Annotated in this window: 105 protein-coding genes, 9 tRNA genes and 3 pseudogenes (1 of these 117 cut by a window edge); 59 read left to right on the top strand and 58 right to left on the bottom strand. The window is 58.3% G+C overall.

Annotated features, from left to right (window positions below; all coding sequences use genetic code 11):
* Positions 1–544: the 3' portion of a LysR substrate-binding domain-containing protein gene (locus ACSMDR_RS15380; RefSeq protein ID WP_436468801.1), read on the top strand. 362 nt of this gene lie to the left of the window's left edge; 544 of the gene's 906 nt are visible here — the last part of the coding sequence; the start codon falls outside the window, past its left edge; its stop codon occupies positions 542–544.
* Between the two features lie 108 nt (positions 545–652).
* Entirely contained in the window at positions 653–2086 is a 1434-nt protein-coding gene (locus tag ACSMDR_RS15375) for an MATE family efflux transporter (RefSeq protein WP_436468800.1), read from the top strand.
* A 127-nt stretch (positions 2087–2213) separates the two neighbouring features.
* Here the strand turns inward: ACSMDR_RS15375 and accA are convergent, their stop codons facing one another.
* From accA to rpsB, 17 genes are all read right to left on the bottom strand, one after another.
* On the bottom strand, positions 2214–3164 hold the full coding sequence (gene accA / locus ACSMDR_RS15370) for an acetyl-CoA carboxylase carboxyl transferase subunit alpha (RefSeq protein WP_005892086.1): 951 nt from the start codon (positions 3162–3164) through the stop codon (positions 2214–2216).
* A 15-nt stretch (positions 3165–3179) separates the two neighbouring features.
* The gene (gene dnaE, locus ACSMDR_RS15365; protein WP_436468799.1) at positions 3180–6659 is read right to left on the bottom strand and encodes a DNA polymerase III subunit alpha; all 3480 of its coding nucleotides are present in this window, start codon (positions 6657–6659) and stop codon (positions 3180–3182) included.
* A gap of 72 nt (positions 6660–6731) precedes the next feature.
* Positions 6732–7322, bottom strand: coding sequence for a ribonuclease HII (gene rnhB, locus ACSMDR_RS15360; protein WP_040318815.1), 591 nt, complete (start codon positions 7320–7322; stop codon positions 6732–6734).
* Positions 7323–7388: 66 nt separating this feature from the next.
* The gene (gene lpxB, locus ACSMDR_RS15355) at positions 7389–8528 is read right to left on the bottom strand and encodes a lipid-A-disaccharide synthase (protein ID WP_005892079.1); all 1140 of its coding nucleotides are present in this window, start codon (positions 8526–8528) and stop codon (positions 7389–7391) included.
* Positions 8521–9312 carry an acyl-ACP--UDP-N-acetylglucosamine O-acyltransferase gene (lpxA, locus tag ACSMDR_RS15350; protein WP_005892077.1) on the bottom strand — a complete coding sequence of 264 codons (792 nt, stop codon included), beginning with the start codon at positions 9310–9312 and terminating at the stop codon, positions 8521–8523. The genes lpxB and lpxA overlap by 8 nt, the downstream gene beginning before the upstream one ends.
* 2 nt (positions 9313–9314) lie before the next feature.
* On the bottom strand, positions 9315–9776 hold the full coding sequence (gene fabZ, locus ACSMDR_RS15345) for a 3-hydroxyacyl-ACP dehydratase FabZ (RefSeq protein ID WP_005892075.1): 462 nt from the start codon (positions 9774–9776) through the stop codon (positions 9315–9317).
* 18 nt (positions 9777–9794) lie between these two features.
* Positions 9795–10817 carry a UDP-3-O-(3-hydroxymyristoyl)glucosamine N-acyltransferase gene (gene lpxD, locus ACSMDR_RS15340; protein ID WP_040318822.1) on the bottom strand — a complete coding sequence of 341 codons (1023 nt, stop codon included), beginning with the start codon at positions 10815–10817 and terminating at the stop codon, positions 9795–9797.
* Between the two features lie 3 nt (positions 10818–10820).
* Entirely contained in the window at positions 10821–11333 is a 513-nt protein-coding gene (locus ACSMDR_RS15335; protein ID WP_005892069.1) for an OmpH/Skp family outer membrane protein, read from the bottom strand.
* Positions 11334–11497: 164 nt separating this feature from the next.
* A complete protein-coding gene (gene bamA / locus ACSMDR_RS15330; RefSeq protein WP_436468798.1) occupies positions 11498–13921 on the bottom strand; it encodes an outer membrane protein assembly factor BamA in 2424 nt (807 codons plus the stop codon).
* A gap of 34 nt (positions 13922–13955) precedes the next feature.
* Positions 13956–15308, bottom strand: a complete 1353-nt coding sequence (gene rseP / locus ACSMDR_RS15325) for a sigma E protease regulator RseP (protein ID WP_436468797.1) — start codon at positions 15306–15308, stop codon at positions 13956–13958.
* A gap of 153 nt (positions 15309–15461) precedes the next feature.
* Positions 15462–16658, bottom strand: a complete 1197-nt coding sequence (gene ispC, locus ACSMDR_RS15320) for a 1-deoxy-D-xylulose-5-phosphate reductoisomerase (protein ID WP_005892060.1) — start codon at positions 16656–16658, stop codon at positions 15462–15464.
* Entirely contained in the window at positions 16658–17515 is an 858-nt protein-coding gene (locus ACSMDR_RS15315; protein ID WP_040318814.1) for a phosphatidate cytidylyltransferase, read from the bottom strand. Before ACSMDR_RS15315 ends, ispC begins: the two co-directional genes overlap by 1 nt.
* 27 nt (positions 17516–17542) lie before the next feature.
* Positions 17543–18319 carry a polyprenyl diphosphate synthase gene (gene uppS / locus ACSMDR_RS15310; RefSeq protein WP_040318813.1) on the bottom strand — a complete coding sequence of 259 codons (777 nt, stop codon included), beginning with the start codon at positions 18317–18319 and terminating at the stop codon, positions 17543–17545.
* Between the two features lie 72 nt (positions 18320–18391).
* Complete coding sequence (gene frr, locus ACSMDR_RS15305) at positions 18392–18949, bottom strand: ribosome recycling factor (protein WP_005892053.1); 558 nt, start codon at positions 18947–18949, stop codon at positions 18392–18394.
* A 183-nt stretch (positions 18950–19132) separates the two neighbouring features.
* A complete protein-coding gene (gene pyrH, locus ACSMDR_RS15300; protein ID WP_005892048.1) occupies positions 19133–19867 on the bottom strand; it encodes a UMP kinase in 735 nt (244 codons plus the stop codon).
* 70 nt (positions 19868–19937) lie between these two features.
* Complete coding sequence (tsf, locus tag ACSMDR_RS15295) at positions 19938–20819, bottom strand: translation elongation factor Ts (protein ID WP_005892045.1); 882 nt, start codon at positions 20817–20819, stop codon at positions 19938–19940.
* A gap of 105 nt (positions 20820–20924) precedes the next feature.
* Positions 20925–21653 carry a 30S ribosomal protein S2 gene (gene rpsB / locus ACSMDR_RS15290; protein WP_005892043.1) on the bottom strand — a complete coding sequence of 243 codons (729 nt, stop codon included), beginning with the start codon at positions 21651–21653 and terminating at the stop codon, positions 20925–20927.
* A 361-nt stretch (positions 21654–22014) separates the two neighbouring features.
* Here rpsB and map point away from each other — a divergent pair, with 361 nt between their 5' ends.
* From map to ACSMDR_RS15270, 4 genes are all read left to right on the top strand, one after another.
* Positions 22015–22803: a type I methionyl aminopeptidase gene (gene map, locus ACSMDR_RS15285; RefSeq protein WP_005892041.1), complete on the top strand. Its 789-nt coding sequence runs from the start codon at positions 22015–22017 to the stop codon at positions 22801–22803.
* A 53-nt stretch (positions 22804–22856) separates the two neighbouring features.
* On the top strand, positions 22857–25496 hold the full coding sequence (gene glnD / locus ACSMDR_RS15280) for a bifunctional uridylyltransferase/uridylyl-removing protein GlnD (protein ID WP_436468796.1): 2640 nt from the start codon (positions 22857–22859) through the stop codon (positions 25494–25496).
* A 141-nt stretch (positions 25497–25637) separates the two neighbouring features.
* The gene (dapD, locus tag ACSMDR_RS15275; protein WP_005892035.1) at positions 25638–26465 is read left to right on the top strand and encodes a 2,3,4,5-tetrahydropyridine-2,6-dicarboxylate N-succinyltransferase; all 828 of its coding nucleotides are present in this window, start codon (positions 25638–25640) and stop codon (positions 26463–26465) included.
* Positions 26466–26802: 337 nt separating this feature from the next.
* Complete coding sequence (locus tag ACSMDR_RS15270; protein WP_005892033.1) at positions 26803–27186, top strand: DUF3461 family protein; 384 nt, start codon at positions 26803–26805, stop codon at positions 27184–27186.
* Between the two features lie 257 nt (positions 27187–27443).
* Here the strand turns inward: ACSMDR_RS15270 and ptsG are convergent, their stop codons facing one another.
* The 6 genes from ptsG to ACSMDR_RS15240 all read right to left on the bottom strand — a co-directional run bounded on the left by ptsG (position 27444) and on the right by ACSMDR_RS15240 (position 33902).
* The gene (ptsG, locus tag ACSMDR_RS15265) at positions 27444–28874 is read right to left on the bottom strand and encodes a PTS glucose transporter subunit IIBC (protein WP_005892031.1); all 1431 of its coding nucleotides are present in this window, start codon (positions 28872–28874) and stop codon (positions 27444–27446) included.
* 426 nt (positions 28875–29300) lie between these two features.
* A complete protein-coding gene (locus ACSMDR_RS15260) occupies positions 29301–30278 on the bottom strand; it encodes a MalM family protein (protein ID WP_436468795.1) in 978 nt (325 codons plus the stop codon).
* A 91-nt stretch (positions 30279–30369) separates the two neighbouring features.
* Positions 30370–31626, bottom strand: a complete 1257-nt coding sequence (locus ACSMDR_RS15255) for a maltoporin (protein WP_005892024.1) — start codon at positions 31624–31626, stop codon at positions 30370–30372.
* 540 nt (positions 31627–32166) lie between these two features.
* Complete coding sequence (locus ACSMDR_RS15250; protein WP_005892021.1) at positions 32167–32607, bottom strand: flavodoxin; 441 nt, start codon at positions 32605–32607, stop codon at positions 32167–32169.
* 105 nt (positions 32608–32712) lie between these two features.
* Positions 32713–33510, bottom strand: a complete 798-nt coding sequence (truC, locus tag ACSMDR_RS15245; protein WP_436468794.1) for a tRNA pseudouridine(65) synthase TruC — start codon at positions 33508–33510, stop codon at positions 32713–32715.
* A 56-nt stretch (positions 33511–33566) separates the two neighbouring features.
* Entirely contained in the window at positions 33567–33902 is a 336-nt protein-coding gene (locus ACSMDR_RS15240) for a YqcC family protein (RefSeq protein WP_040318812.1), read from the bottom strand.
* Between the two features lie 254 nt (positions 33903–34156).
* On the opposite strand from ACSMDR_RS15240, the gene ACSMDR_RS15235 reads away from it, so the two are divergent.
* From ACSMDR_RS15235 to ACSMDR_RS15215, 5 genes are all read left to right on the top strand, one after another.
* A complete protein-coding gene (locus ACSMDR_RS15235) occupies positions 34157–35185 on the top strand; it encodes a DUF3549 family protein (RefSeq protein WP_436469333.1) in 1029 nt (342 codons plus the stop codon).
* Positions 35186–35207: 22 nt separating this feature from the next.
* Positions 35208–35510 carry a DUF3301 domain-containing protein gene (locus ACSMDR_RS15230; RefSeq protein ID WP_436468793.1) on the top strand — a complete coding sequence of 101 codons (303 nt, stop codon included), beginning with the start codon at positions 35208–35210 and terminating at the stop codon, positions 35508–35510.
* A 135-nt stretch (positions 35511–35645) separates the two neighbouring features.
* The gene (locus tag ACSMDR_RS15225; RefSeq protein WP_005892004.1) at positions 35646–35876 is read left to right on the top strand and encodes a DUF2789 domain-containing protein; all 231 of its coding nucleotides are present in this window, start codon (positions 35646–35648) and stop codon (positions 35874–35876) included.
* A gap of 106 nt (positions 35877–35982) precedes the next feature.
* On the top strand, positions 35983–36303 hold the full coding sequence (locus tag ACSMDR_RS15220; RefSeq protein WP_436468792.1) for a hypothetical protein: 321 nt from the start codon (positions 35983–35985) through the stop codon (positions 36301–36303).
* Between the two features lie 19 nt (positions 36304–36322).
* Positions 36323–37096 carry a Zn-ribbon-containing protein gene (locus ACSMDR_RS15215; RefSeq protein ID WP_436468791.1) on the top strand — a complete coding sequence of 258 codons (774 nt, stop codon included), beginning with the start codon at positions 36323–36325 and terminating at the stop codon, positions 37094–37096.
* A 96-nt stretch (positions 37097–37192) separates the two neighbouring features.
* Here ACSMDR_RS15215 and syd read toward each other — a convergent pair whose 3' ends face one another.
* Positions 37193–37741: a SecY-interacting protein gene (syd, locus tag ACSMDR_RS15210; protein WP_436468790.1), complete on the bottom strand. Its 549-nt coding sequence runs from the start codon at positions 37739–37741 to the stop codon at positions 37193–37195.
* A 50-nt stretch (positions 37742–37791) separates the two neighbouring features.
* Here syd and queF point away from each other — a divergent pair, with 50 nt between their 5' ends.
* From queF to ACSMDR_RS15175, 7 genes are all read left to right on the top strand, one after another.
* A complete protein-coding gene (gene queF, locus ACSMDR_RS15205; RefSeq protein ID WP_436468789.1) occupies positions 37792–38634 on the top strand; it encodes an NADPH-dependent 7-cyano-7-deazaguanine reductase QueF in 843 nt (280 codons plus the stop codon).
* 63 nt (positions 38635–38697) lie between these two features.
* Positions 38698–40965, top strand: a complete 2268-nt coding sequence (locus tag ACSMDR_RS15200) for a hypothetical protein (protein WP_436468788.1) — start codon at positions 38698–38700, stop codon at positions 40963–40965.
* Positions 40966–41057: 92 nt separating this feature from the next.
* The gene (locus tag ACSMDR_RS15195; protein WP_436468787.1) at positions 41058–42683 is read left to right on the top strand and encodes a GGDEF domain-containing protein; all 1626 of its coding nucleotides are present in this window, start codon (positions 41058–41060) and stop codon (positions 42681–42683) included.
* Between the two features lie 239 nt (positions 42684–42922).
* Positions 42923–44278: a nucleotide 5'-monophosphate nucleosidase PpnN gene (gene ppnN, locus ACSMDR_RS15190; RefSeq protein WP_005893365.1), complete on the top strand. Its 1356-nt coding sequence runs from the start codon at positions 42923–42925 to the stop codon at positions 44276–44278.
* A 143-nt stretch (positions 44279–44421) separates the two neighbouring features.
* Positions 44422–45222, top strand: a complete 801-nt coding sequence (gene xni / locus ACSMDR_RS15185) for a flap endonuclease Xni (protein WP_436468786.1) — start codon at positions 44422–44424, stop codon at positions 45220–45222.
* A gap of 148 nt (positions 45223–45370) precedes the next feature.
* A complete protein-coding gene (locus ACSMDR_RS15180; RefSeq protein ID WP_005893359.1) occupies positions 45371–46378 on the top strand; it encodes an isocitrate dehydrogenase in 1008 nt (335 codons plus the stop codon).
* 120 nt (positions 46379–46498) lie between these two features.
* Positions 46499–46936, top strand: coding sequence for a hypothetical protein (locus ACSMDR_RS15175; protein ID WP_436468785.1), 438 nt, complete (start codon positions 46499–46501; stop codon positions 46934–46936).
* Positions 46937–47044: 108 nt separating this feature from the next.
* On the opposite strand, the gene rlmM is transcribed toward ACSMDR_RS15175, so the two are convergent.
* From rlmM to dinB, 6 genes are all read right to left on the bottom strand, one after another.
* Positions 47045–48139, bottom strand: a complete 1095-nt coding sequence (gene rlmM / locus ACSMDR_RS15170) for a 23S rRNA (cytidine(2498)-2'-O)-methyltransferase RlmM (RefSeq protein ID WP_005893355.1) — start codon at positions 48137–48139, stop codon at positions 47045–47047.
* Entirely contained in the window at positions 48132–48518 is a 387-nt protein-coding gene (locus ACSMDR_RS15165) for a DUF423 domain-containing protein (protein WP_436468784.1), read from the bottom strand. The genes rlmM and ACSMDR_RS15165 overlap by 8 nt, the downstream gene beginning before the upstream one ends.
* A complete protein-coding gene (locus ACSMDR_RS15160; RefSeq protein ID WP_436468783.1) occupies positions 48508–49188 on the bottom strand; it encodes an alpha/beta family hydrolase in 681 nt (226 codons plus the stop codon). The genes ACSMDR_RS15165 and ACSMDR_RS15160 overlap by 11 nt, the downstream gene beginning before the upstream one ends.
* Positions 49181–50101 carry a transcriptional regulator GcvA gene (locus ACSMDR_RS15155; protein ID WP_005893350.1) on the bottom strand — a complete coding sequence of 307 codons (921 nt, stop codon included), beginning with the start codon at positions 50099–50101 and terminating at the stop codon, positions 49181–49183. The genes ACSMDR_RS15160 and ACSMDR_RS15155 overlap by 8 nt, the downstream gene beginning before the upstream one ends.
* Before the next feature lie 317 nt (positions 50102–50418).
* The gene (locus tag ACSMDR_RS15150) at positions 50419–52560 is read right to left on the bottom strand and encodes a methyl-accepting chemotaxis protein (protein WP_436468782.1); all 2142 of its coding nucleotides are present in this window, start codon (positions 52558–52560) and stop codon (positions 50419–50421) included.
* A 62-nt stretch (positions 52561–52622) separates the two neighbouring features.
* Positions 52623–53681, bottom strand: coding sequence for a DNA polymerase IV (gene dinB / locus ACSMDR_RS15145; protein ID WP_436468781.1), 1059 nt, complete (start codon positions 53679–53681; stop codon positions 52623–52625).
* A 172-nt stretch (positions 53682–53853) separates the two neighbouring features.
* On the opposite strand from dinB, the gene ACSMDR_RS15140 reads away from it, so the two are divergent.
* On the top strand, positions 53854–54045 hold the full coding sequence (locus ACSMDR_RS15140) for a hypothetical protein (RefSeq protein WP_436468780.1): 192 nt from the start codon (positions 53854–53856) through the stop codon (positions 54043–54045).
* 74 nt (positions 54046–54119) lie between these two features.
* Here ACSMDR_RS15140 and nqrM read toward each other — a convergent pair whose 3' ends face one another.
* The 9 genes from nqrM to ACSMDR_RS15095 form a co-directional block, all read right to left on the bottom strand.
* Positions 54120–54344: a (Na+)-NQR maturation NqrM gene (nqrM, locus tag ACSMDR_RS15135; protein ID WP_005893340.1), complete on the bottom strand. Its 225-nt coding sequence runs from the start codon at positions 54342–54344 to the stop codon at positions 54120–54122.
* Between the two features lie 9 nt (positions 54345–54353).
* On the bottom strand, positions 54354–55397 hold the full coding sequence (locus tag ACSMDR_RS15130; protein WP_436468779.1) for an FAD:protein FMN transferase: 1044 nt from the start codon (positions 55395–55397) through the stop codon (positions 54354–54356).
* A 3-nt stretch (positions 55398–55400) separates the two neighbouring features.
* Complete coding sequence (gene nqrF, locus ACSMDR_RS15125) at positions 55401–56624, bottom strand: NADH:ubiquinone reductase (Na(+)-transporting) subunit F (RefSeq protein WP_005893336.1); 1224 nt, start codon at positions 56622–56624, stop codon at positions 55401–55403.
* 18 nt (positions 56625–56642) lie between these two features.
* The gene (nqrE, locus tag ACSMDR_RS15120) at positions 56643–57239 is read right to left on the bottom strand and encodes an NADH:ubiquinone reductase (Na(+)-transporting) subunit E (protein WP_005893334.1); all 597 of its coding nucleotides are present in this window, start codon (positions 57237–57239) and stop codon (positions 56643–56645) included.
* A 3-nt stretch (positions 57240–57242) separates the two neighbouring features.
* Entirely contained in the window at positions 57243–57875 is a 633-nt protein-coding gene (locus ACSMDR_RS15115; protein ID WP_042040793.1) for an NADH:ubiquinone reductase (Na(+)-transporting) subunit D, read from the bottom strand.
* Positions 57868–58656 (bottom strand): Na(+)-translocating NADH-quinone reductase subunit C, encoded by a 789-nt coding sequence (locus ACSMDR_RS15110; protein ID WP_436468778.1) that lies wholly within the window; start codon positions 58654–58656, stop codon positions 57868–57870. Before ACSMDR_RS15110 ends, ACSMDR_RS15115 begins: the two co-directional genes overlap by 8 nt.
* Positions 58646–59875 (bottom strand): NADH:ubiquinone reductase (Na(+)-transporting) subunit B, encoded by a 1230-nt coding sequence (locus ACSMDR_RS15105; RefSeq protein ID WP_436468777.1) that lies wholly within the window; start codon positions 59873–59875, stop codon positions 58646–58648. The genes ACSMDR_RS15110 and ACSMDR_RS15105 overlap by 11 nt, the downstream gene beginning before the upstream one ends.
* Before the next feature lie 3 nt (positions 59876–59878).
* Positions 59879–61222: a Na(+)-translocating NADH-quinone reductase subunit A gene (locus ACSMDR_RS15100; RefSeq protein WP_005893323.1), complete on the bottom strand. Its 1344-nt coding sequence runs from the start codon at positions 61220–61222 to the stop codon at positions 59879–59881.
* Positions 61223–61644: 422 nt separating this feature from the next.
* Positions 61645–61959 (bottom strand): BolA family protein, encoded by a 315-nt coding sequence (locus tag ACSMDR_RS15095; protein ID WP_436468776.1) that lies wholly within the window; start codon positions 61957–61959, stop codon positions 61645–61647.
* 225 nt (positions 61960–62184) lie between these two features.
* Here ACSMDR_RS15095 and ACSMDR_RS15090 point away from each other — a divergent pair, with 225 nt between their 5' ends.
* From ACSMDR_RS15090 to ACSMDR_RS15065, 6 genes are all read left to right on the top strand, one after another.
* Entirely contained in the window at positions 62185–63330 is a 1146-nt protein-coding gene (locus tag ACSMDR_RS15090) for a methyltransferase (protein WP_436468775.1), read from the top strand.
* A gap of 11 nt (positions 63331–63341) precedes the next feature.
* The gene (locus tag ACSMDR_RS15085; protein WP_005893316.1) at positions 63342–63917 is read left to right on the top strand and encodes a YajG family lipoprotein; all 576 of its coding nucleotides are present in this window, start codon (positions 63342–63344) and stop codon (positions 63915–63917) included.
* Between the two features lie 26 nt (positions 63918–63943).
* Positions 63944–64492: a peptidylprolyl isomerase gene (locus tag ACSMDR_RS15080; protein WP_005893314.1), complete on the top strand. Its 549-nt coding sequence runs from the start codon at positions 63944–63946 to the stop codon at positions 64490–64492.
* 117 nt (positions 64493–64609) lie between these two features.
* The gene (locus tag ACSMDR_RS15075) at positions 64610–64939 is read left to right on the top strand and encodes a hypothetical protein (RefSeq protein WP_436468774.1); all 330 of its coding nucleotides are present in this window, start codon (positions 64610–64612) and stop codon (positions 64937–64939) included.
* Positions 64940–65176: 237 nt separating this feature from the next.
* Positions 65177–66556, top strand: coding sequence for an AmpG family muropeptide MFS transporter (locus tag ACSMDR_RS15070; RefSeq protein ID WP_436468773.1), 1380 nt, complete (start codon positions 65177–65179; stop codon positions 66554–66556).
* A 156-nt stretch (positions 66557–66712) separates the two neighbouring features.
* Entirely contained in the window at positions 66713–67519 is an 807-nt protein-coding gene (locus ACSMDR_RS15065) for a nucleoside-specific channel-forming Tsx family protein (RefSeq protein ID WP_005893309.1), read from the top strand.
* A 103-nt stretch (positions 67520–67622) separates the two neighbouring features.
* On the opposite strand, the gene ACSMDR_RS15060 is transcribed toward ACSMDR_RS15065, so the two are convergent.
* On the bottom strand, positions 67623–68105 hold the full coding sequence (locus ACSMDR_RS15060; RefSeq protein WP_005893307.1) for a YajQ family cyclic di-GMP-binding protein: 483 nt from the start codon (positions 68103–68105) through the stop codon (positions 67623–67625).
* A gap of 196 nt (positions 68106–68301) precedes the next feature.
* Between ACSMDR_RS15060 and ACSMDR_RS15055 the strand changes: the two genes are divergently transcribed.
* The gene (locus tag ACSMDR_RS15055; protein WP_436468772.1) at positions 68302–69237 is read left to right on the top strand and encodes a ketopantoate reductase family protein; all 936 of its coding nucleotides are present in this window, start codon (positions 68302–68304) and stop codon (positions 69235–69237) included.
* A 28-nt stretch (positions 69238–69265) separates the two neighbouring features.
* A complete protein-coding gene (locus ACSMDR_RS15050) occupies positions 69266–69823 on the top strand; it encodes a DJ-1 family glyoxalase III (RefSeq protein WP_436468771.1) in 558 nt (185 codons plus the stop codon).
* A 207-nt stretch (positions 69824–70030) separates the two neighbouring features.
* On the opposite strand, the gene tyrS is transcribed toward ACSMDR_RS15050, so the two are convergent.
* Positions 70031–71230 carry a tyrosine--tRNA ligase gene (tyrS, locus tag ACSMDR_RS15045; RefSeq protein WP_436468770.1) on the bottom strand — a complete coding sequence of 400 codons (1200 nt, stop codon included), beginning with the start codon at positions 71228–71230 and terminating at the stop codon, positions 70031–70033.
* Between the two features lie 112 nt (positions 71231–71342).
* Between tyrS and ACSMDR_RS15040 the strand changes: the two genes are divergently transcribed.
* The 3 genes from ACSMDR_RS15040 to ACSMDR_RS15030 all read left to right on the top strand — a co-directional run bounded on the left by ACSMDR_RS15040 (position 71343) and on the right by ACSMDR_RS15030 (position 76050).
* Positions 71343–72644: a peptidoglycan DD-metalloendopeptidase family protein gene (locus ACSMDR_RS15040; protein WP_436468769.1), complete on the top strand. Its 1302-nt coding sequence runs from the start codon at positions 71343–71345 to the stop codon at positions 72642–72644.
* A gap of 111 nt (positions 72645–72755) precedes the next feature.
* A complete protein-coding gene (locus tag ACSMDR_RS15035; protein WP_436468768.1) occupies positions 72756–73865 on the top strand; it encodes an anhydro-N-acetylmuramic acid kinase in 1110 nt (369 codons plus the stop codon).
* A 919-nt stretch (positions 73866–74784) separates the two neighbouring features.
* Positions 74785–76050 (top strand): RidA family protein, encoded by a 1266-nt coding sequence (locus tag ACSMDR_RS15030; RefSeq protein WP_436468767.1) that lies wholly within the window; start codon positions 74785–74787, stop codon positions 76048–76050.
* Between the two features lie 129 nt (positions 76051–76179).
* On the opposite strand, the gene ACSMDR_RS15025 is transcribed toward ACSMDR_RS15030, so the two are convergent.
* The 3 genes and pseudogenes from ACSMDR_RS15025 to tkt form a co-directional block, all read right to left on the bottom strand.
* Positions 76180–77127, bottom strand: a complete 948-nt coding sequence (locus tag ACSMDR_RS15025) for an IS30-like element ISAeca1 family transposase (protein ID WP_012564931.1) — start codon at positions 77125–77127, stop codon at positions 76180–76182.
* 348 nt (positions 77128–77475) lie between these two features.
* Positions 77476–78745, bottom strand: a pseudogene (locus tag ACSMDR_RS15020) (IS4 family transposase).
* Positions 78746–78856: 111 nt separating this feature from the next.
* A pseudogene (gene tkt, locus ACSMDR_RS15015) lies at positions 78857–80668 on the bottom strand (transketolase); the annotation flags it as partial.
* 375 nt (positions 80669–81043) lie between these two features.
* On the opposite strand from tkt, the gene metK reads away from it, so the two are divergent.
* From metK to ruvX, 7 genes are all read left to right on the top strand, one after another.
* Positions 81044–82195, top strand: a complete 1152-nt coding sequence (metK, locus tag ACSMDR_RS15010) for a methionine adenosyltransferase (protein WP_005893287.1) — start codon at positions 81044–81046, stop codon at positions 82193–82195.
* 162 nt (positions 82196–82357) lie between these two features.
* Positions 82358–82870 (top strand): SprT family zinc-dependent metalloprotease, encoded by a 513-nt coding sequence (locus tag ACSMDR_RS15005; protein ID WP_005906345.1) that lies wholly within the window; start codon positions 82358–82360, stop codon positions 82868–82870.
* 67 nt (positions 82871–82937) lie between these two features.
* Positions 82938–83621, top strand: a complete 684-nt coding sequence (locus tag ACSMDR_RS15000; protein WP_005906347.1) for an endonuclease — start codon at positions 82938–82940, stop codon at positions 83619–83621.
* Positions 83622–83717: 96 nt separating this feature from the next.
* Positions 83718–84449, top strand: coding sequence for a 16S rRNA (uracil(1498)-N(3))-methyltransferase (rsmE, locus tag ACSMDR_RS14995; protein ID WP_005906349.1), 732 nt, complete (start codon positions 83718–83720; stop codon positions 84447–84449).
* Positions 84450–84578: 129 nt separating this feature from the next.
* Entirely contained in the window at positions 84579–85529 is a 951-nt protein-coding gene (gene gshB / locus ACSMDR_RS14990) for a glutathione synthase (RefSeq protein WP_436468766.1), read from the top strand.
* Between the two features lie 278 nt (positions 85530–85807).
* Positions 85808–86362: a YqgE/AlgH family protein gene (locus tag ACSMDR_RS14985; RefSeq protein WP_436468765.1), complete on the top strand. Its 555-nt coding sequence runs from the start codon at positions 85808–85810 to the stop codon at positions 86360–86362.
* Between the two features lie 33 nt (positions 86363–86395).
* Complete coding sequence (gene ruvX / locus ACSMDR_RS14980) at positions 86396–86821, top strand: Holliday junction resolvase RuvX (RefSeq protein ID WP_005907859.1); 426 nt, start codon at positions 86396–86398, stop codon at positions 86819–86821.
* 115 nt (positions 86822–86936) lie between these two features.
* Here ruvX and ampC read toward each other — a convergent pair whose 3' ends face one another.
* From ampC to ACSMDR_RS14965, 3 genes are all read right to left on the bottom strand, one after another.
* The gene (gene ampC, locus ACSMDR_RS14975) at positions 86937–88103 is read right to left on the bottom strand and encodes an FOX/MOX family class C beta-lactamase (RefSeq protein ID WP_436468764.1); all 1167 of its coding nucleotides are present in this window, start codon (positions 88101–88103) and stop codon (positions 86937–86939) included.
* Between the two features lie 254 nt (positions 88104–88357).
* Entirely contained in the window at positions 88358–89788 is a 1431-nt protein-coding gene (locus tag ACSMDR_RS14970; protein WP_005907861.1) for an alanine/glycine:cation symporter family protein, read from the bottom strand.
* 398 nt (positions 89789–90186) lie between these two features.
* Positions 90187–90462, bottom strand: coding sequence for a hypothetical protein (locus tag ACSMDR_RS14965; protein ID WP_436468763.1), 276 nt, complete (start codon positions 90460–90462; stop codon positions 90187–90189).
* 39 nt (positions 90463–90501) lie between these two features.
* Between ACSMDR_RS14965 and tal the strand changes: the two genes are divergently transcribed.
* Together tal and ACSMDR_RS14955 are read left to right on the top strand one after the other, a co-directional pair.
* Positions 90502–91455, top strand: a complete 954-nt coding sequence (gene tal, locus ACSMDR_RS14960; RefSeq protein WP_436468762.1) for a transaldolase — start codon at positions 90502–90504, stop codon at positions 91453–91455.
* A 165-nt stretch (positions 91456–91620) separates the two neighbouring features.
* Positions 91621–91803, top strand: coding sequence for a DUF3545 family protein (locus ACSMDR_RS14955; RefSeq protein ID WP_005907863.1), 183 nt, complete (start codon positions 91621–91623; stop codon positions 91801–91803).
* A 132-nt stretch (positions 91804–91935) separates the two neighbouring features.
* Here the strand turns inward: ACSMDR_RS14955 and ACSMDR_RS14950 are convergent, their stop codons facing one another.
* Both ACSMDR_RS14950 and ung read right to left on the bottom strand, forming a co-directional pair.
* On the bottom strand, positions 91936–92481 hold the full coding sequence (locus ACSMDR_RS14950) for a hemerythrin domain-containing protein (protein ID WP_436468761.1): 546 nt from the start codon (positions 92479–92481) through the stop codon (positions 91936–91938).
* 81 nt (positions 92482–92562) lie between these two features.
* Complete coding sequence (ung, locus tag ACSMDR_RS14945; protein ID WP_005907865.1) at positions 92563–93231, bottom strand: uracil-DNA glycosylase; 669 nt, start codon at positions 93229–93231, stop codon at positions 92563–92565.
* A gap of 472 nt (positions 93232–93703) precedes the next feature.
* On the opposite strand from ung, the gene grcA reads away from it, so the two are divergent.
* Positions 93704–94084: an autonomous glycyl radical cofactor GrcA gene (grcA, locus tag ACSMDR_RS14940; protein ID WP_436468760.1), complete on the top strand. Its 381-nt coding sequence runs from the start codon at positions 93704–93706 to the stop codon at positions 94082–94084.
* 148 nt (positions 94085–94232) lie between these two features.
* Here the strand turns inward: grcA and kdsA are convergent, their stop codons facing one another.
* The 6 genes from kdsA to hemA all read right to left on the bottom strand — a co-directional run bounded on the left by kdsA (position 94233) and on the right by hemA (position 99897).
* The gene (gene kdsA / locus ACSMDR_RS14935; RefSeq protein WP_005911759.1) at positions 94233–95087 is read right to left on the bottom strand and encodes a 3-deoxy-8-phosphooctulonate synthase; all 855 of its coding nucleotides are present in this window, start codon (positions 95085–95087) and stop codon (positions 94233–94235) included.
* A gap of 201 nt (positions 95088–95288) precedes the next feature.
* Positions 95289–96092 (bottom strand): SirB1 family protein, encoded by an 804-nt coding sequence (locus ACSMDR_RS14930; protein ID WP_436468759.1) that lies wholly within the window; start codon positions 96090–96092, stop codon positions 95289–95291.
* Between the two features lie 88 nt (positions 96093–96180).
* Positions 96181–96564: a SirB2 family protein gene (locus ACSMDR_RS14925; RefSeq protein WP_436468758.1), complete on the bottom strand. Its 384-nt coding sequence runs from the start codon at positions 96562–96564 to the stop codon at positions 96181–96183.
* Between the two features lie 38 nt (positions 96565–96602).
* Positions 96603–97451, bottom strand: a complete 849-nt coding sequence (gene prmC / locus ACSMDR_RS14920) for a peptide chain release factor N(5)-glutamine methyltransferase (RefSeq protein WP_436468757.1) — start codon at positions 97449–97451, stop codon at positions 96603–96605.
* A 49-nt stretch (positions 97452–97500) separates the two neighbouring features.
* Complete coding sequence (gene prfA, locus ACSMDR_RS14915; RefSeq protein ID WP_005907889.1) at positions 97501–98589, bottom strand: peptide chain release factor 1; 1089 nt, start codon at positions 98587–98589, stop codon at positions 97501–97503.
* Between the two features lie 51 nt (positions 98590–98640).
* On the bottom strand, positions 98641–99897 hold the full coding sequence (gene hemA / locus ACSMDR_RS14910; protein ID WP_005907890.1) for a glutamyl-tRNA reductase: 1257 nt from the start codon (positions 99895–99897) through the stop codon (positions 98641–98643).
* 129 nt (positions 99898–100026) lie between these two features.
* Between hemA and lolB the strand changes: the two genes are divergently transcribed.
* The 14 genes and pseudogenes from lolB to ACSMDR_RS14840 all read left to right on the top strand — a co-directional run bounded on the left by lolB (position 100027) and on the right by ACSMDR_RS14840 (position 106193).
* A complete protein-coding gene (gene lolB / locus ACSMDR_RS14905) occupies positions 100027–100605 on the top strand; it encodes a lipoprotein insertase outer membrane protein LolB (RefSeq protein WP_436468756.1) in 579 nt (192 codons plus the stop codon).
* Positions 100602–101472: pseudogene (gene ispE, locus ACSMDR_RS14900) on the top strand (4-(cytidine 5'-diphospho)-2-C-methyl-D-erythritol kinase). The gene lolB and the pseudogene ispE overlap by 4 nt, the downstream one beginning before the upstream one ends.
* Positions 101452–101526, top strand: a tRNA-Gln gene (locus ACSMDR_RS14895). Before ispE ends, ACSMDR_RS14895 begins: the two are co-directional and overlap by 21 nt.
* A 217-nt stretch (positions 101527–101743) precedes the next feature.
* Positions 101744–102691, top strand: a complete 948-nt coding sequence (locus ACSMDR_RS14890) for a ribose-phosphate pyrophosphokinase (RefSeq protein WP_005907893.1) — start codon at positions 101744–101746, stop codon at positions 102689–102691.
* Between the two features lie 232 nt (positions 102692–102923).
* Entirely contained in the window at positions 102924–103520 is a 597-nt protein-coding gene (gene pth, locus ACSMDR_RS14885; RefSeq protein ID WP_436468755.1) for an aminoacyl-tRNA hydrolase, read from the top strand.
* 143 nt (positions 103521–103663) lie between these two features.
* Positions 103664–104755, top strand: a complete 1092-nt coding sequence (gene ychF / locus ACSMDR_RS14880; RefSeq protein ID WP_005907895.1) for a redox-regulated ATPase YchF — start codon at positions 103664–103666, stop codon at positions 104753–104755.
* Between the two features lie 236 nt (positions 104756–104991).
* Positions 104992–105068, top strand: a tRNA-Met gene (locus ACSMDR_RS14875).
* A gap of 14 nt (positions 105069–105082) precedes the next feature.
* A tRNA-Gln gene (locus ACSMDR_RS14870) sits at positions 105083–105157 on the top strand.
* Positions 105158–105302: 145 nt separating this feature from the next.
* Positions 105303–105377 (top strand) — tRNA-Gln (locus tag ACSMDR_RS14865).
* A gap of 131 nt (positions 105378–105508) precedes the next feature.
* Positions 105509–105585, top strand: a tRNA-Met gene (locus ACSMDR_RS14860).
* Positions 105586–105599: 14 nt separating this feature from the next.
* Positions 105600–105674: transfer RNA gene (locus ACSMDR_RS14855), tRNA-Gln, on the top strand.
* A 143-nt stretch (positions 105675–105817) separates the two neighbouring features.
* Positions 105818–105892: transfer RNA gene (locus tag ACSMDR_RS14850), tRNA-Gln, on the top strand.
* Positions 105893–106024: 132 nt separating this feature from the next.
* Positions 106025–106101 (top strand) — tRNA-Met (locus ACSMDR_RS14845).
* An 8-nt stretch (positions 106102–106109) separates the two neighbouring features.
* Positions 106110–106193: transfer RNA gene (locus ACSMDR_RS14840), tRNA-Leu, on the top strand.
* Positions 106194–106400: 207 nt separating this feature from the next.
* Here ACSMDR_RS14840 and ACSMDR_RS14835 read toward each other — a convergent pair.
* Positions 106401–108233: an SLC13 family permease gene (locus ACSMDR_RS14835; protein WP_436468754.1), complete on the bottom strand. Its 1833-nt coding sequence runs from the start codon at positions 108231–108233 to the stop codon at positions 106401–106403.
* Positions 108234–108471: 238 nt separating this feature from the next.
* Between ACSMDR_RS14835 and pnuC the strand changes: the two genes are divergently transcribed.
* From pnuC to ACSMDR_RS14820, 3 genes are all read left to right on the top strand, one after another.
* The gene (pnuC, locus tag ACSMDR_RS14830; RefSeq protein WP_436468753.1) at positions 108472–109191 is read left to right on the top strand and encodes a nicotinamide riboside transporter PnuC; all 720 of its coding nucleotides are present in this window, start codon (positions 108472–108474) and stop codon (positions 109189–109191) included.
* Positions 109188–109913, top strand: a complete 726-nt coding sequence (locus tag ACSMDR_RS14825; protein ID WP_436468752.1) for a nucleoside phosphorylase — start codon at positions 109188–109190, stop codon at positions 109911–109913. Before pnuC ends, ACSMDR_RS14825 begins: the two co-directional genes overlap by 4 nt.
* Before the next feature lie 107 nt (positions 109914–110020).
* Complete coding sequence (locus ACSMDR_RS14820; RefSeq protein ID WP_436468751.1) at positions 110021–110692, top strand: Crp/Fnr family transcriptional regulator; 672 nt, start codon at positions 110021–110023, stop codon at positions 110690–110692.
* Positions 110693–110725: 33 nt separating this feature from the next.
* On the opposite strand, the gene ACSMDR_RS14815 is transcribed toward ACSMDR_RS14820, so the two are convergent.
* Entirely contained in the window at positions 110726–112096 is a 1371-nt protein-coding gene (locus ACSMDR_RS14815; RefSeq protein ID WP_436468750.1) for an MFS transporter, read from the bottom strand.
* A 210-nt stretch (positions 112097–112306) separates the two neighbouring features.
* On the opposite strand from ACSMDR_RS14815, the gene ACSMDR_RS14810 reads away from it, so the two are divergent.
* Positions 112307–112927, top strand: coding sequence for an HAD family hydrolase (locus ACSMDR_RS14810; protein ID WP_436468749.1), 621 nt, complete (start codon positions 112307–112309; stop codon positions 112925–112927).
* A gap of 460 nt (positions 112928–113387) precedes the next feature.
* The gene (locus ACSMDR_RS14805) at positions 113388–114356 is read left to right on the top strand and encodes a glycosyltransferase family 1 protein (RefSeq protein WP_436468748.1); all 969 of its coding nucleotides are present in this window, start codon (positions 113388–113390) and stop codon (positions 114354–114356) included.
* Between the two features lie 155 nt (positions 114357–114511).
* On the opposite strand, the gene ACSMDR_RS14800 is transcribed toward ACSMDR_RS14805, so the two are convergent.
* Positions 114512–115309: a DUF1338 domain-containing protein gene (locus ACSMDR_RS14800; protein ID WP_436468747.1), complete on the bottom strand. Its 798-nt coding sequence runs from the start codon at positions 115307–115309 to the stop codon at positions 114512–114514.
* Positions 115310–115343: the final 34 nt, after the last annotated feature.

The following is a 115343-nucleotide window of genomic DNA, read 5'->3' as shown; positions in this document are numbered from 1 at the left end:
TTACCCGCGCATGCAGGTGGAGGTGGTGGAGCAGGAGCTGATGCCGCGCCTCATCGAGGATGGCTATGACGCCGCCATCTTCTATGGCGATCTGCTGCCCAAAGAGATGATAGCCGTGCCGCTCGGGCCGCCCCAGCGCTATCTGGTGGTAGGCTCCCCCGCCTATCTGGCCGAGCATGGCACGCCGCAGCACCCTCGCGAGCTGTCCCGTCACGCCTGCATAGGTTATCGCTTGACCCCTTCCCACCACTACCGCTGGGCCTTTGCCGGGGAAGAGGGCAGCCAGCTGGAGATAGAAGTGACCGGGCCCCTGACCACCAGCACCCCCGCCCTCTATCTGGGGGCCGCCGAGGCGGGCTTGGGGTTGGCTTATTGCCTGGAGGAGGAGGTGAGCAAACAGCTGGCGCAAGGAAAATTGGTGAGCATGCTGGAGCAGTGGTGCCCCACCTTCGCAGGTTTCTCTCTCTTCTATCCCAGCCGCCATCAGCTGGGCCATGGTTTGCGCACCCTGATCGACCAGCTTAAAGGCCACTATCGAACGTGAGATTACTGAGCATGACTCATCAAACCATCAAATAAAGACGGGATTATCAATAAAAAAATATCAATCTAGACTGTCTGCTCGATAATCGGCCTCCCCGAGAGAACAGATATGTCTACCTATTTCACCCTGCGCCAGCGGGCCATGACCCGCCGTTTCTGGGGCTATGCCCTCCCCTCCATCATGGCCATGCTGGTATCCGGTGCCTACTACCTGGTCGATGGCATCTTCGTCGGTCACTACGTGGGCGCCGCCGGTCTTGCCGGTATCAACCTGGCCTACCCGGTCATCATGGTGCTCATTGGCCTTGCCGCCATGATAGCCATGGGGGCGGCCACCGCCATCTCCTTCCAGCAAGGTGCCAAGAACCTCAAGCTCGCACGCCAGGCGCTGGTCAATGCACTCTGGCTGCTGACCTTGCTCGGCACTCTGGCCCCCCTGCTGCTGCACCACTGGCACATCGATATCCTGCTGGCATTGGGGATAGAGCAAGGCACAGAAACCTGGAAACAGGCCAGTGACTACCTCACCTGGATTGGTGGCGGTACCCTGCTGCTGGCCAGCAACCTGGCGGTACCCTATCTGTTGCGCAACGATGGTCGCCCCCGCCTCGCCATGATCCTGGTCAGCAGCGGTGCCCTCCTCAACATCGCCCTCAACTATGTGATGGTCGGCCGACTGGGGTTGGGACTGGTGGGCACGGCCCAGGCGACCCTCATCGCCGAAGGGGTGGTCAGCCTGCTGGGGTTGGGATATTTCTTTACCGCCCATGCCAGGCTGCGTCTCTCCTGGCGTGATCTGGTGCCCAAATGCCCGGCCATGCCCGGCTTGCTGTTCAACGGTCTGCCAAGCCTCATCGCCCAGTTCAACCTGGGGTTGCTGCTGCTGCTGCACAACAGCCAGTTGATGGTCTATGGCTCGGTCAAGGATCTGGCGGGCTTCACCGTGGCCGGTTACACCGAGGCGGTGTTCATCGTGATATTGCAAGGCCTGGCGTTCGGCATCCAGCCCCTCATCAGCCAGGCGGCGGGGGCCGGGCGCAATCGGGACCTGAGCTTCCTGATGGCCATGGGGCTCAAAGTGACGCTGATCTACGGGGTGGCGGTCTGGCTGCTGGTCCAGCTGCTGCCGCAACCGGTGGCCATGCTCTATACCGGCAGCCAGGATGGCGAGCTGCTTGCCGCCGCCGTCAGCAGCCTGACCCTCAACCTCGGCGCCATTCCCCTGGAGGGGATCATCATGTTCGGCATAGTGTTGCTGCAGTCCATGGCCCGCACCAGACAGGCGCTGATCATCTCGGCCGCCAAGACGGCGCTGCTGCTGCCCCTCATCTTCTGGCTGCCGCTCCAGTGGGGCCGGGACGGCGTGCTGCTCGCCCAGCCCACGACTGTGCTGCTGTTGACCCCGCCGCTGTGCTGGCTGCTGTGGCGTGAATGGCGTCGCCTCAAGCTGGCGTGCGCTCCTCAGGCGCCTGCATCAGGCCAAGCCGCCCGTCAGCAAGGAGTGCCGCTTGCCCGGCGCGCCAGCGGGACTCCGTTGAGTTGAGCCAACAAGGGGTCGTGCAAGACATGGCGCCAGAAGACATCATGTGAACCCCCTTTATCTCGGACACAAAAGGAAGGCCCCCGCAATGCGAGGGCCTTCTGGTATCGGTTCGATATGACGCCTGGGCTTAGCAGTAGCCGTAACCCAGCAGACGCTGGTAGCGCTGGTCGAGCAGCTGATCGCTGTCGAGGGGACGCAAAGCATCCAGATCCTGCTTGATGCGGGCCTTGAGGCGCTCGGCCATCAACTCCACATTGCGGTGAGCACCACCGAGCGGCTCCTCGACGATATTGTCGATGAGCTTGAGCTCTTTCAGACGCTGGGCCGTGATGCCCATGGCATCGGCGGCCACCGGCGCCTTGTCGGCGCTCTTCCACAGGATGGAGGCGCAACCTTCCGGCGAGATGACCGAGTAGGTAGAGTACTGCAGCATGTTGACGCGATCACCTACGCCAATGGCCAGGGCGCCGCCCGAGCCGCCTTCACCGATCACGGTGCAGACCACCGGCACGGTCAGACCGGCCATCACTTTCAGGTTGCGGGCAATCGCTTCAGACTGGCCACGCTCCTCGGCACCCACACCTGGGTAAGCACCCGGGGTGTCGATGAAGGTGATGATCGGCATCTTGAAGCGCTCGGCCATCTCCATCAGACGCAGGGCCTTGCGATATCCTTCCGGACGCGGCATGCCGAAGTTGCGCTTGATCTTCTCCTTGGTCTCGCGACCCTTCTGCTGACCGATGATCATCACCGGCTCACCGTCGAGACGGGCGATGCCGCCGATGATGGCCTTGTCATCGGCATAGGCGCGATCGCCAGCCAGCTCGTCGAAGTCGGTGAAGATCTGCGCGATGTAATCCAGGGTGTAAGGACGCTGGGGATGGCGCGCCATCTGGGATACCTGCCAGGCCCCAAGATCACCGAAGATCTTCTTGGTCAGCTCTTCGTTTTTCTTCTCCAACCGGCGGATATCTTCTTTGAGATCCACGGCGTGATTGCCTTCGCTCACATGTTTGAGCTCATCGATCTGCGCCTGCAATTCGGCTATCGGCTGTTCAAAATCCAGAAAAAGACTCATAGGGCCTTAGAACCTCTAATCAAAAACCAATTCCACCCGCTCTCGTCCCAGCAGGACACGCAAGTCATCTATCAGTTGATCGGTGGGCGTCACCCGCCACTCGGTACCGAGCGTCAGTCGCACCCGTGAGCCGGGACGCCGATAGTGTACCTGAACCGGACAGACTCCGGCACGAGCGGGCTCCAAAATCTCGCTAAAACGCTGAAAAAAGCGTTCATCTATGCGCTGTTCGTCGAGAGAAATACGGATCGCCCTGGCGAATCGCTCCCTCGCATCATTGATATCCAGCAGTTCACGGGCCGACATTTTAAGGCCACCGGAGAAGTCATCAAAGCTGACCTGTCCAGAAACCACCAAAATACGGTCTTTTTGCATCAATTCTTCGTATTTTTCCAGTGCTTCACTAAATAGTGTCACATCCAGACGCCCGGATCTGTCGTCCAGGGTAAAGATCCCCATCTTGTTGCCGCGCTTGGTGACCATGCTGCGAGCCGCAATCACCAGACCCGCTGCCGTGGTCACCGTATCCCGGGAGGTGGGATGCAGATCGCACAGCCGACCCGAGGTATAACGGCGCAGTTCGCTGCTGTACTGGTTGATGGGGTGGCCGGTCAGATAAAGCCCGAGGGTCTCGCGCTCCCCTTCCAGCCATACCTTGTCCGGCCACTGCGGTACGTTGGCGAACGCCTTTTTGACGTCATCAATCTCCTGGGTCAAGACCCCGAACATGTCGACCTGACCAAATGCCTGGGCCTTGGCATGCTGCTCGGCGGCGCGCATCGCCTCCTCCAGGGTGGCCATCAGGGCGGCCCGGTGGGGGCCGAGCCGGTCCATGGCACCGGAGTAGATGAGCTTCTCCATCACCCGCTTGTTGATCTTCTTGATGTCGACCCGGTTGCAGAAATCGAACAGATCCCGGAAGGGGCCGTCGCTGTCCCGCGCCGCCAGGATAGCATCGATGGGGCCCTCGCCGACCCCCTTCACCGCCCCGATGCCATAGACGATATGGCCATCTTCATTGACGCTGAAGCGATAACGGCCGGTATTCACGTCCGGCGGTATCACCGTGAGCCCCATGCGCTGGCACTCGTCCACCAGGGTCACTATCTTGTCGGTGTTGTCCATGTCGGCCGTCATCACCGCCGCCATGAACTCGGCCGGGAAGTGGGTCTTGAGCCAGAGGGTCTGGTAGGAGACCAGGGCGTAGGCGGCGGAGTGGGACTTGTTGAAGCCGTAGCCCGCAAATTTTTCCACCAGATCGAAGATCTTTACCGCCAGCTCGCCGTCGATGCCGTTTTTAACGGCGCCTTCCTCGAACCCCGAGCGCTGCTTGGCCATCTCGGCCGGGTTTTTCTTGCCCATGGCCCGGCGCAGCATGTCTGCCCCACCCAGGGTGTAGCCCGCCAGCACCTGGGCTATCTGCATCACCTGTTCCTGATAGACGATGATGCCGTAGGTGGGTTCGAGTATGGGCTTGAGGCTCTCGTGCTGCCAGGTGGCATCCGGGTAGGAGATGGCCTCATCCCCGCGCTTGCGCTCGATGAAGTTGTCCACCATCCCGGACTGGAGCGGGCCCGGACGGAACAGTGCCACCAGGGCAATCATGTCTTCGAAACAGTCGGGTTGCAGCCGCTTGATCAGATCCTTCATGCCGCGGGATTCGAGCTGGAACACCGCCGTGGTCTCGAAGCGCTGCAACAGCGCAAACGACTTCTTGTCATCGATGGGGATGGCGGCGATATCGATCGGCGGCTTGCCCTCTTTGGCCAGGCGCGGGTTGATCATGCCGAGCGCCCAGTCGATGATGGTGAGGGTGCGCAGCCCCAGGAAGTCAAACTTCACCAGACCAGCATACTCCACATCGTTCTTGTCGAACTGGGTGACCGGGTGCTGTCCTTCACTGTCACAATAGAGCGGCGCGAAATCGGTGATCTTGGTGGGCGCTATCACCACACCACCGGCGTGTTTGCCTGCGTTGCGCACCACCCCTTCGAGGCGGCGCGCCATGTCGATGAGATCCTTGACCTCTTCATCCTGATCGTAGAGCTCGGGCAGCTTGGGTTCGGCCTCGAACGCCTTGGCGAGCGTCATGCCCGGATCCGGCGGTATCAGCTTGGAGATACGGTCCACGAAGCCATAAGGGTGGCCCAACACCCTTCCTACGTCCCGCACTACCGCCTTGGCGGCCATGCTGCCGAAGGTGATGATCTGCGACACCGCATCCCGGCCATACATGTCGGCGACGTGATCGATCACCTCGTCGCGCCTGTCCATGCAAAAGTCGACGTCGAAGTCGGGCATGGAGACCCGTTCCGGGTTCAGGAAACGTTCGAACAGCAGATCAAACTCCAGCGGATCGAGATCGGTGATCTTGAGCGCGTACGCCACCAGCGAACCCGCCCCCGACCCTCGGCCGGGACCGACCGGAATGCCGTTGTCCTTGGACCACTGGATAAACTCCATCACGATGAGGAAGTAACCAGGGAAGCCCATCTGGTTGATCACCTTGAGCTCTATCTCGAGGCGCTCATCATACTCGCCGCGCTTGGCGGCACGCACTTCCGCGTCCGGGAACAGGAAAGCGAGCCGCTCCTCCAGTCCCTCCTGGGCTTTCACCACCAGAAACTCTTCCGTGGTCATGTCGCCGGTCGGGAAGTTGGGCAGGAAATATTCCCCAAGGCGCACAGTCACGTTGCAGCGTTTGGCGATCTCCACCGTGTTCTCCAGCGCCTCGGGGATATCGGCGAACAGCTCGGCCATCTCGGCCTGGCTGCGCAGATATTGCTTGGGGCTGTAATTGCGCGGCCTGCGCTTGTCCGCCAGGGTGTAGCCATCATGGATGGCCACCCGGATTTCGTGGGCATCAAAGTCTTCGGCGTTGAGGAACACCACCTCGTTGGTGGCCACCACCGGCAACTCGAACTCGGCGGCGATGGCCACCGCCATGTGCAGGTAAGCCTCCTCGTCCGGCCGCTCGGTGCGCAGCAACTCGAGGTAATAGGCATCGGGGAAATGCTGGCGATAGAAATCGAGACACTGCTCGGTCTGCTGCCGATTGCCCTTGAGCAGAAACTTGCCCACGTCCCCCTCACGCCCACCGGAGAGCACTATCACCCCTTTGGCATGATCGCTCAGCCAGGCCTTGTCGATGACAGGCTTGTCCTGCACATGACCACGCTGGTAGGCACGGGAGATGAGCATGGTGATGTTCTGGTAACCCTCATTGTCCATGGCGAGCAGGGTGAGCCGAAACAGCTCCTCCCCCAGCTCCTCGCTCTGCGCCCAGAAATCGGTGCCGACTATGGGTTTGAGCCCCTTGCCGTGGGCCGCGCCATAGAAGCGCACCAAACCGCACATGTTGACCTGATCGGTCAGCGCCAGGGCGGGTTGACCATCGGCGGCGGCGGCGCTGACGAGAGGAGCAATCTTCTGCAGGCCATCGACCATGGAGAAATCGGAATGAACGCGCAGATGGATAAAGCTAGGCTCGGCCATGGTCACTCCCTGGTCGTTGGTTGAAGTCGATTGACACTATCGTCGGTTGAGTCATGGATAAAGGCCGCAAGGTCACTCCTGCCCAAGGGCCCGGCGCACCGGCTTGAAGCTCTGGCGATACTCGGGCAAGGGGCCGTGTTCAGCCAGAATGGCAAGGTGCTCAGGGGTCGGATAACCCTTGTGGCGGGCAAAGCCATAGACGGGGTGGCGGCTATCGAGCTCAGTCATCTCCTCATCACGGGTTACCTTGGCGAGGATGGAAGCGGCACTAATGGCAGCCACCAGGCTGTCGCCCTTGACCACGGCGCGCGCTTCCATCGGCAGAGCCGGGCAGCGATTGCCGTCGATGAATACCAGTTCAGGTACTATCTGCAGCCCGGCCACGGCACGCTGCATCGCCAGCATGGTGGCGTGCAATATGTTGTGCTCATCGATCTCGGAGGGGCTGGCACGACCGATGGCCCAGGCCAATGCCTTCTCTTTTATCTCGCCGTACAGGGCGAGACGCTTCTTCTCGGAGAGCTTCTTGGAATCGGCCAGCCCGGCGATGGGCCTGGCAGGATCTAGGATCACGGCGGCAGTGACCACGTCGCCCACCAGGGGACCGCGGCCAACTTCGTCCACACCGGCAACCAGCTTGTCTTCGGGAATATCGATCATCATCTTGCAGCCTTGAATTAAAACAGGCCCCGCAGGGCCAGTATCAGCACAGCATCGCCAGCAGGCGTACTATTTGCCAAGCAGTGCGAGTACAGCATCGGCAGCCTGCTTGTCAGCGTCGCAACGGATGCTCTGATGCAGCCGGGTGAAGGTGGCGATGAGCTCGCTGTTGTCGTGGGCAAGCAGTTTGCACACCTCGTCGACCAGATTCTCGGTGGTGCATTCGTGCTGGATAAGCTCGGGCACCAGCATCTGATCCGCCAGCAGATTGGGCAGGGAGACGTAATCCGTCTTGACCAGGCGCTGGGCCAACCAGTAACTAAAGGGCTTAAGCTTGTAACCGACCACCATGGGTTTTTTCACCAGCATGGCTTCCAGTGCCGCCGTGCCCGAGGCCAGCAACACCACATCGGCGGCCGTCATGGCCTCCCGACCCTGCCCTTCGAGCAGCACCATCTCCAGCTTGGGGGCTATCTCCTGCTTGATGCGGAGAAACTGCTCCCGTCGCGCCTCGTTGACCAGCGGCACGATGAAACCGAGATCAGGGTAATGTACCGTCAAATGCTTGCACGCTTCGAGGAAGAGAGGGGACATAAAGCCCACCTCGGCGTTGCGACTGCCCGGCAGCACCGCCAACCAGCGGCGGGAGGGATCCAGCCCGAGCTCGGCACGAGCGGCAGCCTGATCCGGCACCAGCGGGATCCCGTCGGCCATGGTATGACCCACGAAGCGGCAGGGCGCATCGAATCTGTCGTAGAAGGCTTTCTCGAACGGCAAGAAGGCGAGCACCAGATCGGTGGCGGCCTTTATCTTGTGAATGCGGCCCTGACGCCAGGCCCAGACCGAGGGGCTGACATAATGAACCGTCTTGATACCGGTACGGCGCAGTTTGAGCTCCACCCCGATATTGAAATCCGGTGCATCCACCCCGATAAAAATGTCGGGTGGATTGTCAATGAAATGGCGGAGCAGTTCGCGGCGGACCTTGAGGATGCGCGGCAGACGGCCCAGTACCTCGGTGATCCCCATGACGGACAGTTCTTCCATCTCGAACAGCGCCTTGACGCCGAGTGCCTGCATGCGCGGCCCGGCTATCCCTTCAAACTGCGCATCCGGATAACGGCATTGCAATTCACGCACCAGGCCGGCGGCCAGGATGTCGCCGGAGGTCTCTCCGGCAACGATACCGATGCGCATGGGATCAGGCACGGATGATGCCACGCTCATTGTCTTTGAGGAAATCGACATAGAGCTGGACAGCCGGTTCGGCTTGTGCCATCTCAATCAGCACGGGCAGCACCTCTTCGATGGTCTTGCCTGAACGGAAGATCTCCTTGTAGGCACGCTTGACCGCAGAGATGGCCTCCGGGCTGAAACCACGACGACGCAAGCCCTCGGAGTTGACCCCGAACGGCTTGGCATAGTTGCCGGCAGCCATGACGTAAGGCGGCACGTCCTTGTTCAGGGCGGCGCAGCCACCGACGAAGGCGTGGGCGCCGACCCGGCCAAACTGGTGAATGGCGGAGAGACCGCCGAAGATGACGAAATCGCCGATCACCACGTGACCCGCCAGGGTCGCATTGTTGGCAAAGATGCAGTTGTCACCGATGATGCAGTCATGGGCCACGTGCACGTTGACCATGAACAGGTTGCCACTGCCCACCTTGGTCAGACACTGATCCTGCACAGTGCCACGGTGGACGGTGCAGTTCTCGCGAAAGACGTTGTTGTCGCCGATCTCAAGGAAGGTGCGTTCACCGGCGTACTTCTTGTCCTGGCAATCCTCTCCGATGGAGGTGTGCTGGAAGATCTTGTTGCCGCGGCCAATCTTGGTCGGCCCCTTGATCAGAACATGAGAACTTATCCAGGTGTCATCACCAATTTCCACCTCGGCGCCAATGACGGAAAAGGGGCCTATCTCAACCCCTTTGCCTATCACGGCAGACTCATGGACGATAGCAGTATCGTGAATGACGGCTGTCGAATCGATCACTATTACACCTCGCGTTTGGCACACATCAGTTCGGCGGTACACACCACCTCACCATCAACGGTAGCCACACCGGTAAATTTGGCAATGCCACGACGCTCCTTCAGGAACACTACGTCCAGCACCAGCTGGTCGCCAGGGCCAACCGGACGCTTGAAGCGTGCATGGTCGATGGAGGCGAAGTAGTAAAGTTCATTCGGGGACGGCTTGCCGACCATGGTAAATGCCAGGATGCCGGTGGCCTGCGCCATGGCTTCCAGGATCAACACACCGGGGAACACCGGCTTGGCCGGGAAGTGGCCCTGGAAGATGGGTTCGTTGAACGAGACGTTCTTGATGGCACGCAAGGTTTTGCGCTCATCGCTGATCTCGTAATGCTCAACCTTATCCACCATCAGGAACGGATAACGGTGTGGCAGCAGATCCATGATTTCCTGGATCCCTAAGCTTTTCTTTTCAGTAGTCAAAACAGTACCCTATCGTGATTATTCTTCGTCACCCAGTTTCTTCTCAAGCTTGCTTAACCGCTTGTGCATCTCGTCGATACGCATCACCCGGGCGGCGGTCTTGCGCCACTCTTTATTGGTTTGCAGGGGGATGCCGGACGAGTAGACACCGGGCTCGGTAATGGGTCGCATCACCATGGCCATACCGGTAATGGTGGCCTGGTCGCAAATCTCCATATGCCCGTTAAAGACGGAAGCGCCGCCAATAATACAATACTTACCAACCTTGAGACTACCGGCCATCACAGTCGCACCCGCTACGGCGGTGCCGTAGCCAATCTCGACGTTGTGGGCGATCTGGCACTGATTGTCGATGATGACATTGTCGGCAATACGAGTGTCTTCCAAGGCGCCCCTGTCAATGGTAGTACAGGCGCCAATCTCGACTCTATTGCCGATGGTCACGCCACCGAGCTGAGGGATCTTGATCCACTCGCCACGCTCGTTGGCATAACCGAAACCGTCTGCCCCTATCACTGTACCGGCTTGCACCAGGCAGTCTGTTCCCAGCGTCACTTCATGATAGAGAGTGACATTGGCCCACAGGCGGGAGCGATCACCCAAGCGGGTGTTGTTGCCTACGAAGCAACCCGGACCTATGCGGACATCATTCCCCAGCACGACGCCGGATTCGATGACCGCATTGGCACCGATGGCTACCCTCTCACCCATCTGGACATCGGCGGCAATGACAGCGCTAGGATGAATATCCATGGCTGGCTGCGGCGTAGTATCCAGCAACTGGGCAACCCGGGCAAAGCCGACATAGGGATCCTTGAGTACCAGTGCATTGGTGGGACAAAACGGCAGGTCTTCCTCCGTGATCAACACGGCGGTGGCCTGACACTGTTCCAGATAAGTGCGGTACTTCTTGTTAGACAGGAAGGTTATTTCCCCCTTCCCGGCCTTTTCCAGTGTCGCTACCTTGCGAATTTCCAGGCTTCCGTCGCCATGAACCTGTGCCCCAAGCCGCTGGGCCAGCTGTGCGAGAGTGAATACCATCAATTAGTTGCTCTTACTGACCTGAGAGATAACCTGACCGGAGATGTCCAGCTTGCTGGCAGCATAGGGGGCGGCGTTGCGCTCCAGCACCAGATCGTAACCATTGCTCTTGGCGATGGAATCGATGGCAGCTTTCACCTTGGTCAGGATCTTGTTGCGCTCTTCTGCCTGACGACGGCCGTTATCCTGCTCGAACGCCTGACGCTTCTGGTTGAACTCCATCTGCAGCTTGGCCAGTTTCTCCTGGTTCTGCTTCTTCTGGTCAGCGCTCATGAAGGCTTCATCCTTCTTGAACTTCTCAACCAGTTTCTGGCCATCGGATTCCAGTTTCTGCAACTCACGCATGCGCGGCTCGAATTCGCCTTTCAGCTTCTTGGAAACAGCTTCACGCTGGGGCAATTTCTGGAAGATTTCGCTCATGTCGACCACGGCAATCTTGGTGTCAGCCAGGGCGGAACCCATGCCAGCGACCATCAGAGCAATACTCAGACCAGCGACTTTCAATGCTTTGTTCACACTTACTCCTTGTACCCCCGGATGAGGGTAACTGATTACCTTGAATTGCAAGCGACACCCGGTGCCAACTTGTTACTTAGCGGGGCCCGACAGGCCCCATTATTCCCCGCCCTCTCGAGGAGAGCGGCTACACCAGGTGGGACCAGCCCTGCTGGCCCCGTCCTTTAGAAGGTACGGCCTATGTTGAAGGAGAAGAACTCGGTTCTATCCCCTTCGTACTCTTTGAGCGGACGTGCTATGGCAAACACCAAGGGGCCCATGGGTGAGAGCCACTGAACCGACAGACCATAGGAGGCCCGGAAGTTGGTGGGGTCCGAGTAGTCCATCAAGTACTTGCAGCCCGTCACACAACGGTTCTGATACTGGTCATAGTCGAAGGTGGTATCCCATACCGAACCCGCATCAACGAATACGCTGGTACGCAGTTGAGGCTGATAGGTTTCAGAGGCAAAAGGCGTCGGCACAATCAGCTCGAGAGAGGCGATAGCCAGGGCATTTCCCCCCACTGAACTGTCGGTGCCTTGGGCAACATCATTACCCCCTACGTTGTAGTAGTAGAGCGCCTTGGGACCGACGGTATTGCTCTTGAAGCCACGCAGGGTATCGAAACCACCGGCGAAGTAGTTCTCGAAGAAGGGCAGCACGTGGTCATAGTCGCCGTTGCTGCCGTAGCCGTTGCCGTAGGAGACGCGGGCCTTGGTCATCAGCACCCAGCTGTGATCCACATCGAACGGGAAGTAGTGAGCATCTTCGGCGTTGAGCTTGAAGTACTGCAGATCCATCCCGGGCACGGTCACCTTGGCGTTAAAACGCTGACGGTTACCATCGCTCGGGAAGGTCCCCTTGTTCAGGGTGGAACGGGTCCAGCCAGCGGTGAAATCGACCGTGTTGAAGGTCAGTCGGTTGTCACCGTCGATGTTGGCGCTGTATACCTTCCAGAACTCCTCAACCTGCTGATAGGGGTTGGGCTGGGACAGCTTGTTATTCTCGAAGCCCAGACTGAAGTCGAGGCGGTTGTTCTCGTTGACCGGGAAACCGCTGGAGAGGCGGAAACCTATGGTGGTGTTCTCATAGTCAACGATGTTGGCATCTGCCGCGCTGAACTCGTTGTAATAGAGACGCCCCCCCAAGCTGACCCCATCGACGGTGAAGTAGGGGTCGTTATAGCTCAGGTCGATGCTCTTCGAGTAGTCGTTGGTACTGGCCGAGATGCCGATCTTCTTGCCGGTACCCATAAAGTTGTCCTGCTGCAGACCTGCCTGCAGGCTCAGACCCGAATCAGTACCATAGCCAACCCCGGCATTGATGGATCCCGCCGGCTGCTCCTTGACCTTGAAGTCCAGATCAACCTGGTCATCACTACCCGCAACCCGTTTGGTATCCACGTCGGCACTTTCGAAATAGCCGAGGCGGTTAAGGCGAGTCTTGGACTGCTCGACGTTGTCGGAGGAGAGCCAGGTACCTTCCATCTGACGCATCTCGCGGCGCAGTACTTCATCTTTGGTGGTGACGTTGCCGCTAAAGTTGATATTGCGTACATAGACTCGGGGACCCGGCTCTATGTTGACGATCAGCTCGACTTCCTTGGTTTCATCGTTGATCTGCGGGAAGGTGGTGACCTTGGGATAGGCATAGCCGTAACGACCGAGGAACTTGGAAAGCACCTCTTCGGTGTGGGTTACCTGGCTCGCAGAGTAGACGCTGCCTGCCGTGATGGGGATGAGCTCCTTCATCTCGGCGCCACGGTCTATCATGTCACCCTTGAGCTGGATGCCAGAAACCTTGTACTGATCCCCTTCCTTGAGGTTGAGGGTGACATAGACCCCCTTCTTGTCAGGGGTCATGGAGACCTGGGTAGACTCCTGGGCGAAACGAATGTAACCGCGATCCAGATAGTAGGAGCGCAGCACTTCGATATCGCCTGCCAGTTTCTGCTTCTGATAGCGCTGATCGCCGGTGAAATTCCACCAAGGCACATCGTCCTTGAGGGAGAGCTGGGCCAGCAGTTTCTCTTCCGGGAATACATTGTTGCCGACGATGTTGATCTGCTGGATCTTGGCGGCTTCACCTTCGACGAAGGTGAACTTGAGGTCGACCCGGTTGCGGGGCAGCGGGGTGACGATGGCCTTGACCTTGGCGGAGTACTTACCCACGCCATAGTAGAAGTCTTCCAGGCCCTTCTCGAGAGAGCTCAGCACGGTACGATCCAGGGGATCGCCCACCCGAATGCCGGAAGACTCCAGGCTCTGGGTCAGCTGCTCTTCCTTGATGTCCTTGTTGCCGGAGAACTCGATGCTGGAGATGGTCGGTCTTTCCTTGACCGCCACTTGCAGCACATTGCCGTCCCGATAAACTTTGACGTCCTCGAAGTTGCCCGAGGCATAGAGCTTCTTGATGGCGCTGGCCAGGGTAACGGGATCGACGGTGTCACCGACCCGGATCGGCAGGTTCAACAGGGCGGCGCCCAGTGTCACCCGCTGCAAACCGTCAACCTGAATGTCTTGCACCACAAAAGAGGCAGGGGCCGCCTGGGCCAGGAAGCTGGCACCCAGCAGGCAACTCAACACCAATGCTTTTTTAACAGCCATTTTGTTCTTATGTGTCCTTGTTGATGCTCTGGCCTCAGAGGCGAGCGAAATCATTAAACAGCGCAATACCCATCAGCAACATCAGAATGGCGGCGCCTATCCTGAACCCCACTTCCTGAATCTTCTCCGAAACCGGCTTGCCGGTCACTGCCTCGATGAGGAAATAGACCAGATGGCCCCCATCCAGCACCGGCAGCGGGAACAGATTGATGATCCCCAAGTTGACGCTGATCAGCGCCAGGAAACCGAGAAAATAGACCAGACCGTAATCGGCACTGTTACCTGCACCCTTGGCGATGGAGATGGGCCCGCTCAGGTTGTCCAGGGACACTATGCCACCAATCAGCTTGCCTATCATATCGAAGGTGAGCGTGATCAGGCTCCAGGTCTTGTGCATGCCCTGCCAGAGGGCATCAAGCGGGCCATACTGTAACAGAATTCGATATTCATCCGGTAATGGAACCACTTGAGGCGATAATCCCACGAAGCCCACCGCCTTCCCCTTTACCTCTTTGGCATGGGGAGTCAGGGTGATGCTCTGCTCACGGCCATCACGCTCAATGGTCAACTGCAATGGCTGGTCGGGGGAGGATTGTACCTTGCCCACAAAGGCCACCCAGTCGGTCAGGGGCTGGCCATCCAGCGCCAGGATCTTGTCCCCTTTGCGCATGCCGGCCGTGGCACTGGCACTGTCCGGTACCACTTCGGCCACCACGGGTAGCACCTTGGCGCCCAGCGGGATGATCCCCAGGCTGACGATCGGCGACTCTTTATCTGGATCGAATGTCCAGCTCTTCAGTTCGAGAGTCTTGTCGCTGGCATAGCTGCTCTTGGGTTCGGTCAACTTGAGCTGTACCGAGTCGTCACCAAGGTGGCTTATCAGGGCGTAGACGATGCTTTCCCAGTCACCGGTCGGCTCGCCGCCCACCTCGACTATCTGCATGCCAGGCAACAAGCCTGCCTCGGCGGCGATGGAATGGCTGCGCACCTCACCGACGATGGGTTTGACGCTCGGCACCCCAATCATGAACATCAGCCAGAAGGCGAACAGGGCGAAGACGAAATTCGCCATGGGGCCAGCGGCGACGATGGCCATGCGGGCCCAGACGCTCTTGTGATTGAAGGCCTGGGCCTCCTCGCCTGGTTTCAGCTCATCCACTCTGCCGTCCAGCATCTTGACGTAGCCGCCAAGGGGGATCAGTGCCAGCACATATTCGGTGCCATCTTTGCCCATACGGCGCCAGATAGCCTTGCCAAACCCGATGGAAAAACGCTCCACCTTGACGCCACAACGGCGGGCCACCCAGAAGTGGCCAAACTCATGCACCGCAACCAGCAGGCCCAGGGCGACGATGAAGGCACCTATATTCCAGAGTACGCCCCCCATCAGCCAAGACTCCTGGGGTTATATTCGACCGGGTCGCAACCGAAGGCGCCGACAGCGTTATTCCTGCACAAAATATCCATTAGTCCAATTCCTTGATGTCATCGATGACCCGCGAGGCTGCAAGGAGAAAAGCAGCAGGCCAGGGTATGGCATTCATCGGCTAAGTGCCTTAATCAAATCCTGAGCCCGGGCACGTGCAGCACAGTCCAGGGCAATGAGATCGTCCAGAGAGTCAGCAGAGTGCTGGCCAAAGGTCAGCAGGGCACTCTCATTGACTCTGGCAATATCCATGAAACCGATGCGCTCGGCAAGGAAAGCCGCCACGGCCTCCTCATTGGCGGCGTTGAGTGCCGTGGTGGCACTCTGCCCCTCCTGGCAAGCGGCCATGGCCAGAGCCAGGCAAGGGTAGCGCTCCACATCGGGACGAATGAAGCTGAACTCTCCGACACTGAAAAAATCCAGCGGTTCCACACCGGACGGGATCCGGGCCGGATAAGCCAGGGCATGGGCGATGGGCGTACACATGTCGGGGTTGCCGAGCTGGGCCAGCACAGAACCATCCTTGTACTGCACCATGGAGTGGATGACGGACTGGGGATGGACCACGACCTGGATTTGCTCGGGAGCGGCATTGAACAACCAGCGCGCCTCTATGTACTCCAACCCCTTGTTGAACATGGTGGCGGAATCGACCGAGATCTTGGCCCCCATTGACCAGTTGGGGTGGGCCACCGCTTGAGCCGGGGTCACCTTGGCCAGGTCGTTGATATCGGTATAGCGGAACGGGCCGCCCGAGCCGGTCAGCAATATTTTGCTGATACCGGCCCCGGCCAGATCGCAGAAGCCGGGTTGGCGCTGGATGGCCTCGGGCAGGCACTGGAAGATGGCATTGTGCTCGCTGTCGATGGGCAGCAGCTCGGCACCATGGTCGCGCACCGCCTCCATGAAGAAGGCCCCGGACATCACCAGCGCCTCCTTGTTGGCCAGCAGAATACGCTTGCCCGCTCGCACGGCGGCCATGGTCGGCGCCAAGCCTGCCGCGCCAACGATGGCGGCCATGACGCTGTGGGCATCGGGGTGGGCCGACATCTCGCACAGCGCCTTGGCACCGGACAAAACCTGGGTCTGGCTACCATGGGCCTTTAGCCGGCTCGCCAACTCACGGGCCGCACTCTCATCGACCATGACCGCGAAGCGGGGGGAGAATTCGAGGCAATCGCGCAGCATGGCATCCAGGCTGCGCCAGGCGGTCAGCGCCAGCACCTGCCAGCAACCCGGGTTATGACGCAGCACCTTGAGGGTGCTCTGGCCGATGGAGCCTGAAGCTCCCAGGATCACTAGCTGGCGCATCAGGCCCCCTGGCTCAGCAAGAGATAGCTGAGCAGGAAGACTGGCAGAGCCGCCGTCAGACTGTCGATCCTATCTAGGATGCCACCATGACCGGGCAGCAGATTGCCTGAATCCTTGATGCCCGCCTCACGCTTGAACATGCTCTCGGTGAGGTCGCCCAGCACCGAGGCCAGCACCGCCAGCAGGGAGCAGAACAGCACTGTGCCCATCTTGGCGGGAACAAACCCCATCCACCAGGTCACACCGACCGCAAGCAGGCCCGCGGTAAACAGGCCGCCGCACAGACCTTCGATGGTTTTCCCCGGACTGACGGACGGGGCCAGCTTGTGTTTGCCAAACGCCTTGCCGAAAAAATACGCGCCAGAATCTGCCGCCCAGACCAAGCCCATGACGAACAGCAGGATCCAGGCACCCATGGCGGAGTCGTGATAGAAGTTGTAGCCGCGAATGGCGACCATGGACCAGAAGAAGGGGATGAGCGTCACCAGGCCAAACAGCGACTTGAGCCAGACTGACTCCTTCCACAGTCTGGCGCTCTGGGGATAGCGCAGTACTAGCAGCAGACCAAGCAACCACCAGCTGGCCGCTGTCCAGAGCACGCCCATCAAGATGGGATTAAGCCCGGGGGCCCACAGCTGCTCCACCGGCAGCCACATCAGGCTGGCACCGAGCAAGAGACAGAACAGCAGGGGTATCCATTCCCGCCGCTCACGGCTAACAAAACCGCCCCACTCCCGGCTGGCCAGCAAAAAGACCAGGGCTGCCAACAGGGCAAAAAACTTCAAAGGCAAGAAGAACAGCGCCCCCAGCACCAGGGGGATCAGACACAATGCGGTAATAATTCGTTGTTTTAGCAAAAGAAACCTCTCTCTTGGGAGCGGGGTTTAGCCGGTCTGTTGCTCGGCGATCAATTCCCGGATCTGTTCACCCGTACACCCGAAGCGACGCTCGCGGGCCACGAAAGAGGCAACTGCCTCGCTGAACTCAGCCTCGTTAAAATCGGGCCATAACACAGGAGTAAAATGGAGCTCAGCATAGGCGAGCTGCCATAACAAAAAATTGCTGATGCGGTGATCTCCACCGGTGCGGATCAGCAGATCGACCGGGGGCAGATCGGCCATGCAGATGGCCTGTCCCAGTCGGGCTTCGGTGATATCCTCGGCCTGAAGTTCACCCGCTGCCACGGCTGCGGCCAGCTTACGTGCCGCCTGGGCAATGTCCCACTGACCACCGTAGTTGGCGGCAATATTGAGGGTCAACCCCTGGTTATCCTCGGTCAGCGCTTCTGCTTTGGCGATCTTGGCCCGCAGCCGCGCACTAAAACGCGAGGTATCGCCGATGACCCGCAAGCGGATGCCATTGCTGTGCAGCTTCTTGACCTCGCTGCCGAGCACGGTGAGGAATAGCTCCATCAGAGCACTGACCTCCCCTTCCGGGCGGCGCCAGTTCTCACTGGAGAAAGCAAACAGGGTGAGAGCATCCATCTTGGCCCGCGCGGCAAAGGTAACTGTCTCCCGCACGGCCTTGACGCCGGCCTTGTGCCCGTAGACCCGCATCTTGCCACGGTTCTCGGCCCAACGCCCGTTGCCATCCATGATGATGGCGACATGACGGGGCAGACACTGGTTGGCGCTATCGCCTAAGGCTGCCAAACGCGACATTCATTTCTCCCACAAAGACAAAAGCGCCGTGCAGGGGCACTACACGGCGCTCGTAATATACCTGTCAGAAGCTTAGATTTCCATTAGCTCCTTTTCCTTCACGGCCAGGGCGTCATCCGCCAGCTTGATGAAGGAATCGGTGAGTTTCTGGATCTCTTCCTGGGCACGGCGGTCGTCGTCCTCGGAGATCTCTTTGTCTTTGAGCAGCGCTTTCAGATCGGCGTTGGCATCACGACGGATGTTGCGAATGGCAACTCGGGCACCTTCAGCCTCGGCGCGGACGATCTTGGTCAGATCCTTGCGGCGCTCTTCGGTCAGGGCCGGCAGCGGCACACGCAGAGTCTGGCCATTGCTGGACGGGTTCAAACCCAGATCCGAAGTCAGGATCGCTTTCTCGATCGCCTGCATCATCGAGCGATCGAAGATGGAGATGGACAAGGTGCGAGCATCCTCAGCCACCACGTTAGCCAGCTGCTTGAGCGGAGTCGCTGCGCCATAGTACTCAACCTGGATGCCGTCGAGCAGGCTCGGGTGAGCACGGCCGGTACGGATCTTGGACATCTGGGATTTGAGCGATTCTACGCTCTTGGACATGCGGTCCTTGGCGTCGTTTTTAATCTCGTTGATCACAGTGGTTTTCCTTTTGGCGAACGAACCCGCGACGGGTCCGTTTCTAGCTTAATTTACTGACGTAATGGATAAGAGCGCTTCCGGCTCAGCTTTTACTTTATTTTCTGACACACGGGGCTAAAGAACCTGTCGGCTTAGCCTACTGATCATCAATAGCAAAGCGCCTGCCGGTGCGCTGCCATCTTACTTGCCGACGTGGTGGATCAGTGTACCTTCCGGTTCACCCATGATAACCCGGCGCAGGGCACCCGGCTTGTTCATGTTGAAGACCCGGATTGGCAGATCATGATCGCGCGCCAGGGTAAAGGCGGCAAGATCCATTACTTTGAGTTCTTTATCAAGCACTTCGTCGTAGCTCAGCTCATGATACAGCATGGCGTCCGGATTCTTGACCGGATCTTCGGTGTAGACACCATCGACCTTGGTGGCTTTGAGCACAACGTCGGCTTCGATCTCGATCCCGCGCAGGCAAGCCGCAGAATCAGTGGTAAAGAAGGGGTTGCCGGTACCGGCAGAGAAGATCACTACCTTGCCGGCGCGCAGCTGACTGATCGCCTCGGCCCAGCTATAGGAATCACAAACGCCCTGCAAGGAGATAGCAGACATCAGACGGGCATTCACATAAGCACGATGCAGGGCATCACGCATGGCCAAGCCATTCATTACGGTCGCCAGCATGCCCATGTGGTCACCCACCACGCGGTTCATACCCGCCTTGGCAAGACCGGCACCACGGAACAGGTTGCCGCCGCCGATAACCAGACCGACTTGAACACCCAGCTCAACCAGCTCTTTGATCTCTTGGGCCATCCGCTCAAGTACAGCCGGATCAATGCCAAAACCCTCGGATCCTTGCAGGGCTTCACCACTCAACTTTAGAAGAACACGTCGGTATGCAGGTTTGGGATTGGTACTCATGTCACTGATTCCTGGTCATATAAAGACCGCGACATAAGTCGCGGTCTGGAGTTAGCTAAAACCGGTTCGGTTATGCCTTCTGAGCAGCCGCGATCTGGGCAGCAACTTCGGCAGCGAAGTCAGTTTCCTGCTTCTCGATGCCTTCGCCCACTTCGAAGCGAGTGAAGGAAACAACGTCAGCACCTTCTTTCTTCAGCAGCTCGGCAACAGTCATGGACGGATCCTTGACGAAGGGTTGACCAGTCAGGGAAACCTCACCAGTGAACTTCTTCATGCGGCCTTCAACCATCTTCTCGGCGATCTCTTTCGGCTTGCCGGAGTTGATGGCGATGTCGATCTGAATTTCGCGCTCTTTGGCAACGACTTCAGCAGACACATCTTCAGGCTTGACGAATTGCGGGCTGTTGGCAGCAACGTGCATGGCCAAATCTTTGGCCAGCTCGGCGGAGCCACCGGTCAGCTTGGTGATAACACCAATGCGGGAACCGTGTACATAGGTACCCAAGTTGTCACCTTCAACCAGCATCACGCGACGCAGGTTCATGTTCTCACCGATCTTGGCGATCAGGTTGGTGATGGTCAGCTCGACGGATTCACCGTTACCGAAGTCGGCCGCTTTCAGGGCGTCAACATCAGCAATTTTCTGGGTCGCAGCGATATCAGCGATCTTCTGGCCCATGCCCATGAAGCTGGCATCTTTGGCGACGAAGTCGGTTTCGCTGTTCAGCTCGATCATGACGGCAACATTGCCTTCGGTGCGGGCAAAGATCACGCCTTCAGCAGCGATACGGCCTGCTTTCTTGGCGGCTTTGGCCTGACCAGATTTACGCATGTTCTCGATAGCCAGCTCGATGTCGCCATTGGCTTCTTCGAGTGCTTTTTTGCAATCCATCATGCCAGCGGCAGTGCGCTCGCGCAGTTCTTTTACCAGGGCGGCAGTAACGTTAGCCATGTCCAGTATCCTCGGTCTTGAATTGACAAGAAACAGGGGCCACAAGGGCCCCTGCTAACCAATTACATCAGCTTGGTTAATAAGGGCTTTAACAGTCCTTATCAATTACTCAGCTTCAACGAAGCCATCTTGTTCAGCTTGAACAACGATGTCTTGAGCGCGAGCTTCCAGTACGGTGTCAGCAGCAGCATTCAGGTACAGCTGAACGGCACGGATCGCATCGTCGTTACCCGGGATGACGTAATCAACGCCGTCCGGATTGGAGTTGGTATCAACGATGGAGACAACCGGGATACCCAGGTTGTTGGCTTCTTTGATAGCGATGTGCTCGTGGTCGGCATCGACAACGAACAGCACGTCAGGCAGGCCGCCCATGTTCTTGATACCGCCCAGGCTCTTCTCCAGCTTGTCCATTTCGCGAGTACGCATCAGCGCCTCTTTCTTGGTCAGCTTCTCGAAGGTACCGTCTTGGCTCTGAGCTTCCAGATCTTTCAGACGCTTGATGGACTGACGAACGGTTTTCCAGTTGGTCAGCATGCCACCCAACCAGCGATGGTTCACATAGAACTGATCGCAGCGGATAGCAGCATCTTTGACGGCTTCAGACGCAGCACGCTTGGTACCAACGAACAGTACCTTGCCTTTTTTGGCAGCAACGGAGCTCACGAAGTTCATGGCATCGTCAAACATCGGAACGGTTTTTTCCAAGTTGATGATGTGAACCTTGCTACGGGCACCGAAGATGTAGGATTTCATTTTCGGGTTCCAGTAACGAGTCTGGTGACCGAAGTGAACGCCAGCTTGCAGCATGTCGCGCATAGAAACTTTAGCCATTTTATACCTCTGTATTGGGGTTAGGCCTCCACACATCCCATGTAACCGACCCCAAAGGGGCACCCCGGTACAGGTATCGATGTGTGTGTGTTATTGATTAGGGTGATGAAACTGGGACAAGTAGTTCCAGTTCCGGCGCGCTTTATATCATAAGTTTGCCGCTGGCGCCACCGACGGCCACGCTAAAAATAGCTAACCAGAGTCGACTCTGCGCCATGGATTTGACCTTGTGATGACAATCACACTGGAAGTCGGCGGAGGTTGCGGATAAAATTTTGCCCTGATTGCAAACGCATCTATTTTTCATTACCTGCTTGTTGTCGGTCATACCGACGAAGAACCAGGCCGCAAGAGAGATCCCATGTCCATTAAAATCAAGACGCCGGAAGAGATTGAAAAGATGCGCGTTGCCGGCCAACTGGCCGCCGATGTGCTGGTGATGATAGCCCCCCACGTACAGGCAGGCGTCACCACTGACGAGCTCAACACTCTGTGCCATGACTTCATCGTCGATGTCCAGCAGGCTGTTCCAGCCCCCTTGAACTATCACGGCTTCCCGAAATCCATCTGTACTTCGGTAAACGATGTGATCTGTCACGGCATTCCCAACCACAAGAAATTGCGGGAAGGGGACATCATCAACCTGGATATTACCGTCATCAAAGATGGCTACCACGGCGACACCTCCGCCATGTTCATCGTCGGTCAGACGACCCCCCTGCGCCGCCAGCTGTGCAAGGTTGCCCAGGAGAGCCTGTACGCCGCCATCAAACGCGTCCGCCCCGGCATGTGCATCACCGAGATTGGTGCCGTGATCCAGCCCATCGTCGAGCAGGCCGGTTTCTCCGTAGTACGTGACTACTGTGGCCACGGCATCGGCAGCGAATTCCATGAAGAGCCGCAAATCCTGCACTATCGCAACAACGGCAAACTGGAGCTCAAAGCGGGCATGTGCTTCACCATAGAGCCCATGGTCAACAGCAAGAAGTATCACTGCCGTACCAACCCCAAGGATGGCTGGACAGTCACCACCAAGGATGGCGGCGACTCGGCCCAATGGGAGCACACCCTGCTGGTGACGGAAGATGGCTGCGAGGTACTCACCCTTCGCCCGGACGACACTATCGACCGCCATATCAAACAGGGTTAACATCAAACCCCGGCCCAGCGCCGGGGTTTTTGTTTTCAAGACGATGAGATGCCATGGACGCCAGCCTGCTTTCCCCCCATCTGCTACCCGATGATGACCTCAGCCGGGATAACTGCAAAGAGTACCTGAGCCGCTTCCTCGGCTGGTTGCACGAACGCTTCGATGCCGGTGACAACATCATTGAGCTGGTAGCCACCCGCTCCCTGTACATGGATCAGCTGCTGACCCGGTTGTGGCACAAATTCGGCTTCGATCAAGAGACTCATCTCACCCTGATTGCCGTCGGTGGCTACGGCCGGGGCGAGCTGCACCCCCACTCCGACATTGACCTCCTCATCCTCTATGACGGTGATGACCTGGACGAGGGGCTGGGGCTGCGCATCGGCGAGTTCATCGCCCTGTTGTGGGATCTCAAGCTGGAGGTGGGTCAGTCGGTGCGTAACGTGGCCGAGTGCACCCAACAGGGGCTGGCCGACATCACTGTCGCCACCAACCTCATCGAGGCCCGCTATATCACCGGCAATCTAGGCGGATTCGAGACGCTCCAACAAGCCACCCGCCCCGAGGTATTCTGGCCGAGCGAGGATTTCTTTCGTGCCAAGCGCGCCGAACAGGCCCAGCGTCACCAGCAGTTCCTCGGCACCGCCTACAAACTCGAACCCGATCTCAAGAGCAACCCGGGTGGCCTGCGCGATATTCAGACCCTGGCCTGGGTCGCCCGTCGCCATTTTGGCGCCACCACCCTCTATGAGATGACCAGTCACGGCTTTCTCAATCGCGCCGAGTATCGCGAGCTGCTCGACTGCCAGAATTTCCTGTGGAAGGTACGCTTTGCCCTGCACATGGCCATCAACAGAGGCGACAACCGCTTGCTGTTCGACCGCCAGCGCACAGTCGCCGAGATGCTGGGTTTCGAGGGGGAAGGCAATAGACCGGTCGAGCAGATGATGAAGCGCTTTTATCAGACGGTGCGGCGGGTCTCCGAGCTCAACGAGATGCTGCTGCAACTGTTTGATGAGGCGATCCTTGGCAACACCGCCATGGACGTGCGCCGGATCAGTGACGAGTTCCAGCTCCGTGGTCGACTCATCGATGCGGTCGACGCCGAGCTGTTCGCCCAGGACCCCGCCGCCATCTTGCGACTCTTCTACCAGATAGCCCAACACCCCGAGATAGCCGGCATTCACTCGGCGACCCTGCGTCAGCTGCGCGAGGCGCGCCGCAAACTCGACTGCTGGCTGCAAGAGATCCCCGAGTGTCGTCGCCTGTTCATGGCGCTGCTGCGCCATCCCAACGGCATCGGCCAGCCGCTCACTCTTATGCATAAATATGGGATCCTCGCGGCCTACCTGCCCCAGTGGAACCTTATCGTCGGTCAGATGCAGTTCGACATGTTCCACGCCTACACGGTGGATGAACACACCCATCGTCTGCTCAAGAACATTCATCACTTCCCCACGTCGGCCAGCCGCCAGACCCATCCGCTCTGCCATGAGATAGTGAACCGGCTACGCAAACCCGAGCTGCTCTGTATCGCGGCCTTGTTCCACGACATCGCCAAGGGGCGGCGCGGGGATCACTCCGAGCTCGGTGCCGTCGATGCCCTGGAGTTCTGCCAGCTGCACGGACTGGATCGCTACGAGAGCCGCCTGGTCGCCTGGCTGGTACGCCATCACCTGCTGATGTCGGTCACCGCCCAGCGCCGGGATATCCACGACCCCGAGGTAGTCACCGACTTTGCCCAGAAGGTGCGCGACGAACAGCACCTGGACTTGCTCTACTGCCTGACGGTGGCCGATATCTGCGCCACCAACGACAGCCTCTGGAATGACTGGAAGGGCACCCTGCTGCGGGAACTCTATTTCACTACCCAGAAGGCACTTCGCCAGGGATTGGAAAACCCGCCCGATATCCGGCTGCGTATCCGCGAGAACCAGCGCCAGGCACGGCAACTGCTCAGCCAGCGTCACCTGAACGATGCCTCCATCACTGCGCTGTGGAGCGACTTCAAGGCGGACTACTTCCTGCGCCACAGCCCGGAACAGATCGCCTGGCATAGCCGCCACATTCTCGAACAGGAGGGAGCTGGCGAGACGCCGCTGGTCACCATAGGCAAGCATCCGACCCGAGGCGGCAGCGAAGTCTTCATCTATTGCCGCGACACGCCGAATCTGTTTGCCACCGTGGCCTCGGCTCTGGATCAGAAGAACCTCAACATTCATGACGCACAGATCATGAGCTCGCGCAGCGGCTATGTCCTCGATACCTTCATCGTGCTGGAACCCAATGGCGAGCCCATCAGCCCCAATCGCACCGCCACCATCAGAAAGGCGCTGGAGAAGGCGCTGCAAGAGCCGGGCAAGCTGGTGCTGCGCAACAAGCCACTGTCGCGCCGTCATCGCCAGTTCAGCGTGCCGACCCGGGTTGTCTTTCTGCCTCACAAGGGGGAAAACCGCCACACCCTGCTGGAGTTGACGGCACTGGATACCCCCGGGCTGCTGGCCCGCATCGGTGCCGTTTTCCAACAGTGCGGCCTCAGCCTCCATGCCGCCAAGATCACCACCATCGGCGAGCGGGTAGAGGATTTCTTCAGCCTGACCAATCGCGCCGGCGAGCCGCTGACCCAGGCCGAACAACTCGCCCTGGAGGAGAAATTGGTGCATCAGCTCAACCCCCAGGAGCAAGAAAGCTGAACCAAGTGACCCCCACAGCCTGCCGGGACACCATGACAAGCCAGCTCCAACCGCGTTTTGGGTGAAGAAATCGGCCCTCCCCCTTAAAACCGGCGGGAAAAGTGTGATACAACAAACAGAATTTTATAAAGGAACCCCATCATGACCGAGTTGCAACAGATCATTGAGTCGGCCTTCGAGCGCCGCGACACAATCACCCCAGGCTCAGTGGACAGCGCCACCAAAGCCGCCATACTGCAAGCCATCGAGTTGCTGGACAGCGGCAAGGCGCGGGTCGCCGAGAAGATTGCCGGCGAGTGGGTCGTACATCAATGGCTGAAAAAAGCCGTGCTGCTCTACTTCCGCATCAATGACAACGGCATCATCAAGGGTGACGACGCTCAGTATTTCGACAAGGTTCCCCTCAAGTTCTCCGACTTTACTGCAGAGCAGTTCAAAGAAGCGGGGGTGCGCGTGGTGCCGCCGGCCACAGCCCGCAAAGGCTCCTTCATCGCCCCCAACACCGTGCTGATGCCCTCTTATGTCAACATTGGCGCCTTCGTCGATGAGGGCACCATGGTCGATACCTGGGCCACCGTCGGCTCTTGTGCCCAGATTGGCAAGAACGTGCATCTCTCCGGCGGCGTCGGTATCGGCGGCGTGCTGGAACCCCTGCAGGCCAACCCGACCATCATCGAAGACAACTGCTTTATCGGTGCCCGCTCCGAAGTGGTGGAAGGTGTCATCGTCGAAGAGGGCTCCGTCATCTCCATGGGGGTCTTCATCGGCCAATCCACCCGTATCTATGACCGTGAAACCGGCGAAATCCATTATGGCCGCGTGCCTGCAGGCTCAGTAGTCGTCTCCGGCTCCCTGCCCTCCAAATGTGGCAAGTACAGCCTCTATGCGGCTGTCATCGTCAAGAAGGTCGATGCCAAGACCCGTGCCAAGGTCGGCATCAACGCCCTGCTGCGCTCCATCGACGAGTAACGACTGGACGAGTCGTGACTCGTTGCATAAAAAGGGCGCCGTCGGCGCCCTTTTTATTGATGCGTCTTCTCCCATGGACGTCGCTCGCCACAATGTCGGCATCGACGCCCTGCTGCCGCGACCGACGAGTGATGGGTTATTGAGTTGAAAGCCCCTCCTATCGCTATCTTGCTCCGTCACAAGAGAGCAATATCAACGAGCAAGCGCCACTGTGTTCGCCATCAGGTAACGGGTTCGTGCGGACCTCTTTTTATTTTGGCGTCCCAGTCACAGGCCTGTCGTGCTTTCTCGGTTATCATGGTTGGGCAAGACGGGTTTAAGCCAAGGAAATAGTCGAATGTACGAAAATCTGAAGAGTTTGGGGATCCAGGATCCCACGGCAGTGGACAGTTACACCCTGCGTCAGGAAGCCAACCACGACATCCTCAAGATCTACTTCAAGAAGCTGAAGGGGGAGTTTTTCGCCAAGAGCGTCAAGTTCAAATACCCCAGGCAACGCAAAACCATCTTGGTCGACTCTGGTACCCATCAGTACAAGGACGTCACCGAGATCAATGCCAACCTCAAGTATGTGGTCGATGAGCTCGACAGCCTGACCCAAGGCGTCCATAGCCAGACCGACCCGGACATCAAGAAGAAGATACTGCGCGATCTGCGTCATCTGGAGAAAGTGGTGGCCAACAAGATCAGCGAGATAGAGAAGGATCTCGAAAAACTCTGACAACGGCCTGCTCCATACCAATAGCAAGGGCGCCTGATGGCGCCCTTGCTATTGGTATGGCTTGCAACCTCAGCCTGGCATCTGGCCTGGCCCAATGTCTGCCTGGTGCAAGGGGGCTAGTACATCATTGAGGCCACCCCAGCTGCGGGGTCACGCAAGCGGGCTCTGTGCCACACGCCATCACAACCCCCCGGCAGACAAAATAGAAGAGGGAGGCACAAGCCTCCCTCTTCACATCTGTCTGTCAAGCAAGCGGATTAGTTGCTCTTCATCCAGATATCCATGTCGGTTTTCAGGTTGTCAGACTTGGTACCGAAGATGGCTTGTACACCGGAACCAGCCACCACCACACCGGCAGCGCCCAGTTTCTTCAGGCCAGCCTGATCAACCTTGGCTACCTCTTTCACACCCACCCGCAGACGAGTGATGCAAGCGTCCAGCGAGGCGATGTTCTCTTTACCACCGAAAGCGGCAACCAGGGCAGCAGACATCTCGTCCTTGCTTTGGCTGACCGTCTCTTCAGCAGTCTCGTCTTCACGACCCGGGGTCTTCAGGTTCATGGCACGAATGACGAAGCTGAATACCACGTAGTAGATGGCGGCGTAGACCAGACCCAGGCCAACCAGCAGCCACATGTGAGCGGCACGCGGTGACTGTACAACGAAGTCGATGAAGCCGTTGGAGAAGGTGTGACCGTGTACAACACCCAGGGAGTTGGTCAGCACATAAGCCAGACCCGCCAGCACGGCGTGGATGGCGTACAGCACAGGAGCAACGAACAGGAAGGAGAACTCAATCGGCTCGGTGATACCGGTCAGGAAGGAGGTCAGGGCAGCAGAAGCCATGATACCAACTATCTTGGCACGGTTTTCCGGCTTGGCAGCATGGGCAATGGCAAAGGCAGCAGCAGGCAGACCGAACATCTTGAACAGGTAACCGCCAGCCAGCTGACCGAAGCCGTTACCGGCAGCACGAGTCGCATCGTTGGCAGTCAGGAAGCAAGTCATGATGCCGTGTACTGTTTCACCGGCACCGTTGACACAGGTACCCGCCTGATAGAAGAAAGGCACGTTCCAGATGTGGTGCAGACCGAACGGGATCAGGGAGCGTTCAACCACGCCGTAGATACCGAAAGCCAGTACCGGGTTCTGGTTGGCAGCCCAGTCAGAGAAGGCAGCGATGGCTCCGCCAATGGGTGGCCAAATCACAGACAGGATCACACCCAGACCGATGGAGACGAAACCGGTGATGATGGGCACGGCACGCTTGCCAGCGAAGAAGCCCAGATATTCTGGCAGCTGTATCTTGTAGAAGCGGTTGAACGCCCAGGCGGCCACGCCACCGGCGAGGATACCCCCCAGGACGCCGGTGTCGATCTTGTCGACCCCCATCACTGGCGCCATGACAGACAAGGTGGCGGTCATGATGCCGTAGCCGACGATGGCTGACAGGCCGGAAACACCATCATTGTTGGTAAAGCCAAGGGCGACACCCACAGCAAACAACAGCGCCATCTGGCCAAACACTGAGCCACCGGCTTGCTCCATCAACTGGGAGACGATTTCAGGCATCCAAGTAAAGTGGGCGGCACCCACCCCCAACAAGATACCCGCAACAGGCAAGACCGATACAGGCAACATCAGCGCCTTACCGACTTTCTGCAGGTTGGAGAATGCGTTTTGTAACATGTGTGTACTCCTGAATGATTGTTCCCTAACGGACCCATTCGAAGTTAAGCCTATCATGGGGATGAAAGCTAACCGGAAAAGGGGGATCGGGTGTTTTTTATTTTGACGAGAACAATATAACCCAGAGAAAAGGGAAATTCTTTACTCTGAAATTAGCAGATAGGAAATTTGGAGGGGAGATCACAAGATGATTTGAATAAATGTTAAATGTCGTTTTTCGGCTGTAAATCGGCAATGCTACTATATTTCAAATTGATGAAAAGCGCCGTTTCAAATTGCATCTTAATATCTCCATTCGTAATAAAAAGAAACGCAACGTAACCCAGTGTAACCACTTAACTCTCTTTTGTAGAAACAATATAACCATTAAAAAGGCCCCCGACAATGGAGGCCTGATAAATATAGTGGATGATAAAAACCACATTATTATTTCTGGGATTTTTTCACCGCATCAACAAACACGGACTTGGCTCTAGTAGAGCCTCCTCGCTCAGCTTCATTGACCAGTTGCATCGCCTTATCAATATCTCCGGCCTTGACCGCTTTCTCTATTTGCGACTGATAGAACGCCTCTGTCTCGCTCAGCATGGCAGGAGCAGGCTTGCTTGGCGCCGTCGCCACTAGGGCTGTACTGGTTGCCACTGCAGTAGTAGCCGCGACACCCGCGGCCTGCTGGCCCTGGCTCATGGCAACTTTATCGGCATATTCAGGTTTGAACACAGCCTCAATACCCTGCGCCTTGGCCATGTCGGTGACCACTATCTGAACCAGTCCCCAGGGGGAGTGCGGGATCACCGGATCCTTGATATTGGGTTCGACTGTGTTATTGGCCCGAGCAAAGGCCTTGGCTGGATGCAAGATGGTGGTGGAACCACTCAACTGATCGGCAGGTGCATAGACCACCATATAGGTCTCGCTGGCGGGATTACCCGGCATGCTGCGATCGACAAACACCTTGCCCTCGATGCGATCGGCATCCATCAGGTGAGCTGGCTGATAAGCGAACACAGAGGCACCCAGTACACGGGTCACCTTGAAGTTGGCATCCAACATGATCACCTTGGGTTGCAGCACGGTTTTGCCAACCTGTGAGGCCAAGCGGATATAGAGGTTGCCCGTGTCTTTGGGCAGACGGTAAGCGGCAAAATAGCTCATGCCTTCATCGAAACGGTAGCTGGGCTGCTTGCCATCCAGGCTAAGCAGGGTCTCCCCTTCCGGCAGATTCGCGTATTGGAACTCATTGAAACCAGCGCAGCAATTGCTGGCCTGCGACAGGGCTTGCTTGGCCTGTTCGGCATTGTCCAGAACGGCCGCATGCTCTTGCAAGGGCACGCCCATATTACCCGCACAACCGGTCAACCAGACGGTCACTGCGGCGGCAATCGACATCTTTACCAGCGTCATTCTTATTATCCCTCTTATCCGGTGGCCGTTACCCGGCGAAACGAAACTGCCCCCAAGTGGGGGCAGTCACTAACTTAACTGAAAGTCGGGCTTACCACCAAGCTTCCGCTTGGACACCGAAGTTCCAGGTGTTGTCATCATTGTTGCTGCCATTGAAAGTCTGGCCGTTATCGCCACCGGACTTCAGGTAGGAAGCGAATACGCGGATTTCCGGACGGGCCCAGAAGCTGGAACCGGCAGACCAGGCCTGTGCAATGGTGTACTTCTGACCGCTGCTGTCCTTGCTGTCCTGATCACGGACGTCCTGGGTATCACGATAGTAGCCCAGCTCCAGAATGGTCTTCTGGATGTCATCCCACTTGTACATGGGACGGATCACGGCGGAGAAGGTATCGGCATCAGAACCAGTCACACCGTTGATGGTCACGTCGTTGGACTGACCATAAACCAGCTGGTGACCAAACTCGACCTTGTCACCGACCGGCAGCACGCCCCAGTTGATGATACGGAAGCCATCGCCGCTGGCACCATCCTGGCTGGTCCAGTTACCGGCACCGTAGTAAGCCGGCAGAGTGGCATAGCTATCGCTCATGTACTGCAGCACAGTCTTGTTGAAGCCGCCCAGCATGTTCTGAGTCAGTTCGGCGGTCAGCATGACGCCATCTTTGATGTCGTCGTTGACTTTGTCCTGATCGTCGGTGGGGTTGGCGATGGCATAGTCAGCACCCACTTCCAGAGAGGCATCGCTCCACAGCGGGATACCGGCGTAACGCACGTCCAGTATGTTGTTGTTCAGCTCACCGGCATCGCTACGAGTCCACGCCAGGGAGAGTTTGCCCGGGCCGGCCTGAATGTTCTCGATACCGGCACCGGCACCGGAGACATCCCAGTAGTAGAAGTCGGAAATATGGATGTCATGACGCTGGTAGTAACGCTTACCGGCCCACAGGGTGGCCTCCGGGGCAAAGCCCAGTACGCCCTTGGCCTGGACGTTGAACTGACGAAGGGCAAAAGTGGCGTCATCTTCACACTGCTTGGTGTCGAAGTTGCAGCTGGTACCAGTGCCTTCCCAGTCGTTGGACTGGTTGCTGACCATGGCGACCATGGAGTCGACATAGAAGGACTTGCCGTCCTTGTTATAAACCTCCTGACCCAGCTGCACTTCACCGTAGGTTTCGTTCTCGTTACCCAGACGACCTACTTTGAACTTTTCAAAAGTCTGCATGTCGCCATCTTCGGAGATGCCGACACCGGAACGGAAGTAGCCGTGGAAATCAACGGCGAAGGCGGCTTGAGAAGCCAGGGCTGCGGTAACGGCTGCAGCGATCGGGAGCCACTTTGCTTTCATTTTCATTTTCCTTATTTCCCGCTGAGGAGTGTGTGATCCTTGGGTTTAACTTCCTATCACCATAAAAACGTTTGGGTGATAACCGGGGTCGATTATAGGTAGGCGATATGGGCACAAACATGAGCTAATTCACAAAACAGGGACAAACAGCACAGCCTTACCCCTGCAAGCTAATAACACCTCAATTAGCGTACAAGACAACCACAACTCACCAATATAATTAGAAAACAACTACAACCACACAAGCTGAAAACGGTGTCATCAATTAATTCGCATCGAACACCAAGTGATAAACCAGCAAAACAATGACAAAAACATGACTGAAATCGCTTTCAATGAGGAACTTTTAAATTTAAGACTTGTCGATAAGTCGAACTTTTATCTTCCCTATATCCAGAGTTGATACTCTAATCCGTCAAGGCGAGGGTGCGAAATAATGCATCGGCAGGAAAGGATTTCAGAAAAAATAACGGGCCCAATATTGAGGGCCCGTTTTGTCGCTTATAAATAACGACATGAGTACATTAATGAGGCAATTAATCAGAGTTGTCCCTGCCACTCTCTTAGCCAGGCCAGCGCGACCACTTCAGGTTCGTCGACCACAGTCGCATCAATTTCCAACCTGGGCTGCAAGGCCTGAGCCCCCAATTCCAGTAACAAGGTATCAAGCTGACGGCCTGCACCGCAGAAATGTTCATAGCTGCTGTCGCCCATGGCAACCAACGCGTAATGGAGTCCCTTCATATAGGGCGCCCGCTCCCTGAGGTCGGCGGCGAAGGCTTCCAGATTGGGAGGGACATCCCCCTGCCCGGTGGTTGCCGAAACGAGCAACAAGAAACGCGTCGGCGAGATGTCCTCGAGACGGGCCTCTTCATGCAGACTGCACTCATGGCCCTGGCCCGCCAATTCATCCATCAGGGTCTCAGCGACCAGGAAAGCGGCGCCGTAGACGCTACCCACCACTATATCTATCTGTGCCATTTCACCTCCTCGACTTGGGAATGGTTCCAGCATGCCACAGCAAAAACCCCGGGGACAGGTCAAGAGATCAATACACTGATTTCACTGGTGTTAAGCTGATAAACCTCAGTAGTCGCTCTCGCTTGCTGGCCAGCCAAGTTTGCCAAACAGCGTCAGCAACTCGTCACCAAGGGGAGCCTGAATACGCATGGGCACCTTGAGCACTGGATGCTCGAAACTGAGGGTACGAGCCACCAGCAACAGGCGCTGGCAGCCAAAATGTGCTCGGAAGAACCGGTTATGGCGACCATCTCCATGGGTGGTATCACCGACCATGGGGTGGAAAAGGTGCTCCATATGACGACGAAGCTGGTGCTTGCGCCCCGTGTGGGGGAAGAGTCGCACCAGGCTATAACGACTGGTGGCATGCTGCGTGGAAACCGTATGGGGCAACTCGACCTGGTGCAGACGCCTGAAGCTGGTCACCGCCTCCTGGGCGGGTTTGTCCCGTGCGGCAAGGGCATCGGCAATCTTGTCCAGCTGCTCTTTGAGCGGATAGTCGATCACTCCCTGCTCGGGGGCCCATCCACGTACCAGCGCCAGATACTCTTTGTGTACCCGCCGCTCGCTAAAGGCCTCAGTCAGGCTGCGCGCCACCTCCGGGTTCAGGGCAAAGAGCAGGACACCTGACGTGGGCCTGTCGAGACGATGCACCGGGTAGACATGACGTCCACCGATGAGATCCCGGGTCATCTGCATGGCGAAGCGGGTCTCGCCCTTGTCGAGCCAGCTGCGGTGCACCAGCAGCCCTGAGGGTTTATTGACCGCCACCAACCAGTCATCCTGATAGAGCAGAGTCGGCTTCAGTTCGTCCATCTGCGGCTCATCCGCTGGCAGCGAGTCCTGGGACGAAGGAGCGTGCATGGCGCCATCCTCTTGCCCAGCCGACCTCAGCTCATCCGCAAGGGAGCTGAGATGGCTCACTGTTCCACCACTTTGCCAGAGAGCAGCAGATCGAAACGGGCGATGAGCCGCAACAAGTCAGTCACCTCCGCCAGCTCTTCCTTATAGCTTTCACTCGCCATGGGATAGATGGAGACGCTGCTCGGCAATGGCGCCTGTTGCAGCACCAACTGTTCCATGCGCGGGATCAGCACGAACTGCAACCACTGGTCGAAATTCAGGGTATCGACACAAAATGGCAGTGTGCTGGCAAGTGCCTCTTCACCGGGATGATCAAGCTGCCAGCGATCCAAACGCTGCAACTCGGCGCTCAGCTCACCCAGCAGGCCAGCCACCAACAGATACTTGTTCATCATCAACTCCTCACGATTTCTGCAAACCGGGCTCGTTGCGCCGGCCACCACTTGTCGTCATAGATAACCCGGCGAATGCAAGGCGCAACGCGGTTAACCCGGGCTATCGAAAGGGGCGCCACTATACACAATCTCACCAGGCTTAGGCAGAGGGGCTGCGCCAGGTCCCCGGCTGCCAGTCCATCTCCGCCCTGCTGGCTATCTGGAGCTGGCTCCTTATAATCGGGGCCATGACTCATCAGCCACCCCATGCCATGACCACCATCAATACCCTGACCGACTTCCTGACCCAGGCAGAGACCCAATTCCAGTTGTTTGATCTGGGTCGCCAGGTTCGCCCCCTCGACAGCGCCGAGTTTGTCCGCATCGAGCAGCAGGCCATTCCCTACCCCTGGCCGTTGCAGCAGCACGCCTGGCTGGGGGTGCATTTCTTTCAAGCGACCGAGGAGAAACATTACCTCTGGTTCCTCAAGTTTGCCCTCGATGAGCGAGGCCTGCTCATCTCGGCCGGCCCCAAGCATTTCATGGATCTGGTAGCCGAGACGCTGGGCTACAAACTCACCGGCGATCTGGACGATGCCACCGCCAAGCGACTGGCAGACAATCCTTACACCTTCCGCCCGGCCGAAGCCAAAATGGCCAGCCTGCATGCCAAACTGGGACGCCAGCTCGAACAGGCACCCTCCAGTTATTATCAGGGTCTGTGCCACTATCTGGTTGCGCCTGGGCAGGATGGCTGGCAACAACTTGGCCTGCAGGGCTTTGCCGACTTCGCCGAGCGCTTGCAGCAAGAGAGCAATCTGGCACTGGTGTGCAAAGCCATGGCACGCCTGCCCAATGAGCCGCTTCATGCCCTGTGCCAGAGTCTGGAGAGTGCAGCCCTGCCACCGGCGCTGCAAGGGGCCCTGCTCGAGCGCCTTGGCAAGGAGCAGGAGTGCGCCTCTCCTGATCCCGAGACCCTGGCCTACCTGTGCCGCGCCTTCGCCGCCACCCCCGCTAACCAGGCACGTACCAACAAGTTGCTGACCCTGCTGGAGACCCAGCCCAGCCCCAGCCTGCTGCTCGCCATTGCCGGACGGCTCTGGCCAGATCTGCAACACGGTCCGCTGCTCGATCTCTTTTTGGAGCAGTTGGCGCAGCAACCGACCCCCTTCTTCAATCAGGTCTTCGCCGAGCTGGTCACCCTGCCACTGCTGCGTCCCCAGGTGCTCGCCACCCTGCGCAGCCCGGATCGCAGCCCGGCGCTGAGCCGCGCTATCGGTCGCCTGTTCAACGCAAACTGACCCGACATCAAGGAGCCTGTCCATGGAAGAAATGCTCTGGATCATACTGCTGGTCTGTCTGGCCAGCGCGTTTTGGCAGCAGCGGCGTCAGGCCGAGCTGGCCTGGCAATACCTGAGGCGCTACTGCAGGCAGCATGAGTTGCAGCTTCTGTCGGTGGCTCGCAGCCACAGGCGGCTTGCCCGCAGACCATTGCGTCTGCTCACCTGCTACGAGTTTGAATTCAGCAGCGATGGCGAGAGCCACTATCTTGGCACCCTCACCATGCAAGGGCTCAATGTGGCCGGGATTGATATCCCCCCGCACCGGCTGCCAGGCGGCGGATGAAATGCGTGACCTGCCAGGGGAAAGCGTCTGTTACCAGTGCCGGAGACTGGCACCAGACACTGTCCCTGGGTACGCAAGAGCCAATAAGAGAAGCGGGCTGTCTATAATCTAGGAGTTTATTCAAGGAGAAAGACAATGGACCCCATGGTACATGACATGCCTGCCCTCTTCGCCCAGCTGGGTCTGGCCAACGACGCGGCCAGTCTGAGCCGCTTCATTGACAACCACTCTTTGCGCGACGGCCTGGAACTGAGCGATGCCCCGTTCTGGAACGCCGCCCAGGCCAGTTTTTTGCGGGAGTCGTGGCGCGATGACGCCGTCTGGAGCGCAGCCATAGATCAACTCGATGTGCTGCTGCGCCAATGAGGCCCCTGTTCGCCAAGCTGCAGTCAGGGTAGTCTCTGGCTGCCCAACGCCGCCAAGATGGGACCTTGGCATGCCTGCCCCGTGAGAGAGAACCAGAGGAAGATCAATGTCATCCGCCGAGATCCACCAAATAGCCAGCGAGCTCAAAGCCCGTGGCATCACCCCCACCACCGCCATGGTCAAGGCACGCCTGAGCCAGGCCGTGCCCATGGCCGAGTTGCTAAAGAGCCTCAGTCAGTGGAAGCAGTCGCAACTCAAAGACACGAAAGACGAGCCGATGCAGTCACCCCATGACATGGATGGCACGCCCCAGTCCGACCAGGCCCCCCTGATCCATGAGCCCAGCGTGCAGAGCCTCGCGGCCCAGCTGGACAGGCTCGAGCAGAAACTGGATCGCCTGCTGACCCTCATGACCCACCCCCGCTAAACCAGGCCCAGCTCCACCCATGTATATTCTCGAACTGACTTTCGAATGCTACCGCGATACCTCCCTCGGCGAAGCCGAGCGCGCCATCGTCAACTACCTGGACATGCTGCGTTATCAGGGTCAGATCCTGGGCCGGGAGTTTCCCACCAGCATGCAACAAGGCCACTTCGTCAGCCGGGTGGTCTGTCCCGAGCAAGACAGCCTGCACCCGGATAACCAGAGTGAACAGGTCAGCCTGGCCGAACAAGGTTTGCACCAGGCCGGTCTGCTCGCCCCCAAGCTGCAACTGCTGGGAGCCGATCTGCTCTCGGATGGCACAGACCCTTGTGAGCGGCCGAGCTGGTTACTGCTCTACACCAGCTTCCTGCACAGCTGCTCACCGCTGCGCTGCGGTGATCACTTCGCCCCTGTGCCCCTCTACCGGCTACCCACCATCGCCAATGGCGATCAGAAACAGATCATCAAGTGGCAGGAAGATTGGGAGGCTTGTGACCAGTTGCAGATGAACGGATCCATTGCCGAGCATGCGGCCTTGCACGAAATTGGCGAACCTGGCAGCCGTCTGGCACGACGTGGCGCTGACTTGTGCAAGCGGCTCGAGACGATGACCGGCATCCCCGTCTATTACTATCTCTACCGCGTCGGCGGTCTGAGTGCCGCAGAAGAGCGCGCGCGCGCCTGCCCGGGCTGTGGGGGTGACTGGGCCTTGCCGGCCCCCCTGCACGAGATCTTCGACTTCCAGTGCAAGCCTTGCCGGCTGATCTCCAATATCTCCTGGGACTTCAAGGACTAATGCGTGGCGGCCCCGGGCATGGCAACCCTTATCCTCTCTGAAATGACAAGGGCGCCCTTATCGGGCGCCCTTGTCATTTCAGTCGGTTTGAAGACGCTAATCCGGCAAGGTTGCCAACCTGGCCAGAAAGTGCGGTAAAGAGGGGGCCAGCACCAGACGACGACCGCTGTCCAACCACTCCAGCCACACTTGCCCCGTCTCGTTATCCAGGGAGATAAGCGTCATCTCATTGCGGGTCGTGGCGATAAAGAGCGATGGTGAGCGCTTGAGTTTGCGCAGCATCAGCAGGTGACCTATCAGATTCTCGCGCAGCAGATCGAGATCCTGTTCATTCCAAGGCAGGATCAGCTCAAGCCTTAACCCTTTGAACAGACAAGGCAGTGGACGGCTGAACCAGTGACCAAACCACAGCTTGGCGCTCGGGTGCAGCTCCAGCTCCAAGGCGCCTTCCAGAGCGGTGAAATCGGCAGCATCAGGGCGAGCGTGGGGGCGCCAGGCGACCAAGCCGCCATTGGGTTCACTCAGCTCGCAAGGAGAGCGCCAATCCGCCTCCCACCGACACAAGGGCAGACCCCGTCTCGCCTCACCCTCACGTTGCCAGCGCGAAAAAAAATGCGTCAGGGCAGACAAGACTTGATCCGACATCGAAATTCCTCACAATTAGCGACAACATTCGCTATTGCACCATCAATCCCATGAGCAAACAAGACAGATACGCCAACGCCCTGCAGGGGCTGAGCCTGGGCCAGCAGTCCGCCTACATCAGCCAATACAGTCCCTCCTTGCTGCAACCCGTGCCCCGCAGTCTGAACCGGGACGATCTGGCCCTGCAGGACCCCCTGCCATTCCAAGGCGCCGACATCTGGACCCTGTACGAACTCTCCTGGCTCAACGACAAGGGAAAACCTGTGGTGGCACTGGGTGAGATCAGCGTGCCCGCCACCAGTTTGAATCTGATCGAGTCCAAGTCGTTCAAACTCTATCTCAACTCCTTTAACCAGACCCGCTGCACCAGCCTGGCGGCGGTACGTGAGCTGCTGGCCAAAGACCTGAGCGCCTGTGCTGGTGCCGAGGTAGCCGTGACCCTCTATCCCCTGGGGCAGGCACCACACCAGATAGTTGACTTGCCAGGAGAGTGCATCGATGAGCTAGATATCGAGGTCGACAACTATGAGTTCGATGCCGATCTGCTCGCCGGGGCCGCCGGCCAAGATGAGGTAGAGGAGACCCTGCACAGTCACCTGCTCAAGTCCAACTGCCTGGTCACCAGCCAACCGGACTGGGGCTCGGTGGTCATCCACTACCGGGGCCCACGCCTGGACCGGGAGAAGTTGCTGCGCTACCTCATCTCGTTTCGCCAGCACAACGAGTTCCACGAGCAGTGCATCGAGCGAATTTTCACCGACCTCAAACACCATTGTGCCCCGGAGAAACTCACCGTCTATGCCCGTTATACCCGCCGTGGCGGCCTGGATATCAACCCGTTCCGCAGTGACTGGGAAGAACCAAGTGAGAACCTTCGCCTGATCCGTCAGTAAACTCTGGACTCACGGGGGGGGGCTTGGATAACATGCCCTCACTCCCGTGCGGCCCTTAATCTAATGAATCAACTGTTTTTTCTGGCAATGATGATGTCCTCCCTGTCGGCTCCCAATGTGGATCTGACCAAGGATCAATTGTCTATCGATCTGCAACAGGCTCAGACCCTGGTGTTGAGCGATCCGGCCAGATGCGTAGAGATCACCTCAGCCTTCCTGGTCCGCACCGCCAATAACCCCAAGCAAATCATCAATAATCGCCAAGATTACGGCTACCGCGAACCCATTCTCAGCTTCGGTACCATCGCCCAGGCGACCGGCGCCCACCTGCTCAAGGGCGAGTGCCTGATCCAGCTCGCTCAACACAACATGGCGGATCAGGAGCTTCAACAGGCCCTCGCCCTGGCGAACAAGGAGAAGCAGCCCGAGCTGCAAGCCCAAACCCTCTATCTGATGCTGCGCAACAAGGAGCTGCTCGACAGTGGCCACGATTATGCCCCCCTGCGCGCCCAACTCGATCAGCTGCTCGGCGAAACCGCTCTCAAGAACAGTCCGCTCCAGGTCTATAGCCGGCTGCTGCTCATCACCGACCTTATCGAAGCACACCGGTTCGACGAGGCCAAGCAATGGCTCAATGAAGCGCGGCAATGGGCACGCACCATCGACGATAGCAAGGCTCAGGCCTGGGTCGATGCGGTCAGCGGCGATCTCTATCATGCCCTCAGACAACCCCAGCTCGCGCTTGGCGACTATATTTCGGCCCAGCAGCAGGCTCGCCCCCTGGCCGACCCTCTGTTTCTCGGTCTGCTCGCCAACCAGATAGTGGATCTCTATCAGGAAGAGCAGGAGCCCCAGAAGGCATTGCAGTACGCCAACGAGGCGGCCAACTACTTCCACGCCCTTGGCAATCCCGTGCTGCTCAGCCAGGCTCTCACCGTACTGGCGCGCCTGAACCGCACCCAGGGCGACATGAACATGGCCCTGGTCTATTTCTTCAATGCCCTGGACCTGCTCGACGAAGGCAACCAGCGCATTCAGGTCGCCCAGCTCAAGTACGAAATAGGCAAAACCTATCTGCAAAGTGGCAACCTGCCCCTGGCGCGCAGCTATCTGAGCGCGGCGCGCCAGGCACACCGGGCAGAGGATGACAAGAAGCCCCTCATCGACACCCTGCTGCTGCTCGGTGAACTGCATCTCAAGCAAAAAGAGGCGGCCATCGCCATCTTGCAATTGGAGAATGCCCTGGACCTTGCCAGCCAGATCCGTGACACCGGTCGCCAGTTCGAGATCTACCGCCTGCTCTCTCTCGCTTATGAGCAGAAGGGGTATCTGCAGCAGGCTCTGGAGAGTTACAAGCGCTTCCACCTGCTGAGCGAGCAGATCAATCAGCAGCAGGTCGCGTTGGAGCAGGAGGCCATTCGCGACAACTACACCCAGGTCGAGCGTGAGCAGCAGATCAAGTCGCTGGAGCTGAGCCTGGAACACAGTCGTCATCAGCAGGAGCGCTACCTCTGGTCGAGCGTCATCACAGGCCTGCTGCTGGCCTTCTTCATCTACCTCTTCTTCACCCTCTGGTTGCGACTCAAGAGTGCCCGCCAACAGGCGCGCTTCCTGGGCGAAGCCACCCTGATGGAGCCCCGTAGCGGTCTGGCCAACTGGCAGCGCCTGATGAATCGCTGGCCCAAAGAGATGGCCAAGCGCCAGCAGCAATCGGAACGCTGGTATCTGAATGAACTGACCGAGGGGGAGTTCGATGACAAGTTGCACTACCTGCTCTTCAAGGTGCCCTTCCTGGCCAACAATCTGGAACGGCACGGTTATCAGCTAGCACGGAAGATTGAGACCTCATTCGGTGACTACGTCGCCAAGTTGACGCCCCCCGATGGCCGTATCTATGACCTGCGCGAAGGGCACTTGCTCTATGTGGTCCCCCAGCGCCATGTGGCGAACTTGCATCAGCTGGCCCGTCAACTGCTCGAGCAGCTTGCCGCCTTCCCCTGCGAGCAGCCACTCGATCGGCGCATCAGCCTCGGCATCGTCAGTCATCCATTCCTGCCCAAGGCGGCCACCGCCCTCGATCATCTCGGTCTGTTCGATGTCTGCTACCTGGCCCTGGCGGGGGCAATCCAGTTAGGTGAGAGAGCCAATCAGAGCGCTTGGTTGGAATTGGCCGCGATCGACTGCCAGCAAGCCGCATTTTTTAACGGTGATGTGTGGCAATGCTGCCTGATGGCGATTGACAAGGGGTTGGTAAAAGTAAACTCTTCTCACGACAAACAGTGGATCAACTGGCTTGGCCTGTCACGGACGAAGGGTACAGATGATCAATGACAAGATAGCGAATCGCTGGAGATCCGAGTCGACCTCGCCCGCAGAGGGCTACCCCACCTCCATGGATAATAACAAACAGGGCAGCCTGAAGAATGAATGACATCACTGCCGTTGCGGGACAATTGGCCAGACTCAGAGAGTCCCTTCAGCACAAACAGTTTGAACTCGACGAGACAGTGCTCTGCTCCCAGGCCGAGCGCAGCCGCAGCATCCAGTTTATCGCCAAACTGATGCAGGCTTGCCGTGGCCATGATCGCGAACTCGACAGCAAGCTCGCCAAACTCAAACAGAAGCTCGATGGCCAACCTGCCCTGATCGCTCTGGATCAGGATCTCGCCGCCATCGAGAAGCTGCTGCAACAGCACAGCACGGCCCTTGAGGAGTCGATCAGCCTGACCGCAGGCGCCATCGAACTCGGCTCCAGACAGCTCAAATCCCTCAAGGGTTTTCCGGAAGAGACCCGAAAGTCCCTCAAGGCATTTCTGGCCGCTCCCAATGGTTATGGCCTCAGCGATCATCAGCGCCGGGTCACGCAATTGCTGGAGTTCTATCAGCAGGCCATCAAAATCCAGCTGTTACCCGCTAACCTCCCCCCCCTCGACAGTGCTGGCCATAGCCAGGCATCCGCGAGCAAGGAGACGACCGGGGCTGAGGAGGCATCTGCCTGTCTGGATGGCAAGGTCTATAGCCGTATCGCCGATGAACTGCAGCGCCTCATTACCGAGCTCGACTTTGCCGGTGCTGTGGGTGAGAGCCTGGCGGAAATCCGCCGTCAGCTGCTGATGGGGATGGATCACAATCTGCTGGCCGAATCCTGCCTGCAGGTGATCCAACTCATCATAGAGGGCACCCGTGAAGAGCGTAAAAGCTCCCGGGCCTTCCTGACAGCCCTCAATGAGAGCCTCTCCTCGGTCCATTTCAACTTCACCGAGTCGCTGGATGAGGGACGGGCCTTGCAGCAGGCGAGCCAGACCAGCCGTGTGGCCCTGGATAACGAAGTCCAGGCTATCGATGACACCCTGACTCGCCACCACTCCTCCGAAGCGCTCAAGGATGCCATCAGCGAACACATGGCCACCATCGGCCTGTTGCTGCGGGAGCGGGAGACCATGACCGCCCGCGAACTGCACCTCATCACGCGCCTCTCCACCATGGAGGCCAAGCTGCGACTGATGAAGGAGGAGACGGCAGAGTACAAGAAGCGGCTCACCATCCAAAAGCACAAGTTGTTCCTCGACAGCCTGACCCAGGTTCATAACAGGGCGGCGCTGGACGAACGGCTAGAGCTAGAATACAAGCGCTGGCTGCGCTACCGCACCCCCCTGTGCCTGGCCATCATCGACATAGATCACTTCAAGAACATCAACGACAACTACGGCCATATGGCCGGCGACAAGGCGTTGAAGGTCGTTGCCAAGGCGTTGCAGAAATCCCTGCGCGACACCGACTTCATCGCCCGTTTCGGCGGTGAGGAGTTCGTGGTGCTGCTGCCCAACGTCAATCCGGACAAGTTCGAGACGCCCCTCGAGAATCTGCGCAAGGCGATAAAGAGCATCCCGTTCAGGTTTCGCGATGCCAGGGTCGAGATCACCATCTCCATCGGCGCCACCCTGTTCAAGGAGGGTGACCAACCCTCGGATGCCTTCGAACGGGCCGACAAGGCGCTTTACGGATCCAAGCATGGCGGCAGAGACAGGGTCAATACCGACCTCGGCTAATCTGGCTCAGTGGCCACCTGACAGAGCCTGGCATGGCGCTGTTGGCTCTGGGCCCAGCATTGTCCCGCCAAGGCCTGGTTCGGCCTGCTTGAACGTTCAAAAAAGCAACACTCGCACGGCCCCCTATTCCCCTCCCCCTTGAGTTGGCTCTACTATCAGGCGAGAGGGATGCCCAAAGGCATCCCCTCGATCCCCAGGGAAAGAGACAACGATAACAATTGAGCGAGAAGGGGAAGATCATGATCACACACATCAATCCCGTGGGCAGCATGGACCTGCTGTCCCAGCTTGAGGTAGACAGACTCAAGCAGACGGCCTCCAGCGATATCTATCAACTGTATCGCAACTGCTCGCTGGCGGTTCTGAACTCCGGTAGCCACACCGACAGCTCCAAAGAGATACTGGAGCGCTTCAAGTCCTTCGATATTCACGTGATCCGGCGCGAGCGCGGGGTCAAGCTCGAGCTGTTCAATGCCCCCGAGCACGCCTTCGTCGATGGCGAAATCATCCGCGGCATTCAGGAGCACCTCTTCTCTGTGCTGCGCGATATTCTCTATGTCTCCAACCAGATCGATGCCAACCGCCTGGTCGACTTGGCCAGCCCGAGCCACATCTCCAATCTGGTGTTCTCCATGTTACGCAACGCCAAGGCGATCCTGCCTGGTGCCGACCCCAACCTGGTGGTGTGCTGGGGCGGCCACTCCATCAACGAAATCGAATACCAGTACACCCGCGAGGTGGGCAGCGAGCTTGGCCTGCGTGAACTCAACATCTGTACCGGCTGCGGCCCTGGTGCCATGGAGGGCCCGATGAAGGGGGCCGCCGTGGGTCACGCCAAGCAGCGCGTTCGGTCAGGCCGCTATATCGGCCTGACCGAACCCTCCATCATTGCCGCCGAACCCCCCAACCCGATTGTCAACGAACTGGTGATCCTGCCGGACATAGAGAAACGACTCGAGGCCTTCGTGCGCCTGGGTCATGGCATCATCATCTTCCCGGGCGGAGTCGGCACCGCAGAGGAGCTGCTCTACCTGCTCGGCATCATGATGCACCCGGCCAACGAGCGCCAACCCATCCCCATCATACTGACCGGGCCCAAGGAGAGTGCCGACTATTTCCGCGCCATCGACGACTTCATCAAGGCGACCCTGGGCGAGCCTGCGACCAGCCTCTATCGCATCATAGTGGGCGATGCCACCGAGGTAGCCCGCGCCATGAAAGAAGCCATGCCGCGGATCCGTGAATACCGCAAATCGGTGGGCGATGCTTACTCCTTCAACTGGTCCCTCAAGATAGAGCCCGAGTTCCAGCTACCGTTCGAACCCAACCACGCCAACATGGCGGCACTGGACTTACATCGCAACCAGGCACCGCAGCAGCTGGCTGCGCACCTGCGCCGCGCCTTCTCGGGCATAGTGGCGGGTAACGTCAAGGAAGCGGGACTGCGAGCCATCGAGCAACATGGTCCCTTCAAGCTGCACGGCGACAAGGAGCTGATGCAGCGGATGGATACCCTGCTGGAGAGCTTCGTCAAGCAACAGCGCATGAAGCTGCCGGGAAGCCAGTACGTGCCCTGCTACGAGATAGTGCGTTGATAGCTCGCGGCTCGAGGCAGACAGAGTAAAGGGAGGGGCGCAATGGCGCCCCTCCCTTGTTACAATGGTAACTCGAGCGCGTCAGCGCCATGTCACCACCGCCGGGCCCCGAGGATCTGGCCATTCGAGAAAGCGCAACCGCTATGCCGCCTAAATCCCATCTGCTGATCATCGACGCACTTAATCTCATCCGCCGCCTCCATGCGGTGCAGGCCCAGCAATCCCTGAGCCCGGAACAGGCACTGATCGCCACCCGGGCCAACCTCATCAACACCAGCCGCAAACTGCTGGCAGCCAGCGAGCCGACCCATGTCATCGCCGTATTTGATAGTGAGCTCGATGGTGAGGTGCCAGGCTGGCGCAAGGCGCGCTACCCCGCTTACAAGGAGGGACGCACTCCCATGCCCACAGAGCTCAGGGCAGGGCTTGCCAGCCTGCAGGATGCCTTCTGGGAGTGCGGTATCGACGCCCTGCTCTCCGAAACCGACGAGGCCGATGATTTGATAGCAACCCTGGCCTGCGGCATCGCCCGCCACGGTCACAGGGCCACCATCATCTCCACCGACAAGGGGTTCTGTCAGCTCATCTGCCCGCAGATCCAGATCCGTGACTACTTCAACAAGCGCTGGCTCGATGCCGCTTTCGTCCAGCAGCAGTACGGCGTTGCGCCGGCGCAGCTGGTGGACTTCTGGGCATTGACCGGAGTCGGCGGCTCTAATATCAAGGGGGTGGCGGGCATAGGCCCCAAGGGGGCAACCCAGCTACTGCAGCACTATGGCAGCCTGGAACAGATGCTAGCGGTCGCCACCGAGGACGCGGGCAAACCCTTGCAGAAAGTGCTGGCCCAGGCCGAAGAGGCCAGGCTCGCCCAGACGCTGGTTCGCCTGCGCCTGGATATCCCGCTGGGCTTCAATCTGCAGGAGATCCGCTATTGCGCCCGCTGAGTACAAATAGGCGCAAGCATGATCGGGCTCACCTTCGCTGTTGATGAAAACCGCTAGAATGTAAAGAAACATGGTGGCAATTGGGTGAAAATGATATAAAAACCGCCGAATCCTCCCCCTCCTCGTTCCCTAGAAGTGGATTAGTTTCATGTCAAAAACCAAGATCACCGTTATTCCGGGCGACGGCATAGGCCCCAGCATCATTGAATCCGCCATCCAGATCCTGACTCATGCCGGCTGCGACTTCGAGTATGAGTATGCCGATGCGGGCCTGGTGGCCCTTGAGAAACATGGTGAGTTGCTGCCCCAATCCACGCTCGACCTGATTGAAAAGAACAAGATAAGCCTCAAGGGGCCACTCACAACCCCGGTCGGTGGCGGCTTCACCTCCATCAACGTCTCCCTGCGCAAGAAGTTTCACCTCTACGCCAATGTCCGCCCCGTCATCTCCTTCAAAGGCACCAAGAGTCGCTACGAGAACATCGACATCATCACTGTGCGGGAGAATACCGAAGGCATGTATTCGGGTGCTGGCCAGAAGCGCAGCGAAGATAATCGCAGTGCCGAGGCGATGAGCATCATCACCCGTGATGGCGCCGAGCGTATCGTCACCTTCGCCTATGAGCTGGCTCGCAAAGAGAGCCGCAAGAAGGTCACCATCGTCCACAAGGCGAACATCCTCAAATCCACCTCGGGCCTCTTCCTGGAAGTCGCACGGGAGATTTCCGCTCGCTACCCGGATATCCAGAGCGAGGAGATGATCGTCGACGCCGCCTGCATGAACCTGGTGATGTACCCGGAGCGCTTCGATGTGATGGTCACCACCAACCTGTTTGGCGATATTCTCTCGGATCTGTGCGCAGGCTTGGTCGGCGGGCTGGGCATGGCACCGGGCGCCAACATTGGCGAGGGCGCAGCCATCTTCGAGGCGGTACATGGTTCGGCCCCCGACATCGCGGGCAAGAACATCGCCAACCCAACTTCGGTGATCCTGGCCTCCATCCAGATGCTGGAATACCTTGGCATGCAAGACAAGGCAGAACAGATCCGCGAAGCGGTGCGCAGCACCATAGAAGCGGGAGAATGTGTGACCCGGGACCTGGGTGGCACGGCCTCCACCGATGAGTTCACACAAGCCATCATTGCCCGGCTATAAATGCTTTAATCCATTGATTTAAAAAGGGAGCTTCGGCTCCCTTTATTTTCTCCGGTGTATGACTTTCCCCCTGTTCTATTGGCAACTATGTTCAATAGACCAAGGATAAGGAGATCCGACATGCGAGCTATGCTGATGCTGCTACTCATAAGCAGCGGGGTAATGGCCATCGACAGACCCGTCGCACAGCGAGCCTGGAAAGAGGCGCCCGAACTAACCCCAACCAAGACCTGGCAATCCAGCCTGGACACCAATGCCCTGCTCAAAGCCCCCAAACCGCTGTCGTTCGGGGTTGATATCAGTACGGATAACCTCGGCAACAAGACCATTACCCCCTATCAGAAACTCAATCTGACACCGGAGAAGAGTGTCAGTCTCGCCTTTGAAAACTACAGACCCAGGATCAAGTTCAAGGCTGGTGGCATGAACACCGCCGTCAAATTGCGCGGGGATGGGGTCAAGATGCAATTCAACCCGACCGACAAGAAGATACCGCTGCAAGTCGAGATCAAGCTCACCGATGATGAGTCCTCCCTGCGTTTCGACTACAAGTTCTGAGCGCCATCTTGCACAAGCTGGCCGCCTAGGTAGAGCGTGTCGGGGAAAAGAAAAAGACCGGCCAAAGCCGGTCTTTTTGTATCCATCATTGCCGCTGCGGGCAAGCCGTCAGATCTTCTCTTCCAGCTTGGAGACCCAGTACTTGTTGTACACATGCACGGTGATCTCTTCGCGATCGTGATAGAGCTGTTTGGCCTGGATGACGAAGGCATTATCAATTTTCTTGAGTAGCTCGCGCAACACCTCAATGTTGTGCACAGCCTCGGCATAGCGCTTCTTCATCGGCAGCTTGAGGTTGAACATTGCCTCCTGGCAATCTCCATCCTTGAACCAGTCGGCGATCATGTGAGTCACCCGTGCCGGCTTCTCCACCATGTCGCACACCAGCCAGTAGATATTCTTCTTGCTCGGCCGCCAGACGAAACCATCATCACGCAGGTGCTTGACCTGACCCGTATCCATCAGGGACTGGGCCATGGTGCCATTATCCACCGCTGTCACCATCATGCCGCGACGCACCAACTGATGCGTCCAGCCTCCGGGACAAGCCCCCAGATCCACCGCCTTCATGCCGGAGGTAAGACGACGGGTCCACTCCTCCTTGGGCACGAACACATAGAAAGCCTCTTCCAGCTTGAGGCTGGAGCGGCTCGGTGCATCAGGCGGGCAGCGCAGACGTGGTATGCCCATATGGAATTCGGAATTGTTGAAGGAGTAGGAGTACCCCAGCAACAGGTGATCGTTGGCCATGAAGAAAGCGTGGAACACGGGACGGTTGCCCGTCTCCTTCTTGGTCAGGATCTCATTGTTGCGCAAAGCCTGGCGCAGCGGCACGGTGAACTTGCGGCAGAAGGCCGACAGCTCCTTGGCCTCATTGGTATCGGCAGTTTCCACCCGCAGATCGCCACAGATGGTGTATTCACGGGTTGCTTCCACGATGGGCGAGATCCGATCAGCCACATCCAGATCCTTCAGCTCATGGGTCACCACCAGCATCTGACGGATGAAGATAAGCTCACGGAATGGCAGCTTGCGCGCCAGCAGATCGGCCTGCTCTTCGTCATACAACTCGTATATCACATAACCGCTGTCGTCCTTGACCCGAGCAAAGCCGTAGCACTGCATGTTACCGGCACGCTCGGTGATCTCTGCCGCCGCCTCTTTCTCAAAACCGGGGCGGCAATAAAGCAGCAGATTATTCATTTTTTCCTCCAAGACGACAGCCCACCCAGATAAGGGCGGTCCATCCCAACATAAAACAGAGGCCACCGGCCGGGGTCACTAACCCAAGCCCCTTGCTGCCAAGCAGCACCATGGCATAAATACTGCCGGAGAATCCCAGGATCCCCAGCGTGAATGCAACGCCCGCCACGGTGATAGCGCGGCGGCGCGGTGCGCACCAACCCAGCATCAGCAGGGCCAGGGCGTGAAAGAACTGATACTCGACGGCGCTATGATAAGCCACCAGTCGCTCCGGACTTATCCCGGTTGCCGCCAGGCCGTGGGCTCCATAGGCCCCCAGCATAGTGGCCGTGAGACCAAAGAGGCCCGCGAGCACCAACCAGACAGGGTTAGTTCTCATCATTAACTCCTTGCAATACAACATCATGGACAGCCCCTGAGGTCTGCGCCTTGATGAAACACTGTATATGGGCCACCGCCTGAGCAAGATTCTCCGGCTCGGTGCGGCCACTGGCCTTGCGCGGCTTGAAACTGTGGTCACCATCTTGCAACCACTGCACATCGACGCAGGCGGAGAAGGGAAAATCCGCCAACTCCAAGCGGCTGCCGAAGCTGTCGCGCTCCCCTTGCAGCAGCAGAGTTGGCGTCTTTATCTGCTTGAGTATCTCACCACGCCAAGCGTCCGGCTTGGCGGGAGGGTGGAAAGGATACCCGAGAACGAACAATCCTGCAGCATTGACGTCATCGGCTATCTCGGCTGCCATGCGCCCACCCATGGATTTACCGGCGATAAAGAGCCGAGGATGGGCAAATTCGGCCACCATGGCACGCCAATGGGCCAGCAATACCGGCTGTCTGTCCGGTGGCCTGCGCTTGCCATCCTGGGCCCGCTTGCTCATATAGGGAAAATTGAAACGGATCACCTCAATATCAGGCCCCGCCAGCAATGCCGATAGCCGGGTCAGGAAATCGTGATCCATACCAGCGCCAGCACCATGGGCCAACAGCAGCCGAGCAGGGGCCTGGGCACAGCCTTCTCGGATCACCTTGTCGCAAACCAGATCAGGCATCGGCAAGCCTTGCCCGGCGGCGGGCCTCCTCTTGCTCTACCAGCTCCAGCATCCAGTCGCGAAATGCCACTATCTTGCCCTGGTCGGCTTGCTGCTCCTGGCACACCAGATAGAAGGCATTCTTGCTAACCAATACCTGCTCGAACGGGCAAATGAGGCGCCCCGCTTCGATTTCTGGCTGAGCCAGCACGCTATGACCCAGTGCCACGCCCTGACCGTGGATAGCGGCCTGGATCACCATGGTGGAGTGGCTGAAGATGGGCCCCTGATTGACGTTGGGGGCATCGATGTCGAGCTGGCGGAACCAGGCCTTCCAGTCACGGCGCGACGTATCGTGCAGCAGGGTATGACGGGTCAGATCTTCAGGCGTGCGCAGCGGCTTGGGACCGGTCAGCAACAGCGGTGAGCAGACCGGGATCAGGTATTCGGTATGCAGCTTGTCACAGCGCAACCCAGGCCAGTTGCCACGGCCATAATAGATAGCCACATCCACGTCGTCGGTGAGCGCGCCCTCGTCCATATCCACCGCCTTGATGCGCACGTCTATGTCGGGGTGACGTTCGCTAAAGCGTACCAGACGTGGCACCAGCCACTGAATGGCAAAGCTCGGCTGCAGGCTGACGGTGAGGGCCCCCTTGGCGCTGCGAGCCAGCAGCTTGTCGGTGGCCTCGGAGATGGAGGCAAAGATGTCCTTGATATCGAGGAAGTAGCCCTGCCCCTCTTCGGTCAGCAACAAGGAGCGATTCTTGCGTCGAAACAGTTTGATCCCCAGGTACTCTTCCAACGCCTTGATCTGGTGGCTGATGGCAGCCTGAGTGACGAACAGCTCTTCGGCTGCCCGGGTAAAACTTAAGTGGCGCGCCGCCGCTTCGAAAGCCTTGAGCGCATTGAGCGGGGGTAAACGACGAGACATGACACCAGCCAACGATGAGTTTTTCTAATGGACCGCATTATAATTTGTCGGTTGCGGGCCGACCAGTGAATAAACATAATTCGCTTCGCAATCCGTTGTCATATGGCTCACTTTTTCTGCCCCATGTGGTTTACATGTGCCTTATGAGTCGACGATCCGATTGTGGTGTTGTGTTTCTTCCTCTGCGGGAAGAGGGTTCAGGCCGTGAGGTGTTGACCCAGTCTGTCATCTGAATGTGTTTGGCGCCTCCTCTTGGATGGCGCCTTTTTTATTGCTGCAACAAGGGGTTGGCCCGCAGCGTGCCACGAGCCCCATCATCATACTTTGAACTGGCCCACCAACTGCTGCTGCTGATCGGCCAGGGATGCCAAGGAGCGGCTATTGTCGGCCGCGGTTGCTGCCTGTTCACGAATGCGATGGCTCACGTCGCGAATATTACTGACGTTACGATTGATCTCATCGGCCACCGTGCTCTGCTCCCCCGCCGCCCGGGCTATCTGCTCATTCATCTGGTGTATGGTACCCACCGCGTAGATGATCTGCTCGAGCACCCGCACCGAGGAATCCACCTTGTCCAGGGTCAGGCTCGCCTGACCATGGCCGCTCATGATCGCCTTGACGACCGCCTGAGTACCCGATTGCAACTGATGGATCAGAGTCTGGATCTCGACGATGGCATTCTGGGTACGACCGGCCAGGTTGCGCACTTCATCCGCCACCACGGCAAAGCCGCGGCCCTGCTCACCGGCCCGTGCCGCTTCGATGGCAGCATTGAGCGCCAGCAGGTTGGTCTGCTCGGCAATGCTCTGGATCACCGTCAGTATGTCATTGATGTTCTCGCTGTTGGCCGAGAGACGCTCCACCTCCGGCTTGGCATCGCTGATGACGGTCATCAGCCTGGCCATGGCAACCTGGGTATCGGCCACGACAAACTTGCCCTCCTGGGCGGCACTGTCCGCCTCGTCGGCCGCCGCGACCGCCGCCTTGGCATGGCCTGAGACCTGCAACGCCGTGGCACTGAGCTCCTCGAAGGCGGTAGCCACCAGATCCACTTCCTGATACTGAGCCTGCATCCCCTCGCTGGTGCTGTCGGCGACCTCGGCGGCCTGGGTGGCGCTGGCGCGAGTGCCGCCTACTGTGGTGATGATGTCACCCATGGTGATCTGCAACTTGTTGAGGAAACGGTTGAAACCATCGGCCAGCTCGCCAATCTCGTCGCTGCGCTGAATATCGATACGCTGCGTGAGATCCCCCTCCCCGGAGGCGATGTCATTGAGGCGGGCTACCACGGCGCGAATGGGCGCCACTATGCGATGAGCCATCCACCAGATAAACAACAGCGCAGCCAAGGTTATCAGGCCGCCTACCCCAAGCTGGGACCAGATGCTGCGCTTTGCCTGGGTCGTCAGCTCGCTTTGCAGCTGGCTGGCCGATGCAAGCACCACGGCCCGTGGCAGATCGATATAGATACCCCAGCGCTGGGAAGTGCCTCTCATGGTCACAGGCATGAAGCTCTGCAGAGTGCGGCCATCCTGGCTCCATTGAGTGAGCGGTTGGCCCGCATCGAGCCAGCCGGTGAGCATGCTCATCAACCCCTGAAACTGCGCACCAGGGGCCTTGCCTGGGGTGATGTCGAAACCGGCGGCACCGGCGACCCGACCACCGTGGCTGAGCAGCAGTATCCGCCCCTGGCCCTGATAGAGGGTCTGATCCATCTCGGCCACCAGGGCCTGCAGCTTGGCCAACGAGATATCCATGCCCACCATGCCGAGCAACTTGCCCTCTTCAAGCAGAGGGGTGGTCACCGAGGTCATCAACACCTCTTGATTGCCAACTTCGTCGAGATAGGGTTCGAGCAGGCAAATGCTCTGATCACGCAGGCTGCAACGATACCATTCGTTCTTGGGAGTACCAGATTCGTCCGGGCTGGCATCATTCAAGGTGGCTTCGTTCATTACCTCCAGGCTCACCTTGTCACCCACATGGGCCCAGTAGCTGGAAAAGCGCCCCTTGTCATTCGAGCCAAGGTCCGTCGATCCCTGATAGTTGGCATCCTCGCCATCGAGCTGATCGGGCTCAAAAATGGCATAGGCTCCCAACAGATTGGGAGAGTGCATGACCGCATTGTGCAGTTGCTGATTGACGGCCCCGCGCAGCGCCTCGGAGTGGATGAAGTTGTCACTGGCATTCTGGCGCTGGAACAATAGGCTCTGGGCCAGCAAGGTGGCCCGGAAATAGGCCTCGTCCAGATAGCTGGTCACCCGGGCCGACTGCTCGGATCCCATGGCTTGCATCCAGCGGGTAGCCGCGAGTTCGGCCTCTGCCGTGGTGGAGGTCATGACCTCATCCTGCATGCGGGATGCGTTGTAAAGGGAGGAGACCACCAGCGTGGCGGCACAGAGCAACAGGGAACAACCCGCAATCAGGGTAATCCGGCCCTGCACTGAGAGAGAGAACATGCGAAACATCCTTTTAATGCAGTTATCTTCAAGTTATCGGTGGCAACAACAAAAACTTAACCTCAACTGTCGAGATCCAGACTAAGTTGATTCACTTCCCCCTCCTTTGGCAAGCCCACCACTAAACCAAGGAGCCGTATGGGTTTTCCTTCCGCCCGAACCAGCCCCTCATGGAGCAGATCATGGAACAGGGGAGCCGAATACCCCCCATGGCTGCGATAGACGGTGGTCTGCTGGAAATCGGCAAACTTGAGCTTGATCCCCTGCCCCATGATCTGATCCCGCGGACAGCGTTCACCAAACCGCAGCTCCAGCTCAGGGATGAGCCGGGTCAGTACGGCCCAGCAGGCCGACTCGTCATACACATCGGCGTCCAGGGTCGTCTCCACCCCGATGCTTTTGCGCACCCGGGTCGCCTGGACCTGGCTGTCATCACGGCCCCAGATACGATCCGCCAGCATCACACCAAGCTTGCCAAAACGCCCCTTGAGATCCTCTTCCGGCAGCTGACGCGCATCTTCGCACAGGTAGAGCCCTTGCAACTCGAGCCGCTCCGCCGTCTTGCGTCCTATCCCCGGGATCTTGCCAAGGGGTAGCAGGCGCACAAAGTCGTCCACATCCTGAGGGGCAATAACAAAGAGGCCGTCCGGTTTGCGCCGCTCGCAGGCCAGCTTGGCCAGAAACTTGTTGGGGGCTACCCCGGCCGAGGCAGTCAGCCCCAGCTCACTCTGGATGGCAGCCCGGATCTGCTCGGCCATCAGGGTGGCACTGCCGCCGCAATGGGCGCTGTCGGTGACATCCAGATAGGCTTCATCCAGGGAGAGCGGCTCAACCAGCTCGGTGTAGCGGCGAAAGATGGCCTGGATCCGGGTCGAGGTCTCTTTATAAAGCGCCATGCGCCCCGGCAGCAACACCAGCGGGGGACAGAGCTTGCGTGCCAGGGCGGTCGGCATGGCGGAGCGCACCCCGAAGCGGCGTGCCACGTAGTTGCAGGTGGAGATGACGCCGCGCCTGTCGGCCGAGCCGCCGATGGCCAGCGGCACCTCGCGCAGGGCCGGGTTCTCGCGCATCTCGACGGCGGCGAAGAAGCAATCCATATCGATGTGAATAATCTTGCGCATGGCACTGTACAAATAAACAGTTAATGTTGACATCTTACCCCAGCGTCAGGATCTAGACCAGATGGGTGTAGTTCGGGATCAGGCTGCTACGATTTCGACTAGTCTACAAGACTCGAAAGACGACGGATCTGGAGGTGATATGCGCAGAGGATGGAGATATAGGGGGCTAGTCTTGGGGTTATTGCTCTGGCCTATGCTGGGGAGTGCCAAGCAGCATCCTACCGCCGAGTGCCGCTGGCTGCACGACAGGATAGCCACGCTCAAGCAGGCCATTGCCAAGGGCGATACCCTGGGCACTCAGGAAGAGCTTGCCCGTTGGCTGCAGGAGTACAAGAGAAAACAGTGTCGCCAATACGACTACTGACGATGCCAAGAGACGGCCTCCATGGCCAGCCTCAAGCAAAAATAAGGCCATCCCGAGGGATGGCCTTATGGCAATCAGATGATCCTGTGCTCTTCGAGCATCTTGCGGCGGGCCTCTTCCTTGGCCATCTTCTTCTTGCGATTGTCACAGGGATCAGGGCAGTCGCATGCCTTCTCGATACCCACTGAGCCCAGGCCACCACAGGAGCCCGAGATGCTCTTCTTCTGGAAGATATAACCGATGGCCATACCGACCACCACCAACAGAAACACCGCGAAGGTGATCAGAAAAATCTGCATATAGATTCCTTACTTAGCATCACGGGTCAGGAATGGCTTGAAGGCGGGAGAGTAACGCTCGTCAAACCCTTCATCCGTCTTGGTCACCATGAAGATGGCCAAGCCTTTTTCGGTTGCATAGGCCATGCCCTTCTCGGGGCCCATCACCGTCAGCGCCGTGGCCAGCCCATCTGCCGTCATGCAGGAGGGATGGACCACAGTCACCGAGACCAGCCGATGATGAATGGGTTTGCCGGTGGCGGGATCTATGGTGTGGGAGAAACGCTGTCCATCCATCTCGTAATAGTTACGATAATCCCCCGAGGTGGCGACCCCGTTGTCACCGACCTGGATCACTTCCTGCACCGAACCCACATTGGCGGTTGGCTTCTCGATGGCGACTCGCCAGGGGTGACCCTTGCCGTTGACGCCATTGATACGCAGCTCGCCGCCGATCTCGACCAGATAGTTGCGCGACCCCTTGGCTTCCAGGTACTCGGCGACCTTGTCCACCCCGAACCCCTTGGCAATGGAGGAGAGATCCACATAGAGATCCGGGATGTCCTTTTGCAAGGTATCGGCATCGGCAGAGGTGATCACGTGCAGATTGCCCAGGCCCGTCTTTTGGCGAGTCTGGCTGATCAACTCATCGGATGGCACCTTGGTCGGCTTTGCATCCGGACCAAAGCCCCACAAATTGACCAGAGGACCCACTGTCACATCCAGCGCGCCCCGGGTCTCACGGCCCAGATGCAGGGACTCGGTGACCACGCGGGCGGTGTCGCGAGAGACCACAATCGGCGTCGAGGTGCGAGCCTGATTGAAGCGGGACAGTTCGGATTCGGGTCTGTAGGTGGACATCTGATCGTTCACCAGCTCGAGCAACTGGTCGATATCAGCCTGGAACTTGGTTTTGTCCGAGATGGCGTCATCGGCCACCTTGATGGAGTAGTAGGTGCCCATGGTGCTGCCGGTGATCTGAGTCTCCGGATGGGTTTTGACATTTTCCTGGCCACACCCTGCCAAGAAAAAGGCTAGCCCGAAGGCTAGCCAGGTCTTTACAACACTGCGCATGGATTAACCACCAAAGTCATCCAGGAGGATGTTTTCGTCTTCAACGCCGAGGTTTTTCAGCATGTTGATGACGGCCGCGTTCATGACGGGAGGTCCACACATGTAGAACTCGCAATCTTCCGGCGCCTCGTGGTTCTTGAGATAGTTCTCGAACAAGACGTTGTGGATGAAGCCGGTGTAGCCATCCCAGTTGTCTTCCGGTTGCGGATCAGACAGAGCGACGTGCCACTCGAAGTTATCGTTCTCGGCCGCCAGCATGTCGAAATCTTCGACATAGAACATCTCACGCTTGGAGCGAGCACCATACCAGAAGGTCATCTTGCGATTGGTCTTCAGGCGACGCAGCTGGTCGAAGATGTGGGAGCGCATCGGCGCCATACCGGCACCACCGCCGACAAACACCATTTCGGCATCGGTGTCTTTGGCGAAGAACTCGCCGAACGGACCCGAGATGGTCACCTTGTCACCAGCCTTGAGGCTGAAGATATAGGAGGACATCTGGCCGGGAGGCGCAGTCCAGTTGCTGGGCGGTGGGGTCGCGATCCGCACGTTCAGCATGATGATGCCAAACTCTTCCGGATAGTTCGCCATGGAGTAAGCACGAATGATCGGCTCCTTCACCACAGACTCCAGCTCGAAGATCTTGAAGCGATCCCAGTCACCACGATACTCCTCGGGAATATCGAAGGTGTTGTACTTGACGTGGTGAGCCGGCGCTTCGATCTGGATATAACCACCGGCGCGGAACGGCACGCTTTCGCCATCGGGGATCTGCAGCTTGAGCTCCTTGATGAAGGTGGCCTTGTTATCGTTGGAGATAACAGTACAGTCCCACTTCTTCACCCCGAAGATCTCTTCAGGCAGTTCGATCTCCATGTCGGAACGCACAGTGACCTGACAGGCCAGACGTTCCCCATGACGGGCTTCGCCCTTGCTGATGTGATCCAGTTCAGTCGGCAGTATGTCACCGCCGCCCGCCTTGACCCGCACCTTGCACTGACCACAAGAGCCACCGCCGCCGCAAGCGGAGGAGACGAAGATGCCGCTACCGGCCAGCACGCTGAGCAGCTTGCCACCGGCCGGACTGGTCACGCCCTTGGCCGGATCGCCATTGATGCTGATTGTCACGTCACCCGCGGTCACCAGCTTGGACTTGGCGAACAGAATGACTGCCACCAAAGCCAGCAGGATCACGGTAAACATGACCACACCCAGAATAATTTCCATTTATGATTCCTTTTCCGATTACAAGGAAATACCAGAGAAGGACATAAAGCCCAGCGCCATCAGACCCGCGGTGATGAAGGTGATGCCCAGGCCACGCAGACCTTCCGGAACATCGGAGTACTTCATCTTCTCGCGGATCCCCGCCATCGCAACGATGGCAAGCATCCAACCGGCACCCGAGCCCACGCCATAGACCACAGACTCCGCGAAGTTGTAGTCACGCTGCACCATGAAGGAGACGCCACCGAAGATGGCGCAGTTCACGGTAATCAGCGGCAGGAAGATACCCAGGGCGTTGTAGAGCGCAGGGAAATACTTGTCCAGGGCCATCTCCAGGATCTGTACCAGGGCTGCAATCACACCGATGAAGGTGATGAAGCTCAGGAAGCTCAGATCCAGACCAGGGGACAGGGCACCGTCTTTCAACACGAAGTTGTAGATCAGGTTGTTAGCCGGTACGGCGATGGTTTGCACCACAACAACGGCAATACCCAGACCCATGGCGGTCTTGACCTTCTTGGAGACTGCCAGGAAGGTACACATCCCCAGGAAGAAGGAGAGGGCCAAGTTTTCGATGAAAATCGAACGAACCAACAGACTCAGATAATGTTCCATACCTTAATCCTTCGCCTCCACCTGCTTGGGATCCTTGGTACGTACGCCCCAAATGATCAGACCAATGATAAAGAATGCACTCGGCGGCAGCAGCAGCAGACCGTTTGGCACATACCAGCCACCGTTGTTTACCAGCGGCAGCAGCTCGATACCAAACCAGGTGCCGGATCCCAGGATCTCACGCACGGTGGCCACGGTCAGCAGCACGGCGCCATAACCCAGACCGTTGCCGATACCATCCAGGAAAGAGGGCAGCGGGGCACTCTTCATGGCAAAGGCTTCGGCGCGACCCATCACGATACAGTTGGTGATGATAAGACCCACAAATACCGACAGTTGCTTGGAGATGTCATAGGCATACGCCTTGAGCACCTGGTCAACCACGATAACCAGGGACGCGATGATCGCCATCTGGGCGATGATGCGCACACTGTTCGGGATCTGGTTACGGATCAGGGAGATGAACAGGTTAGAGAAGGCGGTGACCGCCATGACCGCCAGGGTCATGACGAACGCCGTCTTCATCTGGCTGGTAACGGCCAGCGCGGAACAGACACCCAACACCTGCAAGGCGATGGGGTTGTTGCCGAGCACTGGCGTCAACAGCAACTTCTTCATTGCGGTATTGTCAGCCATTGTTGAGTTCTCCTGCGCGGATCTTGGCAAGGAAAGGACCGAAGCCCTGGGGGCCCATCCAGAAATCGAACGAGTGCTGGACACCATTACTGGTCAGCGTCGCGCCAGAGAGGCCATCGATCTCATGCTCGGAACCAGCCGGAGCATGACCCTTGATCACCCGCAGTGCAGGCTGACCATCTTGACCGAACAGCTTCTTGCCGACGAACAGCTCACGCCATGCCGGGTTCTCGACCTCGCCACCCAGACCCGGGGTTTCGCCCTGGTCATAGTAGGTGATGCCCTTGATGGTCTGGCCATCAGCGGCAACGGCGACGAAGGCATACATGGTGGACCAGAGGCCCTGACCATAGATCGGCAAGATGATGTTATCGACCTTGCCTTCGCTGTCTTTGGCGAAGAAGACCGGCATCAATTTTGAGATCTGACGGATCCCGGCCTTGTCATCGGCAGCAGCCAGACGAAGGTTCTCGGCCGGATTCTTGGCAGCCATCTTGAAATCGAAGCCATCAGCATCGCCATCGACGAACTGACCGGTAGAGAGATCTACCAGACGCGCTTCGATCTTGTCGCCATACAGCTTGCCGAGTTCACTCTTGGCGATGCTGGTCACATCGATGCCAGCAACGGCAAGGATGTTGCTCTGCTTGTCCAGAGCCTTGTTCAGCTGCTGAGCCGGACGCAGGCCCACTGCGGCCACAGAGACCACGATGGAGCAGACCAGGCACAGACCCGCCACTATGCTGACGGTGCCGACGGTTGAGTCTTTATTAAACGCCACGACTGATCCTCCGCTTGATGTTCGCCTGTGCCACGAAATGGTCAAACAGCGGGGCAAACAGGTTCGCAAACAGAATGGCCAACATCATGCCTTCCGGGAAGGCGGGGTTCACAACACGGATCAGCACGACCATGAAACCGATCAGGGCGCCGTACCACCATTTACCTTTGTTGGTAAAGGAAGCAGACACTGGATCCGTTGCCATGAAGGCCATACCGAAGGCAAAACCACCCAGCACCAGGTGCCAGTGCCACGGCATGCTGAACATGGGGTTGGTATTTGAACCTATGACGTTGAACAGCAGGGAGGTTGCCACCATACCGATCATGACACCGGCGATGATGCGCCAGGATGCAATACGCATGTAGACGATCATGGCTGCGCCGATGAGGATCATCAGGGTGGAGACTTCACCGATGGAGCCCGGCAGGTTACCCAGGAAAGCATCCATCCAGCTGATGGCCTGACCGGTAGCGCCATTGATCAGCGACATCTGGCCACCTTGAGCCCACTGGCTCAGTGCAGTCGCGCCAGAGTAGCCATCGACGGCAACCCAGACGGCGTCGCCAGAGATCTGGCTCGGGTAGGCGAAGAACAGGAAAGCACGACCCGCCAGTGCCGGGTTCAGGAAGTTCTTGCCGGTACCACCGAACACTTCCTTGGCCATGACCACACCGAAGGTGATGCCCAGGGCAGCTTGCCACAATGGCAGCTCAGGCGGCACGATCAGCGCGAACAGGATCGAGGTTACGAAGAAGCCTTCGTTGATCTCGTGCTTGCGGATCATGGCAAACAGCACTTCCCAGAAACCACCGACGATGAAGACGGTGATGTAGATGGGGAAGAAGTGAGTCGCACCGATCAGCATCTTGCTGCCGATACCAGCCACCGCCGGATCCAGCGAGGCGCCCAACAGGGTAGCCAGGCCATATTGCCAGGAAACGGCACCGCCGGCAGAGCCGAGGTGCGCGATGGCGGCAATCGCCTGGTTGCCTATGTTGAACATGCCCCAGAACATGGCCGGGAACACGGCCAGCCATACCATGATCATCATGCGCTTCAGGTCGAGCGCATCGCGAACGTGGGCGGCATTACGGGTGACAGTACCCGGAGTGTAGAAAATGGTGAAAGCCGCTTCGTACAGGGCGTAGTACTTCTCGTACTTGCCGCCCGGCTCGAAGTGATGTTCCATATTTTCAAGAAATTGCTTGAAACTCATCGCTTAACCTTCCAGTTCGATCTTGGTCAGGCACTCACGCAAGATGGGGCCGTACTCTGTCTTGCCGGGGCAGACAAAGGTACAGAGCGCCAGATCTTCCTCATCCAACTCCAGGCAACCCAGTGCTTGCGCATTGTCGGTATCGCCAGAGATCAGATCCCGCAGCAGCAGGGTCGGCAGGATGTCCAGCGGCATGATGCGCTCATAGCTGCCAATCGGCACCATGGAACGATCACTCCCGTTGGTCGTGGTGGTGAAATTGAGCAGCTTGCCCTTCACCAGGTGAGACAGGGTGGTGCGGGTGATGGAGAACTTGTCGGCACTGGGTTTAATCCACCCCAGAAACTCCTTCTCGCGGCCCTCAGCCAGCACGCAGACCTGATTGTGGTAACGACCCAGATAGTCATGTACCTCATCGGTCTTGGCACCGCTTAACAGGGAACCGGAGATGACACGGTTTTCATCCGCACGCAGCTCGTTGTGAGTCAGCTGGCTGATGCAAGCGCCCATGCGGGTGCGCAACAGACGTGGCTTGACCACATTCGGACCGGCCAGGGCGATCACCTTGTCGGTGCAGATCTGGCCCGTGGTAAACAGCTTGCCCAGCGCGATCACATCCTGATAGTTGATGTGCCACTGGATCTTGTTGCTGCCAACCGGATCGATGAAGTGAATATGGGTACCCGGCAGACCGGCAGGATGAGGACCGACGAAGACCTCTTCCTGAACTTGCGGCACGGAAGCCTGTGGCAGACTGCCCTCGCCCTTGCAGACGTAAAGCTTGCCATCAGTCAGGCGGCTCAGCACGGTCAGACCGTCGATAAAGGCCTGGGATTGCTCCTTGATGATGAGCTCAGCGCTGGCGGCCAGCGGGTTGGAGTCCATGGCGGTCACGAAGATCGCACGGGGCTCTGAACCGACGGCAGGAACCTTGCTGAAGGGGCGGGTGCGCAATGCAGTCCATTGGCCTGACTCGACCAGGATCTCTTGCACCTTGCTGCGCTCGAGCTTGGCAAGCTCGGCACTGGCAAACTGCTCAAAGGTCACCTGTTCGTCAGAGCCATCGATATCGATGACCACTGATTGCAGAATGCGCTTGGCACCACGGTTGATCTCTGAAACTACGCCGGTGGCGGGAGCCGTGAATTTAACGCCAGGATTCTTCTTATCTTCGAAGAGTGCCTGACCTTTAATGACGCGATCCCCTACTTTGACAAACATAGTAGGTCGCATCCCCACGAACTCTTCGCCCAGTGTAGCAACACGGGTGATGGCCGGGCCATCGTAGATTACTTGCTCTGGCGCACCCAGCACGGGGATGTCCAGTCCTCTTTTAATTGTAATCATACTCACTTGCACTACCGTTACGGGAGAGAGAATGGTTAGCGCCGAGAAATACATCACGACGGGTTGTTGAACACACTCGGCATATGGCTGAACAGATACAAACAAACAACAAATCAGCAACATGCGGGGTGTTTCAAAAGCGCTTGAGTTTACCACTTTCAGACTGCTGACTGCCACGTCAAATGGGGAAAATTAACCCGCTATCACAAAATTAGCCTGCCCACTTGCTTGCCGTACTCCCATCAAAACACGTACTTCCACCACACCAGGACGGAAGTACTCACTAAGGGTTAGTTTCGTGGAAGTTCACCGCAGGATTAGAAAAATTGATGAGATTGGCGACAAATGTTGCCGATGAAATCGGCAAAGGGTAATCCCTTTGTTAATGGAACATCACAGCCTCTCAGTTATTTCCCTGCCGTTCATTGAGGACCAAGCTTGCTGGCACAGACCGGGCTTCGTGGCGCCACGCCCTTTTGTTGCCACTCTTCCTCTGTATAGGTATGCAGTGCCAGCGCATGAACGGGCCCGGCCAGCAGATCGGCCAACAGTTGATTGACCTGACGATGACGGCTGATGAGACGCTGACCGGCGAAAGCCTGACTGACGATGACCACCTTGAAATGGCTCTCTGCTCCCGGCTCGGTTCGATGCATGTGGCTCTCGTTGAATACGTCGAGATGGCCAGGGTTGAGGGCCTCGGAGAGGCGTTGGATGATGGTTTCTTGGGTATTCATGAGATCTTCCGATGACTGATGGGGCAAGCCCCATTCTATCGACTTTGACTCCCAGGGAGAACTTGCATGGCGAGGCAATTGCTGGATCATCCAGGCACCGTGAACCACGGTACCATTCGACTTAGGTTGACTCCCAGGGAGAACTTGCATGGCGGGACAATTGGTGAATCATCCAAGCACCGTTAGAATAGCGCCATTCTATCCAGCCGTGAGACAGACCGTTCAATGCAGACCCACCTCGAGACAGACCATTGCCGCCTGATGCTGCAGCGCTATCCGCGCCAGGAGCAGGATCCCCTGCAGGCATGGGATGCCGCCGATGAGTACCTGATCAATCAGCTGGCAGAGCAGCCTCCCGAAGGCGGCGGCCCCGTCATCATCATGAATGACAGCTTTGGCGCCTTGGCCGCCTTTCTCCATGGCCATCATCCCCTGTGCGTGACCGATTCCTTCGTCAGCGAGCAAGGCACCCTGGCCAATCTGGCCGACAACGGACTGGATCCGGCATCCATCCGCATCCAGGACTCGCTGGCGCCACTGCCAGCGGCTCCGACCCTGGTGATCATCAAGGTATCCAAGTATCAAGCGCTGCTTGAGCAGCAGTTGCTGGCCCTGCGTGAGGTGGTCACCCCGGCCACTCGCATCCTGGCCGCCGGCAAGGCCAAGGAGATCCACAGCTCGACCCTCAAGTTGTTCGAGAAATATCTGGGCGAAACCCGCACCTCCCTGGCTTGGAAGAAAGCTCGTCTCATCCATTGCACCATCGCTGATGCAGCGGGGACAGACCGCGCCGCCCAGGCCAGCCCCTTCCCGACCGTCTGGCCGCTGGAGGGGAGCGAGATGCAAATCCATAACCATGCCAACGTATTCTCGCGCACCAGCCTGGATATTGGTGCCCGCTTCATGCTGGCCAATTTGCCTATCCACAGTGCCCGCAAGGTGATCGATCTGGGCTGCGGCAATGGCGTACTCGGCCTGGCTCTGCTGGCCCGAGACACCGAGGTGGAAGTGACCTTCATCGATGAATCCTACATGGCGGTAGCCTCGGCACGGCTCAACGTCGAGCACAATCTGCCAGCCGCCCTGCCCCGCGCCGAGTTTCTGGTCAACAACTGCCTGGATGGCCTGCCGACCGGTTATGCTGACCGCATCTTGTGCAACCCGCCGTTCCACCAGCTTCAGGCGATTACCGATCATATCGCCTGGCAGATGTTCCAGGATGCGCACAGAGTGTTGCCCAAGGGGGGTGAACTCTGGATAGTGGGCAACCGCCATCTGGACTATCACAACAAGCTCAAGCGACTGTTTGCCAATGCACAAGTCGTTGCATCCAATAGTAAATTCGTTATTTTGAAAGCCATTAAACGCTAGAGGAATCCATTATGAAATCACCAATTCTGCTGCTCGCCGCCCTGCTGCTCGGCGGCTGTGCCACTCACTGGCCCGAGACGGCGCTGCTCAATCCCCAAGTGATCCCGGCGAATCAACAGTACTACTCCGGCAATCGCATCACCATGGAAGGCATAGACAAACGCGCCGCCGCTCATGTGTTCGCCATCAAGCAAAAAGAGAAGGCCCCCGTCTACATCAAGAGCGAGCAGCCCCTCAATACCCTGCTGGTCGAGCGTCTGAGCGAAGGGTTGCGCAGTCAGGGACTGGAGGTGGGCAACAGCGGCACCACCAACCTGACTCTTCAGGTCAATAATGCCTTGGTCAATGTCGAAGAGAAGACGTTCACCTATGTCACCAAGTCCAAGGTGAGCCTGCAGGTGATGGCCGATTTCCAGGGAAGCCGCCTGACCAAGGTGTTCAACGCCAGCGCCAGCAAGGAAGGCCCGGGTGAGCCCAGCATCGCCGATCTGGAGCTGGTCCTGAACCAGCAACTTGGTAGCCTGATCCAGCAGATCATGGCTGACGAACAGCTGCGCGGTTACCTCAAAGGCCAACCAAGCGCCTGATCTCTCTATGTATTAAGGATAATCTCATGAAGAAGCTGATGTTGCTGGCCCTGCTGGTTTGCCCCCTGGCCTTCGCGGCCCCCAAGGTGAAATTTGAAACCAACCACGGCAATATCGTGGTGGAGCTGGCTCCGAAAGTGGCGCCCCAGACGGTGAAGAATTTCCTGCGCTACGTGGCTGATGGCAGCTACGATGGCAGCCTGGTCCACCGGGTCATCCCCGGCTTCGTGGTACAAGGGGGCGGCTATAACCAGCAGTTCCAGCAGTTGCCCACCTTTGACCCCGTGGTAAACGAATCCAAGGGTGGCCTGCCCAATACCCGTGGCAGCATCGCCATGGCCCGGACCCAGGCGGTGGACAGTGCAACCCGCCAGTTCTACTTCAACCTTGCCGATAACAACAACCTCAATGCCAGTGGTGGCGCCGGTTATACGGTATTTGGTCAAGTTGTTCAGGGCATGGAGGTGCTGGACAAGCTGGCTCAGGTTCAGACCGGCTACAGCCCCATCCTGCGCGCCAATGACGTGCCGACCAGCACCATCATCCTCAAGAAGGTGACGCTGCTCGCCGAGTAAGCCCGACAGCCGGGCCCGCTCGGGCCCGGTATCTTCCCCATCCAGTCCCCTTGTCCCTCCGGATCACGGATCGTTTTCTATACTGCTCACTCTCCTCAACATGGATTGGAGCATCTTGTGACTTGTGATGACTACCTGGCCCAGCACAGGGCCCCCTTGGCCTGGACTGTTCGACAGTTTCTGGCACAACAGATCGACTATGACGCCCTGCAGGATATGAGCTGGCAACTGCTCGGCCAATGGCAGGCGGTGCGTCAAGATGCAGCCGACAAGCAGGCCAGTAGCCCGCAAGAGAGCGTGTTCTGGCACCTGCTGCACAGCCTGCACCTCTGGAGTCAGGATGAACTGGCCGAGGATCCGGCCTTGCGTCACCAGCTGCGCGATTGCGCCGCCTGCCTGATGGGAGAGGGTCCGGCGCCCCTTGGCTGCATAGGCACCCGCCCCTGAGGTCAGCCCGCCTGATGCGTTCGCGTCGATGCAACCAAGCAACACCCATGCTGACCGATGGCGGTGGCAATCGCCGATAACCACATCCATTCGACACCTTGCTGGCGACCCATGGATCCCATGATGCCGTCTCTGGTGGCCAGGCTATCTCCCTTTGTCCCCACAATCTGATAGCTCGCCTTGGCGCCGGCGGATGAACCTGCCAAAATGGCTTACTTTTCCCAAGGAGTCAGGCACTTGAACGCTGTCAGCAAACCAAGCTGGAAAGAATCCCTACGAGTCTATCTCGAGCCCCGCGTCCTTATTCTGTTTGCCATGGGGTTCTCCTCCGGTTTGCCACTGCTGCTGGTATTCGGCACCCTCTCCTTCTGGCTGCGAGAGGCGGGAGTGAGCCTGACCGACATCGGTTACATGAGCTGGGTCGCCCTGGCCTATGGGGTCAAGTGGTTGTGGTCTCCCCTGGTGGACAGGTTGGCCTTGCCGCTGCTCTCACGCCTGCTTGGCAGGCGTCGCAGCTGGATGCTGTTCTCCCAGCTGCTGATCGCCGCAGCCCTGGTCGGCATGTCCTTTTGCGATCCCAAGACCCAGCTCGCCCAGCTTGCGCTTTTCGCCCTGCTGGTGGCCTTTGCCTCCGCGACTCAGGACATCGTCATCGATGCCTACCGCATCGAGTCGGCCCCTGAGCGCCTTCAGGCAGCCATGGCGGCCTCCTACATGACAGGGTATCGACTGGCCATGATCATGGCCGGCGCGGGCGCTCTTGCCCTAGCAGCCTGGCTTGGCAGCAACAGCGTCTATGACTATCGTGGCTGGCAGTTAACTTACCTGCTGATGGCGGGGATGATGAGCATTGGCCTCATCACCACCCTCTGTTGCCATGAGCCCGACATCGACGTGGCAAACCAGGACAGGCAGCAAGCGATGCGCAAGTCCCTGCTGCTGCAACACGGCTGGCCACGCTCGTTGGCCGGGCTCGGCGCCTGGGCCTACGAGGCCGTCTGGTGCCCCTTTGCCGACTTCTTCGAGCGCTATGGTCGTTCGGCGCTGCTCATCCTCGGACTCATCGCCTGCTATCGCATCTCGGATGTAGTAATGGGGGTCATGTCCAACAGCTTCTATGTGGATCTCGCCTTCAGCAAAACGGAGGTGGCGACCATTACCAAGGTGTACGGCGTCATCATGACCCTGGTGGGTGCCAGTGTGGGAGGCATTCTGGTGATGCGCTTTGGCACCTTGCGCATCCTGATGCTGGGCGCTCTGCTCACTGCCAGCACCAATCTCTTGTTCGCACTGCTCAATCAGCTTGGCCACAATCTGGAGCTGCTGACCCTGATCATCTCCCTGGATAACCTGAGCGCCGGCATCGCTACCGCGGCCTTCATCACCTATCTGTCGAGCCTGACTAACGTCGCCTTCTCGGCCACCCAGTACGCCCTGTTCAGCTCAGTCATGCTGCTGCTGCCGAAGTTGCTGGCCGGATTCTCCGGCGGTTTTGTCGAACAATTCGGCTACAGCGTCTTCTTCATCGGGACCAGCCTGCTGGGCATCCCCGTGTTGATCCTGATCGCCATCGTTGCCAGACGAGACAGTGCTTTGTTACCGAAACAGAGCAAATAGCAAGCGTTTGCGCCAATTAGGGGGTGATTAGATTCACACTTCCAGAGAAAGTTCCCTCTTGATCGTTTATCCGCGGAAATTAATTGGCTAGAATCCCTCCGCTCCTTGTGGGCAGGCTACGGAAAACCTCAACTAAACGCACAAGAGACCAATAAAATGGCCAAATTTACCAAGACTCTGATCGCTGCTGGTCTGCTGGCGGCTTCCGCCACTCCGGCTTTTGCTGCCGACTATAGCGGCGACATCCACAAGAACGACTACAAGTGGTTCCAGTTCAACGTCATGCACACCATCGATCAGCTGCCCTACAGCGAATCCGAAGGTGGTTACAACGACACCTACTTCGAAATGGAATTTGGTGGTCGCTCCGGTATCTTTGACCTCTACGGCTACGTCGACGTATTCGACATCTTCCAGAGCAAGCACGACGACAAGCATGACAGCGACAACCTGTTCATCAAGTTCGCCCCACGCCTGTCCATCGATGCCATGACCGGCAAAGATCTCTCCTTCGGTCCGGTGCAAGAGGTTTACATTGCCAACCTGATCAACGTAGGCGGTCCGGATGGTCTGTTTGAAGCCATGACTGGTCTGGGTGCCGACGTACAAGTGCCTTGGTTCGGCAAAGTTGGCATGAACCTGTACGCACGTCACGTCAACGAAGGCTCTGGCGAGCAAGGCTGGAACGGCTATCAGTTCTCCATGAACTGGTTCAAGCCTTTCTACACCTTCTCCAACGGCAGCTTCGTTGCCTATCAGGGCTACCTGGATCACCTGTTTGATGCCAAGGACAGCTCCACCGACGGCACCGCCATGTTCAACGGTCTGTACTGGCACTCCGACCGCTACGCCGTCGGTTACGGCCTGAAGTACTTCAACGACATCTACGGTATCCAGAACGGTACCTACGGCCTGAAAACCACTGGTTTCGGCCACTACTTCTCCGTGACCTACAAGTTCTAATCGAACCCGTAGCACGCAGAAACGAAAAACCGGAGCCTTGGGCTCCGGTTTTTTTATGGCATAAGGCGCAGAAAAAAGAGGGCCGAACCCTCTTCGCGCGAGATCAGTCGCGGAAATTCTGGAACTGCATCGGCTGACCCAGCTCGGCGCCACGCACCAGGGCCATGGCCTCTTGCAAGTCGTCACGCTTCTTGCCGGTGACTCGTACCTCGTCGCCCTGGATGGCGACCTGCACCTTGATCTTGGAATCCTTGATAAGCTTCACCAGCTTCTTGGCGACCTCTTTCTCGATCCCTTGCTTGAACTTGACGTTCAGATGGAAACGCTTGCCGGAGTGGACGCTATCACCCGCCTCCATTGAACTGTTTTCGATGTTGCGCTTGAGCAGGGCTGCGCGCAGTATCTCTACCATCTGCTTGAGCTGGAAGTCGGCATCGGCTTCCAGCTTGACCTCTTCCTTGGTCATCTCGAAGCTGGCTTCTACACCGCGAAAATCGAATCGGGTGGCCAGTTCACGATTGGCGTTGTCGACTGCGTTCAACACCTCGTTCATTTTGACTTCAGAGACAATATCGAATGACGGCATGGCCGGGGCTCCTCATGTTGCGTTCGTTATGAGGGGGCAAATCTACCAGAAAACCGGCAAATTTGCTGATTTCGATAAAGGCGCTCTGTTAGAATCCTTGCCATTGCCGACAGGTGAGACCCATGAGTGTCCACCCCATCGCCATTCGGGCACCTCTCTCGGGTCGAATGGCCCACCCTCTTGATCGAGTCATATCATGCCAAGCGGATCTCAATCCCCCTCCACGCCCTCCTGGACCCTGCTCGGGTGCGGCGCCCTCGGTGGCGTCTTCGCCGCCCTGCTGACCCAATCAGGCCAACCGACTCAGGTACTGCTGCGTGAACGCCACAGAGCGACGCTTCACCCCGTCATCGACTTCACCGGTCTGGATGGACAGCATGGGCTTATCAGCATTGCCAGAGGCTTTCTGGCTGATACTCCCCCCATTCGCCGCCTGCTGGTGATGACCAAGGCGGACCAGGTGATCCCCGCCTTGCAGCCCCTGATCGGCAAGCTCGACAAGCAGGTGCCCATCGTGCTGCTGCACAACGGCATGGGGGTGGCCGAGCGCGTCGCCGAGCTGTTTGCAGACAACCCAATCATCGCGGGCGTCACCAGCCATGGCGCCCTGCAACAGGGCCATTTCGTGTTCCGCCATACCGGCCGGGGCGAAACCTGGCTCGGCCCGGTCAACGAGCAAGGCCGCCAATTCGCCCATCTGGCCGATCGTCTTGCCCAGGCACTGGGTCAGGCTGGCTGGGACGAGCAGATCCTCGCTCGCCAGTGGCACAAGCTCGCCATCAACTGCGCCATCAATCCGCTCACCGCCCTCTATCGCATCAAAAATGGCGAGCTGACAGGCCCACGCTTTGCCGACACCCTGCAACAGATCTGCATCGAGGTGGCCGATGTCATGAATGCAGAAGGCATTGCCACTACCCATGAAGAGCTGGCACGGCGGGTGCAATCCGTCGCCGGACTGACCGCGGACAACTACTCTTCCATGCAGCAGGATCTGGAACAGGGCAAAGAGACAGAGATAGAGGCCATCACCGGCTTCCTGCTGGCCAAAGCCCGGCTCCACGGCATCATGGTACCGGTCAACCAGGGCCTCTATCAGGCCGTCAAGGATCGCCATCAGGGCGAGAGCTGACTCACCCAACCCGAACCAGGAGTCCCCCATGAGTGTCTTGGTACTGGTCGCCCCCGGCTCGGAGGAGATTGAAACCGTCGCCATCCTGGATGTGCTGGTGCGCGCCAACATAACGGTGCTGCTAGCCTCCTGTTGCCCTGCGGGCCTGCGCCAAATTCGTGCCTCGCGCGGGGTACAGCTGGTCACCGATTGCCATCTCGATGAGCTGCCGCAAGAGGAGTTCGAGATGATAGTGGTGCCCGGCGGCCTGCCCGGTAGCGAATGCATCCGCGATAATACCCGTGCCATCAGCCTGCTGCGCGAGCAAGCGGCCAGTGGCCGCTGGCGCGCCGCCCTGTGCGCCGCCCCCGCCGTGGTACTGCTGCCTCATCAGCTGCTGGGCAAGGCGAGCATCACCTGTCATCCCGGCTTCTGGGCCCGGATCCCCAGTGCCCAACTCAGCCATGAGCGCGTGGTCATAGATAAAGACGCGCGGCTGGTAACCAGTCAGGGGCCAGGCACGGCCATCGAGTTTGCCCTCACCTTGGTACAGGTGCTGCGCGGCGCCACTGCGGCCGAGGCCGTCGCCGGCCCCATGGTCATTTGAGGGGGACGATGGCGGATGCGGGACTGGGCATGAAGCCAGCGTATGAGAACAGGGGGAGCAGTGCTCGCCTTGAGACAGGCGCCTGGCCCGGCACTTTATCGCCGCCAACAAAAAGGCCTCCAACATGGAGGCCTTTTTTATCAGCGGTACACCTGTCTTACAAGCGGTGCCGGCAAGGCACCGCTGAGATGAGTGGGGGCTCGCCTCTTACTTGACGGTCACCCGGGCAAACTTGCGCTTGCCGACCTGATAGACAGCAGTACCGGCACCGACCAGCGCCTTGCCATCGTCCAGCTTCTCGCCATCCACCTTGACCGCGCCCTGCTTGATCATGCGCAGCGCTTCCGAGGTGGTGGCCACCAGATCGGCGTCTTTGAGCAGGTTGGCGATGGCCAGCCCTTCCCCTTCCAGGATAAGCTCGACCTCCGGCATCTCGTCCGGAATGGCGTTCTTGGAGAAGCGCTGGGTGAAGTCTTCGTGGGCGGCTTCGGCGGCGGCCTCATCGTGATAGCGGGCGATGATCTCTTTGGCCAGCCAGATCTTCACGTCGCGCGGGTTGAGGGTGTTCGCGGCGATACCGGCCTTGAACCCTTCAATCTCGGCCAAGGGACGGGAGGAGAGCAGCTCGTAGTAGTTCCACATCAGGTCATCGGTGATGGACATGATCTTGCCGAACATCTCGCCCGGGGCATCGTGCACGCCTATGTAGTTGGCGGAGGACTTTGACATCTTCTTGACGCCGTCCAGACCCACCAGCAGCGGCATCATCAGCACGCACTGGGCGGCCATGCCGGCATCTTTTTGCAGTTCGCGCCCCATCAGCAGGTTGAACTTCTGATCGGTACCGCCCAGCTCGACATCCGCCTTGAGCGCGACCGAGTCATAGCCTTGCAGCAGCGGATAGAGGAATTCGTGAATGGCGATGGACTGGCCGCCGCTGTAGCGCTTCTTGAAGTCGTCGCGCTCCATCATGCGGGCCACGGTCTGCTTGGCTGCCAGCTTGATCATGCCGGTCGCACCCAGCTCGCCCAGCCAGGTGGAGTTGTACTCGATGCGGGTCTTCTTGGGATCGAGGATCTTGAACGCCTGCTCGGCATAGGTGAGGGCGTTGTGCTTGATGGCCTCTTCGGAGAGCGGCGGACGGGTGCTGTTCTTGCCGGAGGGATCCCCGACCATGGCGGTGAAGTCGCCGATCAGCAAGATGATCTCGTGCCCCAGGTCCTGGAAGGTCTTCAGCTTGTTGAGGATCACGGTATGACCGAGATGAATGTCGGGTGCCGTCGGGTCCATGCCCAGCTTGATGCGCAGGGGGCGCCCTTCCTTCAACTTGGCAATCAGTTCTTCTTCAACCAGAATTTCTTCCGCTCCGCGCTTGATCTCGGCTAGCGCCACCTCGAGCTGGGACATTTTTTGACACTCCAATCACGATTCCACAGGGCCAGCCATATTACTGGAATGGCGAGGCAATTGGAAAGCCTGTAAAATCCGCTGATTCCGCCCGACTTCACGCCCTTTTCTCATGCATATTTGGCACGCCTTCAACGCTCTTCCTCTCTGGCACCGCAAGATGGTGCTGATCCTGACCATTCTGGTGATGATGCTGGCCGCCTGGCCCGGTGAACAGGCCGTCGCCACCCGGGTTGATGAGCATGTCGCCAATCTGGCCCGCGACGAACAGCAGGATGAACATGACCGCCTCGCCATGGAACGGACGGCCACCCCGCCCAAGGCTCCTTATGTGACCAAGCAGGTCAAGGTGCGCAGCGGTGACAACATGGGCATCATCTTCCAGCGTCTGGGCCTGCGCACGGCAGACCTGCACCTCATCGATCAGCTCAAGGCCGCCGATCCGCTGCGCATGCTCAGGCCCGGTCAGGAGTTGACCTTCAAGCTCACCCAGGAAGGCGAACTCCATAGCCTCTATTACCCCCACAGCCTGGAGCAGGCACTCAAGGTCAATCGACGGGAAGATGGCTTCGTGGCCAAAGCGGTACGCCTCGAACTCGATACCCGTGAAAACTGGGCCCAGGGCAACATCCGCTCCAGCTTCTGGGGGGCAGCCAGCGAAGCGGGCATGACCGAGGATCAGATCATGGACTTGGCCGCCATCTTCGGCTGGGACATCGACTTTGCCCAGGACCTGCAACCAGGGGACAGCTTCAGGGTGCTGTTCGAGGAGAAATTCCAGGATGATGAGCGGGTCGCCTCCGGTGATATTCTGGCCGCCGAGTTCGTCAACCAGGGCGAGATCTACCGCGCCGTGTTGAGCGAGGATGGCAACTACTACACACCGGCGGGCAAGGCGATGCGCAAGAGCTTCCTGCGCGCGCCGGTCAACTTCAAATACATCAGCTCCAACTTCAATCCGCGCCGCCTGCACCCGGTCACCGGCAAGGTTCGCCCTCATAACGGCATCGACTACGTGGCGCCGGTGGGTACCCCCATCATGGCCTCGGGGTCGGGCAGCGTGGTGGCAGCCGGTTACAACCAGTTCAACGGCAACTATGTGTTCATCAAGCACGCCGGCAACTATGTGACCAAGTACCTGCACCTCTCCAAGCGCACCGTCAACAAGGGCCAGCGGGTGAAGCAGGGACAGACCATTGGCCTGCTGGGCAGCACGGGCCGGGTCACGGGCGCCCACCTGCACTATGAATTCCTGGTCGCCGGGGTACACAAGAACCCGCGCACCCTGACTCTGCCCCAGGCGGAAACCCTCAGCGGACGCGAGCTGAGCCAGTTCAAGGTCCAGGCCCAGCAGCAACTCGCCAAGCTGGAGCGCCCAGAGACTCAGCTCGCCCTGCGCCGGAACGAATCCTGAGCCGCGCATGATCATGGTGCCTGTTCTCCCCAGGCCACAGGAGCACGCGTTGCCAGCGCCGATGAGCGACAGGCCACGGGGTTATCACAAGCAATGACAAGGAGCTCGCAGATGGCTGAACGTTACTTGGGTCTGATGTCCGGAACCAGCCTGGACGGCATAGATGCGGTGCTGATCGAGGTCGATGGCGATACTCTGCGGGTCGAGGCGGCTCTCTGTCACCCCTGGCCAGAGGCAACGGCCCGTGAACTCCATGCCCTCTGCACCCCCGGAGAGAACGAGATCGATCGCTTGGGCGTCGCCGACAACCTGGTGGCCCGTGAATTTGCCGCCGCCACTCAGGCCCTGCTCGAAAAAGCAGGGCTGGCGCCCACCGACATTCGCGCCATTGGCAGCCACGGTCAGACCATTCGCCATCGTCCGCACCTTGGCTTTACCCTGCAAATTGGCAACAGCGCCCTGTTGGCCGCCCTCAGCGGCATCGACGTCATCAGCGACTTTCGCAGCCTGGACATGGCCCTCGGCGGTCAGGGGGCGCCCCTGGTGCCCGCCTTCCATCAAGCGCTGTTTGCCAAACCCGGCGCCCTGCGGGTGGTGCTGAATCTGGGCGGCATCGCCAATATCTCGGTGCTGCCGGGCAACGCGGGCGGGGTCTATGGCTTTGATACCGGCCCGGCCAACACCCTGCTCGATGGCTGGTATCGCCGTCATCAGCCAGACGGCGGCAACTACGACGCCAGTGGCAAGTGGGCCGCCAGCGGCAAGCCTATCCCGGCCCTGCTTGATAAACTGCTCGCTCACCCCTACTTCGCAGCCTCCTGGCCCAAGAGCACGGGGCGGGAGATGTTCACCCTGGAGTGGCTAGACCACGAACTGGCGGGCAGTGCATACGCCCCGGTGGATGTACAGCGTACCCTGCAATCCCTCACCTGCCACAGCATAGCCCGCCAGCTGCCCGCGGTGGATGAGACGCAAACCAGGCCCGAGCTGTTCGTCTGCGGCGGCGGCGCCCACAACGGCCCCCTGCTGGCGGAACTGGCCACTCTGTTGCCCCACTGGCGTATCGCCAGCACGGCCGAGCTGGGGCTAGCCCCCGACTGGGTGGAAGGGGCCGCCTTTGCCTGGCTGGCGCAGCGCTTTATCCAGCGCCAACCGGGCAACCTGCCCGCCGTCACCGGCGCCAGTCGCCCAGCCGTGCTGGGCGCGCTCTATCCTGCCTGATCGATAGCCCGGATCAGACCTTCGCATCAACCATTTCGAGGCAAAGAGGGCAACCTGCCCTCCCGTGCACGGGGGCCCGCCGTCTTGCCGTCTTGGGCGCCCTCTCTCCTGCCGGAGAGCTGACACTGGGCGCCAGGCCTGAGGTACCCGCCTGACACCAACCCAGAAAGCTATTCAACGCATTTTTCAGAACGTCTGCCCCTTTCGCCTGCCTGCGCCTGATCGAAGTCATGCAGGCAGGTAAGCGGTCATCTCGCACCATTTTTATTACAAGCACCCGCGACAATTGCCCCCTATGGCATATTTATCTCGTTATCAGGCGAGACTGATATTATCAGGACCAACGTACAAGCCGCTATTCAACTGCAATAACACAGTATCGCCCATGCAATATTTTGAATTATATTCCAGCCACATCTTTACCAGCCTTTTCATGCTATGGAGCTAGCATATTTTTAACTGGCTAGATAGATCCCATAAAAGATTAAAAGTGCATATCCATGCACAATAAAATAAATTAACCGCAGAGCAGCGCATATTATTAACGCTTCATTCACAGCTCGGCCCCATCCCCATAGGAGTAAGAACCCAGTCCAGACGGGCTCGCCTGCGACACCAGACCTATTTGTTCCACCTCAACATGCTATTCACCCTGAATTGAATAGCAAAACAGCTATATTTCAGGGCGTTGAGCCATCTCATAGAAATGCGATCCCAATTTGCATCTCCCGATGGCCACTCATAGAATCGCCTCGTCTGAAATAATCAACCCCGTCCCTTCCTCTCTTATCCAATTTAGCTATTGAGTGGATTACACATAATAACCGGAAGGCACCCGCTGGCGCAGTCGCCATGGCGCACTCGGATGGGGTGAACCTGTATCTTGCGTTAACAACGAATACTAAAAAGAGGAATATCTATGAGTGGCACCATCATCAAGGCTGCAAGAAATACCACCAATGCCCCCCAGGATCTGGGCCCCTACACCCAGACGGTAGCGTTCTCTCATTACAACAATATTTCTGCCCAGCTGCCGGTCGATCCCAAGACCGGCAAGATGGTGAGTGGCGACGTCAAGGTACAGGCCAGACAGTGCCTGACCAACCTCAAGGCGATCATAGAGAGCATCGGCCACGTGATGGACGATATGGTCAAAGCCACTATCTTCCTGAAAGACATGGCGGATCTGGAAGCGGTCAACAGTGTTTATCGCGAATTCTTCCCAAGCTATCTGCCGACCCGCACCACACTCGCCGTGGCCGCCCTGCCGCTGGATGCCCAAGTGCAGATCGACGCCATCATCTCCAATGGCGAAGGCACCTTCCCGCAGGCGCCCTGCGCCCTGGTAAAACTCGCCCGCAACAGCGAAAAGGCACCGCACAACCCGCTCTCGACCCATACCGTCGCCTTCTCCCACTACAACAATATAGGCGCGCAGCTGCCGGTCGATGCCGCCTCGAGTCAGCTGGTCGCCGGTGGCATCAAGGAGCAGGCCGGTCAGTGCCTGCGCAACATCAAAACCGTGCTGGAGAGCATCGATGTGCCATTTGACGACATCGTCAAGGTAAACATCTACCTGACCAGCCTCGCGGATCTGGACGCCATCAACGAGGTCTACACCACCTTCTTCCCGGACTCCGCCATTGCCCGCGCCGTCGCCTATCTGCCGGCCCGCTCTGTGGTCAGTGCCGCCGCCCTGCCCATGGGTGCACTGGTGCAGATGGATGCGGTCATCTCCCACGGTGACGGCACACCGCCGCAACTGGTAGAAGACAGACACAATCTGGTGATCGCTGCCCGCAATACCGACAAGGCACCGCGCAGCCCGCTCCATTGCCAGACCGTCGCCTTCTCCCACTACAACCATCTCTCTGCGCAGCTGCCGATTGACCCCGCCACCGGCAAGATTCTGGCTGGCTGTGTCAAAGAGCAGACCGCCCAGTGCCTGAGCAATATCAAGGCGATTGTCGAGAGCATCGACCATGTGATGGACGATATCGTCAAGGTCAATATCCAGGTCAAAAACATCGCGGATCTGGATGCGGTCAACGCCATCTATACCCAATACTTCCCGGACTATCTGCCCGCCCGCACCGTCATTGGTGTAAGCGAGTTGCCCGCCGGCACCCTGATCCTGATGGATGCAGTACTCTCCAATGCGGAAAGCACCCCGCCGCAGGTGTAAGGCATGCTCTGAATAATAAAAAAGAGACCGGATGATGGCTGGTCTCTTTTTACATGTTTATGATTTTCATTTTTAAATAAATGCAGAGGGGCGCGAATTCAACTTCGAAGTGCAATTCCCGATTAAAAATCAGGCTGCTTTCAGAAGTTCGTCAAAAACCACCTGTGGCTGTTTAAATCCCAAGCATTTGCGCGGCCTGAAGTTCAGCCGCTTTTCGACGGCTGACAGTGCCTCTGCTGTCACCACACTCAAATCACTGCCTTTGGGCACATATTGCCGCAGCAGACCATTGCTATTCTCATTCTGTCCCCGTTCCCATGCACTGTATGGATGCGCAAAGTACACCTGCGCTTCCAGCTCTGCTGCAACACGTTCATGTTCGACAAACTCGCTACCATTGTCAGCTGTGATGGTATGGACATGTGCCTGGTAGGGTTTCAGCATGCTGATAATGGTGTCCGCCACCGCGCTGGCTGTTTTGCTGGGAACGTATTGAACCAGGTAGAGCCGGCTCTTACGCTCCAACAGACTCACTATTGCACCGCTGCCTTGCTTACCCAACACGGTATCGACTTCCCAATCTCCCACACGGCTCCGCTCATTGACTATCGCAGGGCGTTCATCAATCGATACCGGATTGGGAATGACACTGCGTTTGCTGTTCTTACCCTTGCGATAGCGTTTGTGACCCTGACGCAGATGCCGGTATAGCGTGCCACCGTTGGCCTTGTCGCGTGCCACATAGCGGTATATCCACTCGTGGCTAACCGGGCAGTTAATCATGTCTCCAACGCCACTGATTTGCTCGGGACTCCAGTCCGCGACCAGCGCCATGCAAACAAAGTCGATGGTATCAGACGGGACAGTACGCTTCTGACTCGTCAGCCGTCGTGCCGTGGCAAGTTGGTGAGCCTGCTGCGGCTGATAGGCCTGCCCAGCACAATTACGACGAAGCTCACGACTGATAGTCGATGGATGAACCCCGAGCTGTTTGGCAATGCGGGCCTGTGACAGGCCATGGTCACGGAGGCAGGCAATCTGGTATCGTAGCCCCTCGGTCAACTGCTGGTATTTCATGGTGTATCGCTTTGTTTCTTTGGCGAGAAGAAGCGTACCCTAACTGGTAGTTGACCGCCTCTCTCCTATGCACCATGGGCATTGCACTTATTATCTGAATTCACGGGCGAGATCTTTATTAATTACAATCACATCACGCCACACATCACCAACCCCAGAACAATAGTTAACTCCCAAAGATAACTGTAATGCCAGCACCGACTGCACCACCAAAAACAGAAGCTAAGAAGATAATTACCAACTCCATTGACTTACTACTTTTACTTTCAAAATAACTTATTATTTCAGCCGTTTCTGCAATAGGATAAGATGGCCAGTTATTTATTAAGCCGCTTCATGTACAGGACCTTAAGAAAAAACGTCAATTAAAACACCTTCCAAGGTCCTGTTTTGTATCGATTTTCGTTGCTTTGTCCGGCGAGCGTTTTTTGACAGAAAATCAACGGCCCATTCCAGTCGCTCCCTTATTTCGCTGATGGCTCGGTGCGCTATCGCTTCCAATATCGGCAGCCACCATGTCACACCACTCTTCGCTGCCTTGAGCGTCGATAGACCCTCTTTCATCAGTGTCTGTGCCACTCGTCGTCTTCAGCACCAGCGACAGCAGGCTGGCCCACACCAGACCCTCGGCGATCGCTTGCTGTCCCGTCACAAAACCCTTGAGGTTGTTGTGCGATTTCCACTCCTTGAACAGCAACTCGACCTGCCAGCGGCAGCGATACAGACGCATTACGCGCTCTGCTGGCCATGCATCACGTGGCAAGTTGGTCATCCAGATGCAGAATCGCTTCTCCTCGGCGAACCAGCGCCGGAGCAATCGATATTCGTATTGACCCGCTCTCACATTCATATCCAGCACTTCTGCCCGGCAGTGCCGCCGTCCTGCCTCCTTGAGTGACATGCCGGTCAGCTTGGGGACTGTTCGCCCATCATCGCGCCACGCATTGAGGATCTCTGGGTTCAAGTTCTTGCTCCCCCGCACCAGGTAAAAGCCGCCAGCCTTGTTCACCTCGGCAAAATAGGCGTGACTGATGTAACCCGCATCCGCCAGCAGCAGGCTGCCGGTCAGCACTTTGGCATCAGGAAGAAACTGGCGCTCAGACGCGGTGTCGGCAGAGAGCTGCATACAGACCGGTTTTTGCTCCAGCAGTGACATGAGCATGTGGCATTCGATGGCGGCTGGGCTGATGGTCTTGAATCGTCCGGGAAAGACAGTGGCCAAGCGTTTATGAACCGCAAAAGAGGTGCCATCCTGAAGCAACACCTGCTTGAAAGCGCCCTGGGCAACCTCAGTCACCTGCTGACCAATGCGCAGGGCGATGGCTCGCTCAACCAGGGCCTTCATAAACTGGGCAAATGCGGGTTTGCGCAACTGGTTATGAAAGGGTTTGTAGGAGACTTGATGGGCGCCAATGAGCTGCAAGCCATTGAAATGCAGATGCAAACTGGCAATGGCCGCGACTGTGTCCCCACCGAAGGCGCGTAGCAGGGAGGTGACCAGCATCCAGGGGGTAATGGTGCGCAGACGCAGGCAAAACTTGCAGAGGCGTGCAATGCGCTCGAGCTCGGCGGGAGCGAGGAGTTGATTGAGATAGTGATTGGCGTGGATAATAGTCATGGCTTCGGGCGTGGCGGTTTTGTTTGGCGATAAAATCAGATCACAAACGAAGCCTTTTTCATATCTATTTCAATTGGTTGCCGCTAAAGATCCTGTATATGAAAGCCGCTAGGACGGCAGGACGGACTCCTTGTACTCGGCAGACTGGGCGTCGAACACGTCGGTGGCCGGCAGGGAGACCACGCGCACGGCACGGCCCTTGGCGGTCAGCTGCTCATAGGCGGCCACGGCCAGCTCCACTTCGGAACCGGTGGCGATCAGGATCAGCTCCGGGGTACCGGCACAATCTTTCAGCACATAACCACCCTTGGCGGTATCGGCCAGCTGCTGGGCGCTGCGGTCCATCTGGGGCAGGTTCTGGCGGGAGAAGATCAGCGCAGTCGGGCCATCATTGCGCTCGATGGCGTGTTTCCAGGCGATGGCAGACTCTACCTGGTCACAGGGGCGCCAGGTGCTCATGTTCGGGGTCAGACGCAGGGAGGCGATCTGCTCGACCGGCTGGTGAGTCGGGCCATCTTCACCCAGACCGATGGAGTCGTGGGTGTAGACGAAGATGGCGCGCTGCTTCATCAGGGCGGCCATGCGCAGGGCGTTGCGGGCGTACTCCATGAACATCAGGAAGGTGGCGCCGTAGGGGATGAAACCACCGTGCAGGGCGATGCCGTTCATGATGGCGGACATGGCGAACTCGCGCACACCGTAGTGGATGTAGTTGCCTGCCGCGCTCTCAGGAGTGAGCGACTTGGAACCGGACCACATGGTCAGGTTGGAGGGTGCCAGATCCGCAGAGCCACCCATGAACTCAGGCAGCAGCTTGCCGAAGGCTTCCAGAGAGTTCTGGGACGCTTTACGGGTCGCAATCTTGGCCGGGTTGGCTTGCAGGGCTTCGATAATGCTGGCAGATTCAGCGGCCCAGTTGGCAGGCAGCTCACCTGTGGTTCGGCGTTTGAATTCGCTTGCCAGGGCCGGGTGAGCGGCTTCATAGGCGGCAAACTTGGCAACCCAGTCGGCTTCAAGCGCCGTGCCTTTCTCCTGGGCATTCCACTCGGCAGCGATCTCGGACGGAATAACGAAGGGTGCGTGATCCCATTTCAGGAAAGCACGAGCGGCGGCGATCTCGTCGTTGCCCAACGGCGCGCCGTGGCAATCGTGGGAGCCGGACTTGTTCGGTGAACCGTAGCCAATGATGGTGCGGCAGCAGATAAGGGTTGGCTTGCCGGTCTCGGCCTTGGCGGCTTCGATGGCGGCGTTGATCGCTTCCGGGTTGTGGCCGTCGACGGCAGGGATGACGTGCCAGCCGTAAGCTTCGAAACGCTTGGGAGTATCGTCGGTGAACCAGCCTTCAACGTGACCGTCGATGGAGATACCGTTGTCATCCCAGAATGCGATCAGTTTGCCCAGTTGCAGGGTACCTGCCAGGGAGCAAGCCTCGTGGGAGATGCCTTCCATCAGGCAACCGTCGCCCATGAAGGCGTAGGTGTAGTGATCGACGATGTCGTGACCTGGCTGGTTGAACTGCTCGGCCATGGCTTTTTCAGCGATCGCCATGCCCACGGCATTGGTGATGCCCTGACCCAGTGGGCCAGTCGTGGTCTCGATACCTGGCGCATAACCGTACTCCGGGTGACCCGGGGTGCGAGAGTGCAGTTGGCGGAAGTTTTTCAGATCCTCGATGGTGAGGTCATAACCGGAGAGATGCAGCAGGGAGTAAATCAGCATGGAGCCGTGGCCGTTAGACAGGATGAAACGGTCGCGGTCGGCCCAATTGGGGTTGTTCGGGTTGTGCTTGAGGTGGCCGCGCCACAGCACTTCGGCGATATCTGCCATTCCCATGGGGGCGCCCGGGTGACCGGAGTTGGCTTTTTGTACGGCATCCATACTCAATGCGCGAATGGCATTGGCAAGCTCTTTACGAGAAGGCATCTGTATCTCCTGCGATTGCTTCATTTGATGGCCAAGATTAAGGCGCGTTATTGTCCCAGCAGGGGGCGCGAGGTGCAAATATTATCTGGGCGAATAAAGTGGCTTTGGGAGCGCAGTCGCTTTTCTTGGCTCGGCAAACGATTCGCGTTGCGACCATTTTCAACCCTTTATGGGTAGTGTCAGCCACAGACGACACCAAACCAAAATAGTACTGGCAATCACCCTGCCCCCTCTCTAAAATAGACGTCCAGATGTAGATACCTCTACAAAGACTCTCCTTGTAAGACGTCCAGATGTAGATATCTCAAATGCAAAGACTCTCCTTTTTACCTGGTTATGGCCAAGGCGATAACCCCTAGCGTTGAGAATGCTCCCATGGCAAAGCTGTTTACTTCCGAGTCGGTCTCCGAAGGCCATCCCGATAAAATCGCCGACCAGATCTCCGATGCGGTGCTGGACGCCATCCTGGAACAGGATCCCATGGCCCGTGTCGCCTGCGAGACCCTGGTCAAGACTGGCATGGTGCTGGTCGGCGGCGAAGTAACCACTTCCGCCTGGGTTGATATCGAGCAGATCGTGCGCGATACCGTCCGTGAGATTGGTTACACCCACTCGGACATGGGTTTCGATGCCGACTCCTGCGCCGTGCTCAATGCCATCGGCAAGCAATCCCCCGACATCAACCAGGGCGTTGACCGTGCCGACCCCTATGAGCAGGGCGCCGGTGATCAGGGCCTGATGTTCGGCTATGCCACCAACGAGACCGAGGTGCTGATGCCAGCACCCATCACCTACTCTCACCTGTTGGTGAAACGTCAGGCGCAAGTGCGCAAGAATGGCACCCTGCCCTGGCTGCGTCCGGATGCCAAGAGCCAGCTCACTTTCGCCTATGACAGCGAAGGCAAGATCCTTGGCGTCGATGCCGTGGTGCTCTCCACCCAGCATTGCGACTCCATCAGCCACGCCGACCTGGTCGAAGCGGTGCGCGAGGAGATCATCAAGCCGGTACTGCCCGCCGAGTGGATCAGCAAGAACACCAAGTTCTTCATCAACCCGACCGGCCGTTTCGTTATCGGCGGCCCCATGGGTGACTGCGGTCTGACCGGTCGCAAGATCATCGTCGATACCTACGGCGGCATGGCCCGTCACGGTGGTGGCGCCTTCTCCGGCAAGGATCCCTCCAAGGTGGATCGCTCCGCCGCCTACGCCGCTCGCTATGTCGCCAAAAACATAGTGGCCGCAGGTCTGGCCGATCGCTGTGAACTGCAAGTCTCCTACGCCATCGGCGTGGCCGAGCCGACCTCCATCAGCGTCGAAACCTTCGGCACCGCCAAGGTCTCCGAGGAGCTGCTGGTCACGCTGGTACGCGAGCACTTCGAACTGCGACCCTACGGCCTCATCGAGATGCTGGATCTCAAGCGTCCCATCTTCAAGGCAACCGCTGCCTATGGCCACTTCGGTCGCGAAGAGTTCCCCTGGGAGCGTACCGACAAGGCCGAGCTGCTGCGCGCCGCCGCTGGCCTCTAAGCCAGCTCGTCAGGCTGCCTGTGGCAAGAAAGGGGGGGCTCAGGCTCCCCTTTTTCATGGCCGGGATCCGGGTGAACAGGCCCCTTGCCTGCTTTTCGTCAGCATGAGCAAGAGGTAGACTGCCCCCTTTCGCTCACCTGTATGAACAGCCTTCAATCGACCATGTCAGCACTCACTCTCCCCCAGATGCAGCAGATCCTGACCGAACGGGTCCAGCTCTGTTTCAGTCAGGCCGAACAGACACTCGCTCGCCAATTCCCGCGCCCGCAGATCCATTGCAATATGCGTGGCCGGGCGGCGGGAGCCGCGCGCCTGCAGACCTGGGAGCTGCGCTTCAACCCGGCGTTGTTTGCCGCCAATCAGCAGGCTTTCCTCGATGAGGTGGTGCCCCACGAGGTGGCGCACTTGCTGGTGCATGCCCTGTGGGGCGCTGGCCGAGGCAAGGCGCGAGTGCTGCCCCACGGCCGCCAGTGGCAATCAGTGATGCGAGAAGTGTTCAATCTGGAACCCAGAACCACCCACAGCTTCGATCTCGCCGTGCTCGCCCAGCCGAGCGTGACCTACGCCTGTGCCTGTCAGCAACATCAGCTCTCCATCCGCCGCCATAACAAGGTGACCCGTGGGGAGGCCAATTATCATTGCCGACGCTGTAAGCAGGTGCTCACTCGCCCCTGAATCAAATACTGCCCCCCATGCCTGGGTGCGCCGCCAACCTCAGTCTCCGTATCCCTTAAGGAACCTCATGTCTCGTTTCGCCTCGTTCATCCTGCTTGCCCTTTTCATGGCCCTGCCGCTGCAAGCCCAGACATTTCGCGCCGCCAAGCAGGATCTCAATCGCCTCTATCAATCCCATCCCACCAGCTTCTACTGCGGCTGCGACATCGACTATCAGGGCAAGCAGATGAGCCCGGATCTGGCCAGCTGTGGCTATGAGCCACGCAAACAGGCCAAGCGCGCCGCCCGCATCGAGTGGGAGCATGTGGTGCCCGCCTGGGAGTTCGGCCATCAGCTGCAGTGCTGGCAGGAGGGAGGCCGCAAAAACTGCGGCAAGAGCGACGAGTTCAACCAGATGGAGGGGGATATGCACAACCTCTTCCCCGCCATCGGCGAGGTGAATGGCGATCGCGCCAACTATCGCTTCTCCGACTGGAATGGCAAGCCGAGCCAGTATGGCCAATGCCAGATGCTGGTGGATTTCAAGGCGCGCCGGGTGCAGCCGCCCAAGGGGCCGGTACGGGGTCAGATAGCCCGCGCCTACCTCTATATGAGCAAACAACACGGGCTGCGTCTGGCCGCGCAACAGCGTAAACTGTTCGAAGCGTGGGACAGGCAGTATCCGGCAGATAGCTGGGAGTGCGAGCGAAATCGCCGCATCGGCAAGCTGCAGGGCAACACCAATCCCTTCATTGAAAAGCAGTGCCAATGACACCATGTAAGGCAGCAGGCGCCGCCTTGCCCCCTGACAGGAGCGGGATGAGAGCCATCCCGCTCCTTGAGCCAGCCAAGAGACAGACACTTAGCCATGCGCATTCCACGTATCTATGAACCCATGCCTTTGGGCGTCGGCCAGACCCTCGCCCTGTCGGAAGACGGTGCCAATCACATCGGCCGGGTACTGCGTATGCAAGCCGGTCAGGCCCTGGAGCTGTTCAACGGCGATGGCCAGCAGTATCAAGCCCTCATCACCCACGTCGGCAAAAAGTCGGTCGAGGTGAATATTGAGAGTGCCCAGACCCTCTCGGTCGAGTCGCCCCTGGCCATTCACCTGGGTCAGGTGATCAGCCGTGGCGACAAGATGGACTTCACCATCCAGAAATCGGTGGAGCTTGGCGTCACCTGCATCACCCCGCTCTTCTCCGAGCGCTGCGGCGTCAAACTGCCCGCCGATCGCCTCGAGAAGAAACGAGAGCAGTGGCAGAAGGTGGTGATCAGTGCCTGCGAGCAGTGCGGCCGCAACACCGTGCCCATGGTTCGCATGCCCATGGAGCTGGACGACTGGCTGGCGGAGCAGACCCTTGAGCTCAAGCTCAACCTGCACCCGCGCGCCGAGTACAGCATCAGCACACTGCCGGTGCCTGAGCATGGGGTACGGCTGTTGATAGGTCCCGAGGGGGGCTTGTCCAGTGATGAGATAGCGCGCACAGTGACCCATGATTTCAAGGAGATGCTGTTAGGCCCTCGGGTGCTGCGCACCGAGACTGCGGCCCTGACCGTCATCACGGCACTGCAGTGCCGATTCGGCGACTTAGCTTGAGATAACAGAACCCCTGCCAGTCCATGGGGCGGCAGTGGCTATTTCAGCAATCTCGCCTGACATACCGAGGGTCGATCAGGCTTTGCTCATCGACCCTAACAACTAATCGAGCCACAGAAGGAATTCCGGATGACCATCAAACTTGGCATCGTGATGGACCCCATCTCGACCATCAACATCAAGAAAGACTCCAGTTTTGCCATGCTGCTGGAAGCCCAGCGTCGCGGCTATGAGCTTTTCTATCTGGAGATGGCCGATCTCTACATGGAAGCCGGCCGCGCCTTTGGTACCATGCGCCCGCTCACCGTGGAGCAGAATCCGGCCAAGTGGTATGAACTGGGTGAGGTGGTCGATCAGCCGCTCAGCGAGCTCGATGTGATACTGATGCGCAAGGATCCCCCGTTCGACACCGAGTTCATCTACGCCACCTACATGCTGGAGCGGGCCGAAGATGAGGGCAGCCTCATCGTCAACAAGCCCCAGAGCCTGCGCGATGCCAACGAGAAGCTCTACACCGCCTGGTTTGCCGAGCATACCCCCACCACCCTGGTCACTCGTAGATCCGACAAGCTGCGCGCCTTCCACGCCGAGCACAAAGACGTGATCCTGAAGCCTCTGGACGGCATGGGTGGCGCCTCCATCTTCCGCATGAAAGAAGATGACGCCAACGTTGGGGTCATCATCGAGACTCTCACTGCTCACGGGGAGCAGTACTGCATGGCACAGACTTATCTGCCCGCCATCAAGCAGGGCGACAAACGGGTGCTGGTGGTCGATGGCGAACCCGTGCCTTACTGCCTGGCACGCATCCCGGCCCAAGGGGAGACCCGTGGCAACCTGGCGGCCGGTGGCCGCGGCGAGGCGCGCCCCTTGAGCGAGGCAGACTGGGCCATCGCCCGCGCGGTCGGCCCCACCCTGAAAGAGAAGGGGCTCATTTTTGTGGGCCTCGACATCATCGGCGATCGACTGACCGAGATTAACGTCACCAGCCCGACCTGCATCCGTGAGATAGAGGCCGCCTTTGACGTCTCCGTCACCGGCATGCTGATGGATGCCATCGAGCGCCGTCTGACCCGCTGATAGCCCAGACTGAAAAGACAACGAGGGAGTGGGACAACCCGCGCCCTCGTTTTTCATCCCCCTGTCAAAACCTGAGGTCGCAACGTGCGGCAACGCCAAGATAGTGGGCCATTTCGGGCTTTCAGCGACAATCCCCCAAACGCTGCCCCCTCATGCACGGCGCCCATCGGGCTTGTCAGAGGGTCAGCTCCGAGCCCGCCCACTAAAAAAGCGGTTTTGCCCGCCCGCCCTAGCTGCCATAATTGGCACAAATACCCCGGCCTTGCACTATTTGACCCATGCAAACACTGCAAAATCATTTTCTGCTCGCCATGCCGAGCCTCAAGGATCCCTATTTCGAGCGCGCCCTCGTCTACCTGTGCGAGCACAGTCCCGAGGGAGCCATGGGGCTGGTAGTCAATATCCCCGTCGACATGGCGCTCGATACCATGCTGGCCCAGCTCAAGCTGACGCCGCCCCCCAAACCCGAACTCAAGCAGTCCGTGCTGCAGGGCGGGCCGGTCGCCGCCGAGCGCGGCTTTGTGCTGCACAGCTTTCGCCCCGGTTTCAACTCCAGCCTGCAGGTCAGTGACGAGCTCATGGTCACCACCTCCAAGGACATACTGGAGACCCTGGGCACGGAGCTGGCACCGGATCACTATCTGGTGGCGCTGGGCTACGCCGGCTGGAGCGCAGGCCAGCTCGAGCAGGAGCTGGTCGACAGTGCCTGGCTGGTGATACCACCGGACAAGGCGCTGCTGTTCGATACTCCGACTCACCTGCGCTGGCAGCAAGCTGCCGCCAGTATTGGGGTCAACCCCTTGCACCTCTCCAGCGACATAGGGCACAGCTAAGCCTGGCCCTTCCCTCACCTCACAGGTACAGACATGTCATCAGCGCGCAGCATCATGGGCTTCGATTACGGCACCAAGAGCATAGGGGTCGCCATCGGCCAGGAGCTCACCGGCACGGCGCAACCCTTGCGCTCCCTCAAGGCCAATGACGGCGTACCCAACTGGGACGAGATAGAGAAACTGCTCAAGGAGTGGCAACCGGACTTGCTCATTGTCGGTCTGCCGCTCAACATGGACGGCACGGATCAGGAGATCACGGTGCGGGCCCGCAAGTTCGGCAATCGGCTCCATGGCCGCTTTGGCAAGCAGGTCGAATTCAAGGATGAACGACTCACCACCACGGACGCCCGCGCCCGTCTGTTCGAGCGCGGCGGTTACAAGGCGCTCGACAAGGGCAGCGTGGATGGCGTCTCGGCCCAGCTTATCGTCGAAGCCTGGATGGAAGAGCAATACGGTTAGGGGTCATCGCAAAGAGAGCCTCCTCCTCGGCCAGTGCGAGCACACCACTGGCGACCATGAAAAAGTGCGCCGGGGCAGCCCGGCGCACTTGTATCCGTTATCTATCGAGCTAGGACTAGTCAGCCAACTGGCTCAGGATGGCGTGAGCCGCCTTGATGCGCGCCTCGTTGGGATAGTTGCGGTTGGCCAGCATGACAATGCCTATTCCTTTGGCAGGTACGAACGCCACGTAGGCGCCAAAGCCGCCGGTCGAGCCGGTCTTGTTATAGAGCCGCTGCTCGCCCATCGCTTTGGGCACCGCAAAACCCGTGACCGGATTGGCCTGGAAGCTCACCGCCGGTGAGTTGCCCGCCAGCAGCACCTGCTCGGTGACGGGATAGGCGTAACTCTCCCAGCCCAGTCCCTGAGTCATGCCCCCCACCGAATGGAAGCCGGTGTGGGTCAGCGCAATCGCACTTGTTACCGCGGCATCTCCCTGATACCCCATGTTCGCCTCGACAAACTTCAGCAGATCCGCAGAGCCGGTCTTGATGCCATAAGCCTCGGCCGCCAACACGCCCGGGCTGACCCTGACGGGCTTGTCTTCCTTCGAGTAACCGTAGGCATAATTCGCCATGGCCGACTCCGGCACCTGGATATAGGTATGATGCAAACCCAGCTTGGGCAGCAGGGTCTGGCTCATCAGTTGCTCAAATGGCTGGTCCAGGCTATTCGCGGCCAGGTGACCAAACAGGCCTATGCTGGGGTTGGAGTACTGGCGATGGGTACCCGCCGGGTAGGCTGGCGTCCACTGGCGATAATAGGCATGCATCTTGTCGATGGAATCCACCTCGTCGGGGAATTGCAACGGCAGACCGCCCGCACTGTAGGTGGCGAGTTCGGCCATGGTGATGCCGTCGAAGGCGGAGCCTTTCAGCCAGGGCGCATGCAGGCTCGCCTTGTCATCCAGCTTAAAACCGCCCTTGACCGCGGCATAGGCGCCAAGGGTCGCGGTCAGGGTCTTGCTGACCGAACCAATCTCGAACAGGGTCTGCTCACTGACCTTGGCCCCGGTAGCCCGATCCGCCACCCCATAGTTGAAGTAGTGCGCCTTGCCCCCTTGGAGCACGGCGACCGCCATGCCCGGGATCCTCTGCTCTTTGAGCAGGGGCTGGATGCTGGCATCGACCAGCTTGTTCAGGGTATCGGTTTGAATGTCGGTGGCAGTGCTGCCCGCCTGAGCCAGGCCGACCCAGAGCAGCGTGCTCGCTGCCACCCAGTTAATCCGCTGTCGTTGTTGCATTGGGTTTTCGTCCTCTTGTTTATCGGATGCCACCGTCACGGTGAGCAGTGAGACCAGCTTAGCTGGCCAGCATGTGCTGGATATGAGGCCATGTGAAGTCTGGGTGAAGTGACGCGAGAGATGGTGATGACATGGCTTGCTCGCCGCCACGGCGGCCGATGACCAGCACCGCCGCCCCGCACGTTGCGCCCACTGCCGAGCCATAGAAAAAGGGGAGCCACTGGCTCCCCTTTTTAGCTGTCTGGCTTGATGCGTTATTTCTTGGCTGGGGTATCCCAGATCCCCGCTTCCAGCTGGCTGCGGATCTCCGGGTACTTGTTGGCATCGAAGGTCGGCACCTTGCCCAGCTTGAGCTGATCGTTGTAATCCTTGGCCAGCTTGATGGCGACCCCGGAGAGCAAGAGGATGGCAACCAGGTTGACGATGGCCATGAAACCCATGGAGACATCTGCCATGGCCCACACGGTCGGCAACTCACCCACGGAACCAAACATCACCATGCCGAGCACCAGCAGACGGAACAGCAGCAGGCCACCCTTGTGGTTGTGCTCGAGGAAGATGAGGTTGGTCTCCGCGTAGGAGTAGTTTGCCACGATCGAGGTAAAGGCAAAGAAGAAGATGGCGGTGGCAATGAAGATATTACCCGAGCTGCCAATCTGGGACGAGAGCGCCCGCTGGGTCAGCTCAACCCCCGTGATGCCAGAGCCCGGCTCGAACTGACCGGACATCAGGATGATGGCGGCAGTACAGGTACAGATGACGATGGTGTCCATGAAGACCCCCAGCATCTGCACATAACCCTGAGAGGCCGGGTGCGGCGGATAGGGGGTGGCGGTCGCGGCGGCGTTGGGGGCAGACCCCATACCGGCTTCGTTGGAGAAGAGACCGCGCTTGATACCATTGATCATCGCCTGGGAGATGGCGTAACCCATGGCGCCGGAACCGGCCTGCTCTATGCCAAAGGCGGACTTGAAGATAAGGGCAAATACACCGGGTAGCTCGGTGATGTTCATCGCCACAATGACCAGGGCCAGCAGAATGTAAGCCAGGGCCATGAAGGGCACCACCAGCTCGGCGAAGCGGGCTATGCTGCGGATGCCGCCGAAGATGATAAGGCCCGCCAGCAGCACCAGGACGATACCGCTCATCCAGTCAGGAATGCCGAACGCCACGTTCATGGCCAGGCTGATGGAGTTGGCTTGCACGGCGTTGAATATCAGACCGAAGGCCAGCAGCAGGCAGAGGGAGAAGAGCACCCCCATCCAGCGCATGCCAAGGCCGCGCTCCATGTAATAGGCAGGACCACCTCGGTAGTTACCGTCCTCATCCTTGACCTTGTAGAGCTGCGCCAGGGTGCTCTCGACAAAGGCGGTCGCCATGCCGATAAAGGCGATCAGCCACATCCAGAAGATGGCACCCGGGCCACCCAGATAGATGGCAACAGCGACGCCGGCCAGATTACCCGTGCCCACTCGGGCCGCCAGACTGGTACAGAGCGCCTGGAAGGAGGAGATGCCAGCCTTGTCAGATTTCCGGCTGTTACGCAGTACCGAGAACATGTGGCCGAAGTGGCGAACCTGGATAAACCCCAGGCGGAAAGTGAAGAAGATGCCGACCCCGATCAGCAGGTAGATGAGCACGGCTCCCCACATCAGGTCGTTCAGTAAAGCTATCAAGGTATCCATAATTCTCTCGTTGTTATTCACATCCATGGCCAGTCTGCGCTGACCGCTTTGCTGTATGTTGCCAAATAAGCTTTCTGCTAAAGGGGCGGAATCTAGCATAGCGTGCTGATTCAGAATAGTGATCCAGGTCACCCTGATCACAAAAAACGAGCGATAGCGGGCCTAAAAACAACATTTATTCCGCAAACATTCAACAAAAACGGTAATCCATACCTAATGTGGGTATATTTATCCCGAGCAGGGATGCAGGACGGCACGGCCTTGCTTCTCCGATCTGCGCGCCATCGTTTGCTCAAACGTTTCCCTGCACCCTGACAAAAACAGCCAGCTTTTTGAAAAACGTTTTACATGTAATAAAATTTCAAGTAGTGGTCATGATATTTTTTGTGATCAATCACTCAAATATGATAAAAAGCCAAAAAAGGTGGCGTTAATAAGCCGCTCGATAGTGCGATAGCTGCATTAAAAACATCATATAAATCATTAACTTCAACCATGATGCACCCCAAGAGCCACGCCGCTGTTCGATCCCTGTGCAATCCCCCCTCTTGCGGTAGGCCCTTCAACTGTATTAAGTAGGCAAACAGTGTGGATGGGGTCTCCTCATCCAGCAGTTCTGAGCGTCTGACGCCGCGTTTTTGTAATTTTGTTTCAAAACGTACCGCCCACGCCATCACCCTGGGATGACTCCCCATCAAGAGATGATATTTGCCATGGCCGATAAATTAACTCAGCTCAAAGCCCTGACCACAGTCGTTGCCGACACCGGTGATATCGAAGCCATCAAGCGCTACCAGCCGACCGACGCCACCACCAATCCTTCATTGGTGCTCAAGGCCGCCGAGATCCCCGAGTATGCACCGCTGATCGACGACGCCATCGCCTGGGCCAAGGCCCAGAGCCAGGACAAGGCTCAACAGCTCATCGACGCCGGTGACAAGCTGGCGGTCAATATCGGTCTGGAAGTGCTCAAGATAGTACCGGGTCGCATCTCCACCGAAGTGGATGCCCGCCTCTCCTTCGATACCGACGCCAGCATCGCCAAGGCCCGCAAGCTGATCCGTCTCTACAACGAAGCTGGCATTGCCAACGATCGCATCCTGATCAAGCTGGCCTCCACCTGGGAAGGGATCCGCGCCGCCGAAGTGCTGGAGAAAGAGGGCATCCAGTGCAACCTGACCCTGCTGTTCTCCTTCGCCCAGGCCCGCGCCTGTGCCGAAGCCGGTGCTTTCCTGATCTCCCCCTTCGTCGGCCGGATCCTCGACTGGTACAAGGCCAAGCACAACCGTGACTACACCCCGAGCGAAGATCCGGGCGTGGTATCCGTTACCGCCATCTATGACTACTACAAGCAGCACGACTACCAGACAGTGGTCATGGGCGCCAGCTTCCGCAACACCGGCGAGATCCTCGAGCTGGCTGGCTGCGACCGCCTGACCATAGGCCCCGCCCTGCTGGAAGAGCTGAGCAAGAGCGAAGGCGCCGTGGTGCGCAAGCTGAACTACACCGGCGATCGTCTGCCTAAGCCGACCCCGATGAATGAAGCAGAGTTCCGCTGGGAGCTTAACCAAGATGCTATGGCCGTTGAGAAACTGGCCGAAGGGATCCGCATGTTTGCCGTCGATCAGGGCAAACTGGAAACCATGTTGGCCAGCCGCCTGGCTTGAGTCTCCACCTGCTGAAAAAACCGGGCACCCTTTGGGTGTCCGGTTTTTTTTCGCCGATTAATTTAGCCAATTGAACCCTGTCATATGAATGTCACGAAAACGTTTTAATTTCCATAGCACTGTGTTATACGGTTGATGAAAAGAATAACAACCAAGGAGGGATCCATGGATATGTTCAGCTATGACGTTGAAGATGTTGTTGAGCTGGGTTCACGCGGTCGCGGGACAACGGGAAAAAAACGCAAGTGGAGAGAAATCGAGGCATTGAAGGATAAACATCGCTTGCAGAAGGAGCTGCAGTCGATCGATATCACCTACGATGGTCTCTCCGAAGAGATAGTGCTGTAACAGCATGGACTCTCATTAAAAGACCCCGCCTCTGCGGGGTCTTTTTATTTCAGCCAAGCAGTCGTTTGCCCCGTTCTCGCGCATAAAAACAGGCCCGGCATGATGCCGGGCCTTTTTTTATGGCGTAGCCAGCTAGCTGGCAGGCAGAGAGAGGCGGCGAGCCAACTCCTGAAAGTGCTGGCTTACCTCGGGTCCGAACAGGGGATCACCTATGGCACGGTTTTGCCACTGTTGCTCGAGTTGGCGCCAGTCATCTTCGGTCAGTGCATCGCGCAGATGCGGGAAAACCACCCCTTCCTCATAGTTCATATGGCCCTCTTGCAAGATGATGAACTGGGCCAACTTGGCGGTAAACTGATCCAGGGGAATGACGGCATCCAGCAGGATCATCTCCACCATCTCCTTCAACTGGGCACCGGTCTCGGCCAGACAGGCATGCTCCAGTTGCAGCCGTTGGCTAACTTCTCCCTCGACCAGGCGGTACTTGAGGTAGTAGTCATAGATGAGATCTTCCTTGGGATGGTGGTACTTGTCCGCCACTTCCAGCAGATAGTCGATCACGTCACGCACCAGCGCATAATCGACCGGCCGCTCCTCATTGATGGCATTGAGCTTGCTTTTGAGCAGATCCAACAGTCTGGCTATGTTGAGATGATCCTGGTGCAGCTTGGCTAACATGGGCTCTCCTTAGCTTAAAAATGGGCATGTCCGCCTTTGAGTATACGGCCATTTATCCCCTCAACTTTGCCCTCAATCAAGTCAGACGCAGACAGAACACCAGTCGACCGGGCTCTGGCTCTGCTCAACCAGCAGGCGATTCGTCTCAGTGAAGTGACCACAGCCGATAAAGCCGCGATGGGCTGAAAGCGGGCTGGGATGGGGTGCGGTGAGCACATGGTGACGCTCCTTGTCGATGAAACGCCCCTTCTTCTGGGCATGGGCGCCCCATAACAGAAACACGACCCCTTCCCGACTGGCATTAAGCTGCTCTATCACCCTGTCGGTGAAAGTTTCCCAACCCAGCGAGGCGTGAGAGTGAGCCTGACCAGCCTCAACGGTCAGCACCGTATTAAGGAGCAGCACCCCTTGCTTGGCCCAGGACTCGAGGAAGCCATGGTTGGGGATGGTGAAGCCGGGCAAGTCCCGCGCCAGCTCCTTGTAAATATTGACCAGCGAGGGTGGCGTACGGACGCCGGGCAATACGGAGAAACAGAGGCCATGGGCCTGGCCCGGGCCGTGATAGGGGTCTTGTCCCAGGATCACCACCTTTACGTCCGCCAGCTCGGTCAGCTTGAAGGCATTGAACACCTCGCTTGTCGGAGGGTAGATGAGCTTGCCCGCTTCCCGCTCAGCCCTGACCGCAGCCAGGGTCTGCTTGAAATAGTCCTGCTCCTTCTGGGAGCCAATCACATCCGTCCAGGTCAACACCGGGATACCTCGTTCTCAATTTCTGCAAGGAGCCCAGAATAGGGGGAGGAACCGCCGGACGCAACCAGAGCTGACTCAGACCCGCCCCAGTAAAAGGGCTGAAATAAGGGAGCAGAGATCGAGCCCCCGGTCATATCCCGTCACTGGCCTGCGTTTATCTATTTAGCCAAAAAGAAGATAAGGTGTAGTTAAATTACTAGATTAAGGATTGGAAAGGTGCATAATTAAGTTATCTTACCTGTTGGTATAAATGACTTAATATTGATTAAACTCAACGAATTAAATGTCTGAAAGCGTCACTTTCCAGACGTTTTTTGATTTGGATCAAATTTGGTTTTATTACTAACGTGTTATATATGACCCCATCAAAGTAAAGGTGTAAGGCAAGCGCCCGTTAAGGCTGTTTCAGTTATTTTCAGCACATTTGGGTAATTTCCTTACAGTGGATCCGCTTTTAATGAGGAGTCATGCCATGATCAAGGGCATTCAAATCACCCAGGCCGCCAACGCTGCACTGCTGAATTCTTTCTGGCTGCTGGACGAAGAGCAGCAACAGGCTCGCTGCATTTGCGCCAAAGGCGACGCCTTTGCCGCCGACCAGGAAGTCAAACTGTCCGATCTGGGCCAGTTAGAATATCGCGAGCTGCCGCTGCAAAGCGACCCGGTCGTCGAAGGTGGCCAGCACCTTAACGTCAACGTGCTGAGCCGCGAGACCCTGGAAGATGCCGTCGCCAACCCCGAGAAATACCCCCAGCTGACCATACGTGTCTCCGGCTATGCGGTGCGATTCAACGCCCTGACTCCGGAACAGCAGCGCGACGTCATTACTCGTACCTTCACTAAGAGCCTGTAAAATCCGGCTTCTGGTACGCAATAAAAAAACCTCCCGTCGGGAGGTTTTTTTTATTGGTGGATACCACGGCACTGGCCATTGAATATACCGAAGCCACCTGACTCAAGGCGAACCGGTCCACGGAGCGGGCACCGGCTCTTCTTTGCTATCAGGCTGAGGTATCGAGGGGGTCGAAGCCCTTGATGAGGTCATCGATCGCCTTCATCTGCTTGAGGAAGCCTTCCAGCTTCTCCAGCGGCAGGGCACTCGGACCATCGCAACGGGCCACCTTCGGATCAGGATGGGATTCGATGAACAGACCTGCCAAGCCGACCGCCATGCCGGCACGAGCCAGCTCGGTCACCTGATCACGACGGCCACCGGAGGCGGCACCCAGGGGATCCCGGCATTGCAATGAGTGGGTCACGTCGAAGATCACCGGATAGCCTCCCGTGCTCTTCTTCATCACGCCCAGACCCAGCATGTCCACCACCAGGTTGTCATAACCGAAGTTGGCGCCGCGCTCACAGAGGATCAGCTGATCATTGCCGCACTCCTCGAACTTGTCGGTGATGTTCTTCATCTGGCTTGGGCTCAGGAACTGCGGCTTCTTAATGTTGATGACGTTGCCGGTGCGGGCCATGGCCTCCACCAGATCGGTCTGGCGCGCCAGGAAGGCGGGCAGCTGGATGACGTCAACCACCTCGGCGACCGGCTTAGCCTGATGCACCTCGTGCAGATCCGAGATCACCGGCATGCCGAAGGTCGCCTTGAGCTCCTGGAAGATCTTCATCCCCTCTTCCAGGCCAGGACCCCGGTAGGAATGGATGGAGGAGCGATTGGCCTTGTCCCAGCTCGCCTTGAACACAAAGGGGATGCCAAGCTTGCTGGTCACTTCCACGTACTTCTCGCACACCGCCATCGCCATGTCGCGGGATTCCAGCACGTTCATGCCACCGAACAGCACGAACGGTTTGTCGTTGGCTACATCGATGTCATTGATCTTGATATTCTTCTGTTCCATCTCAGGCATCCTTAAAGTGAAGAGGCTGGGGGCTTGCATCCAAGTCGGTCCGTTATGCCCTGGGCACACCGGTTTGATACTCTTCTGTTTCAGTTCCCAGGCCCCTTAAAGTGAAGGGGCTTGGGGCTTGAATCTAAATAAGTCCGCTGCGCCTTGGGCACACCGGTTTTGATTTTCTTCTGTTTCAGTTCCCAGGGGTCCTCAATGGAGGGGCTTGGGGCTGAGATCCAGAGCGGCCAGCTGCATCTTGAGCACATCGGCCACCGGATCGTCCGGGCATTGTTCAATAAAGTATTCAAAGTCCTCGGCGGCGAAACGCGGGCAGTCAAGCTGCTCATAGATGAAACCTCGATCCCGCGTCTCCATCGGATCACCGGGTTTCATGCGCAGCAACAGCTCGCTGGCACGGAGCGCCTCGGCCATGCGATTCTCGCGCAGCAAGGCACTCTTGCTGACATTGATCAGCCGTTCGATGATCTCCCACTGCCCCGAAGGTTGCAGATGATCCGGTTTCAGGGTCGCCAGGTTACCGAGGGAGCCACGCAGTAACAGTTCGATACGGCTGTGGCTCAGCACCTCGCCATTGAAGGGATCGACATAGACCTCCCCCTCATCACCCGCAAAACTCACCAGGAAGTAACCGGGGAAGCAGATCCCTTCCACATCCAGCCCCACACGTCTGCCAAGCTGGATCAACAATATGCCGAGGCTGACCGGTATCCCCTGGCGCTGCTCCAGCACGGTGGCAATGTCGCTGTTGCCAGAGGAGAAAAAGTCCTGCCAGTCGCCGTGAAACCCCAGACTCTGGTAGAAACCATGGATCAGCTGAGTGCGCACCTCGTCGGCGGTGCCTTCCTGGAGTGTTTCATTGAGCCACTCGTCGAGCAGCTCCAGTTCGCGCAGGGATCCTTCCCCATTATGCTCATTGATCTCCTCGCTGACGCTCAGGGCCAGCAAGGCGAGATCCTGGGCCTCAAAATCGGTCCACTCATCGATGCGAAACATCAGGCTATTCCCCTAGGTAGCAGACCGCTGGTCGTAAGCAGCGAGTCGGCAACCTCAGTCCATTTATCAATACCGGGCATCATGGGCCTTAACCAAACAGCGTTGAGTGCTTGAGTATGGCCAGCTTGGCCACGAAATAGACCCATCCCAGTGTGCCCAAAAAGGCAAACCAGCGGATCAGATTGCCACGGGCCAGACGCAGCGCCATCAGTCCCAGGAAGGCAACCACCAGAATGGATACCAGCTTCTCGCTGAGCCAGGGCACGACATTATTGAACGGATTGAGGTCCAGCACCATGCACAGGGCCACGCCGGTGAGCACCACCAGGCCATTGCACCAGCCACTCAGTTGCAGGGTGCGGGGATCCCTCGCACGGCTAGACCCCGTTTGCTGCCAGTAGAAGCGCAGTATGAACATCAGCACGGCGGCGGCGATGAGCAGCAGGTGAAGATGTTTGAGAGCAAAATACATCACTTATTCCTTGAACAAGACAGGGGCCTGGCCCGCCATCAGTCATGAGGGTGCCAGCAACCCAGGGTCACTCGCTCGTTATCGCCATAATCGCGTATGGTCGCCACCCTCTGATAACCCTGCTGCAACAGCAGGTTGCGCACCGCCTCCCCCTGGGTCCAACCGTGTTCGAGCAGCAGCCAACCTCCCGCGAGCAGATAGTCCGGGGATTGCGCCACTATCTGGCGCAAGTCAGCCAGCCCCTGCTCGTCGGCGACCAGTGCCGAGCGTGGTTCGAAGCGCACATCACCCTGAGCCAGATGTTCGTCATCCGGATCTATATAGGGTGGGTTGGAGACAATAAGGTCGAAACGCGGCGGCGCCGCCAATTCGGCCAGCGGGGCAAACCAGCTGCCCGCCAGCAGTGTCAGTGGCAATGACAAGGCCCGGCTGTTCTCCCGGGCCAGGGCGACGGCATCGGGCATCAGATCCAGGGCCCAGATATCGTCACCGGGACGCTCTGACTTGAGCGCCAGCGCGATGGCGCCGGTGCCGGTGCCAAGATCGAGCAGGCGGCAAGGCCCGGCGGGCAACCGGGAGAGCGCCTGTTCGACCAGTAGCTCGGTATCCGGACGCGGGATCAGCGTCGCCGGGCTGACTTTGAGGGGGAGCGACCAGAATTCCCGCTCTCCGATGAGGTGGGCGATGGGCTCACCATTCAGACGGCGAGTGAGCCACGCATGCAAAGTGGCCTGCTGGGCGGCATCGAGGGTACGCTCCGGCCAGGTCATCAGGTAGCTGCGCCGACAATCCAGCAGATGGCAGAGCAGCGCATCGGCATCGGCGCGGGGGGATTCCCCAAAGGCCAACGTCGCCATGATATGGGCCCGGGCTTGCTGGATCTGCATCAGCGGCGCTCCACCGAGGTCATGGCGTTATCGGCACAGAGATGCTGCATCAGCTGTTCTCTGCCAGAGAGGCGAGCTGATCGGCTTGATACTCCTGCACCAGGGGGGTAATGACGCAGTCGAGATCCCCTTCCAGTATTTCGCCCAGCCGGTAGAGGGTGAGGTTGATGCGGTGCTCGGACAAGCGACCCTGAGGGTAGTTGTAGGTACGAATGCGCTCGGAACGATCGCCGGACCCGACCAGATTGCGACGGGTGCTCTGCTCGGCGGCGCGGTGACGTTCATCTTCCGCCGCCTGCAAACGGGCGCTGAGCACGGACATCGCCTTGGCGCGGTTCTTGTGCTGGGAACGCTCATCCTGGCACTCCACCACCAGACCGGTCGGCAGGTGAGTGATGCGGATGGCGGAATCCGTCTTGTTGACGTGCTGACCACCGGCCCCGGAGGCGCGGAAGGTATCTATCTTCAGGTCGTTCGCATTGATCTCGATCTGCTCGGCTTCCGGCACTTCCGGCAGCACGGCGACAGTACAGGCGGAGGTGTGCACCCGCCCCTGGGATTCGGTCTCGGGCACGCGCTGCACGCGATGGCCACCGGATTCAAACTTGAGGCGGCCATAAACGTGCTCGCCATCTATCTTGGCGATCACCTCCTTGTAGCCACCATGCTCACCGTCGTTGCAGCTGACGATGGAGAGGCGCCAGCCCTGACGCTCGGCAAAGCGCGAGTACATGCGAAACAGATCGCCGGCAAAGATGGCGGCTTCATCACCGCCCGCCCCGGCACGGATCTCCAGATAACAGTTGTTGTCATCCCGGGGATCTCTTGGCAACAGCATCACCTGCAGCGCCTGTTCTTGCTCTTCTAGCGTGGCTTTGACCAGGGGCAGCTCTTCCTGCGCCATCTCGCGCAAGTCGGTGTCCGTGTCCTCCAGCATCAGCTTGGTGGTTTCCAGATCGTCTTCGGCCTGACGAAAACGCTGGAAGGCGTGGACTATGTCTTCCAGCTGGGAATATTCCCGGGTCAGGGCGCGGTATCTGTCCTGATCCGAGGCCACCCCCGGCTCGCCGAGCAAGGCCTGTACTTCTTCGTGGCGCTCGATGAGGCCTTCCAGCTTTCTGATCAGTGACGGATTCATAGTTCCCGATATCTCAATGGTGACGGGGCGGCGTGGCCTGCCCGGGCAAAGTTAGTCCGCTGACAGGCCAAGTACCTGACGCAGCTGGATCAGCTGTTCGCGATCCCCGCTCGCCCCCGCCTGGCGAAGGGCCTGGGTCGGAGCATGGATCAGCTTGTTGGTGAGTCTGTGGGTCAAGGCGCGAGCGGCCGCCTCGGGGGATTCCCCTTGCGCAAGCGCTTGCAGGGCGCGGGTCAGCTCCTCTTCGGCGTACTGCTGGGCCTGGGCGCGGTAGTCGCGGATGAGATCCACCGCATGCAAGGAGCGATACCAGTCCATGAACTCGTCGCGCTCTTCCAGGACGATGACCTCGGCCTGGGTGGCTGCCCGCTTGCGAGTCTCCAGATTCTGCTCGATGATGCCCTGCAGGTCATCGACCGTGTAGAGGTAGGCATCGGGGAGATCGTCCACCTGCGCCTCTATGTCGCGGGGCACGGCGATATCCACCAGGAACATGGGCCTGAAACGGCGCGCCTTGAGTGCCCGCTCCACCATGCCCTTGCCGATGATGGGCAAGGGGCTGGCGGTAGACGTGATGACGATGTCCGCTTCGTGCAGATAATCCGGGATCTCTTCGAGGGTCATCACCTGGGCGCCAAATTCCTCGGCCAGGGTATGGGCGCGCTGCAGGGTGCGATTGGCCACCATCATCTGACGGACGTTCTGCTCGCGCAGGTGACGGGCTACCAGCTCGATGGTCTCACCGGCCCCGACCAGCAGTACCTTGGTCTGGGAGAGATCCGAGAAAATACGGCGCGCCAGGCTCACGGCCGCGAAGGCGACCGACACGGCGCTGGCGCCTATTTCGGTGTCGGTGCGCACCCGCTTGGCCACGGAGAATGCCTTCTGGAACAGCCGTTCCAGCGACCCCTTGAGCACCTCGGCCTGCTGGGCATGGGCGTAGGATTGCTTGATCTGCCCCAGGATCTGCGGTTCGCCAAGTACCAGAGAGTCAAGCCCACAGGCGACCCGCATCAGGTGGCGCACCGCCTCCTCGTCATGATGCTGGTAGATGGCCTTGTCCACCTCGGCGTTATCCAGGCCGTGATACTGCTGCAGCCACTGGGCCACCTGCTCGCCATGACCTTGTTCCAGGGCACAATAGAGCTCGGTGCGATTGCAGGTAGAGACGATCACCGCCTCGCTCACCCCGGGCTGCGCCGCCAACTCCCGCAGGGCATGGTCGATGCAATCCGGGCCAAAGGCGACCCGTTCCCGCAAGGCGACACTGGCGGTGTTGTGGTTGATTCCGAGGGCAAGCAGACTCATGAGTGGGCGCTGATCGTTTCTTGGGCACAGGGTGTATAAGGCCGACAATTGTACGAGAAAGGGTAAGGCTTTAAAAGCAATACGGCCGCCCCTTATACTGTGACAAATCACCATTTCGGGAGCCTTACCTTGTTCTTGCGACTTTTCCCCCTACTTGGCCTGCTACTGCTAGCCGGCTGTACCACGACCCAACCCCAACGCCAGCAAGTGGATTGGCAGCAAGAGCGGACCCGACTAGAGCGTCTTGATCACTGGCAGCTATCGGGCAAGATGGCCATCATCACGGCCCAGCAGAAGGGCAGCGCGCGCCTCAACTGGCAGCAAAACGGCGATGATTACCGCTTGAACCTCACCAGCCTGATTGGCACCAGCATACTGGAGCTGAGTCGAGAGCGAGGAAAAGTCAGCCTGACCGACAACGAAGGCAAGCTGCATCAGAGTCAGGATGCCGAGGCGCTCATCTACCGACTCACCGGATGGCACCTGCCCATCGACGGGTTGCCCGAGTGGATCAAGGGGTTGCCCGGCAAGGCCGACTACAACCTCAACCCGGACAACAGTCTGGCGAGCGTCCGTGATGGCCAATGGCAGATCAACTATCAGGACTACCGGGATCAAAATGGCTACCGCCTGCCCCACTTGCTCAACATGACCGGCCCCCAAAGCCGCCTCAAGCTGCAAATCAACGAGTGGATCCTGCAACCATGAGCCAGATTCGCTGGCCTGCCCCGGCCAAACTCAATCTGTTCCTGCACATCAATGACCGTCGCCCGGACGGCTATCACGAGCTGCAGACCCTGTTTATCTTCCTCAATCACGGCGACTGGCTCGAATTCGAGCCGCTGCCGGACACCGACCAGCTCACCTTGAGCCCGGCCATTCCCGGCGTACCTGATGAGCAGAATCTCATCATCCGCGCCGCCCGGCTGCTGCAAACCAGGTTGAGCCATCCCATGGGGGCCCACATCCGACTGGAGAAGGTACTGCCCATGGGCGGTGGCATTGGTGGCGGCTCATCGGATGCCGCCACTACCCTGGTGGCCCTCAATCATCTCTGGCAAGGGGGATTGAGCCTGGATGAGTTGGCCGAGCTGGGGGTGAGCCTGGGGGCCGATGTGCCAGTGTTCGTGCGCGGGCGCGCCGCCTTTGCCGAAGGCGTAGGCGAGCGGTTGCAAGCGGTGGAATTGCCCGAAGCCTGGTACCTGGTTCTCAAACCCGAGTGCCACGTCAGCACGGCCGAGGTTTTTCAGGATCCGGACTTGCCACGCAGTACCCCCAAATTGGCATTGAGCAGCCTGCTGGACGGGGTTTGGAAAAACGATTGCGAGCCACTGGTGAAAAAGCGCCACCCCGAGGTTGCCAATGCGCTCGGCTGGTTGCTAGAATACGCGCCGTCAAGAATGACGGGCACAGGAGCCTGCGTCTTTGCTCAGTTTGAAGACGAAGAGAGTGCTCGAAAGGTGTTGGCCAAGGTACCGAGAGAGTGGGGGGGATTTGTCGCCAAGGGCGAGAACATATCACCACTCTTCGTGACATTGCAACAGACTCAATGATTGGGGTATCGCCAAGCGGTAAGGCAGCGGGTTTTGATCTCGCCATTCCTAGGTTCGAATCCTAGTACCCCAGCCATCATTGACGCATAGGAAGGATCACCGAAGGCTGACGACCGTCATGGCTTCGACCCCCTCTCCTCTGTTATAAGGTCTCTGCATAGTTCATTCGGTTGGTCTGCCGACCCGGGCCCATTGCCCTGCCCCGTCAGCTTGCTAAATCGTTTGCTAGCGAACGATATGGGTTCGATTGCGGACTCACCCACATACTGGATGCAACCCCGAGGTTTCAAACCGTGCCTGACATGAAGCTGTTTGCTGGTAACGCAACGCCGGAACTAGCCCAGAAGATCGCAGATCGCCTGTTTATCAAACTCGGCAATGCTGCCGTAGGTCGCTTTAGCGACGGCGAGATCAGCGTACAGATCAATGAGAATGTACGTGGTGGCGATATCTTCATCATTCAATCCACCTGTGCCCCGACCAACGACAATTTGATGGAATTGATCGTCATGGTGGATGCACTGCGTCGTGCTTCAGCTGGCCGTATCACCGCTGTCATCCCCTACTTTGGCTATGCCCGTCAGGACCGCCGCGTCCGCTCCGCCCGTGTACCCATTACCGCCAAGGTTGTCGCCGACTTCCTGTCCAGCGTGGGTGTCGATCGCGTGCTGACCGTTGACCTGCATGCCGAGCAGATCCAGGGCTTCTTCGACGTCCCGGTTGACAATGTGTTCGGCAGCCCGGTGCTGCTCGAAGACATGAAGTCCAAAAACCTCGAGTCCCCTGTGGTTGTCTCCCCGGACATCGGCGGCGTGGTACGTGCCCGTGCCATCGCCAAGCTGCTGGACGACACCGACATTGCCATCATCGACAAACGCCGTCCCCGCCCGAACGTCTCCCAGGTCATGCACCTGATTGGTGACGTCGCCGACCGAGACTGCATCATTGTCGATGACATGATCGATACCGGTGGCACCCTGTGCAAAGCGGCCGAAGCGCTCAAAGAGCGTGGCGCCAAGCGTGTGTTTGCTTACGCAACTCACCCTGTGTTCTCCGGCTCCGCCGTCGAAAACATCAAGAACTCCGTCATCGACGAGCTGATCATCACCGACTCCATCCCGCTCACCGCGGAGATGAAGGCCATCGGCAAGGTCAAGCAGCTGACCCTCTCTACCGTGCTGGCCGAGGCCATTCGCCGCATCAGCAACGAAGAGTCCATCTCTGCCATGTTCGAGCATTGATGCTGGCTCGCCAGCTTGCTGGCAGGCCAAATAAGAAAAACCGCCCCAGGGCGGTTTTTCTCTTTTCAGTACTCGGCGAACGACCAGGATCCCGGCGTGAACGGGCTTGGCAACAGAACAAATGGCGAGCCGGGACGGCATTGGTTGAGTGATCGCCACTCGGCGGCTAGAATATTGCGTCCTATTGCCCTAGGCACTCCGCTTCGGGCTGCTGCGAGTGAAGAGACTGAGCGTGACAAGCCAAATCAAATTGATCGTCGGTCTGGGTAATCCTGGCGCCGAGTATGCCAAGACCCGCCACAATGCGGGCGCCTGGTATGTGGAGCAACTGGCCCGCTGGCACAACGCCAGCCTGCGTGAAGAGCCCAAGTTCCATGGTCACATCGCCCGCATCCTGGTCGAGGGAGAGGATGTGCGGTTGCTCATCCCCAACACCTATATGAATCTCTCCGGCAAGGCAGTGGCTGCCCTGGCCCGCTTCTACCAGATAGCGCCCGAAGAGATGCTGGTCGCCCACGACGAACTGGATCTGCCCCCCGGCATCGCCAAGTTCAAACAAGGCGGGGGTCATGGAGGCCACAATGGCCTCAAAGACATCATCACCAAGATGGGCAATAACAGGGAATTCTTCCGGCTGCGGCTCGGCATCGGCCACCCCGGCGCCAAGGAGCTGGTCGCCGGCTTCGTGCTGACCAAGGCGCCCAGCAGTGAACAGAGTCTGATCGATGCCGCACTGGACGAAGCCCTGCGCGCCACCGACATTCTGTTCAAACAGGGTATGACCAAGGCCATGAATCGCTTGCACAGCTTCAAGGCCGAAAAAGCATAAGCACGCGGCATGAATACCTGCGTATTCATGCCGCGTGAACAAGATACGGGCCATGAACGCTGTACCGTTCAGGGCAGAAAGAAAGATAGACAGGAGCCGCGTTGGCGGCTCCTCACAGCATCCATCACGTAAGGTAACTATTCATGGGTTTCAAATGCGGTATCGTGGGCCTGCCCAATGTAGGTAAATCCACCCTGTTCAATGCGCTGACCAAGGCTGGCATCGAAGCCGCCAACTTCCCGTTCTGCACCATTGAGCCAAACACGGGTGTGGTCCCCATGCCGGATCCGCGTCTCGACGCCCTGGCGGCCATCATCAACCCCCAGCGCGTGGTGCCGACCACCATGGAGTTCGTGGACATCGCCGGTCTGGTCGCGGGCGCCTCCAAGGGTGAGGGCCTGGGTAACCAGTTCCTGGCCAACATCCGCGAAACCGAAGCCATCGGCCACGTGGTGCGTTGCTTCGAGGATGAAAACATCATCCACGTTGCCGGCAAGGTCTCCCCGGCCGATGACATCGAGGTGATCAACACCGAACTGGCCCTGTCGGATCTGGATGCCTGTGAGCGCGCCATCCACCGTCAGTCCAAGCGCGCCAAGGGCGGCGACAAGGATGCCAAGCTGGAAGTTGAGACCCTGGAAAAGATCCGTGCCGTGCTGGAAGAGGGTCAGATGATCCGTGGCATGAAACTGGACAAAGAGGAGCTGGCCGCCGTCAGCCACCTCAACTTCCTGACCCTCAAGCCAACCATGTACATTGCCAACGTGGCGGAAGATGGCTTTGACAACAACCCCTTCCTCGACAAGGTCCGTGAAATCGCCGCCGCCGAAAATGCGGTCGTGGTCGTGGTCTGCTGCGCCATCGAGTCCGACATTGCCGAACTGGATGACGACGATCGCGCCGAGTTCATGGCCGATCTGGGTATCGAAGAGCCAGGCCTGAACCGGGTGATCCGCTCAGGTTATGAACTGCTCAACCTGCAGACCTATTTCACCGCTGGCGTGAAAGAAGTACGGGCCTGGACCATACCGGTCGGCGCCACTGCCCCGCAAGCGGCAGGCAAGATCCACACCGACTTCGAAAAAGGCTTTATTCGCGCACAAACCATCGCGTTTGATGATTTTATCACCTACAAGGGTGAGCAAGGCGCCAAGGAAGCGGGCAAGATGCGAGCAGAAGGGAAAGACTATATCGTCAAGGATGGCGATATCATGAACTTCCTGTTCAACGTCTAACCCCATGACAGGTCAGCATTTGCTGGCCTGTTTTTTCTCATGTCTCAGGCCTTTATGGTCATCCCCATGAGTTTAAAAAAACCAGATTGTTGGGCTTTTGCACGACAGAGCGCAATATCTGGCCAAACGCACTCAAATTCGGTTTTTCTGGCAAAAAAAGGGTTGACGCCCCAAAGCCAGATCCGCATAATTCGGGCCGCACAGTGACGAGGCAACGACTCACTGGACGCTAGGTTGGCTATGTAGCTCAGTTGGTTAGAGCATCGCACTCATAATGCGAGGGTCACAGGTTCGAATCCCGTCATAGCCACCATTTCTAGTTGCAGTTGGGGTATCGCCAAGCGGTAAGGCAGCGGGTTTTGATCTCGCCATTCCTAGGTTCGAATCCTAGTACCCCAGCCATTATTGATTGGTCATTGGCGTGAGTCGATGGCAAGCCGTGAAAGCAGTGACGATTCAAACTCGTCAATGCAGCCGGTCATGTACTGGTATCAAGGCAGAAGTTTGAGGTTCTTTGGCAGCTTGCTGGCTGTTGGAGAGTAGCAGTTGGGGTATCGCCAAGCGGTAAGGCAGCGGGTTTTGATCTCGCCATTCCTAGGTTCGAATCCTAGTACCCCAGCCATTTTTACCTATCATCGACGTGTCGATGAGTCACTGCGGCAAACGTGAGGGATTGATCCCGTCAACGTATCCAGGTGCAAGTCCTGGTAACGCAGTCATTTTACTTGTAGACGACCTTGTCGCATACAAGACGGCTATGTAGCTCAGTTGGTTAGAGCATCGCACTCATAATGCGAGGGTCACAGGTTCGAATCCCGTCATAGCCACCATTTCTAGTTGCAGTTGGGGTATCGCCAAGCGGTAAGGCAGCGGGTTTTGATCTCGCCATTCCTAGGTTCGAATCCTAGTACCCCAGCCATTTTATCTGTCATTGACCCTGTCGATGACATGCTGTGATAAACGTGAGGGATTGCGATCTCGCCGACGTGATTAGGTTACTTACCTAGTGTCTCAGTAATGTTAAGGTTCTTTGTCAGCACTCGTGCTGTTGAAGGACATTGTTGGGGTATCGCCAAGCGGTAAGGCAGCGGGTTTTGATCTCGCCATTCCTAGGTTCGAATCCTAGTACCCCAGCCATTTTACCTGTCATCGACCGTCGATGATGTGCTGTGGTGGAGCGGTGAGGTTTCGATCTCGTCAACACGCCCAGGTCCAAAGCCTGGTCACCCAGCGAATTTTACTTGTAAACGACCTGGTCGCATACAAGACGGCTATGTAGCTCAGTTGGTTAGAGCATCGCACTCATAATGCGAGGGTCACAGGTTCGAATCCCGTCATAGCCACCATATAGTTTGCGGAAGTGGCGAAATTGGTAGACGCACCAGATTTAGGTTCTGGCGCCCTAGGCGTGAGAGTTCGAGTCTCTCCTTCCGCACCATTACAGCAGTACCAAACAGACCAGCTCAGGCTGGTTTTTTTGTGCCCGGATTTTACTGTCTCAGCCCGGCCTCTTCGTCCTGTTGCCACATCCACTCATCTTGGCGGCCATGGTCCCCCCTGATAACAAATAACAATGTGCCATCACAAGGCGGCCCGCAGGCCGCGCCTGCCCATCGCCCCGCATTCTTCCCACTCAAGACTGCACTCAGAACGGGAAAAACCAGGGGATGGCGACCACGCTCACGCCCATGACCAATAAGGTAAAAGGCACTCCCACTCGCACGAAGTCGATGAAACGATACTCGCCAGGGCCTAGCACCAGGGTGTTGACCGGTGACGAGACCGGCGTCATGAAGGCCGCCGAGGCCGCGATGGCAATGGTCATGGCAAAAGGATAGGGAGAGACCCCCATCTGCTGCGCCGCGCCTATGGCGATGGGTGCCATCAATACGGCGGTGGCCGTGTTGGAGATGAAGAGCCCGGTGAGCGCGCAGAGGGCAAACAGACTGGCCAGCATGACCCTGGGCCCCATGTCGCCGACCAGATCCATCAAGAGGCCAACGATAAGATCCACCCCTCCCGTCTTTTGCAGCGCCAGGGCAAAGGGCAACATGCCGACGATGAGGATCAGGGTCGGCCAATGGATAGACTTGTAGGCACTCTCCAGATCGATACAGCGAAACTGGCCCATCAGCAGACAGGCTATCAGCGCGGCCACCACGTTGGGCACAGGATCTGTCACCATCAGCAGCACCATGACCCCCAGCGAGAGCAGTGCGTAGGCAGCCTGGCTGCGGGCCGGGGCCATCTCGTCCACTTCGGCGGGCAGTCCCAGCAGCAAGAAGTCCCTTTGATGGGCATGTAGCTGGCGAATGAGGCTCCAGTTACCGGCCAGCAGCAACCTGTCCCCCAGCTGCAGCGGCTCGTCGACCAAGCGTCCGGTCAGCGCCTCGCTGCCGCGCCGCAGCCCCACCACGCTCAACCCATACTGACTGCGAAAGGTTGTCTCGCGCAGGCTCTTGCCAAGCAGGCTGGACTCGGGAATGAGGGAGATCTCGGCCAAGCCCACCTCCCGCGCCTGATCCGAGAAATAGTCGCCTCTGAGTATCATGGGCTCGAGCATGGCCTCGCTGCAGAAGGTGCGGATATCCACCTCGGGATCCGCCATGTCGATGAGCAAGACGTCCCGCGCCTGAAACTCCGAGATGCCCGATACGCTCACCATGACCCGCCGGAACTTGCGCCAGCGCTCCACACCGATGACATTGGCACCATAGCGGGCACGCAGTTGCAACTCATCCAGGGTATGGCCGATGAGCGGCGAGCCGGGCCTGATCGCCAGGCGCCGCGCCCGCCCCGTCAACCGATAATCGCGGATAAGCTCGCGCAATGTGCTGCGGCGCGATCCCTTGCTGCGCCCGGGCGGAGTATCGCTGGCCAGGGTGCGACGGATCAGCAGCATGTAACCGATGCCGAGCACCAATATGATGAGCCCCATGGGACTGAAGCTGAAAAAGCTGAAACCGGGGATGGCATGGCGCACCAGCTCACTGTTGACCACCATGTTGGGCGGTGTCGCTACCAGGGTCATCATGCCGCTGATGAGACCGGCGAAGCCGAGCGGCATCATCAGCCGCCCAGCAGGTATCCCCATGCGGTTCGAGACACTGAGCACCACAGGAATGAAGATGGCCACGACGCCAGTCGAGCTCATCACGGCGCCGAGCCCGGCGACCGCCACCATCAGCAGCACCAGCAGCCGGGTCTCACTGTTGCCCGCCACCTTGACCAGGGCGTCGCCCACCTGATAGGCGATGCCGGTACGTACCAATCCCTCCCCCACCACGAACAGGGCGGCGATCAGGATGACACTGGGATCGCTGAAGCCGGCCAACGCCTCATTGAGGGTCAGGATCCCGCTCAGCACGAACAGGATCAGCACCAGCAGGGCCGTCACATCCATGCGAACCCTGTTGCTGACGAACAGATAGATGGCGCCCAGCAACAGGCAAAGCACCCAGACCAACTCGGAATTCAATGACCTCTCCTTCTTCTGCGTCACGCGGTCTTCATGATGACTGCGGACTCCATCAGAACACAGCCCCCATTGCAGCATCTTGTGACATATCAATAAAGCCAATCCTCTTCGCGCTGAGCACCCTGGAATGCAATTCTTTGATCTCGCTCGTGAAGGGGCGGACAAAAGTCCTGCCAGCCCAGCCCCTGCCCCCTTAGAATGGCTCGCAGCTCCAGCCCCATTTTTCAAGGACATGACGATGAGCATATTCGAGTGGTTCAGCATCAATCACACCCTGGTCACCATCCCTCTGGGCAGCGGTTACGCCATGTCCTGGATTGAAGGGATTGGCACTCTGTTCGGCCTGGCCTGCATCTGGTTCGCCAGCCAGGAGAAGACCATCAACTACCTGTTTGGCCTCATCAACGTCAGCCTGTTTGCCATCATCTTCTTCCAGATCCAGCTCTACGGCCTGTTGATGCTGCAACTGTTCTTCTTCTGCGCCAACCTCTACGGCTGGTACGCCTGGACCCGCCCCGCCAACGCGCAGGGGGACACCCTGCAGATCCGTTGGCTCAGCAAGTCCAAACTGCTGATGACCGCCGCCATCAGCGTGCTGGCCATCGCCCTGCTGACCCGCTACATAGACCCCGTATTCGCCACCCTGGCACGTACCTCGGTCGCCCTGCTCAACCTGTTCGGGGCCGATCTTGCCATGCCTGAGCCCTCCCCCGACGCCTTCCCGTTCTGGGATGCCACCATGACGGTGCTCTCGGTGGTGGCCCAGATCCTGATGACCCGCAAGTACGTGGAGAACTGGATCCTCTGGGTGGTCATCAACCTCATCAGCATCGGCGTCTATGCCGCCCAAGGCGTCTATGCCATGTCGCTCGAATACCTGATCCTGCTGTTTATCGCCGCCAACGGCACACGCCTCTGGATGCTGGCCGCCAAACGCCCGCAGCAGGTGATCGTATGAGCCTGCTGCCCCACCTGCAATGCCGCCCGGATCAGGTTGCCGAGCATGTGGTGCTGTGCGGTGATCCGGCTCGGGTCGATCGCATCGCCAGCCAGCTCGAACAGTGCGAGTCGCTCGGCCAGAACCGGGAGTTTCGCCTCATCAACGGCCGTCATCAGGGCCTGCCCATCACTGTGTGCAGCACCGGCATAGGGGGCGCCTCCGCCATCATAGCGCTGGAGGAGTTGGTGCAGGCTGGCGCCCGGGTGCTGGTGCGAGTCGGTTCTGCGGGGGCCTTGCAGCATGAGATCGGACTCGGGGATCTCATCGTCGTGGAGGGGGCCGTGCGCCACGATGGCGCCTCCCTGGCCTATCTGCCTGCCGAGTACCCGGCCTGCGCAGATATCCGGCTGCAAGCCGCCCTGCTCGACCATATCGCCACCAGTGGCCTGCCTCACTGGCACGGGCTGGTGCGCTCCCATGACAGCTTCTATCGGGATGACGAGCAGAAAGTGTGCCGCTACTGGCATGAGCGCGGTGTGCTGGGGGCAGACATGGAAACCGCCGCTCTGCTCGTCGTGGGGCGACTTCGCAAGGTGCGGGTCGCCGCCGTGCTCTGCACTGTGGTGGCGTTCGAGCAGGACGTGCAGCAGGGCGTGAGTGATTACGCCAGTGCAGAGGCCGCCATGATGAAAGGGGAACAGCTGGCCATCGCCGCCGCATTGCACGCCCTGGGTCAGTGACAGGGCCAAAGCGTTAAGTCCCGCACACTCACCCTCATTCGCGCTGGCATAGGGTCGGCGCGCTTGTTAGCCTCCCTCCTCTTCCCTCTATGCAAGGCCCTTTCAAGGTGCAGCAAGAACCCTATCCCCTGGGTCGCTTTCATGCCGAGCTGAGCCGGCTGGCCCCCAAATTTTCCCAAGCCCTTCAAGCCTGTTCGCTATTTGATCGCCGCTACCTGCCCGGGGAATTCATCATGCGCCAGGGGGAGCAGAGCGAGCACCTCTATCTGGTGGCGACGGGACGGGTCTCCCTCAGCAGCGCCGTCCACTCCGGGCGCCTGTTCCAATTGGGGGAGATAGCCTGCCAGCGGCAGATCTTCGGCGAGATGGAGTTCTTCAGCGCCACCCCGGTGCAGTGGAACGTGGTGGCGCAGACCGAACTGGACGCCAGCGTCATCTGCGCTCACAAGCTAGCCCAACGGCTACTGGCCGAACCCGAGCTCACCCTCTTCTTCGCCTCGGCGCTTGCCAGCGACTATCTGGATACCCTGGACATCACCACCAGCCGCCTGCTGCACCCCATCGCCTACAACATCGCCTATGAACTGTGGCGCGAGCGCCAGCGCACTCCCATGCTGGGGTCACGCAAGCGGGCGCACGAGGCGGCGCGCTTTGGCACCACAGAGCGCGTCTATCGCCGCGCGCTCAAGGAGCTGATCGACCAGGGCATAGTGCAGGACGGGGAGGATGGCCCGCAGATAGCCGACGTGACCAGGCTGCGTCACTACCTGGCACTCTGACCCGCTCGCGTACCGAAGCGATCCCGCGCCCGCTCAATGGGTACGGTTCGACAGCTCATGGCGTTTGAGTGCCACCAGAGTGAGCAGCAGGGCGCCGCTGGCGATGGCCGCCATGCCGATATAAGTCCCGCTAAAGCCCGGCGCCAGCTCGGTCGGGCTGAGGTGGTCCAATGGACCATCCGCCGTGGTGGACAGGGAGGCGTGGAACAATACCGAGCAGACGGCAACACCGACGGCGCCGCCCAGCTCGCGACCGAAGTTGAACAGCGACATGCCGATGCCGCGATCCTGGGCGGGCAACGCGCTTTGCACCACCACTGCGAGCGCAGGCAGGGTCAGTCCGAGCCCCAACCCGGCAAACAGCAGCGCCAGCCTCACCCAGACATCGAAGTGCAGCAGCCAGAGGGCCAGCGCCGCCAAGGCGAACCCCATCACCACGAACCGCTTGTATTTGCCGGTGCGGGCGATGAACTTGCCACCCACGAAGGCCCCAAGGGTGATGAATACCATGAAGATCACCATGTCCTGGCCGCTCTCGCTCGCGCTCATCCCCTTCTGCCATTGCATCTGCAAGGGCAGATAGACCAGCACGGCAAACATCAGCAATTGGGCAATCAAAGAGAGCAGCACCGCGACCAGATAACCGGGCAATCGCACCAGATGGGCAGGCAATATGGGGTCATGGGCACGCCGTTCGATGAAGATGAGCAGTAACAGTGCCGTCCCGAGCGCAATGACCAGCCAGAGGCTCGGCAACGGGGTATCCGGAGAGAGCAGCAAGAGCGACAAGGTGGTCACCGTAATCAGCAGCCCGGCCCCCTTCCAGTCGAAGCGACTCTGACGACGCAGGTTGAGATGACGCAGATTGCGATTGACCAGCCACAGTGCCAGGGCGCCGAGCGGCAGATTGATCCAGAAGATCCAGCGCCAGTTCAGTTGTTCGGTAAAGTAACCTCCGAGCAGCGGGCCCGCTATGCTGGAGACCGCATAGACAATGGAGATATAGCCCTGATATTTGCCCACCTCCCGCGGCGGTATGCTGTCGGCAATCACAGTGAAGGCAAGGGCGATGAGGCCACCTCCCCCCAATCCTTGCAGCACCCGAGCCGCGAGCAGAGTAGGCAGATCCTGGGCCAAGCCGCAGGCAAGGGAACCCGCCAGAAAGAGTACTATGCCGATGTTAAGCATCCGCAGGCGGCCGAACAGGTCGCTCAACTTGCCATAGACCGGCAGCGCGGCTGTCGCAGCCAGCAAGTAGGCGGTAACTACCCAGGTCAGGGCCGAGCCGGCATTCAGCTCGGCGCCGATCATGGGCAGGGGCGTGGTGACAATGCTCTTCTCCAGTGACCCCAAGGCAATGACCAGGGCCACGCTAGAGAACACTGTTTTTGGCGAAATAGACATCAGGGGGCTCGCAAAGGGATAGGCCGCGACGGGCTCGGTGTTTCACATGGTGCCATATTATGAGGACGACTGCCTCCATGCCTCATGGCCCCTCGCCTCCCACTCCAACCTGGTCCCCGCTATCGCCTGATTGGGCCTAGGCCATATCGGCTCCCATTGCACACTCAGGCACAGAGCATGAGACGGATCCCAGCATAGCCTGCGTGCCTCATGTTAGGCTGGGCTTTTCCCCCGCGCGGAGCTAACCCCTTGTTTGAACAATACGATGCCCTGATCTTCGACATGGACGGCACCCTGGTCGACTCCATGCCCCTGCACCTGGATGCCTGGCAGATTACCAGCGATGAATTCCAGCTCGCCTTCGATCGCGAGCTGGTGAACAGCTATGGCGGCATTCCCACCCGCAAGATAGTCGCCATGCTGGCCGAGCAGCAGGGAGTGACCATCGATGTCGAAGCCTTCACCCGCCGCAAGATAGCACTCTATTTGCAGCACATAGGCGAGGTCGCCGTCTTCCCCACGATGGCGGAGCTGGTCAAGGCGCAATATGGCAAGATCCCCATGGGCATAGGAACGGGGGCCCCCCGGGACCAGGCGCAGCAGATATTGCGCACTACCGGACTGGATGCCTTTATCCCTGTCCTGGTCAGCGCCGATGATGTGCAAAACCATAAGCCCAACCCCGATACCTTCCTCAAAGTGGCCGAGCTGCTGGGGGTCGATCCCCATCGCTGCCTGGTGTTCGAAGATACCGAGATCGGCATCCAGGCCGGCAAGGCGGCGGGCATGGCAACCATGCTGGCGACAGAAGGTGTCCTGAAGCGGGCCTGATGATCCAGCCGGTCGCACTGACCCGCTGTCAGCGCGTGGATGCCGTCACGCGATAGCGGGTCCATCTTCTACTGGCGGTAAAGCAAGGGGGGAGCGTCTAGCAACAAGAGACTTTCGTTAAGACCCCTCTCATCGAAGCGGTAGCAAATCCGCTTGGCACCTTGTGGTACCGTCCACCCTGCCCTTCTCCTTCTCTTCCTACTCCTGCTAGTCAGACGACAAACAGCAGACTTGCAACATGCCTTCGGCTGGCCTCATCCCAGGGAGTGGTCAATCGCCATGATGAGTGGCTTGCTTTCGACGCAATGCCGGATCAGTTCCCACAACGGGAATCACACATTGCCATTTTAATTTGGACACCATAAAATTAATCTCAAATTAACCTGATAAATAATGATATCAACTTGATAAATTCCAATAACAACATTTCAGCTACATCCCGGCAACTAGAGTATCTAGCTTGAACAACGATAAAATAGAGATACATGTTGTTTGTCGTAAAGACAGCATGGATAAATATGGTGAGAGCGTACAGGCACTGCTCGATACCCGCATTCACCCTGATGATATTCCTCAAAGACTGAGTGTGAGTGGATGTACCGTCTGGACATTTCAAACACTTATTAATTTGAATTACTACTATGGGGATGACATTACGTGTAGCGTTGGCACTACATGCCTGCCAAATAAAATAAACTTGCTTCATTACGATGACTTTAGCCCGAGAGTAAAGCCATGGCGCGGGCTGACTGTGGTCTGCCGTGCAGACAGACCGCATGTTTTTGGGGCCGACTATGTGGTCGAGCAAATACAGTCCGCGGAGAAAAATGGTGGCCTATTCATCTCACATTGGCCCCAGCCAGGCCTTAAACCAAGATGTGCGCAACGAACTGCAATTACGACTATTGGTTATTTTGGCCGTATAGATAGCTTTCCTCCCGAATTGACAAGCGATGCATTCAGAGAAAATTTGGCCGCGCATGGTCTTTTATTAAAAATAGAGTTAAATAACTGGACTGACTATCAGGATGTAGACATTGTCCTTTGCTTTCGAAAACACCACGACCATACCTTGTCGCGCAAGCCTGCGAGTAAGCTCATCAATGCATGGCTGGCTGGTTGCGTGTTAATTTGTGATGATGAACCCGCAGTAAAGGCAATCAAAAACAGCCCACTGGATTACTTGGTCGCACATAACTCAGCTGAAATAATAAAGACTGCCGTCATGCTAAAAAACAATCCGGATCTGTACCATGCAATGACAGCCCATGGAAAGCAGAGATTAGGTGAATACTCCAGAGAGGCCGTCGCAAAAAACTGGATGCTTCTGTTTGATAAAATCTGGGCAAAAGGATTAAATCAGCAAAACATCACCATGAAAGCGCTGGTATTTTTTCTCTGGAAAGCAGTCAAGCCATTCAGAAAATAACCCCCCGTTCATGACGTATTCACGCTTAACGATAACGCTGTCTAAATACCGCCCGCCGATAATCATCACTCCCCGATAAGATAGATAAACGCCTCCCAATTGGGAGGCGTTTCAACACGACATGACCGACAACTGACATCGAGGTCCCAACCCCACTACATGCTATTGGTGGATTCGAAGATCTTGTCGGCGGAGGCTTCGACGAAGCCCGGGTAGAGCACGCCATTGGCCTGCGGATAACGCAGGGCAAACTCGTAGAAGCAGCTCGGTATGGTGCGCACCCCGTCTGTGAAGGCCACATCGGCCTTGTCCGCCATGGTGGAGGACTGCTCCAGCATCACCTGCGGATCCCCCTTCACCTCGCCACCGGCGGTATTGAGTACGAAACCCGCCGCCTTCAACGCCTCGTTGACCAACTGTATGGTGTCAAAGTCTGCCAGGCGATTGATGCTGACGGTGAAGTGGTTGGCGCGATAGCCCCAGGCCGCCATCCAGGCCGCGTACTCGCTCTCGGCCAGCAGGGTCTGGTAGTCGGCGTGGGAGACCTGCCAGGGGGCACCGGCGTAGAGGAAGGCCGAGGTGTCGGTCAGGTGATCGGGTACCTGATCCACCAGCTTGTGGATGATGGCCTGGGCGCCTTCGGAGAGTTCCTCCACCTTCAGCTCGCTGATGAACACCTTGGGCGCATCCGGATCGGCATGTTCGAAGTGTTTGGCATAGAGCTTCTTGGCCTTGAAGACATACTCATCCCTCTCCTCGTAACCCAGCGCCCGAAAATGAGCGGCCAATGTTTCGAGGCCCACCTGGGGCAGATTGAAGGTGCGGAACGCCACATGGTCGTTGACGATGGCGGCACCGCCACCAAGCAGCTGATGTACCTTGTGGGCACTCGGGGTGACCTGAATGTAGTTATCCCACAGATGACCGAACAGGGTTTCGATATCCTTTTGCATCACTTTATTCCTTTGCTTGCGGGTACAGACAAGG

This window comes from Aeromonas molluscorum (assembly GCF_051376105.1).
In the GTDB taxonomy this organism is placed as follows: domain Bacteria; phylum Pseudomonadota; class Gammaproteobacteria; order Enterobacterales; family Aeromonadaceae; genus Aeromonas; species Aeromonas molluscorum.
This window is presented reverse-complemented; position numbering and strand designations above follow the sequence as displayed.

Bases quoted from the DNA above. Each gene is read 5' to 3' on its own strand.
- prmC (WP_436468757.1), bottom strand. From the start codon at position 97,451: ATGCAGATCCAGCAAGCCCGGGCCCATATCATGGCGACGTTGGCCTTT.
- ACSMDR_RS14955 (WP_005907863.1), top strand. From the start codon at position 91,621: ATGGATATGTTCAGCTATGACGTTGAAGATGTTGTTGAGCTGGGTTCA.
- ACSMDR_RS14810 (WP_436468749.1), top strand. From the start codon at position 112,307: ATGTTAGGCTGGGCTTTTCCCCCGCGCGGAGCTAACCCCTTGTTTGAA.
- ACSMDR_RS15105 (WP_436468777.1), bottom strand. From the start codon at position 59,875: ATGAGTTTCAAGCAATTTCTTGAAAATATGGAACATCACTTCGAGCCG.
- ACSMDR_RS15025 (WP_012564931.1), bottom strand. From the start codon at position 77,127: ATGAAATACCAGCAGTTGACCGAGGGGCTACGATACCAGATTGCCTGC.
- ACSMDR_RS15180 (WP_005893359.1), top strand. From the start codon at position 45,371: ATGTCAAAAACCAAGATCACCGTTATTCCGGGCGACGGCATAGGCCCC.
- ACSMDR_RS15215 (WP_436468791.1), top strand. From the start codon at position 36,323: ATGTATATTCTCGAACTGACTTTCGAATGCTACCGCGATACCTCCCTC.
- dapD (WP_005892035.1), top strand. From the start codon at position 25,638: ATGACCGAGTTGCAACAGATCATTGAGTCGGCCTTCGAGCGCCGCGAC.
- ACSMDR_RS14930 (WP_436468759.1), bottom strand. From the start codon at position 96,092: ATGTTTCGCATCGATGAGTGGACCGATTTTGAGGCCCAGGATCTCGCC.
- tsf (WP_005892045.1), bottom strand. From the start codon at position 20,819: ATGGCTAACGTTACTGCCGCCCTGGTAAAAGAACTGCGCGAGCGCACT.
- queF (WP_436468789.1), top strand. From the start codon at position 37,792: ATGAGCAAACAAGACAGATACGCCAACGCCCTGCAGGGGCTGAGCCTG.
- ACSMDR_RS15195 (WP_436468787.1), top strand. From the start codon at position 41,058: ATGAATGACATCACTGCCGTTGCGGGACAATTGGCCAGACTCAGAGAG.
- ACSMDR_RS15050 (WP_436468771.1), top strand. From the start codon at position 69,266: ATGAGTGTCTTGGTACTGGTCGCCCCCGGCTCGGAGGAGATTGAAACC.
- ACSMDR_RS14970 (WP_005907861.1), bottom strand. From the start codon at position 89,788: ATGGATACCTTGATAGCTTTACTGAACGACCTGATGTGGGGAGCCGTG.
- ACSMDR_RS14815 (WP_436468750.1), bottom strand. From the start codon at position 112,096: ATGTCTATTTCGCCAAAAACAGTGTTCTCTAGCGTGGCCCTGGTCATT.
- map (WP_005892041.1), top strand. From the start codon at position 22,015: ATGTCCATTAAAATCAAGACGCCGGAAGAGATTGAAAAGATGCGCGTT.
- tyrS (WP_436468770.1), bottom strand. From the start codon at position 71,230: ATGTCCCAGCTCGAGGTGGCGCTAGCCGAGATCAAGCGCGGAGCGGAA.
- ACSMDR_RS14965 (WP_436468763.1), bottom strand. From the start codon at position 90,462: ATGGCGTGGGCGGTACGTTTTGAAACAAAATTACAAAAACGCGGCGTC.
- nqrM (WP_005893340.1), bottom strand. From the start codon at position 54,344: ATGCAGATTTTTCTGATCACCTTCGCGGTGTTTCTGTTGGTGGTGGTC.
- ACSMDR_RS15080 (WP_005893314.1), top strand. From the start codon at position 63,944: ATGAAGAAGCTGATGTTGCTGGCCCTGCTGGTTTGCCCCCTGGCCTTC.
- ACSMDR_RS15090 (WP_436468775.1), top strand. From the start codon at position 62,185: ATGCAGACCCACCTCGAGACAGACCATTGCCGCCTGATGCTGCAGCGC.
- ptsG (WP_005892031.1), bottom strand. From the start codon at position 28,874: ATGTTACAAAACGCATTCTCCAACCTGCAGAAAGTCGGTAAGGCGCTG.
- ACSMDR_RS15000 (WP_005906347.1), top strand. From the start codon at position 82,938: ATGTCTCGTTTCGCCTCGTTCATCCTGCTTGCCCTTTTCATGGCCCTG.
- metK (WP_005893287.1), top strand. From the start codon at position 81,044: ATGGCAAAGCTGTTTACTTCCGAGTCGGTCTCCGAAGGCCATCCCGAT.
- kdsA (WP_005911759.1), bottom strand. From the start codon at position 95,087: ATGGAACAGAAGAATATCAAGATCAATGACATCGATGTAGCCAACGAC.
- ACSMDR_RS15040 (WP_436468769.1), top strand. From the start codon at position 71,343: ATGCATATTTGGCACGCCTTCAACGCTCTTCCTCTCTGGCACCGCAAG.
- ACSMDR_RS15375 (WP_436468800.1), top strand. From the start codon at position 653: ATGTCTACCTATTTCACCCTGCGCCAGCGGGCCATGACCCGCCGTTTC.
- bamA (WP_436468798.1), bottom strand. From the start codon at position 13,921: ATGGCTGTTAAAAAAGCATTGGTGTTGAGTTGCCTGCTGGGTGCCAGC.
- dnaE (WP_436468799.1), bottom strand. From the start codon at position 6,659: ATGGCCGAGCCTAGCTTTATCCATCTGCGCGTTCATTCCGATTTCTCC.
- ACSMDR_RS15270 (WP_005892033.1), top strand. From the start codon at position 26,803: ATGTACGAAAATCTGAAGAGTTTGGGGATCCAGGATCCCACGGCAGTG.
- ACSMDR_RS15030 (WP_436468767.1), top strand. From the start codon at position 74,785: ATGAGTGGCACCATCATCAAGGCTGCAAGAAATACCACCAATGCCCCC.
- rlmM (WP_005893355.1), bottom strand. From the start codon at position 48,139: ATGAATAATCTGCTGCTTTATTGCCGCCCCGGTTTTGAGAAAGAGGCG.
- ACSMDR_RS15220 (WP_436468792.1), top strand. From the start codon at position 35,983: ATGTCATCCGCCGAGATCCACCAAATAGCCAGCGAGCTCAAAGCCCGT.
- ACSMDR_RS15150 (WP_436468782.1), bottom strand. From the start codon at position 52,560: ATGTTCTCTCTCTCAGTGCAGGGCCGGATTACCCTGATTGCGGGTTGT.
- ruvX (WP_005907859.1), top strand. From the start codon at position 86,396: ATGTCATCAGCGCGCAGCATCATGGGCTTCGATTACGGCACCAAGAGC.
- ACSMDR_RS15160 (WP_436468783.1), bottom strand. From the start codon at position 49,188: ATGCCTGATCTGGTTTGCGACAAGGTGATCCGAGAAGGCTGTGCCCAG.
- pnuC (WP_436468753.1), top strand. From the start codon at position 108,472: ATGAGCATATTCGAGTGGTTCAGCATCAATCACACCCTGGTCACCATC.
- pyrH (WP_005892048.1), bottom strand. From the start codon at position 19,867: ATGAGTACCAATCCCAAACCTGCATACCGACGTGTTCTTCTAAAGTTG.
- ACSMDR_RS14800 (WP_436468747.1), bottom strand. From the start codon at position 115,309: ATGCAAAAGGATATCGAAACCCTGTTCGGTCATCTGTGGGATAACTAC.
- ampC (WP_436468764.1), bottom strand. From the start codon at position 88,103: ATGCAACAACGACAGCGGATTAACTGGGTGGCAGCGAGCACGCTGCTC.
- ACSMDR_RS15235 (WP_436469333.1), top strand. From the start codon at position 34,157: ATGACCACCATCAATACCCTGACCGACTTCCTGACCCAGGCAGAGACC.
- uppS (WP_040318813.1), bottom strand. From the start codon at position 18,319: ATGTCGCGTTTGGCAGCCTTAGGCGATAGCGCCAACCAGTGTCTGCCC.
- rnhB (WP_040318815.1), bottom strand. From the start codon at position 7,322: ATGATGATCGATATTCCCGAAGACAAGCTGGTTGCCGGTGTGGACGAA.
- lpxD (WP_040318822.1), bottom strand. From the start codon at position 10,817: ATGGTATTCACTCTCGCACAGCTGGCCCAGCGGCTTGGGGCACAGGTT.
- ACSMDR_RS15255 (WP_005892024.1), bottom strand. From the start codon at position 31,626: ATGAAAGCAAAGTGGCTCCCGATCGCTGCAGCCGTTACCGCAGCCCTG.
- dinB (WP_436468781.1), bottom strand. From the start codon at position 53,681: ATGCGCAAGATTATTCACATCGATATGGATTGCTTCTTCGCCGCCGTC.
- ACSMDR_RS15100 (WP_005893323.1), bottom strand. From the start codon at position 61,222: ATGATTACAATTAAAAGAGGACTGGACATCCCCGTGCTGGGTGCGCCA.
- ACSMDR_RS15130 (WP_436468779.1), bottom strand. From the start codon at position 55,397: ATGCGCAGTGTTGTAAAGACCTGGCTAGCCTTCGGGCTAGCCTTTTTC.
- ACSMDR_RS14825 (WP_436468752.1), top strand. From the start codon at position 109,188: ATGAGCCTGCTGCCCCACCTGCAATGCCGCCCGGATCAGGTTGCCGAG.
- ACSMDR_RS15005 (WP_005906345.1), top strand. From the start codon at position 82,358: ATGTCAGCACTCACTCTCCCCCAGATGCAGCAGATCCTGACCGAACGG.
- accA (WP_005892086.1), bottom strand. From the start codon at position 3,164: ATGAGTCTTTTTCTGGATTTTGAACAGCCGATAGCCGAATTGCAGGCG.
- xni (WP_436468786.1), top strand. From the start codon at position 44,422: ATGCCGCCTAAATCCCATCTGCTGATCATCGACGCACTTAATCTCATC.
- ACSMDR_RS14985 (WP_436468765.1), top strand. From the start codon at position 85,808: ATGCAAACACTGCAAAATCATTTTCTGCTCGCCATGCCGAGCCTCAAG.
- ACSMDR_RS15240 (WP_040318812.1), bottom strand. From the start codon at position 33,902: ATGAACAAGTATCTGTTGGTGGCTGGCCTGCTGGGTGAGCTGAGCGCC.
- ACSMDR_RS15175 (WP_436468785.1), top strand. From the start codon at position 46,499: ATGCGAGCTATGCTGATGCTGCTACTCATAAGCAGCGGGGTAATGGCC.
- ACSMDR_RS15260 (WP_436468795.1), bottom strand. From the start codon at position 30,278: ATGACGCTGGTAAAGATGTCGATTGCCGCCGCAGTGACCGTCTGGTTG.
- prfA (WP_005907889.1), bottom strand. From the start codon at position 98,589: ATGAATCCGTCACTGATCAGAAAGCTGGAAGGCCTCATCGAGCGCCAC.
- ychF (WP_005907895.1), top strand. From the start codon at position 103,664: ATGGGTTTCAAATGCGGTATCGTGGGCCTGCCCAATGTAGGTAAATCC.
- ACSMDR_RS14950 (WP_436468761.1), bottom strand. From the start codon at position 92,481: ATGTTAGCCAAGCTGCACCAGGATCATCTCAACATAGCCAGACTGTTG.
- ispC (WP_005892060.1), bottom strand. From the start codon at position 16,658: ATGCGCCAGCTAGTGATCCTGGGAGCTTCAGGCTCCATCGGCCAGAGC.
- ACSMDR_RS15035 (WP_436468768.1), top strand. From the start codon at position 72,756: ATGGCTGAACGTTACTTGGGTCTGATGTCCGGAACCAGCCTGGACGGC.
- rsmE (WP_005906349.1), top strand. From the start codon at position 83,718: ATGCGCATTCCACGTATCTATGAACCCATGCCTTTGGGCGTCGGCCAG.
- hemA (WP_005907890.1), bottom strand. From the start codon at position 99,897: ATGAGTCTGCTTGCCCTCGGAATCAACCACAACACCGCCAGTGTCGCC.
- ACSMDR_RS15155 (WP_005893350.1), bottom strand. From the start codon at position 50,101: ATGTCTCGTCGTTTACCCCCGCTCAATGCGCTCAAGGCTTTCGAAGCG.
- glnD (WP_436468796.1), top strand. From the start codon at position 22,857: ATGGACGCCAGCCTGCTTTCCCCCCATCTGCTACCCGATGATGACCTC.
- rpsB (WP_005892043.1), bottom strand. From the start codon at position 21,653: ATGGCTAAAGTTTCTATGCGCGACATGCTGCAAGCTGGCGTTCACTTC.
- ACSMDR_RS15095 (WP_436468776.1), bottom strand. From the start codon at position 61,959: ATGAATACCCAAGAAACCATCATCCAACGCCTCTCCGAGGCCCTCAAC.
- nqrE (WP_005893334.1), bottom strand. From the start codon at position 57,239: ATGGAACATTATCTGAGTCTGTTGGTTCGTTCGATTTTCATCGAAAAC.
- ACSMDR_RS15225 (WP_005892004.1), top strand. From the start codon at position 35,646: ATGGACCCCATGGTACATGACATGCCTGCCCTCTTCGCCCAGCTGGGT.
- ACSMDR_RS14925 (WP_436468758.1), bottom strand. From the start codon at position 96,564: ATGTATTTTGCTCTCAAACATCTTCACCTGCTGCTCATCGCCGCCGCC.
- nqrF (WP_005893336.1), bottom strand. From the start codon at position 56,624: ATGGAAATTATTCTGGGTGTGGTCATGTTTACCGTGATCCTGCTGGCT.
- ACSMDR_RS15200 (WP_436468788.1), top strand. From the start codon at position 38,698: ATGAATCAACTGTTTTTTCTGGCAATGATGATGTCCTCCCTGTCGGCT.
- ACSMDR_RS15165 (WP_436468784.1), bottom strand. From the start codon at position 48,518: ATGAGAACTAACCCTGTCTGGTTGGTGCTCGCGGGCCTCTTTGGTCTC.
- syd (WP_436468790.1), bottom strand. From the start codon at position 37,741: ATGTCGGATCAAGTCTTGTCTGCCCTGACGCATTTTTTTTCGCGCTGG.
- ACSMDR_RS15230 (WP_436468793.1), top strand. From the start codon at position 35,208: ATGGAAGAAATGCTCTGGATCATACTGCTGGTCTGTCTGGCCAGCGCG.
- ACSMDR_RS15085 (WP_005893316.1), top strand. From the start codon at position 63,342: ATGAAATCACCAATTCTGCTGCTCGCCGCCCTGCTGCTCGGCGGCTGT.
- grcA (WP_436468760.1), top strand. From the start codon at position 93,704: ATGATCAAGGGCATTCAAATCACCCAGGCCGCCAACGCTGCACTGCTG.
- ppnN (WP_005893365.1), top strand. From the start codon at position 42,923: ATGATCACACACATCAATCCCGTGGGCAGCATGGACCTGCTGTCCCAG.
- truC (WP_436468794.1), bottom strand. From the start codon at position 33,510: ATGCACGCTCCTTCGTCCCAGGACTCGCTGCCAGCGGATGAGCCGCAG.
- ACSMDR_RS15055 (WP_436468772.1), top strand. From the start codon at position 68,302: ATGCCAAGCGGATCTCAATCCCCCTCCACGCCCTCCTGGACCCTGCTC.
- ACSMDR_RS15060 (WP_005893307.1), bottom strand. From the start codon at position 68,105: ATGCCGTCATTCGATATTGTCTCTGAAGTCAAAATGAACGAGGTGTTG.
- tal (WP_436468762.1), top strand. From the start codon at position 90,502: ATGGCCGATAAATTAACTCAGCTCAAAGCCCTGACCACAGTCGTTGCC.
- ACSMDR_RS15115 (WP_042040793.1), bottom strand. From the start codon at position 57,875: ATGGCTGACAATACCGCAATGAAGAAGTTGCTGTTGACGCCAGTGCTC.
- rseP (WP_436468797.1), bottom strand. From the start codon at position 15,308: ATGGGGGGCGTACTCTGGAATATAGGTGCCTTCATCGTCGCCCTGGGC.
- ACSMDR_RS15065 (WP_005893309.1), top strand. From the start codon at position 66,713: ATGGCCAAATTTACCAAGACTCTGATCGCTGCTGGTCTGCTGGCGGCT.
- gshB (WP_436468766.1), top strand. From the start codon at position 84,579: ATGACCATCAAACTTGGCATCGTGATGGACCCCATCTCGACCATCAAC.
- ACSMDR_RS15250 (WP_005892021.1), bottom strand. From the start codon at position 32,607: ATGGCACAGATAGATATAGTGGTGGGTAGCGTCTACGGCGCCGCTTTC.